This window comes from Leucobacter chromiisoli (assembly GCF_016522505.1).
GTDB classification, from domain to species: domain Bacteria; phylum Actinomycetota; class Actinomycetes; order Actinomycetales; family Microbacteriaceae; genus Leucobacter; species Leucobacter chromiisoli.
This window is the reverse complement of the sequence record NZ_JAEHOH010000001.1, coordinates 227,144-342,486: the sequence shown is the minus strand read 5'-3', so window position 1 is coordinate 342,486 and position 115,343 is coordinate 227,144. Positions and strand designations below refer to the sequence as shown.

Genomic DNA, 115,343 nt, shown 5'->3' with positions numbered 1-115,343 from the left:
TGGTCGGTGAGCTACGGCAACGCCCCGCTCGCATCCGAGCGCATCGGTGAGCTCATCCTCGACCTCGCGCACGAGCGGGGCGTGACGGACCTCGCGCTCGTGGGCTACAGCATGGGCGGCATCATCGACCTCGAGGTCGCCGCCTACCTCGCCGGATCGCCCGAGGTGACGGTGCGCAACATCACGCTCGTCTCCACGCCCGACGGGCTCGACGGGCTGCGCCCGCACCAGAAGAAGGAGCTCGAGTTCGCCCAGACCTTCGCCCGCGTGCCGGGGGCGCAGTACTCGACGTTCCTGCGCTTCATCGGCGAGGTGTACTTCATGCGGGATCGGTACTCAGACGGCGACCTCGGCACCCGGGCCTCGAACTTCGTCGAGGTGCTCGGGATCGCGAAGGACTACGTCGGCCGCCCCCGGCTGCCGGGCACGTGGCTGCTCGTCGACCAGGCGTTCGCCATCGCCAACGCCGATCTCGACGGAGCGCTCCGCACGATCGCGGAGGAGAGCCGGATGGTGGAGCCGCTGCCCACCGTGCTGTATCTCGGCACCGCTCCGCCCGGCAGGGACTACATGGTGAACGACGAGGTCTCCTCGAAGCGCATCTGCCGCTACGCCGCCCTGTACGGGATCAGCTGCGAGATCCGCGACGTCCCGGGCGCCGTGCACACCATGCCCGAGCGCACCGCCGACGCCTACCGGGCGACCTTCGGCGAACTCCGACCCTCAGCGCAGCTGGACATGGAGCAGGCCGAGCTGATGCACGAGCTGCGGACCGGCGGGGACGGCGAGGGGCTGCGCAGCCTCGAGCAGCTCGGTTTCGAGCCGCCCGAGATCTCCGAGGGCGAGATCCCCGGCGAGGTGCAGGAGGGGGCATCCGGCGCACTCGATCCGGAGCGAGCCGAACACGCCGAGGCCGGCTCCTAGTCCAGCTTCGCGAGCAGGTCGACGCCGGTCTCCTGCGGCTGCCACCCGCTGCCCTGGGGCGCGAACAGCGTGCCGTCCTCGCTCAGCACCCGCAGCTGCGAGCGGTTGCCGTCGCCGCTGATCTTCGCCCCGCCCTGCACCGAGCCCGCCTCTGTAGCGAAGACGCCGGGACCGCCGATGGTGGCCCGGCTGCCGGTCCCGGCGCTCGTGAGCACGGCGAAGCGCTGCTCGTCCATCCAGTCGAAGTCGATGGGCTCCCCCGTCGTCCACAGCTGCACGACGGCCTCGTCCTCCGTCGCCACCGGCGCGCCCTGCTCGTCGCGGACGATCCCGGCGACCAGCACGGCGCTGAGATCCTGCTCGGAGACGAGCGCCGCGATGCGGTTGCCGTCCGGCGAGATCCGGATCGCCGCCGTGTCGCGGCCCGCCAACCAGGGGGTCGCGACGGCCTGCGCGCCGCTCCCCGGCAGGGTGGCGAGCATCTGCGCGGTGCCGCCGACGGGGGAGGTCCACACGTAGCCGAACGGGTCGACGGTCGGGTCGAGCTGACCGGACCGCCCGTCGACGAGGACGGACTCGGTCTCCGTGACCCAGTACGTCCCCTCGCCGTTCCGCACGGCCGCCCCCGTGAGGCTCCGATCGAGCACGACCGCGGAGGGGTTCGCCCCGGCGATCTTCTCACTCAGCCCGGGAACCGGCTCGATGTCGCCCGATGCGAGGAGCCCGAAGGCCCCGTCGCGCATCACCGCGGTGCCGGAGGCCTCGGCGCCCCGGGGCGCCTCATCGCTTCTGCCGACGAACTCGGAGGCGACGGACGCGCCGTCGGCGAGCAGCTCGTAGCGGCTGACGTTCGACACCGCCTGGAGGCTCGCGGAGAGCTGACGCAGGAGGTCCTCCTGCTCCTCGTCGCCGGCCTCGAGCATCTCAGAGGAGAGGTCGATGCGCGCCGTACCCTCCGAGATGGGCACGGAGGGCGAGACGAGGTGCGTTCCGGCGGGGAACGCGGTGCGCAGCGACTCCCGCATGCTCGGCGCCGGGCCCTCGATGAGCTCGTTGACGATCCTCGTGGCCTTGGTCGACCGGTTCAGGAACCACCGCGTCTCCGGCACGAGCACGTCGTCCGCGCCGAGGAAGTAGAGCTGATGGGCCGACCAGACCGCCGAGAAGGTGTCGCGATCCAGGATGATCCCGGTCGGCGCCGAGGAGATGCGCCACTCCCCGTCCACCTGCTCGAGCTCGAAACGCACCTCCGTCGTCGGCCCCGGGGCGATGGGGGTGAGCACGCCCCCGGCGCTCACGGAGGCCGTCGCCGAGAGCGAGAGCACGCCGACGTCGTCCTCGGTCGTCCGATAGGGCCTCGTGCCCTCGTCGACGAGCACCCCGGCGAACGGGTCCCACTGCTCGGCGTAGTCGGGGGTCAGGAACTCGCGCGCGATCGCGTAGTCGTCGGTGTTCGACGAGCCCGCCCGCACGAAGTTGCGCACGATGTCGGCCTGGCTGTCGCCCTCCCTCGGGCCGTTCGGCACGAAGAGCACCGGCTGATCCGCCTGACGGAGGGAGGAGAGGCCCGCCTCGACGGGCCCGGAGTCTGGGATCGCCTGGCAGCCCGTGAGCAGTGCCGCGGCGAGCGCCGAGGTCGCCGCGATCCGGGATCCTCGGCGCCATCCGCCGTTCGGTCGCCGTTGCGTCATGGCTTCCTCGCCTTCGATACCCTGCGCTTGGGGCGCCGCAGCCAGCCCCCGGTGGCCTGCGGATCCCCGCTCTCGACCACGACGTCCTCGGGGATCAGCGGCAGCGGCGACACGAACTCGGCCGTGTCGTCGCCGCGGGGCAGGGTGAGCCGGAAGTTCGACCCCTCGCCCGGTCGCGACCACGCCTCGAGCAGGCCTCCGTGCACGGCGGCGTCCTCCCGCGCGATCGCCAGCCCGAGCCCGGTGCCGCCGAGGGTGCGCTTGCGCGAGGGGTCCGCGCGCCAGAACCGGTCGAAGGCGTGCTCGACGTCCTCGGTCCGCATGCCGACGCCCCAGTCGCGCACCGAGATCGCCACGGCCGCCGCGTTCGAGTCGATGGTGACGACGATGGGGTGCCCCTCGCCGTGCTCGACCGCGTTGCCGACGAGGTTCGAGACGATCCGCCGGATCCTCCTCGCGTCGACGTCGACGGGGGCGTAGCCGCCGAGCGGTCGCACCTCGATCAGGCTGGCCGAGAGCGGCTGCAGCCCGTCGACGACGCCCTGCACGAGCTTCACGAGGTTCGTCGGCTCGGTCTCGAGCGTCACCCGTCCCGCGTCGTAGCGCGAGATCTCGAGGAGGTCTCCGAGCAGCACCTCGAAGCGGTCGACCTGGGTGCCGAGCACCTCGACGGCCCTGGCCTGCGCGGGTTCGAGGCCGTCGCTCTGACCGCGCAGCACCTCGGAGGCGAGGCGGATCGTGGTGAGCGGGGTGCGGAGCTCGTGCGAGACGTCGGAGACGAACCGCTGCTGCATCTCCGAGAGGTGGTCGAGCTCCTGGATCCGGGCCTGCAGGGTGTCGGCCATGTCGTTGAAGTTCACCGACATCTCGTCGAAGTGCTCGTCGTTCTGCATCGACATGCGGGCCTCGCTCTCGCCGGAGGCGAGGCGCCTGCTGGTGTCGGCGGCGGCTCGGATGGGGCGGAACACGATGCGCGACATGGTCCACACAAGCACGCCGATGAACAGCATGAGGATGATGGCCGCGATCGCGAGCGTGCGCTGGATGAACCCGAGCGTGTCCTGGGTGTCGGTGAGGTCGTAGCCGATGAAGAGGTCGTAGGTGCCGGCGCCCGAGGGGAAGCTCAGGCTCGAGGCGACCACGATCCCGGGGCCGGAGGTGCCCTCCGTCTCGTTCTGGATCGCCACGGGCTGCCAGTACTGCTCCTCCTCGCCCGAGGCGACGGCCGCCGCGAGGTCGGGGGTCACCGACTTCACGAGCGTGGACGAGGTCATGAAGTCGTCGCTGCCCTCCGAGAACGGGGCCTGGCCGGGCTGCCGGCGCACGTAGATCATCGAGCTCTCGGAGGTGTTCTGCACCGTCTGCCGCACGGAGGTGAAGAGCGACGAGATGCCGCCGCGGTCGGTGGTGTCGAAGGCGTCGATCTCCCGCTGCGCGGCGAGGGTCGCGCGCGCCGAGTCCTGGAGCGCCCGATCGCGCCGCGAGGAGTAGAGGTCGTCGCCGATGCTGGTCAGCAGGTAGATGCCCGAGACGAGGATCATGAACCCCGTGATGAGCGCCGTGATCGCCATCGTGCGCAGCATCAGCGACCGCCGCCAGCGCGCCCGGAACGGCCCCAGCAGCGGCTGGCTGATCCGCACCCAGCGCAGGTGGAGACGGCGCAGTCTCAGTCCGAGACGCGAGCGGCCGTGCGGGGATGACATGGTGCGGGTCTGGCAGCGGGTCAGTCGCTCGGGGCGCCGGCGCGGTAGCCGACGCCGCGGACGGTCGTCACGATCGTGGGGTGATCGGGATCCTGCTCGATCTTGGCGCGCAGCCGCTGCACGTGCACGTTCACGAGGCGGGTGTCGGCCTTGTACTGGTACCCCCAGACCTTCTCGAGCAGCACCTCCCGCGTGAACACCTGCTGCGGCTTGCGCGCCAGGATCACCAGCAGATCGAATTCGAGCGGCGTGAGCGGGATCAGCTGGGAGCCCCGCCGCACCTCGTGCGCGGCGACGTCGATGTCGAGGTCGCCGATGCGCAGGGTCTCGACGACCTCCTGCTGCGGTTCGCGCAGGCGGGCGCGGATCCGCGCGACGAGCTCGGCCGGGTTGAACGGCTTCACCACGTAGTCGTCGGCGCCGGCCTCGAGCCCGCGCACGACGTCGGTCGTGTCGGTGCGGGCGGTGAGCATGATGATGGGCGTGCCCGATTCGGCCCGGATGCGCGAGCACACCTCGATGCCGTCGAGGCCCGGCAGCATGACGTCGAGCAGCACGAGATCGGGGCGCATCTTGCGGAACTTCTCGACCGCCTCGGCCCCGTCGGCGGACTGCTCGGTGCTGAACCCCTCCCCCTCGAGGACCATGCCGAGCATCTCGGCCAGAGCCCTGTCGTCGTCAACCACCAGAATGCGAGCGCTCATGCCACCATTATGGCCGCATTCCCTGCTCGCCGCCCGAGCGGCGCCCCGTCGGGGTCAGTAGTGGTCGAACCGGCCCGGCAGCAGCTCCCACGGCTCGCGGCCCAGGTAGTCGCAGACCGCGCGGTAGACGCAGTGCTGCACGAAGAAGCGGCGATGATCGGGGTCGTCGACGTGCAGCACGGGCGCGCGCTGGATCGGCATGCGGTAGAGCATGATGGTGCGGGCGCCGCGATCCACGGAGTAGTACATGGGCTGGGTGCTCGCGTCCGCGGACACGCGCCGCGGAGCGCCGGATAGCCCGGCGACCGGGACCGTCGCGAAGCCGATGTTCACGCCCTCGAGCTCTTCCGGGAGGACCGACTGCAGCAGCTCGACCGTCGCCCGGGCGTCGACCTCGAAGCGCACGACGCGGCCGTCGGGGTCGGGCAACCCCGGCCCCGTGAGCGACGACCGTATGGGGCGCCTGCCGTGCCTGCGCGCCGGGCCCGACGCGCCGCCGACGCGGCCCGGCGCACCGGCGCCGCCGCTCGCTCCAGCGCCTCCGCGGGAGCCCCTCCGCGCACGTCCGAACATGCCGCCCAGTCTAGCCCGTGGGGCTCCCTATCGCGTGTAGACCGTCAGCTCTCCCGAGCGCGACTCGGCGGGCAGCACGGGGTATCCGGCGATGCCGTTGCGCGCCATGCGGACTCCCACGAAGATCGGGGCCGTGCTCGTGATCTCGGCGGAGGCCGGGGCCCGCGACGTCACGGCCGCACCCGCCGGGATCTTCACCGTTCGCGGCTCGTCGTCCGATCCCGCCTCCGCGATCTCCGCCTCGGCGTCCTCGGCGCCCGGGTTCACGAGCACGAGCCCGCCGCCCGAGACGACGGCCGCCGCCGTCGGCGTCTCGGCCGGGATCTCCCCGCCGGGCGCGAACCAGGCGTAGTCGCGGTCCTCGTCCCTCACGGCGGTGCCGAGCACCCCTCCCACCACGGGAACGTCGGCCTCCACGATCACGGCGTTCGCCCCCTCCGGCCACCGCTCGGGCCGCAGCTCCGCGACCGCGCCGGCCTCCAGTTCGACGCTGCCGAGCTCGGTGCTCTCGCCCTTCTTGTCGACCGCGCGCACGGTGGCCCGGCCGGAGGCGTCCGGCGCGAGCAGGCGCACCTGCACCGGATAGTAGTCCCCCTCCTGGTCGCCGTGGTTGTCGACGTGGTCGTAGATGTTGGTCACACCGGGGATCACGAGCGTGGATTGCGGTTCGAGCTGCCTCGTCACCGTGTCCACCGCGAAGGGGTCGAGGGTCTCGATCTGGCTGACGCCCATCGTCGCCGTGACGGTCGCCCCGGTGCTCACGACCCGCACGGCCAGCTGCTCCCGGTCCGCGGCGTAGCCGTTCAGCGACACGGTGCGCTCGGATCCCGGCGGCACGAGCACGCCCGTCGTCTGCCCGGCGTCGACCGGCCCCTCGGCGTCGTACACCGTCACCCGCGCGGTGGCGGGCACCTGGCCCGGGTTGCCGAGGCTGAGCGTGCTCGAGGCGCCGACGGCGGTGCTGCCGCCGACGAGCCACTGCTCGTTCACCGGCTCGGTGCAGGCGCTCGCCGAGAGCCCGCTCAGCGTGGGCGTCGAGAGCCGCTGGGTCTGAGCCGCGACGAGCGGCGCGTCGGCGGGCCCCTGCACCACGGCGGGCGCGCTGCCGCCCTCCTCCTGGCGAACCAGCTCGGTCGTCTCCGTCGGATCGCCCGCGATGGTCACGGCCGCGGTGCCGAGGGGCACGGCGACGCCGGATCGCGTCGGGTCGGCGCCCAGCTCCGCGAAGGATCCCGCGCAGACGTAGGTGCGCTCGGAGTCCTGGGACGTGTCGACCGTCATCGCGAGCGGCGTGCGCTCGACGCCGGGCAGCGGCACGTTGCCGAGCAGCACGATCGCGGTCGCGGCGATCCCCGTCACGAGCAGGCCGACCGTCGCCCGGACGCCGACCCGCAGCACTTCGGACCGTTGGCTCATCGCGTTCCTCCGTTCGCGTTCCCGGGATGGATCCCGCCGTTCTCCGCCCCGCCGTCGGGGGCGGGTTCGTCGACGCCCGAGTCGGTCTCCCCCGAGAGGGTCTCGGCCGCGCCGGGAGCGTCGGCGCCGGGATTCTCGGGGTCGGGATCCGCGGATCCGGGATTCTCGGGGCCGGGATCCGCGGCTCCGGGATCCTCGGACCTCGGGCCGTCGCTCCCGGCGACCTCGGAATCCCCGGCGCCGCCGATGCCCCCGCCGGAGCCGGCGCCCGCCGCGGGCACCCGCTGACGCCGGCGGGAGGGCCGCTTGCGGCGGCGAGGCCGTTCGACGACCTCCCCGGTCGGCAGGGCGAGCAGCACGATCCCGAGCAGCACGATCAGCTGGGCCCACCACAGCGTGCTGCTGCTCAGCGAGGTGCCCGCGAGGCGGGCGCCCGTGTCCTCCGCGGCGGCGCCCGAGTCCGCGATCTCGGCTCGCCACAGCAGGCCGTGCTCGGTCTGGCCCGCGCTCGTGAGCGCGCGCTGCTGGTCGAACACCGACTGCAGCTGGGCCCGCTCACCGGGATCGCCCTCGGCCGTCAGCAGCACGAAGCCGACGTGCCGCTCCTGCAGCTCCTCGGTGAGGTCGGCGTCGGTGGTGCTCGCGAGCCCGCCGACGAGGTCGGCGACCCAGCGGTCCTCCTCGGTCGGCTCGGTCGACTTGGCGGCCGTGCGCAGCTGGTCGAGGCGGAGGCCGGTGCCCGAGACGAGCCGGGCGCGCACCGCGTGCTCGCCCTCGGCGCTCAGCACCAGCGTGCGGAGGCTGGGATCGGAGACGCCGGCCGCCTGCACGAGCGCGGGCATCTGCTCGGCTCCCGGCCGCAACCCGGTGTTCGCGGTGGCGAGCTGGAACCCGAGCGGCGCGACCGCGATCGCCGCGGCGAGGAGCGCCGTCACGGCGACGGGCGTCGTGGCCCTGCGCAGGGCCGAGCAGCCGACCGCTGCCAGGCTCAGGAGCGCGATCCAGAAGAGGGCGAGCCCCGAGCCAGTCCACAGCGGCACGCTGACGGCGCCCTCCGTGACGAGTCGCAGCTGCGACGCCGCGAGCGCCGTGATCATGCCGAGCCCGCCGAGCAGGGTGTTCAGGATCGTCACCGGCACGCGCGAGGTGAAGAGGCCGAGCAGCCCGAGCAGCGCGATCGGCACGAGCAGCACGCCCACCAGCAGCGTGGCCGGCGGCCCGCCCAGGCCGAGGGCGTCGAGGATCCCGGCCCAGCCCTCGAGCCCGAACTCGGGGAACCCGATGAGCAGGTGCCATGCCGTTCCCGGCTGGTAGTCGGGCGTGATGCCGGGGTCGAGCAGCAGGTCGAGCGCGCGGCCGTTCAGCACGAGCTGCACGGCCTTGGGCGCGAACAGCACGGCCGGGGCGATCGCCGTCGCAAGCACCCGCGTGACGCCGCGCAGCGAGCTGAAGAGGCCCACGATCAGCAGCACGACCGCGGCGGGGATCAGGACGGGTGCGCACGCCAGCGCGACGGCGGCGAGCAGCGAGGCGGTGCCGGCCCAGCTCCAGGACTCACGGCATCGCGTGGCGGCGAGGAGCAGCCAGGGCAGCACGACCGCGAGGATCAGCGTCGGCAGCCGCCCCGAGTCGAGCGAGCCGAGCAGCACCGGGCTGATCGCCCAGCCGAGGCCGAGCAGCGCCCTCCCCGCGCGGGAGCCGGTGAGCTGCGCGGCCCAGATCCAGCCGCCGAGGGCCGCGAGCGGGATCGAGGCGACGAAGAGCAGCACGACCGCGTGGGACGGATTCCAGAAGGTGAGGGTCCCCAGCACCGCGAGCACCCAGGCGAAGGGGTCCGCGGGAACCCCGTCGATGGTGCGCGTGTGCATCCAGAGCTCGCCGATCGGGCTGAGCGGGGCGAGCGCGCCGCCGCTGAGGCTCGTCTGGGCGAGCGTCCACCAGCAGAGGGCCGCCGCGAGCACGACCGCCCCGATGAGCACGGCGAGGCCGCCGCTCGAGATGAAGTGGATCTCGGGTGCGCGTCGCCCCTGCGCCGCGAGAATGGCCTCGCGGTCGATCATGCGCGCGGTGCGCACGCTCTTGGGGTCGACGCGCAGCGGCCGGATCGCCGCCCAGCCGGCGCTCGAGTGGCGTCTGATCCGTCGACGCGACGCGATGATCGCAGCCGGATGGAAGAACACCCGCATCGCCGAGGTGAACTCGCCGAGCATCTGGCCGGGCTGCTCCCTGATCAGCGACCAGAAGACGCGGGCCACGCCGAGCAGCGGCAGGCCGAGCCACATGAAGAACGCGAAGAGGGCGGGCGCGTAGACGATGCGCCGGTGCAGATGGGAGGCGCGCCCCTGACGATGTGCGGCCCGCATCACCGAGCGCGAACGGTCCACCCGCGGGCCGGCGATCCCGCTCTGCGCGAACCTGACCCGGGATCCCGGAGCCACCTCGACGCGGTAGCCGGCGAGGCGGGCGCGCACGCTCAGGTCGAGGCCGTCGTCGTAGACGGGCAGTGCGGGGTCGAATCCGCCGAGCTGCTCCCAGACGTCGCGCCGCACCAGCATGCCCACGGGCCCGACGCCCAGCACGTCCTGCATGTGGTCGTACTGCTGCTGATCGAGCTCCTGCCTGCGCAGCAGCCAGCGGCTGCCGTAGCGGGTGAGGCTCTGTCCGAGCTCGATGATGCGCTCGGGGCGGTCCCAGTCGACGAGCTTCGGGCCGGCGATCGCGACGGAGGGCGCGCGCTGCACGATGGAGAGGATGCGCTCGAGCGCCTCGGGCTCGGGGCAGGAGTCCTCGGTGAGCAGCCAGATCCACTCCTCGACGATCGACCCGGTCTCGCTCGTGTCGCCCGTCTCGCGGGGCATGGTCTCGACGGCGTGCTGCACGGCCCGGCCGAACGAGACGCGATCCGGCACCGAGATGATGCGCTCGGGCGCGGCGGATCGCAGCTGCTCGGTGAGGTCGCGAGAGCCGCCGTTGGCGACCGCGAGGAGCCGCTCGGGACGCCGGGTCTGGGCGGCGATCCCCGCGATGGTCTGGTCTAGCCACTCGCCGCCTCGATGGGCGACCAGCACGGCCGTTACTCTGGTGCGCATATCGGGCCCAAGCTTATGCCCGCGGGCTGCCATCGCCCTGATGCCATGCCAGGCGCCGGGAAAAACTCGATCGGTGTCGCGCCGAAGGGGGTTGCGCTACATCGCCTCGCGGCGCAGCTTGCGGCGCTCGCGTTCGGAGAGCCCGCCCCAGATGCCGAAGCGCTCGTCGTTGGCCAGGGCGTACTCCAGGCACTCGGATCGCACCTCGCAGCTCTCGCAGATGCGCTTCGCCTCGCGGGTCGAGCCGCCCTTCTCGGGGAAGAAGGCCTCGGGGTCGGTCTGGGCGCACAGCGCGTCCGCCTGCCAGGCGAGCGCTTCGTCCTCCTGCTGACGAACGCCGGGGACCCCGAGGAACACCGGGTCGACGAACCAGTTGCCGGGAACCGAGGAGTTCGCGTCGTGGCGTGACATACGTTACCCAGCCCCCTTCTCCGAGTGCGCGATCTGCACAAGCGTCCCGATAATTACATCGGTGTGATTCGCTCAAGTCAAGCTGGGAAGTCTAAACCCTCAATAACGACTTGAGGGTGCAAGACACGCTGGGAGGAACCGGATCGAGATACGGCCGGGCCCGTCGGGCGACGCGAGCCCGGCCCTCGGCCCGCCTCAGGGCCGCCGAGGAGCCGGCATCACTCGCACGCGAAGCTCTCCCCGACGGTGGCCAGGAAGACCTCGCCCCGGCCGCTCAGCTGGATCGCCTCGCCGGCCGAGACGTAGAGGGACTGCCCGCGGCGCACGCTCGCGACCTCCGCCAGCTCGGCCGCCGGGCGTTCGACCCTGACCCGCCCCTCGGTCACGATGAGCACCAGCGGGAAGGGCGCGTCGAGCACGACCTGCTCGGCGCTGTCCGAGGGCGCGAAGGCGAGATCGTCGGGCTCGCGCAGACGCGCGCGCATCAGCCGGAAGTCGGGCACGTCGGGCTGCCACGCGACGAGCCCCGGGCCGCGAAGTTCCACGTGGAACCTCGGATCCGCGAGCTCGCTCAGATCGACGATGCGGCAGAGCTCCTCGATGTCGACGTGCTTGCTCGTCAGCCCCGCGCGCAGCACGTTGTCGGATGAGGCCATCACCTCAACGCCGATGCCACTGAGGTACGCGTGGAGCTGCCTGGCGCCGAGATACACCGCCTCGCCGGGGGCGAGGTGGACGAGGTGCAGCAGCAGGGAGACCAGGATGCCGGGGTCTCCGGGATGGGCCGCCGTCAGGTTGCGCAGGGCCGTGAGACGGGCGGAGTGCGCCTCGTCCTCGCCGGAGACGGGGGCGCGCACCGCTGCGGAGATCGCCCGCAGCGCCGCCGACGGGCCCGGCTCGCCGCTGAAGACCCAGGCGAGGAACGCACTGCGCAGGGCCTCCGGATCGCCCCCCGAGAGGCGATCCGCCGCGTCGTACAGCGCGTCGCGGGCCGCGCCCTCGGGAGCGTGCGCCGCGATCCGCGAGAGATCCCGCCGCACCTCGACCAGATCCCGGAACCCACACAGCGCGGTGACCTCGCCGAGCGCGACCAGCAGCTCGGGCTTGTGGCGAGGATCGCCGTAGTTGCGCTCCCTCGCGTCGCGCGGGACCCCCGCGGCCTCCTCCGCCGCGAAACCGGCGGCGGCCTGCTCGGCGTCGGGGTGCACCTGCAGCGAGAGCGGCGCACCGATCGCGAGCACCTTCAGGAGGAACGGCAGATGTCCGCCGTCCACTCCGTAGCGCTCGGGATCGCTCTCGATGAGGTCGATGAGCGTGCGCTGACCGGGCGTCGCCTTCGCGACCGTCGCGGGATGGCCGGGATGGTCCCCCAGCCAGAGCTCCGCCTGCGGCTCGCCCGTCGGAGCCGTGCCGAGCATCTGCGGCAGGGCGTCGCGCGACCCCCACGCATAACTGCGCGGCGTGTTCTCGATGAAGATCAGCACGGGGGCTCCATCTGTCTGGCGGGGCTTCTGCGGCCGGATCCGCGACCGGCGCCGCAGCCCGCTCCGCAGGTCCGGTCACGGACGTCGTAAAGGCGCAATGCCCTACCATACCGACTATGGCGGAGAGCAGAACCAGACTCGGCGTGAGCGCGTACGCGATCTGCGTCTTCGTCTTCGCACTCGGCAGCAACGGGGTGCGCAATCTCGTGGGCTGGCCGGCGTTCCTGGCGCTCGCGCTCCTGATCGCGAGCGTCGGCGTCGTCCTGGCCGTGAGGCTCCGGCCGGAGCGCTTCCGGTGGTATCGCCTGCCCTCTCCCCTCTACTGGTTCCTGGCGCTCGCGGCGCTCTCGATCCTGTGGTCGGCCTACCGCCTCGAGAGCGCGCTCGGGGTGCTCGCGCAGCTGGTGACGACGGCGGTGGCGGTGTCGCTCGCCGCGGTGCTCACCTGGCACGAGGTGCTGCGCACGCTGGGGTCGGCGCTGCGGTATCTCATCGGCCTCTCCGTCGCGTTCGAGCTCTGGGTCGCCCTCGTCGTGCAGGCCCCCTTGCTGCCCTGGTGGCTCGAGGCGCCCGACGGGGAGACGCCGAAGCTGCTGTACTGGAGCCGCGACCTCCTCCTCTCCGGCGGCCCCGTCCAGGGTCTCGTCGGCAGTTCCGTGATCCTCGGCTTCATCGGCCTGCTCGGCCTCATCGTCTTCGGGATCCAGCTCCGCGCCGGCCTCGTGCGGCGCTTCGCCGGCTGGTTCTGGGTGACGATGTCGCTGCTGACCCTGCTCCTCACCCGCGGCGCGACCGTCACGGTGGCGCTGGCCGCGGTGTTCGTCGGGCTGGGCTTCGCGCTCTGGGCCAGGCGCATCGGCCAGGAGCGGCGCATGCCGCTCTACGCGCTCGGGGCCGGCATCGCGGCCGCCGCCGCCCTGCTCGCCGTGTTCGCGCGCGACTTCCTCTTCGGACTGCTCGGCAAGAGCGGCGACATGACCGGACGCCTGGAGACCTGGCAGAAGGTCGTCGAGCTCGCCCAGCAGCGTCCCTGGTTCGGCTGGGGCTGGATCAGCTACTGGGCGCCGTGGGTCGAACCGTACGCCTCGCTCGACGAGAAGGCCGGCCTGCAGGTGATGAGCGCGCACAACGCGTGGCTCGACGTCTGGCTGCAGCTCGGGATCGTCGGCGTGCTGGTCTTCGCACCGCTCGTCGTGCTGACGCTGTGGCGCACCTGGTTCCGCGCCGTCGATCAGCCGAGGCGCGGCCCCGGGCCGGCCCTGCCCTACGCGACGTCGGCGCTGTGGCCGTTCCTCGTGATGATCGCACTCCTCGTGCAGTCGCTCACCGAGAGCCGGCTGCTCATCGAGTGGGGCTGGCTGCTGCTCGTGATGCTGGCGGTGAAGACGCGCATCGACTTCGAGCTGCCGTCCCAGGACGCGGAGCCGAGGAAGCTGCCGTGGCGCCGGGTCCCGATCCCGCGCGAGGCGCACGCGGAGACCGCCGGAGCCGGCGCGACCGCACCCGCCGAGACCGTCTCGGGAGCGGGCGCATGATCCTGACCACCGAGCGGCTGATCCGGCTGCGCGCCGACGCCCGTCTCGAGCGGAACACCCTGCTCGAGCACCGCGGCCGCATGGGCGAGGATCCGGCCTCGTCGATCTCCGAGATGCCCTCGGTCGACGAGTTCGTGGTGCAGGCGCTGCGCGACGAGATGCTCGAGGAGCGCGGCCGGCTCGCCGAGTTCGGGCTCGCGCGCCTCGCCGCGCATCGGGGAGGTCCCGAGGCCGACCTGCACCGGCGCGATGCAGACCGGGTCGAGTTCGAGCTGCTGCGCGAGATCGCGGCGCAGGTGCCCGAGCTGACACGCGCCGTGTGGAGCCTGGCCTCGCGCCTCGACGTGGAGTAGCGGCCCTACGCGCGGTAGCCGTCGGGGTTCGCCGACTGCCACGCCCACGAGTCCCGGCACGCCTCGGCGAGACCGCGCGTGGTGCGCCAGCCCAGCTCGGCGTTGGCCTTCGCCGGATCCGCGACGACCTCGGCGACGTCGCCCGCCCGCGGCGGGACGATCGCGTAGGGCACGGAGCGCCCGGAGGCCTCCTCGAACGCGCGCACGACCTCGAGGACGCTCGAGCCCACGCCCGATCCGAGGTTGTAGGCCGTCACGCCGGCCGAGAGGTGCTCGAGGGCCGCCACGTGCCCTTCGGCGAGGTCCATCACGTGGATGTAATCGCGCACCCCGGTGCCGTCGACGGTCGGGTACCCGTCGCCGAAGACGCTGAGCCGGTCGCGCTTGCCCACGGCCACCTGCGCGATGAAGGGCATGAGGTTGTTCGGCACTCCGGCCGGGTCCTCGCCGATGCGGCCCGAGGGGTGCGCCCCGACCGGGTTGAAGTAGCGCAGCAGCACGGCTCCGAGTTCGGGCCACGCGGCCCCGGCGTCGCGGATGATCTGCTCGTTCATGGCCTTCGACCAGCCGTAGGGGTTGGTCAGGCCGACGCCGACCGGGTGCTCCTCGTCCTGGGGCAGGTACGCCGGGTCCCCGTACACCGTCGCGGAGGAGCTGAAGACGAGCCTCGTCACCCCGCGCTCCCGCATCAGCTCGAGCAGCACGAGCGTCGAGTCGAGGTTCACGCGGTAGTAGCGGATCGGCTGCTCCACCGACTCGCCGACGGCCTTGAGGCCCGCGAGGTGGATCGCGGCGTCGAAGTCGACGCCGTCCAGGGCGGCGATCGCGTGCGCCCGGTCGGCGAGGTCGGCCCGGACGACCGGGATGCCGCGACCCGCGAGCTCCTCGACGCGCCTGATCGCCTCCGTGCTGCTGTTCGAGAAGTCGTCGAGCACCACGACCTCGTGCCCCCGCTCGAGCAGCACCAGTGCGGTGTGGGAGCCGATGTAGCCGGCCCCGCCGGTGAGAAGAACGCGCATGCCTTCAGACTAGTGAATCGGGATGGGGAATCCGTCGCTACACGGGTTGCAGCAGGTTGCGCACCGCGTCCTTCAGACCGGTGCCGTACCGGCCGTAGCGTCCGAGGCGCAGCTGACGCAGGATCGGGATCGCCCGCCGCAGCCGGGCCTCCGGGTACCGCTGACGGGCCTCCTCGAAGGCGACCTTCTCGCGCGCCGCGGCACGGTACCGCTGCGGCACGCCGGCGAGCCCGTCGAGCATGGCGGGCAGCTCGCGCGCTCGCAGGTACAGGCGGCGATTGCGCTCCGTGCGCGGCTGGGCGAACATCCTGAACTTGCGCGCCAGCCCGATCTTCGTCATGCCGACCTGGTTGCCGCCGTGCTGGCGGTAGTCGGTGAGCTGCTCGTCGTGCATCCGCACCCCGTCGTGCGCGGCGGCGATGACGGCGAGCCACTCGTCGTGCAGCCAGGTGTCGGGGAAGGGCGCCGCCTCGTCGACGAGGGAGCGGCGCAGCATCACGGTGGCGCCGGTGGCGAGGTTGCGGCGCATGAACGCGTCGAACGCGCGCCCGGACTCGAGGAGCTCGCGCTCCGTCGCGCTCATCGCGATCGCGTCGAAGAGGTCGTGGCCCAGGGATCTTCCGGCGCCGTCGACCTGGCGCGCGTTGCTGAACACGAGCAGCGCATCGGGATCCAGCGGGTCGTCGAAGTAGGCCGCCAGCCGCTGGACGCGCTGCGGATGCCACACGTCGTCCTGATCGCAGAGCGCGACGACGTCGCCGGTGGTGCGCAGGAGCGCCTGCTCGAAGTTCTTGGTGACCCTGAGCGGAGGATCGTTGCGCAGCACCACCAGCTCGGGCGCAGAGCCGTGCTCGGCCAGGCGCCCGGCCACCGCCTCCTCGACGATCTCCACGGTGCGATCCGTCGACGCGTCGTCCGAGAGCACGATCTCGTCGACCGGACGGGTCTGGGCGAGGATCGACTCGATCTGCTCGCCGACGAACCGTTCGCCGTTGTGAGTGCCGAGGGCGACCGAGACGCGCAACCGGGAGGCCCCTGCCGGCGGCGGTGCTGCTCTGTTCGACATGGGGTCAGCGAGCCGCTTCCGCCGTGCCGACCGGCTTCGCGATGACCGCCTCGCCGGCGACCGCCTCGCTGCCGCGCATGATCTCCCGGCCCTGCCGTGAGAAGAGGAGCAGGTACAGTCCGAGCATCAGCAGCGCGAAGGAGGCGCTGCCGATGAACCACACGGTCATCGGCTGCACCGGGATCGACCACCACCACTCCATGTTGTGGTTCAGGTTGAACCCCAGGTAGTCGAGCCCCGTGATGTAGCGCCGCAGGTTCGTGTGGAGGGCCAGCGAGTTCGCGACGGTCACCGTGAAGAACACGACCGCCGCCTGCACCCAGGTGAGGCCGAGGTCGTCGCGGGAGGCGCCGTGCAGCGCGACGCCCGCGAAGACCAGCATCAGCGGCATGAGGTATCGCGGCTGCACCTCGTCGCCGACCGCGGCGCCCATCCCGTAGAGCACGTAGAGCGGGATCGCGATGAGCGCGAGCAGCGAGAGGGAGAGGGCGAGCCCCTTGCGCCAGTCCATGGACCGGAGGCCCGCGAAGAGCACCGCGCAGAACATGCCGAGCATGGCCGTCCAGACGAGGGGCGGCATCATGGTGTCGAACCAGCCCAGGCCCCAGGTGCCGAGGTTGCCCGACCACAGCCAGGGGAGCTCCCGGAGGTTCTGGAACATCTGACTCAGCGGGGAGGCCTCCACGACCTCGGCGGTGTCGACGGCGCCGGGAGAGCTCTGAGTCGCGACGCCCGACGTCGCGACGCCCGTGGCCTGGCCCGCGGAGAGGAAGAAGGTCGCGCCGACCACGATGAGGATCAGCGGGAGCACGGCGAGGCGGAACCACTCCTTGCTCGGCCGGTAGCTCAGGATCGCCGCGACGACCGCCGCGAAGGAGACGTAGACCGCTGCATCGCCCCGCGCGCCGGCTCCCATGATGACGAGGAGGACGGCGAGAATGGCCAGCGCGATACGTCTCTTCCGGCTCGTCGCCGTGAAGTAGGCCGTGGTCGCGGCCCACACGGTCAGCCCGGCGATCACCGCCCAGCTGCTGGGGTTCACGCTCGGGATGATGAAGACGCCGAGCGGTACGAGGGTGACGACGGAGCTCCAGATGAGCGGTCCCCGCTGCCCCGGCCGCGAGAGCAGGAGCACCGCGGTGACCGCCCCGACGAAGAGGGCCCCGTTGGCGAGGCGCATCAGCATCGTGGAGACGGTGACGTCGGGGCTCGCGAACGCGCCCATCGCCGTGTAGAAGACCGGAGGGTAGATGCCCGAGAAGTTGCCGCGGGGCGTGCTGAGCGTGCGGTCGGCGGGCAGCTCGCACGCGGCCTGGTCGGAGTCGAAGGCGTAGCACTCCGCCGAGCGCTTCAGCTGCTCGGAGACGGTCCGCTCGAGCTCGGTGTCGCCGGGCGCGCAGAGGCCGTCACGGTCTCCCCACGAGCACCAGATGCTGACGAGATGGAAGTCGTCGTCGGGCGCCGCACCGACCGGAGAGGCGACCGCCCAGCTGCCGAGGCCGACGAATGCGAGGAGTCCGAGTGCCAGCGTCGCGGCAATCCGCTTCCATCGGCTCGATTTCATCTACCCGCACTTCCTTCGGCTTGCCGGACCACCTGAGATTCTATACGCCGTGAGGCGGGGCGCCCTCCGGACCTGCCGTGAGCCCCGGCCCGCCGTGTTGCGCTTCCAGGCCGTGGACGGGTTCCTCGATCAGCCCAGTCGGAGGCTCAGCCTCCCAGACCGATGACGATGCGGGGCACCCCCGTCCAGGCCGACGGATCCGTGAAGTTGCGGCCGTCGGCGAAGAGCTTGATCCCCGGGAAGTCAGCAGGGCCGAGATCACGGTACTCGGCGTGATCGGCCTGCAGGATCGCGACATCCGCAGGATCCCCGATGCGGTGAGCGGTGAAACCGTACCCGGCCAGCTCCTCGTCCGAGAACACCGGATCGTGCACCGTCACCACTGCGCCCCGCGTGACCAGCTCCTCCACCGTCGGGAACACACCCGACACCGCGGTCTCCTTCACACCGCCCCGATACGACGCTCCCAGCACCACGACGCGCACACCGGAGAGATCACCGATCGTCTGCTCGACGCGATCCACGACGTAGGTCGGCATCGTCGCGTTGTAGTTGCGCGCCGTGCGAACGATGTCCGCGTCGGGGTCGGTCGACAGGTACAGCCGCGGGTAGACGGGGATGCAGTGGCCGCCGACGGCGATACCCGGACGATGGATATGGCTGAACGGCTGCGAGTTGCACGCCTCGATCACCTTGTACACGTCGATGCCCGCCGTATCGGCGTACCGCGCGAACTGGTTCGCGAGGCCGATGTTGACGTCGCGGTAGGTCGTCTCGGCGAGCTTCGCCATCTCGGCGGCCTCGGCGGTGCCCATGTCCCACACTCCGTTGGGACGGGGCAGGTCGTCGCGCTCGTCGAAGGTGAGCACCGACTCGTAGAATTCGATCGCCTTCTTCGTGCCGGCCTCGTTCAGACCCCCCACGAGCTTGGGGTACTTCTTCAGGTCGGCGTAGACGCGGCCCGTGAGCACGCGCTCGGGCGAGAACACCAGGTGGAAGTCCTCCCCCTCGACGAGCCCCGAGACCTCCTCGATCAGCGGCTTCCAGCGTCCCCGGGTCGTACCGACGGGCAGCGTGGTCTCGTACGAGACCAGCGTGCCGGGGGTCAGGTGCTCCGCGAGCGAGCGCGTCGCGGCATCCATCCACCCGAAATCGGGCTGCCAGGTCTCCTCGTCCACCAGCAGCGGCACGACGAGCACCACCGCGTCGGCACCGGGAATCGCGTCCGCGTAGTCGCTCGTGGCGCGGAGCCTGCCCGCCGGCACCTGCTCGGCGAGCTTCTCGGCCAGTCCCGCTTCACCGGGGAAGGGCTCCTCGCCCCGGTTGATGCAGTCCACCAGGGCCTGGTTGACATCCACGCCGACGACCTCGTGGCCCATCGACGCGTACTGAGTGGCGAGCGGAAGGCCGATCTTGCCTGTGGCGACTACTGCGATTTTCACAGTGACAGTCTATTCCTCCTGCGGAGCTCGCACGTTCCGCGCCGCCGCCGACCGGTAGACCTCGCGGTAGGCTTCGAGCCGCGCCGTCTCCGAGAACCGCGCCCGGGCGTATTCCGCGATCTCGGCGCGCGACCATTGGGTCGGGTCGTCGAGCAGGCCCTCCACCGCATCTGCGAGGGGGCCCGGCTCGCGCTCGGTGATCAGACGCGAGGCCTTCGGCGGCAGGAACTCCTCGTGGCCCCCCGTTCCGGTCGCCACGACGGGAAGCCCGTGCGTCAGCGCTTCCGCGATCGCCACGCCGAAGGTCTCGGTCTCGACCGGCAGCAGGAAGAGGTCCGACTCGAGCAGCAGCCGCGACAGCCGCCACGGCTCGGCGAATCCCGCGTCATGAAAGTGCTCGGCGACGTTCGCGCGTTCCGCGCGGGTCCGCATCTCGCCGCTCAGGGGCCCCTCGCCCACCCAGGTCAGCGAGGCCTCGATCCCGCGCCTGCGCAGCTCGATCATGGTCTCGACGGCCTGCACGGGCCCCTTGCGCTCGACGGCGCCGCCCACCGCGATCAGGCTGAGCGGCCGTCCGCGCTCGAGTGCCCCTCCCGTCGGCGCGCGCTCCGGCAGCATGACCCGGTTGCCGATGACGGTGCAGGGCCGTCCGCGGTGACGGTCGATCGCCCGGGCGAGGGGCCCGCTCACCGCGACCACCTCGGTCGGACGGCGGAACAGCGTCGCCAGCAGCGAGCCGACGACCGCGGAAACGCGGGAGGCATCGGGCGTCACCAGGCTCGAGAAGTGCTCGGTGTGCACGAAGGGTACCGGGACGCGCACCAACCGGGTCGGGATCAGCGCCGGTTGCGCCATCGTGTGCAGCAGGTCCGCCGCGCGCAGTTCCGTGCCGATCGCCCGCGCCGCGGAGAGCAGCGTCGCCGGCCGCGAGGCGTGGAAGGGCACCCGTCTGATCGAGAACGTCTCGTGAGCCTCCTCCTCGGGCTCCCCCTCGGCGAGCAGACGAGGCGCGATGAGGTGCAGCACGCGCACCTCGTGATCCCGCGCGAGCAGTTCGACGTCGCGGAGGTTGAAGATCCCGGACCCCGGAGCCTTCGCACTCGGGAACCACGGGGTGACGACCAGCACGCGCATGGGACCCCATGCTACTCGGCGTTGTCCGTAGGATGTTCCGTATGAAGATCATGAGCGTCGTGGGCGCGCGCCCGCAGTTCGTCAAGCTGGCTCCCATCGCACACGCACTGCAGGCCGCTGGTCACGAGCACGTCATCGTGCACACGGGACAGCACTACGATCCGATGCTCTCCGACGTCTTCTTCCGGGATCTCGGCATTCCGGAGCCCGACGCGCACCTGGGTGTCGGCTCCGGCTCGCACGGCGTGCAGACCGGCGCCATGCTGGCGCAGATGGACGAGGTGCTCGAGCGGTTCTGGCCCGACTGCGTGCTCGTCTACGGCGACACGAACTCGACCCTCGCCGCCGCGGTCAGCGCCGTGAAGCTCCACTTCCCCGTCGCCCACCTCGAGGCGGGCCTCCGCTCCTTCAACCGCGCGATGCCCGAGGAGCACAACCGCGTGCTCACCGATCACGCGGCGGATCTGTGCCTCGCACCGACCGAGGTCGCGATGCGGCACCTCGCCACCGAGGGCCTCTCGGAACGCTCCGTCCTGGTGGGAGACGTGATGACCGACGTGCTCTTCCAGGTCCGCGACGCGGTGCTCGCCGGTGGTACGGAGAACCCCCTCGCCGATCTCCATGCGCCGGACGGCTACTACGTGGCGACGATCCACCGAGCCGAGAACACCGATGACCCCGAGCGGCTGCGCGAGGTGGTGCAGGCTCTCGGCGACGCGGACAGGCCGGTGGTGCTGCTCGCCCACCCGCGCGTGCGCGCGAAGGCCGAGGAGCACGGGATCTCGCTCGACGCCGGCTCGCTCGTGACCCGGGATCCGCTCGCCTACCCCGAGCTGATCGCGGCGGCCCTCGGCAGCGCAGGCGTCGTGACCGACTCCGGCGGCCTGCAGAAGGAGGCATTCCTGTTGCGGGTGCCGTGCACCACCGTGCGGCGCGAGACGGAGTGGGTCGAGACGATCGAGCTCGGCTGGAACGTGCTCGCGAACACCTCGGAGGAGATCACAGCGGCACTCACGCGGCCAGCGCCCGCTGCGACCGAGGAGGCGCCGTACGGCGACGGCCGAGCGGCCGAGCGCGCGGTCGAGGCGATCATCGCGGGCGTCAAGCCGCGGTAGTCGGCAGGGCTGCGAGGGTCACCGGACGAGAGCGGAGGCCGCCATGAATCTCGGCGGCGCTTCGCGATGCAGCAGATACCTCGCCGACCGGGGAATCAGGGTGTTCGGACGCCCGAACCTCCTTCTCGACTCGGCGAGCGCGCCCACCTCGGCGTCGGGAACGGAGAGGTCGAGGATCGCGTCCAGCAGATCGCGGTCGGCGCGCGACAGCGGCTCGGCCGCGGCAGGCGCGGCCTCGAGCACACGTGAGGCGGCCCGAGCGAGGGCCTCCCGGTCGCCGGGCAGCCACGCGCCCTCGGCCCCCCGATAGTACGCGGCACCGAAGATGTGGATGCGCAGGTACTTCGTCGCGAGCGCCTGACGCTGTGCGTCGGTGAGGCGCGATTGGCACGCCTCCCCCCACACGGCCTCGACGTGACGCATCTCCTCGGCAATCGGCGGGAGGCTCATCGTGACCCGATCGGCGGCGTCGCTGCCCACGACGTACCGGGGCCCGCGTCTCTGCACGGCGACCGAGCCGAGCGACCACAGCAGCGTCGACATGCGCAGATCCCCGCCCACCTTGAACCCGGCGTCCAGGGCGAGACCGTACTCCTCGAGGGCCCCCCTGCGGAGCAACCCCAGCGGCGCGCTGCGGTAGAAGAGCCGATCCCGCACGGCGTCCTGCACGGCCCGGGGCCCCGGGCGGGCGGGGGGCGTCCGCACGGCACTCCCGCTGTCGTGTCGCAGTCGGGGCATGACGGCGTCCCTGCCCTCGGCCAGCTCGAGCATCGCGGCGATCGCACCCGGCTCGTAGAAGTCGTCCGATCCCATGATGCCGGCCCAGGGCGCCGTCGCCTGGCCGAGGCCGTGCATGAAAGGGCCGGTCGGCGAGGAGACTCCGTCCTGCAGCTCGATGAACTTCACCCGGCCTCGGATCCCCTCCGGGACCCGCTCGGCGATGACGTCCCTGTCGACGTTGTGGCACACCACGGTGGCCGACGCGACATCGCCGTTGTCGACGACGACGGAACGGACCGCGCGGTCGATGCGACGCTCCGGCGAGTGGCAGGCGATGACGATCTCGACCGGGAGCGCCTCCGGCTGCGTCTTCCCGTGCCGAGGTCCGTTCACCGCGATCGCCTCGACGGCCTCCCTCCAGCGAGCATTCTGGGGCGCCGCCGAGAGCTCCAGGGCGACGCGGGAGCTGTTTCGCTTCCAGGAGTCGACCGCCCCGGGGGTGAGGCGGTCGAAGGCCTCGACCAGATGCCGCGCCTCGAATCCACCGGCGACGGCTCCGAGCCGATGCTCCTTCACGATCGCCGCCATCTCGGGCGAGGGGCCGATGATGATCCCCAGACGAGCTTGGACGAAGTCGAAGAGCTTGTTGGGCAGCGCCCACCTGTACGAGAAGGTCCGAGGTGGAAGCACGAACACGCCGACGTCGTACCGGTTCAGCGTCGCGATCAGCTCGGTGTACGGCACGGGATCGTTGATGTTGATCTTGGGGTGGTCGCCGAAGCGCTCCCGCAGCTGCTGCACGTAACCGGGATCGTTGGGGGTGAGGTACATGTCGAGCGTGATGTCGGCGCCCGTCCGGGTCGCGGCCTCGAGCATCACCTCCAGAGCCCGTCCCTTTCTCCCGGCGCCCGAGTGCACCACCCGGATCGGCCTGCTCACGGGGTTCACCGGCAGATCGGCGTAGGGGGTGGCGTTCATGACGACGCCCACCTCGACGCCGAACTCTCGCTCGTACTCCCTCGCGAGGGCCGCGCCCACCGTCGTCACCGAGGCGCAGCCGGGGAGGTACTCGCGGCAGAGCCACCTCCTGAACGGTCCCACGAACACCCGCCAGCGGAGCAGGTCCTCCTTCTCACGGGGGGCGTACTCGTGCAGGTCGGCGTGGACCCCGAACGCCGGGTCGAGCGAGAGCGCCAGGGGGACGGTGTCGAGGTCGTCCGCGAGGACGACGTCCCACGTACCGCCCTCGAGGAGCCCCTTCGCGGACGCGACGGCGGCGTTCGTCCAGTACGCGCGCTCGTAGCGGCGCAGGATGAGATCTTTCCTGTCGTAGGCCCAGTGGATCGCCTCATCGGGGATCGTGTAGTGGTGGGTGGAACCGTCGGGCTTCGGGCCGTAACTGCAAGTGGACACCTCCCAATCGGAGCTGAACTCGTCGACCTGCTTGAGGACCCGTGCATCCTGCGTGATGTTCGAGAACGAGATGATCAGCAGTCGCCGCACGACCCCACCTTTCCTCGGGCACCCGGAATCGCGGTGTGGGGGTGCCTCGATAGGCAAACGATACCAGCGGCGGCGCTCACCGAGATCCGTCGTGCCTCGGTGTCAGCAGGTCGGCGATCCCGGCCGCCGACACCCGCGCATCGGAGAGCCGCTCCCAGACGGCCCGCGGGTCCAGCGATACGCGATCCCGGACGACGGTCAGAAGCGCGTCGGCGAGCCGGGCTGCGTCCGGCCGGGGCGGCAGCAGCACGCCCGACCCGAGCTGGGCGCCGACGATCTCCCCCGTGCCGCCGACGTCGGTCGCCACCGCGGGGATGCCGAACGACAGCGCCTCCATGATCGAGACGGGCACTCCCTCCGAATCGCTGACGTTGACGAACGCATCGACGGGAGTGTTCCGATAGTGCTCGAGGACGCCGCTGTTCTCCGTCTGCCCGCGGAGGTCGATCTCCAGCCCCGGTGTCCGCGCCCGCGCCGCAAGGGTCGCGGCGACGAGCTCAGACATGCCCTCCCCCGAACCGAAATGGGTCCAGTGCACCGCATGCTCGCCAGCGAGCAGTTCCAGGGCGGGGATGAGCGAGTCCACTCGCTTCACGTCGATCACCGACGAGCAAGACACCACTCGGATCGGCTCCTGCTCACCCCGCTCGGCGATCGGCGCCGGTTCCGGACCGAGCCCGTGGTCGGCCGTGCCCAGGCGCAGCACCGAGAGGGCGCCCGCGGGAATCAGGGAGCCGAAGCGCTCGTCGAGGTGCCGCCGGCCGTCCTCCGAGATGGATAGCAGAGCGTCGACGGAGCCGAAGATGGAGGCCCGCAGCGGAAGGCGCCCACCGACGCCCTCATACAGGTCGAAGCGGTGCAGCCGAACGACACGGCGGAAGCGCTCAGAGAGGAACGGGAGCGCCAGGGCGCCGTGGGATCCCCAGAACGAGTACACGCTGACCTGGCTGCCCCGAGTGGCTCCGGCGCGGCGCAGCCCGCGTTCGACGGCCAGTGCGAACCGCTCACCCGTGAGGATGTTGCCGAGCACCAGCGGGATGTGGCCTCGCATGCGCCCGCTGCGCGCCTCGCGCATCACCGACCGGAGTGCGGCCCGCATACGCGATGGGCGCAGCAGTGCGATCGGGCCATTGAACTTCGGCGAGGTGCTCAGAGCCCCGGCGTACCGCACGTTCGGAGGCAGCTCGGCCGCCGGCCCGTCGAGCGGTCGGAAACTGTAGACCAGGACATGGTCGAAGCGCGATGCGAGCTCGTCTATCTCGTGTCTGATGAACGAGTAGTCACCCGTCATCTCAGGAAACCTCCCCGAGAGCAGCGCCAGGTAGGACTGTTCGCTCCCCGCGCTCACTTCGACCGACATCGACCGGCCCCCGCGCTCCCGGCCGTCGAACAGTCCCTCGATCGCCGTCAGCCAGGCCTGCGACTGCTGCTCCGCGGAAAGGCCGACAGCAGACTCGTTGGATGCGCGCTTCCAGCGGGCGACGGCTTCGGGAGTGAGGGCCTCGATCCGCTCGCGCAGTCCCTCGGCCTCGAACGTCGGGGCGATCTCCCCGTTGCCGGTCTCGCGGACCAGGGCGGCCATCTCGGGGGACGGACCGATGAGGACGCCCAGCCGGGCCTGGACGAAATCGAAGAGCTTGTTGGGCAGGGCCCACTCGTACGAGAAGGTCGTCGGCGGCAGCACGAACACTCCCACGTCGTAGTCGCTCAGCGTGGCGACCAGCTCTGCGTACGGCACGGGGTCGTGGAACGTGATCCTCGGCTCGTCGGCGTATCGGCTTCGAAGCTCCTCGAGATAGGCGGGGTCGTTCAACGTGAGATACAGGTCGAACGTGATCTCAGCCCGCGACTCCCGGACCGCATCGAGCATCACCTCGAGCCGTCGATTCCGCAGGCCGGCCCCGGAGTGGACGAGCCGGATCGGATCGCCGACGGGCGCGGGCTCCAACTCGGCGTAGGGCGTAGCGTTGGGAACCACCTCCGGCGTGAAGCCGAACTGCTCCTCATACGCCCGCTGCAAACCGGCGCTCACCGTCGTCGTCGACCTCGCGCGTGTGGCGTACCGGGCGCACAGCCAGGAGAGGTAGGGGCTGATCCGCCGCTTCCACGCCTCGTTGTACTCGTGCATGCTCGGGTAGTGCTCGTGCAGGTCCGCGTGCACCCCGTGCGCCGGCTTCAGGCGCAGAGCGATCGGAACCGTCTCGATGTCGTTGGCGAGGATCGCGTCGAACTCCCTGCCCCGCAGGGTGCGCCAGGCTCGGGCGATGGCCGGAACCCGCCAGTAGGCGGCGGTGTAGGCGCGCAGCGTGATGAGCCGGCCGTCCAGGGCCGTGGGCAGGAGCGTCGCCGGCAGCTCGATGTGCTCGGCCACCCCGTGGGGAGCATCGCCGAAACCGCAGGTCACGACCCGGTACTCGCCCCGGAGCAGGTTCACCTGCTTGAGCACGCGGGCGTCGCCCACGATGGGCGAGAACGAGAAGACCAGAACGGTCGGCCTCCGATCCTCGCTCGACCCGCGGACTCCCGTTGCCGCGGCCGGCGATCCGGGCCGGCGGGTGAACCGCCCTGCTCGGCTGCGGAAGGTGTTGCCGAGTCCGACCGCGTTCCACCGCAGCGGGGCCTCCCGCTCCAGCACGGCCCGGGGGTCGTGAGTGCGCAGAGCGTCGCCGATGCCCGAGGACTTCTCCGCGGCGTACGCGGCGAGGGCGTCCGGGCGGTTCCCGCTCGCAACCGCCTGCAGCGTCCTCGCACTGCCACGTCGCAGAGGCGCCAGCGCCCGCGGATCCTCGACGAGGATCCTCCTCACCAGCGACGACAACCACTCGAAGTCGCCGTCGTTCCAGTCGGTGGGCTCCGGACGGGCGGCGACGGCTCCCCAGACGTGCGCGCGGAGGATCTTGACCGCGAGCGCGTGGCGGGTACGCCCGTCGAGGGCCACGACCCAGGGTCTGTCCCAGATATCGAGCCACGCCGCGCCGTGCTCGGAGAGGGGGCGCGAGGAGAGTGTCGTCCGCTGCTTCGCGTCGGAGCCGACGACGTACGCCGGCGCGTCCGGGTAGTACGAGAGGGAGAGTCCGGAGGTCCAGAGCCTGGTGCTCACCGCCAGATCCTCTCCGACCGGGAAGTCGCTACCGAAGGCGTAGACGGGATCCTGCAGGATCGCTCGGCGGAAGAGACCGAGCGGCGCCGTGCGGTAGAAGAGACGATCCCGCGCGGCCCGGAGGCGACGGTGGCGCAGGGTCCGAGGAGTGAAACCCCGCCCGGCCCCCTGGTACGCGAGAGGCGCGAGGACGCCATCGGCGCCGTCGGCCTCGCCGTGCGCGCGGAGGGAGCGCAGTGCTCCGGCCTCGAACCAGTCGTCCGACCCCATGATGCCGACCCAGTCCGCCGTCGCGGCGGCGATGCCCCGGTCGAACGCCGCTCCCGGGAGGCCGACGTGCCCCTCCAGGTGCAGCGTCTTCACGCGAGGGTCGTCCGGGATCTCCAGTTCGGCCGGGTCGACGTTGTGGGCCACGACGATGACGCCCGACTCCGGGTCGGTCAGCACCGACTCGACCGCACGGCCGATGGGCCTGGTCCGATCGTGGACGGGGACGACGATCTCGCTCCTCACGCTGGTTCCCCTCCTCGTACGACGATCCCTCGCCCGCATGGACTACCGTGCGAACAGGGCATCGATCGGCCGCTCCCAGCCGGCGTTCTGCGCCTCCGCGCTGAGAGCCCGCGCGGCCGCGTCGGCGTTCTTCTTCCACTCGGCGATCCGTTCAGGATCCAGGGCGTCGATCGCGTGCGTCAGCGAGGAACCATCGAAATCGGGCAGCACTTCGCCGAGGAGGTTCTGCTCGACGACCCGCGCCATCTCGGGGCTGGGGCCGACGATGATCCCGACCCGTGCCTGCGCGTAGTCGAAGAGCTTGTTGGGCAGTGCGTGAAGGTGGTTGAAGGAGACGGGAGGGAGCGAGTAGATCCCGACGTCGTACTGGTTGAGCAGCGGGATCAGCTCGGCGTAGGGCACGGCATCATGAACGGTGATCCGGGGATCGTCCTTCGAGAGCTCGCGAAGGGCTTCGATGACCGACCCGCCCACGTCCTGCAGATAGAGATCGAACCGGAGGTCGCGGGAGGACGCCATGACCGCCTCGACCATCCGATCGATGCCGCGGAACGCCGAGGCTCCTCCGTGGTGCACGATCTTGATCGGGTCATGAACCGGGGTCGGAGCCAACGCCGCATACGGGGCCGCGTTCGTGACGACCTCGGAGCGGAAGCCGAACATGTCGAAGTACTTGTCCGACAGCCCTTGGCACACGGTCGTCCAGGAATCGGCCCGGGAGACGTACTTCTTGCACACCCACTCGCGATAGGGGCGGATTCTGCGCGCCCAGTCGGGATTGTGCTCGAACTGGCTCGGCGAGTACTCGTGCAGGTCGGCGTGCACGCCGAGAGACGGCCCCAGCGCCACGGCGAGCGGAACCGCCTCGAAGTCATTCGCCAGGATGACGTCGAACGCGCGGCCCTTGAGCTTCTCCTTCGCCCAGGCGATCGCGGGGGTGCCCCAGTACACCTTCCGGTACATCTTGAGCGTGATGAGCCGGCCGTTCATGTAGGAGATCGACTCGGAGTCGGGAACCTGTATGTGCTCCGCGATGCCCTCGGGCGCCGGCCCGTAGGAGCACGTGACGACTCGATAGCGGTCTTTGAAGAGGTTCACCTGCTTCAGGACTCTTGCGTCTCGATAGAGTTGGGAAAACGACAAGATCAGCAGAGTCGGCTTGGTCACCGGATCAGTCTACCAAGCTAGAACTCGCCGTCCTCGCGGGCCTCCACCAGGCCCGCCAAGCGGGCCTGCTCCAGGAACTTCGGCACGGTGTCGACGACCTCGCTGAACGTGCCGCGGGCGATCACCTGGCCGGCCTCCATGTAGAACAACTCATCGACGTCCTTGACCGTGGACAAGCGGTGCGCGACAGAGATCAGCGTGACCTCACCTCGAAGCCCTTGGACCGCTTCACCAACTCGGGCCTCGGTCTTCGTGTCCAGCGCCGAGGTGGCCTCATCCAGGATGAGCACGTACGGATCAGTATAGAGCGCACGGGCGATGCCGAGGCGCTGCCGCTGACCACCGCTGAACGCCATGCCGCGCTCGCCCACGCGCGCGTTCAGGCCGCCGGGCCGCGCCTGGACCACGTCCCACAGCTGGGCCTTCTTCAGGCACTCGATGACCTTCTCCGTGTCGAGGTCGCCCTTCCAGGACAGCGCGACGTTCTGAGCGATGGTGCCATCGAAGAGCGACACGTCCTGCGGCACGTAGCCCACCCGGCTCCGCCACGCCGCCATCACGTCGGTGAGATCCTGCGAGTCCACACGGATCACCCCGCCCTGGGGCTCCAACAGGCCCAGCAGGATGTCGACGAGCGTGCTCTTACCCGAGCCCGACTCGCCGACGAAGCCGACGCTGCTGCCCATCCTGATATCGAGCGAGACGTCGCGTACGGCCGGGTGGTCCCCTGTGGGATACTGGAAAGTGACCCCCTCGAGCGAGATTCTGCGCGGCTCCTCGCGCAGCGGCTCCTTCCCGATCTGCTCGGTCGCGGCCCGGTACTTCTCGGCCGCGTGGATGTCGGTGATGACGGCATCCACCTGGGCTCGGTTGGCGCTCAGCGTGTTGTTCGTCGACTGGAACGTCGTCATCGCCGGAACCAGACGCATTCCGGCGACGGCGAACAGCACGATGGAGAATATCGCCGCCTGCATGCTCCCCTCGATCAGGAACGACAGCACCCCCACGAACAGGAACCCCCCGATCAGCGCGCTGTCCATGATGAACCGAGGCACGGTCGCGAGGAACTGGATGTTCGCGCGGGCGCGGGCGGCGTGGCTGCGGTTCGACTTGACCACCTCGGCCACCTCGTCGAGCTTGTCTCGCAGCGTGACCTCTTTGAGCGCGCCGACCATGTCGGTCATCAGAGACGCGACTTTGAAGCTATAGTCGCGGTTCACCCGGCCCGCCTCGACCGCGCGCTTGGTGAGCACCCGCGCCATCAACCAGGCGATCAGACCAAAGTACACCACGACCACTAACGCCGTGCCCGGCTGGATGACCACGAGCGTGCCGAGGATCAACACCGCGGAGGCGAGCATCGCGGGGATCTGCATCAGTGGCAGGATCAGGCCTCCGACCGCCGCGGCCACTCCGACATCGGCCATGCGCACCAGCTGCGAGGTCGTGCGGCTCAGACGGTCCACCCACGGAGCCTTGATGTAGGCGTCGAACAGACGCAGCCCGAGGGTCAGCTCGTACTCCGCGAATCGGCGAGTCGCCAACCAGTTCTGCAGCAACGAGAGGAAGGATTTCAGCAGCACCAGCACTGAGACCCCGAGCAACAGCCACACATAGCGATCGGGGGGAATCTCTCCGATCACGGGAAGGTCCACCGACACACCCTGCATCATCGAGGAGAGCGAGAGCGCCAGCAGCATCAGAGCGGCGACGTCGAGCACTGAGAGCAGGCACGCGATCGTGATGTAGAACCGGATGTAGTTCTTGGCCGCCGGCGGCAGATACGGGAGCAGTTCCCGGAGTTGCTTCCACCCGTTCCTCATGCAGAGTCTCCTTCTCCTACGGCCGTCTCCCGTTCTACGGGTCTGAATCGAACGCCGCGTCCATCAACACTCAACCCTAGTCGCCGCCGGGAGACGAATGATCCGTGTGGGAACGCCGCTGTCGAGTTCTCATTGAGGGTGTCCTTCGAGCGCCCGCACGGCATTCCGCGCAGCAGCGTCGAGGCCCACACGCTCGGCCACCCAGACACCGAGGCGTTCTCGTTCCGTGCGGCTTGGCGGATTGGCGAAGGCTCGAGATAGCGCCTTCGCCACCGTGTCCACCTCGTATCCCACGCTCTCACCGACACGCGCATCTTTCTGATGAGTGCGAAGGAACTCGGGCACCGCGCCCGCACCCGCATAGACGACGGGTGTTCCGCACGCGAGCGAGGCGTAGACCTTCGTAGGAAACGCGAAGTCGTACCCGGAGTCGGGGCGGATCGAGGCGAGGCTCACGACGGCCCCGCGGATCCATTCGGCTGCCGTCGCGGGCGGTACCGTGGGCACGAACTCCACTGCTCCTGCAGGTAACCGGGCGGCCCTGGCTTGGAGTTCCGGCCAGTCGCTGCCCTGCCCGAGAAAGACGAGCTTCGCTCCGGGGTGCTCATCGAGCACGCGCTCGAGCGCATCGATGAAGACCCCCGCCCCCTGCCACTCGGAGGCGGTGCCCGAATAGATCGCGTAGGCGCCGCCCTGATGACGCGGCCCGTCGACCGTGAACACCTTCGTGTCGATGCCGTTGCCGACGGTGTGGATACGGCTCCCAGGAGCCAGCTCCCGCACGCGCTCGCTCACTCCGGCATTGACCGAGAGAACACCGCGAGCACCTGAGAGAGCGAACCGCTCCATACTCCGCACGACGGTTACGACCGCTCCGCCTGCCCCCGTCGAGGCTGCGGCGTCGGACCAGACGTCGGCTGCGTAGTAGGCGTAGGGAGTGCGCCTGAGCGCCGTCGCGAGCCTCACGAAGAACCCGGTCGTCGGAGGAGGCTCGACGACGACGAGGTCGCGCTTCGGGCCGAACAGCACGCGGAAGAATAGCGGAACATCGAAACTCATGTACTGCAGGTAGCCGCGAACGTACCCGGTACGGTCCCTGAGCACCGGGAATCTCCGAACTCGGTAGCGTCGGTTGCGGTCGGAGTCGTCCCGCTGAGATCGCACCGGCCTGACCGTGAGCACCGAGACCTCGTGGCCCGCCTCGGAGAAGGCATTCGCGAGCGCCGCGAGTCTGAACGACGCCGCACTCGGCTCGGGCTCGAAGATGCGGCTCGCGATCGCGACTCTCACGCTGCTGCGGTTCCCCGGATCACGCGCCGGCGCGCACGACATCGGCCACCGCTGCGACGATGCGGTCGAGATCCCCCTCGCTGAGTGACGGATGCACCGGCAACGACAGCACCTCGCGCGCCGCACGCTCGGTCTCGGGAAGATCCAGACCCGGAGCGAACTCCGCGAGTGAGGGCAGTCGATGGTTCGGGATCGGGTAATAGACACCGGACCCCACCCCGTGCTCCTCCTTCAACGCCTCGCGGATCCGATCCCGCTCACCCGCATCGAGGCGGACCGTGTACTGGTGATAGACGTGCACCGCCCCCTCTGCAACCCCCGGGGTCTGCACGCCCGGCACCCCGGCGAGCCCCTCGTTCAGAGCCGCCGCGTTCCGCTGACGCTGCACCGTCCACCCATCGACCCTGGTGAGCTGCACACGACCGATCGCCGCGTGCACATCGGTCATACGGGCGTTGAAACCCACCACCTCGTTGGCGTACTGCGTCTCCATGCCCTGGTTGCGCAGCAGCCGCACGTTCCGCGCGATCTCATCGTTCGCGCACGAGACCATGCCCCCCTCGCCCGACGTCATGTTCTTCGTCGGGTAGAGGCTGAACATCGCGAAGTCGCCGATCGTGCCCACCTGCCGGCCGTCCCAGCTCGCCCCGTGGGCCTGCGCCGCGTCCTCGTAGATCCCGAGACCGTGCTCCTTCGCAATCGCCTCGATCTCATCGACCAGGAACGGGTGACCGTAGAGGTGCACCGGCATGATGCCCTTCGTCTTCGGCGTGATCGCCGCACGCACCGCCGCAGGATCCAGCGTGAAGTAGTCGGGCTCGATGTCCACGAACACCGGAGTCGCACCCGTCAGCGCCACCGAGTTGCCCGTCGCCGCGAACGTGAACGACGGCACGATCACTTCGTCACCCGGCCCGACGCCAGCCGCGAGGAGCCCGAGGTGCTGCCCGCTCGTACCCGAGTTCACGGCTACCGTGGCACGCCCGCCCACGAAGTGCTCCGCGAACTCCTGCTCGAACGCGGCGACCTCCGGACCCTGCGCGATCATCCCCGATCGCAGCACCCGATCGACGGCCTCGCGCTCTTCGTCACCGATGATCGGCTTCGCAGGGGGGATGAAATCAACTGGCATCGGTACCTCGGTCCCGTCTCTATTTCATTTCAGTACTTGGGTCTCAAGAGTACTCGATACACTGCTGAGCCATCGTGGACAGTACGGAACCAACTCCGCACTACCTCTGCTCGAGCCAGTCTGCGAGCACTCTGCCGCTCTGCGTTCCGTCGTGCCAGGCGCGTACGAATCGCAGCCCCTTCTCCGCGATGTTTCGCGCCGCGGGTCGATCGTTCGCCAGACCTAGGAGCACGTCTCTGAGGTCGTCGGGTGTGGCCTGAACGATGGGCAGCTCTTCTCCGGTGAGTTCGCGAGTACGTGTGCGCACGATATCCGACACATGGGAGACGCAAACACGTCCCGCAGCCATCGCCTCACCAGCTGCCACGCCATAGTTCCCCGTGCGGAAGTGGTCGAGCACAATATCTGCCGAGCGGTATACCTCCGGCATCTCGGCGTGCGGAATACCGCTCACCTGCACATATTCGATCTCACCGGCCTCGTGCATCGCGCGCAGTTGATGCTCGATGAGTTCAGTCCCCTTGATGAAAGAACGAGAGGGAGCGTGCACGACCCTCGGGGGCCCTTCGTGCGCGAGGGGAGGCTCGTTCGTGCGCCAAGCATCGACATCCACGACCACCGGCAACCATGTCGCTTCTTCGACCTCGCTGAGAAGAGCCGGAGTCGAGACAAAAACCGGTATCCCTGTTCGAGCGATTACCTCACGACTGAAAGCGGTTCTCGTCGCCATCTTCGCCCGGAACTCGGGATCCACGGCAAAATGAGAACGAGGCTCAGCTTTCATATGCGTCTCCGGGTCACGGATATCGCTTCCGTGGAACAGCAGAGCGCAGGAAGCGCCAGCTGCACACAATTGTCGGATCTGCTCAGCGATACCATTGGCGTCGCCCTGCCCGAAGGGCGACATAGCCGACTCGACGACGACGGCGCGGTAGGTATTCAGCGCCTCCCGCTGTTGACGCCGCCACTTGTGCGATCGTGATGCGTAGTCCCGTGAGACAGCCTGATCCACCGGATATCCGAATGTGTCATCTCCCGCGTAGAAACGCATACTGGTGGCAGCTGTATTCGGCCGCACCCGTTCGAGCGCGCGCGCCCACTGATAGTTCTGACCGGCCGATCCGACCGGTCCGATGTACACGCGCTCGACCGACCCTCCCGAGGGTGCGAGCGGTGGGAACTGCGCGCCACCTCGACGCAGCCGTGATTCGGATCGCAACTCGAACAAGCGTGATCTCATCCACTGAAACACGTTTCTCCTCGGCATGTCAGTGCTGTTGGCACGTTCGGATGGCGCATGGAGTGTCCAGCGTCATGGGCGCCTTATCCTATGGCTTCAATCCGGCTCACTCCGGTGCGGAGATCATGCACGATCGTTCCACCCTGGAACGACTGCCGTTCTTCGTTCCCCACCTTCGTAGCGGCGGACGTAGGCCATCCCAGGGCCCCCGACAGCCCCCCTTGAGCACTGTAGAAACTGCGAATCTCGCCGGTCACCATGAACGTCCCATGTACGGAAGAAGCGATCGCCGCGTTCTGGAAGCCTTGGACTACCCCGCCGCCGTTCGCACTCTCCGTCCTCGCCTCTCCTGTGGGCCATCCCGGTGTCCCGGCCAGGCCACCCGCAGCACCGAAGGTCTTACGGATTTCGCCGTCGAGCAGAACCGGAACTGTTGTTCCATTGCGCTGAACCAGGGCTCCGCCCTGGAATGCCTGAACGGAACCGCCACCCTTCACAGTGTGCTGGACTGCGTTCGATTGCGGCCATCCGAGTGTGCCGGTGAGCCCGCCGTGGGCGCCGAAAGCCGTACGCATCACCCCCGAAAGCACGTATGACCCGGATGCCGTACTGGTTATGGCACCGCCCTCGAACCCCTGAAGGGTTCCTCCACCGTTGGCGCTCTCGACTCTGGAGTTACCCGTCGGCCAACCCAGCGCTCCTCCCAGGCCGCCGGCAGAAGCGAACGGAGCCCGGATCGGAGCCATGACGGCGTACGCGCCGGTACGATCCGACGCCGCGATCGCACCATTCTCGAAGGCGTGAACGCGTCCCCCCTTGCCCTGAGAGACAGTCTGAGTATCCCCGAGGCTCTTCCCCAGGTCGATCCCCGCTTTCTTCAGCGCCTCATATGCATCCCGCACATCCTTGGTCATGGATACGACGTTGCCGTTGCCATCCACCTGGATCGTCCCGCCGACGAAGTTCTGAGAGCATGATCCGTCAGAAACACATACCTGATCGGATGTCGGCCAGCCGTACTGTCCCGATACACCGCCCGCGGATCCATACGCTTTTCGAATATCGCCGGCCACGATGTGGGCGCCCGTGGCCTTACTCCAGGCGATGGCTCCGTTCTTGTGCGCCTGCACGAATCCTCCACCGTGAGCAGCTTGGGCCCGAGCAGACTGGGTAACGGCGCCGAGCTTCGAGGCTGCTGAGGTGGCCACCGAGTCGATCTGGGGGATCCTGATGGAGACGGCCGAGCCGCTGAGCAGAATACGTCCGTTCTCAAAGTTCTGACTGCATTGGGTGCTCGTTGTGCAGACCTGCTCTCCGGTAGGCCAGCCAAGAGGGCCGTTGTACGCCAGCGCCCATTCAGCGTAATGACCGCGGATAGAGCCAGTGACGGTCGCAAAACCGTGTTCCGCGCTCGATGAGACCGCACCCCCTTGGAACCCCTGGGTCCTGCCGCGGTCCCACTCTTGCTGATCCGAAGTCGGCCAACCCAGGCGTCCTGTGATCCCGCCTTGACTACTGAAATAGGTTCTGAAATCCCCGGTCAGGATGAATGCCGTGCTTGTGCCGGACCGCCACGCTACAGCACCGTTCTCGAATGCCCGTACGACACCACCACCATTGTGGTCGTAGTAGTTGTATTCCGAGGTCGGCGCACCCAGCCAGGAGTTCTGGGCGCGCTTCTCATCGATCTTCGGGTAGTTGGCATCAACCTTCGGGTTCCCGAACCAGGTCTTGTAGAAGTTGTAGAAGTTGCGGTTGCCGTAGCTCGAGCAGGCGTCGCCCGTGCCCCAGCCCGCGTTCAGCGCCGCCTGGTTCGGGCGGTAGGGCGTGTAGATGTAGAGGGCCGCCGTCGCCCAGTTCTCGATGTAGACGTTGGAGGTGCCGCAGCCGATGTTCGGGTGCCACTGGATGCGGTTGCTCTGGAAGGGCTTGTAGTTGTAGCTGTTGGGGTGCGCGCGGTACACCTTCAGCTGCCAGGCCGCCCGGTACACCTGGTTGAAGAAGCCGTAGTACGCCGAGTCGCAGTTCGCCGAGCCGCCAGGGCCCGAGTCGGGGCAGGCGTAGCCCATCGCCACGTCGAACTGCCGCACCGTCGGCCAGGTGTCGGTGACGAGGCTCTGCTCCTTCTCGAGCATGATGAGCAGCACCCGCTGGCTGATGCCGCAGGCCTGGCCCACCCTGGCGATGATGCTGGCGGCCGTCTCGTTCGCCACGCCGCCGTAGGCGCCGCAGTAGGCGTTCGCGGGCCGGCTCTGCGTCGTCACGCGGAAGTCCCGCAGGCAGTTGTTGGCGATCCTGGTGCTGCCCCAGGCGGAGCCGGGCGCGCGGCCCGGATCGCCGATGGTGCAGTCGGGCACCCGCTGGTTCAGGAAGCTCTGCACCTGCGAGGCGCTCATCGCGTTGCCGCCGTAGAAGTTCTCGTCGGAGATGATGTTCCCCGGGTCGAATCCGTCGGTCACGTTCGCGGCGTGGGCCGGAGGGGCCTGCATCAGGGAGAATGCGACGAGCAACGCCGTGAAGAGCGCCAGTAGCGGATACCCGCTTCGGCGCGACACGCTTCGGACTCCCACGAATGTCCCCTACCCTCTGAGCTGCGTCCCCAGACCCCCTGGGCAGACTCGACTAGATCAGAGTAGTCGGCCCCGTCACCCTCCACAATGCTGGGCGGGCGGAGCGGGAGGCGCCGGACGGCGGAGGAGACGGCGCCGGAGGGCGGCGCGAGGCGGTTCCCACAGCGGGCATCTGCCAGAATATGGGGCATGACCTCTTCGCAGCCCGGGCGCATCTCCGGCATCCCCGGGAATGGCGACGTCTGGGTGGTGATCCCCCTGTACAACGAGGCGCCGGTCATCGCCGAGGTCATCCGCGGCCTGCTGCCCGCCTTCCCGAACGTCGTCTGCATCGACGACGGATCGCGGGACGGATCGGGGGAGGTCGCGCGCGCGGCCGGTGCCCGCGTGGTCACGCACCCCATCAACCTCGGCCAGGGCGCCGCCCTGCAGACGGGCTTCGAGTACGTCCTCGAGCGCCGCGGGAGGTACACGGTCACCTTCGACGCGGACGGCCAGCATCGGGTCGAGGATGCCGAGGCGATGGTGGATCGCGCCCGGACCGACGACCTCGCCATCGTGTTCGGCTCGCGGTTCCTCGACAAGCGCACGAAGGCCGGCCTGCTGAAGCGCATCGTCCTGAAGACCGCGACGACCGTGACGAACTGGTCGACGAGGACGAAGCTCACCGACGCCCACAACGGCCTCCGCGTCATCCGCGAGGACGCGCTGCGCGCGATCAAGCTGCGGCAGGACCGCATGGCGCACGGCACCGAGATCGTCGTGAAGCTCGGACGCACGGGCCTCCCCTACGCCGAGCATCCGGTCGAGGTGCTCTACACCGACTACTCCAAGGCCAAGGGGCAGTCGCTCCTCAACTCGGTCAACATCCTCATCGACCTCATGATCCGGTAGGCGTCCATGACTCTGTTCCAGTTCATCCTGATCGCGGGGGTCGTGCTCGCCGCGATCCTGCTCATCGTCCTGATGCCCGGCGACCGCTCGCGGGCCATCAAGCGGATCTTCGCGCTCCTCTTCGCCGCAGCCGCGGTGCTCGCCATCCTCTTCCCGAACGCCCTCACCGCGATCGCGGGCTTCTTCGGCATCGGGCGCGGTGCCGATCTGCTGCTCTACGGCTCGGTCATCGCCATGCTGCTCTTCGCCGTCTCCGTCATCCGCGCGAAGGCGCGCAGCGACGACCGGGTGACGGAACTCGCCCGCGCGGTCGCGCTGATGGAGGCGCGCCTGCGCGAGCAGCAGGAGGAGGGCACGGACGAACGATGACTCCCGCCAACGAAGGAGGCACTATGGCCATCAGGATCGGCATCATCGGACTCGGCATGATGGGGCGCCACCACGTCCGAGTCGCGCGCGAGGTCGAGGGGGTGGAGCTCGTGGCCGTCGCCGACGGCATGGGCGACCCACACGGAGCCGCGGGGGGTGTGCCCCGCTACGACAGCGTCGAGGAGCTCATCGCCCACGGCATCGACGCGGCGGTCGTCGCCGTGCCCACCCAGTTCCACGAGGAGGTCGGGCTCACCCTGGCGGAGGCCGGCGTGCACGCTCTTATCGAGAAGCCCATCGCGCACTCGATCGAGGCCGGGCAGCGCCTCGTCGACGCATTCGAAAGCCGCGGCCTCATCGGCGCGGTGGGCCACATCGAGCGCTTCAACCCGGCGCTCATCGAGCTGCGCAAGCGCCTCGACAGGGGCGAACTCGGCCAGGTCTACCAGATCCACACCCGCAGACAGGGCCCCTTTCCCTCCCGCATCGCCGATGTCGGCGTGGTGAAGGATCTCGGCAGCCACGACATCGACCTCACCGCCTGGCTCGCGGGCTCGGGCTACGTCGGCGTCGCCGCGCAGACCGCCTTCCAGAGCGGTCGGCAGCACGAGGACATGGTCACCGTGTCGGCGAAGCTCGCGAACGGCATCATCACGAACCACCTCGTGAACTGGCTGACCCCGTTCAAGGAGCGGTTGACATTGGTCACGGGAGAGCGGGGATCCTTCATCGCGGACACGCTCACCGCCGACCTTACCTTCTACGAGAACGGCACCTTCACCTCCGACTGGGACGCGGTCACGGCCTTCCGCGGTGTCAGCGAGGGGGCGGTCACCCGGTTCGCGCTCGAGAAGCGGGAGCCGCTGCGGAGCGAGCACGAGGCGTTCCGCGACCGCATCCTCGGCAGGCCGAGCGAAGCCGTCACGCTTCGCGAGGGGCTCGAGGTGCTGCGCGTGTGCGAGGCCTCGATCGAATCGGCGAGGAGCGGGCGAACCGTGCACCTCGGGCGCATCGACGACGAGGCCTCCGGTGAGTGAGTCGCGGATCAGCCCGCACGCCTTCGTCGGCCCCGGCGTCGAGCTCGGCGAGCGCGTCTCGATCGGTCCGGGGGCCGTGCTGCTCGGCCCCTGCGTGATCGAGGACGACGTCTACGTGGGAGCGGGCGCTCAGATCGGCGCTCCGCCCGAGATGACCGATCACGAGCAGAACGCGGCGTGGGCCGGCGACCTCCGGCACGCCGGCGTGCGCATCCGCCGCGGAGCGGTGATCCGGGAGGGCGCCGTGATCCACCAGGGCAGCTATCGCCCCACGACCGTGGGCGCCGGTTCCTGGGTGCTGAATCGCGCCTATCTCGCCCACGACGTGCTGCTCGGCGAGGGGAGCACGCTCAGCGCCGGCGTCAGCATCGGCGGCCACTGCGAGATCGGCGCCCGCGTCAACCTCGGCATGAACGCCTCCGTGCACCAGCGCACCTTCGTCGGCGCCGGCTGCATGGTGGGTATGGGCACCCCCCTCGCGAGGGATCTTCCCCCGTACGTCAAGGCGTTCGGATCTCCGGCGAGGATCCACGGCGTGAACGCGATCGGCATGCAGCGGCACGGCGTCGACGCCGGCCAGGTCGCCGCCCTGCGGGCCGCGTACGCCTCCGGGGATCTGCTGCTCGAGGGCGCGGGCGCGGAGTGGAGCGGGACGCTGGCCTCGGACATCGCCGAGTGGCGCCGGCGGGAGCACCGCCGACCGGCGACCGCCGTCTCCGGTCTGGGCTGACCCGGCTCCGCGCTACCGCCCGAGCCGCTGCTTGACCTTGCGGATCACGGCGCCCGGGCCCTGCCGCACGAGCAGCAGGCCGGCTCGGCGCGCATCCTCGACGATCCCGTTCTGCCCCGCGGGGCGGCGGCGCTTCGCCGGCCTCCCGTCGGTCCGCGCCATGCTGACCTCGCCGCGCTTCACGCGATCCGCCGCGTAGCGGGCCTCCTCGACGAACTCGACGAGGGGCGCGAACACCGTGCCCCACTCGTACTCGGGGCGCACCTCCGCGATGGCCCGCCGGGCCTGCTCCAACTCGCCCTCGGTGAAGAGCAGATCCTCGAGCGCGGCCGCCAGGGCGTCGACGTCCTCGGCGGGGACGGCGCGACCGAGGCCGCGCTCCTCGACCAGCTCGGCGAAGTGATCGCCCTCGGTGACGACCATCGGCAGCTCGGCCCACAGGTAGTCGAGGATGCGGGTGCGGAAGCTGAACGTCGTCTCGATGTGCGAGTGGTGCGTGCTGACGCCGAGGTCGGCCTCGACGAGGTAGTTGCCGCGGTCCGCGTAGTCGACCCACGACCCGTTGAAGAAGACGTTGGTGTCGGCGACCCCGAGCTCGGCGGCGAGCGCCCGCGAGTCGGTCACGATCTTCATCTCGGGCACGCCGGGATGGGGGTGCTTGGTGCCGAGGAAGTAGAGCTTGACCTCGGGGTGGGTCTCGGCGACCTTTGCGACCGCCCGGATGAGCGTGAGCGGATCGAACCAGTTGTAGAGCCCGCCGCTCCACAGGAGCAGTTTGTCGTTCTCGCCGATGCCCGGGTGCACGCCCTTGAGCACGCGCTTCTCGTGCTGCGGGGGCTCGTGCCCGAGACCGAACGGCACGACGCTGATGAGCCCAGTGAGGTCGGGATCGTCGGCGTAGTTGGCGGGGTTCACGCGCCCGAGCGCGGCCAGCTGGCCGAGGTAGAAGTGGCGCTGCCGCTCCGAGGCGCAGAGGAAGTAGTCGCCGCGCGCGAGCTGCTCGTTGAGCACGTTCGTCGCATCGGCCGTGGCCCGAGTCCAGGCCTCCTCGCCCTGCGGGCGCCCCTGCTCGAGCTGCTCCAGGTGCATCGGGTCGTAGATGTCGACGACCAGGATCTTCTGCGTCTTGCGGATCGCCGGGAACAGCGCCATCGCGAGCCCCTGGAAGATGATGACGTCGGCCCACTCCTCGTGGGCCGCCATCGCCCTGTTGTCGCCGGGCTTCACGGTGTCGAGCACGAAGTCGGCGTCCAGATCCTCGTGGCCCTCCAGGCTCACGAGCCGCACGTCGTTGCCGCCCGAGAGCGCCTCGGCCATGTGCCAGGCGCGGATCGCGGGACCGGCCATCTTCACGCCGAGCGGGTCGCCCGTGATGATGAGCACGTTGGTGCGCTCGGGGCCGTCGAGCACGTCGAAGGCCTCGGTGATCCGCTGGTACCCCTTCATGAAGTGCTCACCGGTGAAGGAGGGCGCGTTCGTGTCGAGGAACAGCCGGTGGATCACGTGCTCGGGGGTGGCGCGGGACTCCTGGATCTCCCGCCTCGACTTCACGAGCGAGGGCAGCTCCTGCACGAACTGGTCGATGGCGTAGAGGGCGGCGACGGTGTCCTTGGGGACGGCCTCCGTCAGCTCCAGGTCCGCCGACGACTTGCGGATGTCGTAGGAGGTCGAGTCGAGCCCGCTGCGGGCGATGCTCCGCCGGACGGTGAGCAGCAGGGTAGCCGCGAGCGTCTCGTCGAGAGCCTCGTCGCCGAGGTTCTTGTAGAGCGTGTAGAGCGCGTTGCGCTCGATCAGGTACGTCTCCTTGTAGGCCCCGAGCTTGTCCATGCTCGCGTGGTGCTTGTGGAAGGCGAGCGAGGCCGGCTCGTAGGCGAAGCGGTACCCCTTCAGGTTGAGCCGCCAGCCGAGGTCCACGTCCTCGAAGAACATGAAGTAGCGCTCGTCGAAGCCGCCCAGCTCCTCGTAGACGTCACGGCGCACGAACATCGCGGATCCGGTGCCGAAGAGCACGTCGTGCGGCAGGTCGGGCTTGTCCGGGATCGGGAGCCCCGCGTGGGGCTTGTACCCCATGCCGAACCAGGTGAGGCCCGAGCCGATGAAGTCGACGTTGTTGCCGTCCCAGTCGAGGACGCGGCTGGCCACCGCGCCGATCCTGGGCGAGGACTCGAAGCGGGCGACCGCCTCCCGCACCCAGCCGCGGTCGGGCTTCGCGTCGTTGTTCAGGAAGGCCACGATATCGCCGCTGCTCTTCTTGGCGCCGAGATTGCAGCCCCCGGCGAAGCCGAGGTTCTTCCGCGACTCGATCAGCTTGACGTGCGGCGCGGCGGCGCGGATGCGCTCGGCGCTGTCGTCCCCGGACGCGTTCTCGACGACGACGATCTCGAGTCGCTCGGCGGGCCAGTCGAGCTGGCCGAGATGCCGGATCGCCCCGATCGTGTCGTCGGCCCCGCGGAAGTTCACGAGGATGACGGATACGACTGGCGCCTGCGGTTCCATGCGGGCTCGCTTTCTCGAGACGGTCGGGGTGTCCGGATGCTGCGGGCGGCTCGTCGCCGGCCGCGGCTCTCCGGCTCTTCTCCTCTAGCATCGTAGTTGCTCCGCCGGCACCGCACCGCTCAGCACCCCGCCGCCTTGCCAGCCGCGCTCAGGTTGCCCCGGCTACACTCTCTGGTGCTATCCCACGGAGAGGCCGACAACACGTATGAACACCGACGCTCGACCACAGCGCCAGCGCATCCTCGTCGTCACCGCCGATGTCCTGGGCGTCAAGATGGCCGGCCCCGCGATCCGAGCCTGGGAGATGGCGAGCGCGCTCCATCGGATCGCCGATGTCCGCCTGGTCTCGACTCAGGCCTCGTCGCTCGAGGCGGTGGAGTTCCCCGTCTCGACGGCGGACGAGGCCGAGCTCCGCGAGCACGTGCGGTGGGCCGACGTGCTGGTCTTCCAGGGGCACACGCTCTCCTCCTATCCCTGGATCTGCGACGAGGACGTCATCATCGTCGCCGACATCTACGACCCCATGCACCTCGAGACCCTGGAGCAGGGGAAGGATCTGCCGAGCGGCGACCGCGAGGCACTGATCCTGCAGACGACGGAGGTGCTGAACGTCCAGATCGAGCGCGCCGACTTCCTGCTCTGCGCATCCGAGAAGCAGCGCGACTTCTGGCTCGGCCAGCTCGGAGCGCTCTGCAGGATCAACCCGTACACCTACGACGCGGATCCCAGTCTGCGCAATCTCATCGACATCGCGCCGTTCGGCATCTCCGACTCCGTCGCCGAGCAGACGCGCCACGCCATCAAGGGGACGGTGCCCGGCATCGACGTCGACGACCAGGTGATCATCTGGGGCGGCGGCGTCTACAACTGGTTCGATCCGCTCACCCTCATCAGGGCCGTCGCCTCGCTCGTCGAGCGGCACCCGAAGCTGCGCCTCTACTTCCTCGGCGTCAAGCACCCGAACCCCCTCGTCCCCGCGATGCGCGTCGCGACGGAGACGATGCGCCTCTCCGACGAGCTGGGTCTGACGGGGAAGCACGTCTTCTTCAACACCGACTGGGTCGACTACCACGACCGCGTGAACTACCTGCTCGACGCCGATCTCGGGGTCAGCACCCACTTCGAGCACGTCGAGACGGCCTTCAGCTTCCGCACCCGCATCCTCGACTACCTCTGGGCGGGCCTGCCGATCGTCGCGACCGACGGCGACACCTTCTCGGGGATCATCCGCGATCACGAGCTCGGCGCCGTGGTCCCCCCGGAGGACGTCGAGGCGCTGGCCGCCGCCATCGAGGACGTCCTCTACGCCGGTCGACGCGAGGAGTTCAGCGCGAACTCCCGTCGATTCGGCGAGACGATGACCTGGAGTCGGACGCTGAAGCCGCTGCTCGACTTCTGCGCCTCGCCCCGTCACGCCGCGGACTACCCGAACCTCATCTCCTCGCCCCGTCAGCAGGTGCGGGAGCACATGACGCGCCGCATCGAGCAGCTCGAGGCGAGCACGTCGTGGAAGATCACGCGGCCCCTCAGATCGGTCAGCAAGCTGTTCAGGCCCGAGGAGTAGGCCGGCGTCGGCGGCTTCGAAAACCTCATACACTTGGTACGCCGACGGCTCGCCGTCGATCATGTCATCCGAAAGGCCAGTTAGGACGTCGCCATGCAGTTTTTCCGGGAGCTCTGGTCATCGCGCGAGCTCCTGGGGAACCTCGTCCTGCGCGAGACCCGCGGCCAGTACAAGCGGACGGTCCTCGGCAGGCTGTGGTCGCTGCTGAACCCTCTGGCGTCGATGCTGATCTACACCTTCATCTTCTCGATGGTGTTCCGCATCCAGCCGGAGCCCGGCGACCCGAGCGGGCTCAACATCTTCCCCGTCTGGCTCATGTGCGGCCTGCTGCCGTGGGGCTTCTTCATGGGCAGCCTGAACGCCACCGCGAACTCGCTCGTCTCCAACGCGGGTCTCATCACGAAGGTCTACTTCCCGAGGTCCGTGCTCCCGCTCGCGGCGGTCGGCACGATCGGCATGAACTGGCTGCTCGAGATGCTCGTCCTGACGATCGCCCTGCTGCTCGTCGGCGCGAACGTGCTGATGTGGATCCCGGGAACGCTCCTCATGATGCTGCTGCTCGCCATGTTCGCGAGCGGCCTGGGATGGATCCTCTCGATCGTCAACATCCACTTCCGGGACACCCAGTACCTGCTCACGATCCTGCTGCAGCTCTGGATGTATCTCACGCCGATCATCTACCCCGTCTCGCTGATCCGTGACATGTCCGACCGGGTGGGCGGCCTGCTGGGAACCGACGTCACGGTGTTCGACATCTACACCCTGAACCCGATGTACCACTTCGTCACGGCGTTCCGCCAGCTGCTCTACGACAACCGCTGGCCCGACACGGTCCACCTGGTCACCTGCGTGGGCTGGACGGCCGCGGCGGTGCTGGTGGGCGTCGTCGTCTTCAACCGCTCCGAGAAGAAGATTGCGGAGATCCTATGACCGAGACTGCAGTGAGCGTGAGGGGCCTCGGCAAGAAGTTCCGGCTGTACCACGAGCGCAACCAGAGCCTGAAGTCCGCGATCATGCGCCGGAAGGTGTCGGAGCACGAGGACTTCTGGGCGCTGCGGGACATCACGTTCGATGTTCCCCAGGGCTCCAACTTCGCCCTCATCGGCAGCAACGGCTCCGGCAAGTCGACCCTCCTCAAGTGCCTCGCCAAGATCCTCTGGCCCGACGAGGGCGAGATCACGAGCACCGGCCGCGTCGCCTCGCTGCTGGAGGTCGGATCCGGCTTCCATCCCGAGCTCTCCGGCCGGGAGAACATCTTCCTGAACGGCTCCATCCTCGGCATGAGCCGCAAGGAGGTCGCCCGGAAGTTCGACGAGATCGTCGACTTCTCCGAGATCGGCAAGTTCATCGACCAGCCGGTGAAGAGCTACTCGTCGGGCATGTACGTGCGGCTCGGCTTCTCCGTCGCCATCCACGTGCAGCCCGACGTGCTCGTCGTCGACGAGATCCTCGCGGTGGGCGACGCCGCCTTCCAGGAGAAGTCCCGCGCCAAGTTCGACGAGCTGCACGAGCAGGGCAAGACCGTCATCCTCGTGAGCCACTCCCTCGGCACGGTCATGCAGATGTGCGATCAGGCGGCGTGGATCGAGAAGGGCTCGCTCAGGCAGGTGGGCCCCGTCGAGGACGTCGCCGGCGCGTACACCAGCAGCGTGTTCCCCATCGCACCCGAGTTCGAGGCGGCGTTCGACCGCGAGCGCAAGTCCGAGCTCGGCTGGCCCTCCTCCCATCGGAACCCCATCGCGGTGCACGGCCACGGCGTCGTCCAGGCCTTCCAGAGAGGAGCGCTCTGCTGGTCGGAGCGGACCGGCGTGCACGCGATCAAGGAGCCCATTCGCACCTTCTTCAACGCGGTGGGCGGCATCGACGAGCTCGGATGGCCCAAGGACGACGCCGTCACCACCGGAGACGGCACCGTGCGGCAGCACTTCCTGCGGGGAACGATCGAGATCCCGCAGAGCGGGATCCCGCGCCTCACTCCGGTCGAGTGACACCCCCGTCCCGCCTCTCCGGGCCGTACCTGTGGGGCCGATGCCCGATGGTAGCGTAGACCTGTGCCCCGCCTCCTGCTGACGAACAATCATCTGGCGAACTACGGCGGTTCCGAGATGGTCGCTCTCGAGCTCGCCGAGGAGTTCGCGGACCGCGGTTGGCACGTCGACGTCTTCACCAACTACGCGGATGAGCCGTTCAGGAGCGAGTTCGAGAAACTGGCTCCCGGCGGCCTCGTCCGACTCCACGAGGCAGAGGCCCCGCGGACGATCGACCACTACGATCTGCTGTGGGTGCAGCACGGCGTGCTCCCCGAAGCGATCATCGACTCCCTCCGCTCGAGACCGGCCGCCCTTCCCCTCGTGTGGCATCACATGTCGACGCTCCCCGGCATCGAATCGCCGGTACTCGCGGACATCGAGGCAGCGGTCGCCTCCCTGAGCTCGTTCAACTCCGCGGAGACGCGCGACGCACTCCTGCAGTACGGGCTGCCGGAGAACCGCACGGAGCTGCTCCCCAATCCCGCTCCTCGCCCCTTCACCGAGGAGTCTCCCCCCGCTCCGGCATCCTCGGATCTCGCCACCGTCCTCCTGGTCTCGAATCACCCCCCTGCGGAGATGACGGAGGCGATCGAGGCGCTCGCAGCCTCGGGCGTCGCCGTACGCCGGGTCGGAGGCGATGCGCCGGCCAGGGTCACTCCCGAGACCTTCCGCGACGTCGACGCCGTCGTCACGATCGGCAAGACGGCCCAGTACGCGCTGTGCCTCGGCATTCCGGTGTACATATACGATCACCTCGGCGGAGACGGCTGGCTCGGATCGGACGACTTCGAGACCGCCTGCCTGTTCAACTTCAGCGGGCGACCGACGAAGCGCCGGATCAGCGGCGCCGCCATCGCTCGGGAGATCATCGAGGGGTACGACGCGGCGCGCGCGTTCTCCGCGGAGCGCATCCAGGAGCACCGGGATCGGTTCAGCCTGCGCAATCACGTCGACGCTCTGCTCGAGCGGCTCGCCGACGAGTCGACGCCCAAGCATCCGCTCAGCGCAGCCCACGCGAAGCGTTGGACGGCGTATGCGAAGATGCAGCGCGACAATACGCGAGCCATTCACGGCGCGTGGAAGGCCAACGAGGAGCTGCAGCATTCCGCACCGGAACTCCAGAAGACCGTCGCAGAGCTGACCGACGCGAATGCAGCGCTGCGCCGTTCCCGCTCGTACCGCCTGGGGCACGCGCTCCTCCGGCCGCTGAGCAGGCTCCTGCGGCGCTGAGGAAGCGCGTAGCTGCTCCCGCCGACCGGGGCCGTCAGCCGCCCAGCAGCGAGGCCAGGTACCTGCCGTAGCCGCTCTTCAGCAGCGGACTGGCGAGCTCCTCGAGCTCGGCGTCGTCGATCCAGCCGTTGCGCCAGGCGACCTCCTCGATGCAGCCGACCTTGAAGCCCTGGCGGTCCTCGATCACCCGCACGTACTCGGCGGCCTGCATCATCGACTCGAAGGTGCCGGTGTCGAGCCAGGCGGTGCCGCGCTCGAGCGTCTGCACGCTGAGCCTGCCCGTCCTGAGGTACTCCTCGTTGACGCTGGAGATCTCGAGTTCGCCGCGCGCGCTCGGCTCGATGGTCTTCGAGATGCGCACCACGTCGTTGTCGTAGAAGTAGAGCCCCGGCACGGCGTAGTTGCTCTTCGGCTCCGTCGGCTTCTCCTCGATGGAGATGGCGCGCATACTCTCGTCGAACTCGACCACGCCGTAGGCGGTCGGGTTCGCGACGTGGTAGGCGAAGACCACGGCGCCGTCGATGTCGGTGTGCCGGCGCAGGCTCGTGCCGAGCCCCACGCCGTGGAAGATGTTGTCGCCGAGCACCAGCGCCACGCTGTCGTCGCCGATGAACTCCTCGCCGATGATGAACGCCTGGGCGAGCCCGTCGGGCGAGGGCTGCACGGCGTACTCGATCCGCATGCCCAGGTGCGAGCCGTCGCCGAAGAGGGCGCGGAACTGCTCGTGGTACTCGGGGGTCGTGATGATCAGGACCTCGTTGATCCCCGCCATCATCAGCGTCGACAGGGGGTAGTAGACCATCGGCTTGTCGTAGATCGGCATGAGCTGCTTCGAGATGCCCTTCGTGATGGGCCACAGCCGGGTGCCGGATCCACCGGCGAGAATGATGCCCTTCATGGGTCACTTCCTTTCGACAACTCAGCGCACAGTCTATATCCGGGCTCCTTGGGCCCTCCGGTGCGCATCCCGCCTGCATAGAATTGGGCGCATGCCCCGAGCCGAGACCCCGCCCGCGGGGAGAGCCCCGAGAGTCGCGTTCGTCACCGTGAGCTACGGCTCCGGCAATGCGCTCGGTCCCTTCCTCTCCTCCCTGCGCCGCTTCCACTCGCCCGAGCACCCCGTGGTGGTGGTCGACAACAAGCCGGATCACGAGAGCGCCGAGGCGCTCGCGGCGCAGTACGGCGCGCGCTACGTGCCGCTGCCCGAGAACCCGGGCTACGGCGCCGGGATGAACGCGGGCGTCCGCGCGCTGGAGGAGGGCGGCGAGCGCGACTGCGACGCGTACTTCTTCTGCAACCCCGATGTGACCTTCACGCAGGAGACGGCGACGGCGCTCGCCGCCGCGATGCTCTCGCAGCCCGGGGTCGGATCGATCGGCCCCCGACTGTTCAACGACGACGGCACCGTCTACCCCTCCGCCAGGAACATCCCCTCGGTCGGCACGGGTGTCGGGCACGCGCTGCTCGGCAGGGTGTGGAGGGGCAACCCCTGGACCCGCGCCTACCAGGACGCCGCGAACTACGACTCCGCCCGCTCGGCGGGCTCGCTGTCGGGCGCGGCCGTCATGGTGCGCGCCGACGTCTATCGCGAGATCGGCGGCTGGGACGAGGCCTACTTCATGCACTTCGAGGACATCGACCTCGGCTTCCGCATCGGCCTGGCGGGGTACGAGAACCGCTACGACCCCTCCGTCTCGGTGGTCCACAGCGGGGCGCACTCCACGAAGAAGCACGCCGAGGCGGTGGAGCGTGCGATGACGGACAGCGCCGTGCGCTTCATGGGCAAGCGGTACCCCGGTCCGCTCCGCGCTCCGATCCGCTGGGCGATCACCCTCGGCCTCAGAGCGCGCGGAGCGCTGAAGCTGGCCTCGATCCGCCGCTCCTCGGCCCGGGACCGGCCGTCCAGATCGCACTCCGGCGGGCCCAACTACACTTGAGACGGACAGCTTCTACCGCGCGTAGACCATTCGACAGGCAAGCAGGAGGACCCACGTGGCCCGAAAGATTCTCGTGACCGGCGCGGCCGGCTTCATCGGCTCGAACTTCGTGCACTACCTCGTCGCGAACACCGACGACGTGGTGACCGTGCTCGACAAGTTCACCTACGCCGGCAACGAGGCGTCGCTCGCGGGGCTTCCCGAGAACCGCGTCACGGTGGTCCGCGGCGACATCTGCGACGCCTCGCTCGTCGACACCCTCGTCGCCGATTCGGACGTCGTGGTGCACTACGCCGCCGAGTCCCACAACGACAACTCGCTGCACGATCCGCGCCCCTTCCTCGACACGAACATCGTCGGCACCTACACGCTGCTCGAGGCGGTGCGCCGGTACGAGAAGCGGTACCACCACATCTCGACCGACGAGGTCTACGGCGACCTCGAACTCGACGATCCCGAGCGTTTCACCGAGTCCACCCCCTACAACCCCTCGTCGCCGTACAGCAGCACCAAGGCCGGCAGCGACCTGCTCGTCCGCGCCTGGGTGCGCTCCTTCGGCACGCAGGCCACGATCTCGAACTGCTCGAACAACTACGGCCCCCGTCAGCACGTCGAGAAGTTCATCCCGCGGCAGATCACGAACATCCTCGTGGGCGAGCGTCCGAAGCTCTACGGCGAGGGTCTCAACGTGCGCGACTGGATCCATGCCGACGACCACTCCTCGGCCGTGCTGCGCATCGTCGAGGCGGGCCGCATCGGCGAGACCTACCTGATCGGGGCCGACGGCGAGAAGAACAACAGGGAGGTCCTCGAGCTGATCCTCACCGGCATGGGACAACCCGCCGACGCCTACGATCACGTCGTCGACCGCCCCGGGCACGACCTGCGCTACGCCATCGACTCGACCAAGCTCCGCTCCGAGCTCGGCTGGGAGCCGTCGTTCCCGGACTTCGAGCGGGGTCTCGCGGCGACCATCGACTGGTATCGGGAGAACGAGGACTGGTGGCAGCCGCAGAAGGCCGCCACCGAGGCGAAGTACCGGGAGCAGGGGCAGTAGCCGTGGCGGCGAAGCAGCTCGCCCTGCGCGAGACCACGATCCCGGGCCTCGTGCTGCTCGACCTGCCCGTGCACGGCGACAACCGCGGCTGGTTCAAGGAGAACTGGCAGCGCGAGAAGATGGTCGCGCTGGGCCTGCCCGACTTCGGACCGGTGCAGAACAACATCTCCTTCAACGACAAGACGGGCGCGACGCGGGGAATCCACGCGGAGCCCTGGGACAAGTTCGTCTCGGTGGCGACCGGCAAGATCTTCGGCGCCTGGGTCGACCTGCGCGAGGGAGACTCCTTCGGCGCCGTGTTCACCGCGGAGCTCGACCCCTCGACGGCGATCTTCGTGCCGCGCGGCGTGGGCAACTCGTACCAGACCCTGGCCGACGACACGGCCTACGTCTACCTCGTCAACGATCACTGGAGCGCCGAGGCCCAGGGCGAGTACACCTTCCTGAACCTCGAGGACGAGACGGCCGCGATCGACTGGCCGATCCCCCTGGATCGGGCGGAACGCTCGGAGAAGGACCTCGCGCACCCGCGCCTCGCCGACGTGGTCCCGATGAAGCCGAAGCGCACGCTCGTGATCGGCGCGAACGGGCAGCTCGGCACCGCGCTGCGCTCAGCGCTGCCCGACGCAGATTTCGCCGCTCGGGATCGCGTCGACCTGGCCTCCGCCGCCCCCTTCGACGGCATCCGCTGGGCCGACTACGACACCGTGGTCAACGCCGCCGCGTACACGAAGGTCGACGAGGCCGAGACGGAGACGGGCCGGCGCGACGCGTGGGCCGCGAACGTCGCCGGCGTCGCGGCGCTCGCCAGGGCCGCCGTCGAGCACGGGCTCACGCTCGTGCACGTCTCGAGCGACTACGTCTTCGACGGCACGGAGCAGAGCTACGCCGAGACCGACGCGTGCTCACCCCTCGGCGTCTACGGCCAGACGAAGGCCGCCGGCGACGCCATCGTCTCGACCGTGCCGCGCCACTACATCGTGCGCACCAGCTGGGTGATCGGCGAGGGCGGCAACTTCGTGCGCACCATGGCCTCGCTGGCCGAACGCGGCATCGACCCGAGCGTGGTGGACGACCAGGTCGGCCGCCTGAGCTTCACCGACGACATCGCGGCCGGGATCCGGCATCTGCTCGAGACCCGGCCGGAGCACGGCGTCTACAACCTCACCAACGAGGGGCCGTCGATGTCGTGGTGCGAGATCGCGAAGCTCGTGTACGAGGGCACCGGGCACGACCCCGCCCGCGTCAGCGGAGTCTCGACCGAGGAGTACTTCGCGGGCAAGCGGGTCGCTCCGCGACCGCTCAACAGCACGCTCGAACTCGGCAAGCTGGAGGCCGCGGGCTTCACTCCGCGCGACGCCCGCGAAGCGCTGACGGCGTACCTGGCCGAGGCCTGACCCTCGGGCGGGACCCCGTGAGCGAGGGGACGGGGTCGGCGCCGCCGTGCGCGCGGCGCCGACCGAACCCTCGAGGACGCTACTCTTCGACCGGCTGCGAGCCCGCGCGCTCGCCCGCCTCGGCGGGGCGGTCCGTGCCGCCGCCTCCCGGGCCCTCCAGACCCCAGAGCCGCTGATACAGCTCGAACGAACGCGAGTTCACGACCTCTCGGTACTCGTCGGGGGACAGGTCCAGGATGCTCGTCGAGGCGGTTTCGTCGACGAGAGCCGAGACTCCCACCCCGGCTCGGTGATCGGGGCGGCCGAGATCGAGGAGGTCCAGCAGCGTCGGATAGAGGCTGAGCTGGTCGACCGAGCGCAGATCGCCCACTCCGTCGGGGCTCCAGATCCGGTTGAAGATCGTGCGCCCCTGGAGGTCGCCGAGCTCGCTCCAGTAGGGGCGATCCTCCCCGACCATCTTCTCGTGGTCGCCGACGAGCACCACCACGGTGTCGTCCAGGTAGCCCTGCGACTCCATGTGCTCGACGAAACCGGCCACCTCGCTCATGGAGCACTTGATGGCCGAGCTCAACGGCTCCTCGGTGGTCTGCGGGCAGTGGTCGAAGAGGTGCGCCGGCTCGTGGGAGTCGAGGGTCAGGAGGGTCAGGTTGAACGGCCGGCCCGACGCATGCAGCTCGTCGACCTCGGCCTTCGCGTTCTCCATCAGGCGCGCGTCGGAGAGGCCCCAGACCGAGTACTCCGTCTCCCCCTGCGCGATCCAGTGATTCGCGTCCTTGACCGTGTCGTAGCCGTGGTTCCGCAGGTAGACGCCCTTCGAGGCGAACTGCTCGTGCGCTCCGCCCATGAACACGCTCGTGTACCCCGCGCCGTCGAGCACGTCGCCGAGGCACACCGCGCCGGGGAGGTAGTCGTCCTCGCCCTCGCCGATGTCGTTCCGCTCCCGCGGGGTGTACCCCGCCCCGCGCAGCGGCACCCCGCACTGGGAGCCGACGATGCCCGACATCGTCCAGCCGCCGCCCTCGTACTGCCGCAGCGCCGGGATCGTCCCCCACCCCTCGGTGGCCTCCTCGACCGGTTCGAGGAGGTTCTCGCCCATGAGCTCTGCGTCGGAGAACGCGTCTTCCATGGACTCCAGGTAGATGAGCACGAGATTCTTGCGCTCCTCCCCCGACCGGGGATCCCCGACCGTGCTCACCGCTCCGCCGGCCTCCGGCGCGACGTAGTAGTCCTCCAGCGTCATCGGCGTCGTGATCGACTGCACGTACTGGGGAGCCTGGACGGCCTGGGCGAAGACCGCACCGCCCGCGACGCAGGCGGCGACGGCGAGCACCGGCCGCGCCCAGTGCCGCGCGCGGATCCGGCGCCAGAGCAGCGCGGCCCGGGAGGGCCGCGGGGGCACGGCGTAGCTCCTCCGGTCCCGCTTCGGCCGGCGTCGCACGAGCAGGGCGAGGGAGAGCAGCGCTCCGACCGCGGCGAGCGGGATCACGAGCGCCTGCACGACGAAGCTCGACAGATACCCCTCGGGCGTCGCCTCGGCGTCGCCGCCCCCGGCGCCGGGAAGGTGCATGAGCATCTGGTCGACGGAGATCGGGCCGAAGGTCTGCCTGATCCACAGGGCGGAGCCGAAGAGCACGGCCCCGAGGGCGACGAGGAGCCAGCCGAGCACGGCCCAGACCGCCCCCAGGAATCTCATGGCGGGGGCGCGGCGCGTCTCCACCTGCACCACCGGAACCCCCGGCTCAGTCTCCTGCTGCATTCCACTCCCGTTTCCCGTGACGACATTCACCGTTCACTTCGCACGGGTGCCATAGCCTAGTCCTCCGACCTTGGCGGACTCTGAGGCGCTACTCGCCCTCCTCCTCGGCGGGCGAGGCCGCGGCGACCGCCTCGGCCACCAGCCGGTGCACGACCGCGTAGTCGGGGAAGGCGGGGTCGACCGCGGGCGGAGCGACCTCAACGTTCACGGGGGTGTGCTCCTTGGCCTTCGCGGCGAGATCGACGAAGCGGCCCAGCATCGACTCGGGGATGTCGGTCCGCACGAGGTCCGCACCGGCCCCCGCGATCTCCTGGAAGCGCAGCAGCACGTTGCTCGGGTTCATCTGGGCGAGGATCGCGCGCTGCAGCTCCCGCTGGTGCTCCATGCGATCGTAGTCGCCGTTCACCAGGCCGTGGCGCACGCGCGCGAACATCAGCGCGTGCGCGCCGTCCAGCTTCTGCTCCCCTGCGGGGATGACCGCGTGCCCCTCGACCCACTCGCCGGTCATCGGGTCCTCGTACCCGCCGAGCGGCACGTCCTGCTCCACATTGACCGTGACGCCGCCCAGCGCGTCGATCAGCGACGAGAACCCCTCCATGTCGATGAGCACGTAGAACTGCACCTCGAGCCCGGTCGCACCGCTGACGGCGTCCTTCGTCGCCTCGATGCCCGGGGAGGATCCGCGCGAGACCGCGTCGGGATACAGGGCCGAGCCGTCGAGGAAGGTCTCGGTCTCCGTGTACACGGCGTTCAGCTTGCCGTCGGTCTCGCAGTAGGCGTCGACGCAGAAGCCCGAGGGGAAGGACTGGTGCATCGGCGAGCCCTCGGGGAACGGCGCGCTCACGAGGTCTCGCGGCAGGCCGACGATGATCGACTGGCCGGTCTCGGCGTCGACGCTGACGAGCGAGATGCTGTCGGGGCGCAGCCCCTCGCGGTCGTCGCCGGCGTCGGTGCCCAGCAGCAGGATGTTGTAGCGGCCGTCGACCGGAGCCACCGCGGGCGCGCCGCCCCCGAAGATGTCGCTGAACGCGCCGCGGGCGGATCCCACCGCCACGGCCGCGTAGGACGCTCCGGCGACGGGCAGGACGGTGAGCAGCACCGAGAGCGCGGCGACGGGGACCCTCCAGCCCCGTCCGACGTTGACGAGACGGGCGAGACGCAGCGTGTCGAAGCCCAGGATGAGCCACATGACGGCGTACGCCGCGATCAGCACCTGCACGATCAGCAGCACGATGCCGTTGGTCAGGAGCGAGAGGGTGCCGACGCGGAAGAGGAGGATCCCGAGCCCGGCGACGATCAGCAGGGCGATCATGAAGATCGTCGCGCCCAGACCGAAGCGCCCCAGCCTGCGATCGCCGGCCAGCACCTGCGCGCTGCCGGGTAGCAGGAAGCCGATCACGACGAGCCATCTCGCGCGCTTGCTCATCAGCGGCGCGGACTCGGTGTCGGGGTGGCGCAGGGGGCGCTCCAGATCCATCACGCTCACCCGCGCACCTCCACCTTCCTCGACCGGCCGCCTAGACGCACGTTCCAGAGTAGATGGGAGGCGGCCGACTACCTCGGAACCCGCCGAGAACGACGCAAACAGATCACAGTTCGGTCATTCTCGGAGGTTCCGGGGTTTTCCCAGTTCGCTCCTCCGTACACTGGTGCTACGGAATCACGCGGGGAGGAAAGTGGCTACCTTAACCCTCATCGGAGAGCCCTTCCCCGACTGGGAAGCCGACCTCCAGCGAGCCGCGATCCGAGATCTCACGGCGGCCCTCGCCGAGACCGCCCCCCGCGCCTGCAGCGCCCGCCTCATCGTCGCGCGCGGCAGCGAGGCCCCCGTCTTCTCCTCCCCGAAGGCGATGGTCGAGACGATGCCGCTGAGCACGTCCGTGCTCTCGCTGGTGTGGCAGAACGGCACCACGGCCCGCCCCCTCGACGGCGAGTTCGTGCACGCGCTCACCCCGATGGTGCCGCTGCGCAACCGGGGAGCCGACGACGGCAGCCAGACCTCGGTGACGGTGCCCCACGCCATCGCGTGGGAGGCCCCCGAGCTGCTCGGCCCCTCGCAGGCCCGCCTCTTCCGCAACTTCGTGCGACGCGCCGTCAAGTTCGCCGACGTGCTGCTCACCCCCACCTACGCCGTGGCCTCCGTGCTGCACGATCGCTACGGCGAGCAGGTGCCCGTGCAGGTGCTCCCCCTCGCGGCGCCCGAGGAGCTGCGCCGCCCCTCGGACGCGCGGGAGCGTCGCTCGGCGCTCGGCCTGCCCGAGCGCTACATCGTGACCACGACCACCGCGAACGAGCACGGCCGGCTGCAGTGGATCCTGGATGCGCTCGAGGCGGATCCCGAGCTGCCGCCGCTGGTGATCGTCGACGGGCTGGGGCCGACCCTGCACGAGAACGGCCGCCGGCCGAAGGGCACGCCCGCGGTCTCACCCTCGGCGGGGCGCACGGCCGATGCGGCTCCGACGCCCGACGCCGTTCCGACGCGCGCGCCCGCGAGCCCCGACGCGGGCGCCGCGGAGCGATCGGCGACGGCGACGCTGACGCCCATCGCGCCCGATCCCGTGGCGATGGGCCCCATCCCCGAGTCCCTGCGGCAGCGCGTGCTCGTCGTGCGGCCGCGCGAGCTCGCCGACATCGGGGCGATCCTCTCGGGAGCCGATCTCATGGCGCAGCCGCAGACGTGCATGGGCTCCGGGTACCCGCTGCTCGGTGCGCTGAACTCCGGGATCCCCGTGCTGCACGGCGGTGCCGCCGGCTACGCGGAGATCTCGCTCGACGCCGGCATCGCGGCGGCCGACGCCGGCGCCTTCGCCTCGGAGCTCGGCAGGCTCTGCCACGACGCGACGGAGCTCGAGCGCATGGCGGTGCTCGCGGAGGATCGCGGCCGGGCCTTCACCTGGCGCAACACGGCCTGGCAGCTCTGGGAGCTGCACGCGAACCTCTGAACCCGCCCGGTTAGGCGTCGACCGCGGCGATCCCGCCGTTCGAGCGCGCGTATCCCCACGCCATCAGCCCGGCCAGAGCAGCCGCGGCGGCGATCGTGGCCGCCGTGCCGCCCCACCCCCACGCGGCGAAGGCGAGACCGCCGAGCCAGCCCAGCAGGCTGGAGCCCGCGTAGTAGCCGAGGTTGTACAGCGGCGGAGCCTGACTGCGCGCCTCGCCGGCGCGCCGGGAGATCAGCCCGCTCGCGATCGAGTGGGCTCCGAAGAATCCGCCGGTGAACAGCACCAGGCCGAGGATCACGATCGGCAGCCGCGGAGCGAGCGTCGCGGCGAGCCCGACCAGCATCACCGCCACGCAGCCGAGCAGCACCGCGGTCGGCGCTCGTCTCCGGGCGATCCGCCACACCCAGCGGGAGGTCGCCGCGCCCGCCAGGTAGGCCAGGAAGAGCCATGAGACCTGCGCGAGGCTCAGCCCGAAGGGAGCCTGCTCGAGCCGGAACGTGAGGTAGTTGTAGGCGGCCACGAACCCGCCCATCAGCAGGAACCCTTGGGCGACGAGCACGGCGACCCCGGGGGTGCGCAGGTTCTGCAGGGTGGCGCGCACCATCGACATGCCGGGCCCCGGCCGCAGCGCCGTCGGCGGGATCAGCACGAGGAACGCGACCGTCGCGACGGCGGCGAGCACCGCGACGGTCGCCATCCCCCAGCGCCAGCCGAGCGGATCCCCCGCGAGCCCGGCGACGATCCTGCCGCTCAGGCCCCCCAGCGTCGTTCCGGCGACGTAGCTGCCGACGGCCGCACCCAGCGCTCGCGGGTGGATCGTCTCGGCGAGCGCGGTGACCGCGATCGCCGGCAGCCCGGCGAGGGCGACGCCCTCCGCGCCCCGGATCGCGATCATCGAGACGAATCCGGGGGCGAAGGGCGCGATCAGGCCGATGACCATCGCGCACACCATCGCCCAGCGCATGGCCCTGACCCTGCCCACCCGGTCGGAGAGCCGGGCCCAGGGCAGCACCCCGAGGGCGACGCCGATGGTCGCGGCGCCCACCGCCCAGGAGGACGCGCTCTCGCCGACCCCGTAGGCGCGCGCGATCTCCGGCAGCAGCCCCTGCGGCGAGTAGAGCTGGGCGAAGGTGGCGAGGCCCGCGCAGAAGAGCGCGATCATCGCCCGCCGGTAGCGGGCGCTTCCCGCCTCCGCGCGCTCCTCCTCCCCGGGCGCCGCCTCCCCCGGCGCCACTCAGGCCGCGGGATCCGGTGCCGCGGAGCCCGCCTCCGCGGCGACCCTGGCCCGGAGCGCGGCGTTCTTCTCCTCCACCATCTCCGCGAGCCCCGCGGCGTAGCCGTCGAGCCGTTCGCGGAGCTCGGGATCGCTCGCGCCCAGGATCCTCGCCGCGAGGATCCCCGCGTTCTTCGCGCCGCCGATGCTCACCGTCGCCACCGGGATGCCGCCCGGCATCTGCACGATCGAGAGCAGCGAGTCGAGGCCGTCGAGCCTCGAGAGCGGAACGGGGACGCCGATCACCGGGAGCGAGGTCATCGACGCGACCATGCCGGGCAGGTGGGCCGCTCCGCCGGCCCCCGCGACGATGACGCGAAGCCCGCGCCCCGCGGCTTCGCGGGCGTACTCCATCATCTTCCCCGGGGTGCGGTGCGCGCTGACGACCTCCGCCTCGTGCGGGATCCCGAAATCGCGCAGCACCTGGACGGCCTCCGCCATCACCGGATAGTCCGAGTCGGATCCCATGATCACGCCGACGAGGGGGGTGGAAGCGGTGCGTTCAGTCATATCCCAATGGTAGCGAGCGCGCGCCCGCCAGCCGTTCGAACACGAATGTCGGAGATTCCGCGTAGGCTCTTCCCATAGCCCGCGAAGCCCACGAAAGGCGTGCACCTTGTCAGATCCGAGCACCGAGCTCAGCAATCCGGCGACTCCCGCCGAGCGTCTCGCAGAGATCGCCCGTGACCACCCCGAGCTCGGCCAGCAGATCGCCGCTCACCCGAACGCGTACCCCGAGCTCAAGGCCTGGATCGCGCAGTACGCGCCCCAGCAGCCATCGGCGCCGATCGAGGCCGAGGCGCAGACGGCGGCAGACGGCGAACCGGCGCCCGAACAGCAGGCGCAGTCGGCCCCCGAACAGCTCGCACCCGACCAGCCGACGACGCCGCTGCAGCCCGTTGTCGACACGACGGCACCGCAGGGCGCCACCCAGGCCACCGTGCCGCTCTCCCCCTACGGCGCACCCGGGCAGCCCTACGGCCAGCCGCAGCAGCCCTACCCCGGGCAGAACGGCCCGGTCCAGCCACAGGCATACGCTCAGCCCTACGGTCAGCCGCCGTACGCCCAGCAGCCTCCGTACGCCCAGCAGCCGCCCTACGCCGAGCAGCCGCCGGGTCAGCCCCCGTACGACCAGTCGGGCGCCCCCGGAGGTGCCGGCGGCAAGAAGAAGCGCACGACGCTCATCATCGTGCTCAGCGCGGTTCTCGTCCTGCTGCTCGCGGCCGGCGGCGGTGTCTGGTGGTTCCTGGCGTCGAAGCTCGGCGGCTCCTCGAGCCCCGAGGCCGCCGTGCAGAAGCTCGTCGGCAGCGCGAGCAGCATGGACCCGCTGGCGCTCTACGGCTCCCTCTCCCCCAGCGAGTTCCGCGCTTTCGAGCCGGCGCTCGAGCAGACCATGGACCTCAAGAGCGACGAGGACAGCAAGACCGCGGAGCAGTTCCTCGAGGATCTCAAGCGCGAGGTCACGATCACGACCACCGAGCAGCTCGAGATCGAGAGCGACCCCATCATCGATGAGACCGTCGAGCGCGTCACCGTCGCCTCGGGCGTCATCGAGATCGACGGGGACCCCGAGAAGGTCGCGCAGGTCGTCATGGACTTCACCATGCCGCTCGTGCAGGAGCAGGCCGAGCTCTACGGCGGCAAGATGAGCAAGAGCGAGATCGCCGAGGCCCGGGACGAGCTGGAGCGCCAGCTGGAGGACAACCTCCCCTACGAGCTCGACTTCTCCGACTACGACGTGAAGCTCGTCACCGCGAAGGAGGACGGCGGCTGGTACGTCAGCCCGCTGCTCACCCTCGCCGACTACGCGCACACCTCGTCCGGCGCGAGCGACAGCCTGCTCGGCAGCGAGATCGCGGCCCCCGCGAAGCAGGGCGCCAAGAACGCGGCGGACGCAGCCTCCCAGCTGACCGAGGCGGTCACGGCCGGCGACTACGACGCCGTGGTGGAGCAGATGCCGCTCGCCGAGCGCCGCCTGCTCTCCGTCTACGGCGAGAGCATCGCCGACTCGATGTACATCGATCTCGACGACTTCTCGGGCAGCATGGGCGAGCTCGGCCTCACCCTCGAGGAGAACAAGTTCTCGGAGCAGAAGGCCGACGGCTTCTCGCGGGTGTCGATCGACGACCTCGCGTTCCTCTCGGTGCGCGAGGAGGAGGACTACGCCAGCGGCGACGTCGTCGAACTCGAGACGCGCGTCGCCGTCTCCGGCACGTGCGTCGCCGTGGACGGCGAGCGGCTGGTCAGCGTCGACATGTACGACTACTACGACAGCGAGCTGTTCGACGACTGGTTGAGCGACTACGACTACCCGGGATCCTTCAGCGACTACCTCGGCGACCACGGCGTCTCGGGCAGCGAGATCGAGAACGTCAACGAGGAGTTCTGCCTCGAGGAGGAGGTGCCGATGCTCAAGAGGCTCGGCGTCGAGGACTGGTCGCTCGTCGCGGTCGAAGAGGATGGCGGCTGGAAGATCAGCCCCATCGGAACCGTCGCCGACATCAGCACGATCATCTCCACCAACCTGCAGGAGCTCGCCGAGGACGGTAGGCTCGACGAACTCATGGAGGACGCGGGCGCCTCACCGATGCCCTACGGCCTCTAGGACCGACCAGCGCCAGGACCGACCGATACAGGAAGCGTGTACCGAAGCACTATGACTCACTCACCGCAGAACCCGCAGGGCTCATCGCAGGGGCAGCAGAACGGCCACCCCCAGCAGCCTCCGGCTCAGCACTCCGGAGCCGGTGACCCGTCGCAGACGCAGGGGTACGGCCTCTCCGCCCAGGGCTTCCCCGCCCAGCAGCAGGCGGGCCAGGCGGGCGGGCATCCGCAGGTGCAGCCGGGTCAGACCGCCGGATACCCTCCGCAGGGCCAGCCCGGCGCGTACCCCCAGGGCCAGCCCGGCGCGTACCCCCAGGGCCAGCCCGGCGCATATCCCCCGGGCCAGCCCGGCGGTTACGGGCAGCCGGGACACGCTCCGCAGGGGTACGCGCAGCCGGGCTCCGCCCCGCCCGGCTTCGGCGCCCCCGCGCAGCCGCGGCCCAACCCGTTCGCCGGCACGCCGGTGTCCGACTGGATCCGCGACGGAGTCGCCGTCGTGCTGCTGCTCGTCTCGCTCGCCCTCCCCTGGGCCACCGCGATCAAGGGGACGAGCTACGACACCGGCCTGATGACGGCGGCCACGCGCGTCGAGGTGCTGCTGATCACCCTGCTCTCCGCGCTCTCCGTCTCCATCGGCTACCTCGCGCGGGCTGGCGTGTTCGGCCGGAGCTTCACGCCGGCGCGGGCAGCCCTCACCCGGGCGCTGCTGAACGCCCCGTACCTGCTGCTCGTGCTGCTCTACATCGTGTTCGACGCCGTGAAGTTCACCGACTACGGCGGAGGCTCGGGCCTCGGGGCCGCAGCCGGCATCGGTCTCGCCGGCGCGCTGTTCGCGGCGATCCCGCGGCGCTACGAGCTGCAGACGCCGGAGCTGGCCGGCACGGCGGCGAAGCTCTCCTTCAACACGCTCGTCGGCTACTTCGCCGCGGTCGCGGCCGCGACGCTGCTCGGCCTGGTGATGAGCGTCATCACGATCGCCGAGTTCGCAGGGTCGGGCTTCGGCGAGTACCTCCCGGGTCTCGCGGTGTTCGGCGGGCTCGCCCTGGGCATCGTCGCAGCGCTCGCCGTGCCCGCGATCCTGCTCTTCGCGGTGCGCCGATCGGAGACCGCGCGACTCATCGCCGTGGGCTTCGGCGTCGCGGCGATCATCGCCCTCTTCATCAACGCTTTCAGCAGGCTCGGCGTGATCGAGAGCGTGTGGAGCACCTTCGGCTATCCGCTGCTCCTGCTCGCCGCCGGCACCGCTCTGGTCAGCAGCTCGGGGCTGCCGTACGCCATGAGGCAGCAGCCCGCGCTGAACAGCTGGTACGGGGTCGCACGGTTCGCCCCGATCGCGACGATCATCGGCGCCGGCATCGTCGTCGTATGGGCGATCCTGCGCATCATCGCCTCCGAAGGCCGAGAGATTGGCTTCGTCGTCGGCGTCCTCATCTGCGCGGTGCTCAGCATCGTCGCGGCCCTCATCCTGCGCATGCAGATCATCTCGAATTTCCAGCAGAGCCGCGTCATCGCGGCGAGCATCGCCGGCGGCATCACGGTGCTCGGCCTCGTCTCGACCATTCTCGCCGGACTCGACGCCAAGCAGGGGCTCGGCATGCTGATCATCGACGTGGGCTGGGTGCTGGTCATCTTCTTCGCCCCCGCGGCGCTCGTGCTCTACGCCCTCTTCATCCCCGCCGAGGTGCGGGCCTACTTCGCGAGTTTCGCCCCGCACCGCGAGACCGCCCAGTATGCGCAGGGGTACCCGCAGCAGCAGGCCCAGCCGGGCCATCCCGGGGCCCAGCCCGGTCATTTCCAGGCCGAAGCGACCGGGCAGTTCCCCACGGGCCAGCACGATCCAACCCGGTACGATCCCGCGCAGTTCGCCGGGCAGCAGAGCGCGACCGGGCAGCAGAGCGCGACCGGCCAGTACGACCCGAACGGGCTCGCCCAGGCCACTCACCCCTCGCCTCCGCAGCAGACCGGTGCGGCGGCGCAGATCCCCCCGGTGCCGCAGCCCGACCCGGCCCGGCAGCCGCAGCCCGACCCGGCCCGGCAGGCTTCCGCGGCGCCTCCGGTTCCCGCTCCGCCGGTCCCGGTTCCCCCGGTGCCCGCGCCCCCGCAGCCCTCGGCGCCGCGAGTGCCCGCCGGCGCGGCGCGTGCGGCCGATCCGGGCACCCCGGCGACCGAGCTGCATGCGATGAGCCAGGAGCGCGAGCTGTGGCCCTATCTCGCGGCGAACCCCTCGCTGTACCCGGCGCTCGAGCAGTGGCTCGCCTCGACGGGAGACGCCGAGACCCTCGAGGCGCTGGCGAGGCGGAAGGCGGGCGATGCGGGACCGGAGCCGGCGCCGGTCGAAAACGAGGGTTCCGATGATGAGCCGGTTCCCGGCGCCGCGTCCGCCGGGGAGTCGGCAGACGGTTCGGGCACGGAGCATCGCTCCGACGGCAAGCCCGTCGACTGAGAGCCGCCCGGCGGCCCCTCGCAGCCTCTACGCTCGAGGGGCCCGGCTCTCGATCCGCTCGAGCCGTGCCGTGCTCAGCTCCTCCGCCAGCTCCGCGAAGCGGTCGTCGAGACCGAGCGTCTGGTCCGGCACGTAGGCGAGCGGATCCGGCGTCGCGGTCTCCGCCCCGATCAGTCCCTCGATCGTGGCGAGCAGGCAGAAGGGCGCGTACGACGGGTTGTAGCCGCCCTCCTGGATCAGGATCGCCCGTCCCTCCGAGTGCCGCTCTGCGAGGGCTCGCACCCGCTCGCCCATGCCGCGGAAGCCGGGCATCGAGACGTTGTGCCTGCCGTTGGGGTCGTACGCGCTCGCATCCTGGCCGCTGGCGCAGACGATCATGCCCGGTCGGAAGCGTTCCGCGAGCGGCGCGACGACCTCGTCGAATGCGCGCAGATACGCCCTGTTCCCCGCGCCGAGCGGCAGCGGGACGTTCTGGTTGAAGCCCGCGCCCCGCGCCTCTCCCCGCTCCTCGAGCCCCCCGGTCTGGGGGTGGCTGGGCCCCCAGGCGCCGTGATCCATGTGCAGGCTCACGGTGAGCACGTCGTCGCGATCGTAGAAGATGTCCTGCGTGCCGTTGCCGTGGTGCACGTCCCAGTCGACCACCAGCACCCGCTCGATACCGGCCCGCCGCGCGGCGTCGGCGGCGAGCGCCGCCCCGTTGAAGAAGCAGTACCCGTCCGCCTGGGCCCGCTGCGCGTGGTGCCCCGGCGGTCGCGTCAGAGCGTAGGCGAGCGGTGCGCGCCCGGAGAGCACGGTCTCGGCCGCCTCGAGCGCGGTGCCCGCGGCCGCGAGCAACGGCTCCCAGGATCCCGCGCCCAGCCGCGTCGTGCCGGTGACCCATCCTCCGCCGCTCTCCGCCGAGCGGCGCACCTCCTCGACGTACTCCGCCTCGTGCACCGGCGTCAGCTCGTCCTCGCGGGCCAACCGCCCGGGCGCGAAGCGCACCGCGTCGGCCACGGGCCCGCGCTCGAGGATGTCGTGCATGCGCTCGATCCGCAGACGCCCCTCGGTGTGCGGCTCGTTCGCCGCGAACCAGGGGCTCGGCGCCGTCTCGTGCAGCGCGCTGCCGGTGTCGTGGTCGAGCACGCGCTCGTCGAAGTGCACGGACAGTTGCTCGGTGTGCTTCACCGCTGGCTCCTTTGCGATGGTGCGCGTCACTCTTGCGCGGGGGTCATGTTGTAGACGAAGAACGCCGGCTCGTCGCCGATGTTCTCGAGGTGGTACGTCCAGCCCGGGGCGAGGTAGACCGTGTCGTCGGGGCCGAGCTCGAACACGCCCTCGTCCCACGTCAGCCGCAGGCGCCCGCGGATGATGTAGTAGGTCTCGTCCACAGGGCCGTACCAGTGCTCGGCCTCCTCCGGGTCGAAGACCTCGCGGCTCGACCAGCGGTTCGTCTGCTCGCCGGGATCCATCCAGCAGACGCCCTGCGTCAACTCGCTCTGATGCTCTCCCCGCGTGATGATGCGCTTGATGCGCACCTTCGTCGGCGCCGAGTCGGCGTCGATCGGGGTCAGCTCCGCGAGCCTGACGTGTGCTGGGCGAGGGTTGCGGTCCATGGGTTCTCCGTTTCGGTTGCATCGTTGCGGCTGGGGAAGACTGCGGCGTCGGCGGAGTCCCAGCGGACGTGCACGGTGCGCCCGCTGCCCGGTGCGCCGTGCTCGGTCCCGGTGCGCACGATAATGGGGCCGTCGTCCGTGATGATCTCGATGCGGCGCTGCGCGCCGAGGTAGGTGACGTCGTGGATGGCTCCGGTGGTCGCGCATGCCGAGGCGTCGACCGGGGCATCGGCGGGAGCATCGGCCACGCGGATGCGCTCCGGGCGGATGATCGCGGTCGACGGTCCGTCGGGCGCCTCGGGGGCGGGGATCACGACGCCGCCGTCGCTCACGAAGCGGCCGTTCGCGGTCGCGCCGCTCAGCGCGTTCGACTCTCCGATGAAGCGGGCGACGAACAGCGTCGCCGGGCGCTCGTAGAGCTCCTCGGGTGTTCCGACCTGCTCGATCCGGCCCTCGTTGAACACGGCGATGCGATCCGACAGGGTGAGCGCCTCCTCCTGATCGTGGGTCACGAACACGACGGTGATCCCGAGCTCGTGATGCAGTCGCCGCAGCTCGATCTGCAGCCGCTCGCGGAGCGCGCGGTCGAGCGCGCCGAACGGCTCGTCCATGAGGAGCAGTTGCGGCTCGAACACCAGCGCTCGTGCGAGGGCGACGCGCTGCTGCTGCCCGCCGCTGAGCTGGCCGGGCTTCGCGTTCGCCCGGCCGTGCAGTTCCACGAGCTCGAGAGCCTCGAGCGCGCGTCGCGCCCGCTCGGGCTTCGAGACTCCGCGCTGGCGGAGCGGGAACTCGACGTTCTCCCGCACCGTGAGGTGGGGAAACAGGGAGTAGTTCTGGAACACCATGCCGAGACCCCGCTTGTGCGGAGGCACGGAGGTGATCTCGCGGCCGTCGCAGACGACGCTGCCTCCGGTGGGCTCGGTGAAGCCCGCGATCATCGAGAGCGTCGTGGTCTTCCCGGAGCCGCTGGGGCCGAGCAGCGTCAGGAACTCGCCCGACTCGATGTGCAGGTCGACGTTCTCGACTGCGGCGGTGCCGCCGTATCGCTTGACGAGTCCGCTGAGCCGCAGCTCGGCGCCTGAAGTGGGCGTCACGGTCATTCGACGTCTCCTAGTCGTTTCGCAGCACGTCGTTCCTGCACGACCTGCACCAATCGGGGAATCAGGATGATGAGAGTGGAGAACGCCAGCAGCAGCGTCGAGGCCGCGGCGATGCTCGGGTCGGTCTCGCGCGTCACCGAGCTGTACATCTGGACGGGCAGCGTGCGCAGCGTCGGCGACTGGAGGAAGTAGGCCACCACGACCTCGTCGAGGCTCGTCACGAATGCGAAGACGAAACCGGTGAGGATGCCGGGGAGCAGGATCGGCAGCTCGACCTGCAGGAACCGCGCGGCGGGGCCGGCTCCGAGCACGGAGGCCGCACGGGTCAGCGTGTCGTCGAGGCCGCGCAGCGCCGTGCCGACCGGGATGAGCACGAACGGCAGCGCGAGCGTGATGTGGGCGAGGATCACGCCCAGCGCCGATCCGCTGAGCTGCCACCGCAGGTACAGTCCGAAGATGGCGATCGCCGCGACGATGCCGGGGATAAGGATCGGCAGCATCATGGCGACCTGGGCCGTCGCTGCGAGACGCCCCCGCAGCCCTTTGAGACCGTAGGCGGCGCAGGTGCCGAGCACGGTCGCGATCACGCCGACGACGACGGCGACGCTCAGGCTGGTGCCGAGCGAGCCCAACCAGTTCGGATCGGTGAAGAACTTCTCGTACCACTGCAGCGACCATCCCTCGATGGGGAAGGAGAAGCTGCGCTTCCCCGTGAACGAGAGCGGTACGACGACCAGGGTCGGTGCGACCAGCAGCAGCGCCGTGACGCAGGCCCAGAGCCGGATGGGGAGTCGAATCCGCGTCGCTTCGTTCATGAGCGCTCACCTCCGTTGATCATCTGCGAGATGCTGCGCCGCAACGGGGCGATGGCGAGGATCGCCACCGCGAAGAGGCCGAGCGTGGCGATCAGCAGGATGCCCGACAGCGCTCCGGCGCCCGCGAAGTCGACGATCTTCTCCACCCTCAGCCCGATCACCTGGGAGATCATGGCCTCCTTCGGGCTGCCGATGAGCTGCGGCGTGATGTAGAACCCGAGCGCGAGGATGAACACGAGCGCGCTCGACGCGAAGAGTCCGGGCAGGGACTGCGGCAGGTACACCTGCCAGAACGTGCGGTAGCGGTTCGCCCCGAGACTCTGGGCGGCGGCGAGCTGTCGGCGGTCGATCGAGCCGAGCGCGGTGAACAGGGTCAGGATCATGTACGGGAGCAGGATCTGCACGATGGCGAGGATCACGCCGGTCGCGGAGCCGAGCAGCGTGACGTCCTGCGCGCCGAAGAACCCGAGGATCGCCGAGACCGGCCCGTCGCGCTGCAGCAGGGAGATCCAGGCGAAGGTGCGCGCCATGAGCGAGGTCCAGAACGGCACCAGCACGAGCACCATCAGCAGCGTGCGGGCCATCGGGCCGACCAGCGTCATGAGATACGCGTAGGGGTACCCGAGCAGGACGCAGACGATCACCGCGATCACCGCGGTGAGGAAGGTGCGTCCGAGCACCCGCAGCGTCGTGGGATCGGCGAGCGCGCCGGCGTACTGCCCCAGTCCGGGATCCGGCTCGGTGAACGAGCGGTAGATGATGACGCCGATGGGCAGCAGGAAGAAGATGAGGATCACGGCGAGCGCCGGGATCACGGCGATGCCGCTGAGAAGACGCGATGAACGCATGCACCCTCCTGTGAGGCGGTATGACGGGGCGGGGCGGTCGGGCCGGGAGCGGCCCGACCGCGCGAGCGTGTGCGAGGGGTCAGCTCGTGGACCAGGCGACCCACTCGGCTTCCGCGTCCGCGGAGTTGTCGGCCCACCACTGCACGTCGGGGGTCACGGCCTGCTCCTGCACTGCGGGGTCGGCCGAGTTCCAGCGCTGCTGCAGATCGTCGAGCTCGGGCTCCGACTCCATGTTGGCGGGGGCGTACGGCTGCAGCTCGGCGAACCGCGCCTGAGGCTCGGCCTGAGCGGCGTACTCGACGAAGCTCTGCGCTTGCTCGAGGTTCTTCGTGCCCTTGACGATGCTGAGGCTCGCCCACGAGAGCAGGTTGTCCTCCCAGACCGGCTCGATGGCCGCGCCGTTCTTCTCGGCCTCGTAGCCGCGGCCCGACCAGGCGAGCCACATGTCGGCGGTGCCGTCCTCCATCGACTGCTGCGACTCCGAGCTCGTGTTCCAGAAGGTCAGCGAGTCGCGGATCGTGTCGAGCTTGGCGTAGGCGCGCTCGGTGTCGAGCGGGTACAGATCCTCGGGAGCCACGCCGTCGGCGAGCAGGGCGAACTCGAGCGCACCGGCGCCGGCCCAGTTCGGCACCACGCGGTCGCCCGGGAACTTCTCGAGATCGAAGAAGTCGGCGGGCGTCTGCGGCACGTCGGCCCCGCTGTAGGTGTCGGTGTTGTAGATCATCATGGTCGAGTACTGCGCGGTGGGGATCGAGCAGTCGTTCCAGGTGCCCTCGGGGAACTGCGAGGTGTCGATGTCCGTGAAGTCGAGCTCCTCGAACAGGGTGCCGCAGTTCGCCACGGGGAAGTAGGGCTCGGTGTCGACCGCATCCCAGATCGTGTTGCCCGACTCGACCATCTGCTGGATCTTGGGGTACGAGGTGGGGCCGTCGTTCTGCACGGTCACGCCGTTCTCCTCGCCCCACGGGGTGGTGAACGCCTCGTTCTGCGCGTCCTGGTACGCGCTGCCGTAGCTCGCGAACACCAGCGTTCCGCTTCCGCCGCCGCTGTCGCCGGAGGCGTCGGACCCGCCCGAGGAGCAGGCGGCGAGCGCGAGAGCCGCGACGGCGGCAACGGCTGCGGCCGGCAGCACTCTGAATGTTGTCGTCTTCATCTTCGGTTGACTCCTTCGTCAGAACGTTTCAGATCATCATAATAACGCATTATTGTTAAGATGCAATAACCATCGCATGTCGCCTCCGTAAAGTAAATGGCAGCAACCCGGACGAGGCCGCCCGGCCCCAAGAAGGAGATCCCGTGACCCTGACAGCCGAGCCCCGCGTCGCCGAGATCGACCTCGCCACCCGCCGACGCGCCGAGATCCTGTACGGCACGATCCGCGTCGTCTCCCGCGACGGGGTCGTCGCGGCGAAGCTGAAGGACATCGCCAAGGAGTCGGGAGTCAGCCTCGGGCTCGTGCAGCACTACTTCGACACGCGGGAGAACCTCGTCGACGAAGCCTTCGGGGCGATGATGCTCGTGGTCTCCCGCGAGAGCGCCCGCACCATCACCGGCACCGGAGATCCCCTCGAGTTCATCTTCGGGATGGTCAGGCTCCATGTCTTCGGCAGCGTCGTGTTCCCCGAGCGGTGGGGATTCTGGAGCGAGCTCTGGTCGGGCGCCGGGCGCTCGGAGCACCTGCGCGACGTCGCGACGCAGATCTACCGCTCGTGGGCGCACCCCCTCGAGGCCGCGATACGGCAGCTCGAAGATCTCGGGCGCATTCCCGAGGGCGCGGACCCGAAGCACCTCAGCGCAGGGATCCTGGCGCTCATGGACGGACTGTCGGTGCGCACGATCGCCGAGCCCTCGATCTACACCCAGGCCCTGATGCTCGACGTGCTCAACGCGTGGGTCGGCACGCAGCTCGGCGCGGATCCGGCCGAGGTCTCGAGGATCACGGAGAAGCTGTCTCGCGAGACGGGTTCGGCCGAGCGCCCGGCGCTCTCGCCCGAGATCATCGCGGCGGCGCTCATCGAGGCGCGTGCCGCCTGACGCCGCGGCCAGCGCACGGGAGAGGCCGCAGACATGCCCCTTGCGCGGACATAACAATAATAGGTTATTATGACCAGAACGGCGCCTCGTCGACCAGAGGCGCCCCGGTCCCCACGCCAGCAGATACTCAGAGGTGAGCATGCTCGATTCGACGATCACACAATTCATTGCCGAGCAGCAGGAGCGGATCACGGGCACCGAGCCCCACATCGCGTTCTCCGCCGAGGAATACGCGTCGCGCCTGACCCGGCTGCAGCGGGCGATGGCCGAGGACGGGATCGACACCCTGGTGCTCTCGTCGCCGGAAGCGCAGAACTGGCTCCACGGTCTGGCGCTCCGCTGGTACAAGGCGAACGGCCCGACGGACTGGCGCCCGCTCACCTGCACCGTCGTCCGCGCCGACGCGGGGTACATCCTCTTCGAGGGCGTGGAGCACTCCGAGATGATCCGTCGCACCTCCGCGGCCGAGGACGTCCGGCTGCTCCCCCGCTACGAGCGCGACGGGATGCTGCGCTTCATCGTCAAGGAGATCGCCTCCGAGGGCTGGGTCGGCGGCTCGGTCGTCGGCCTGGAGATGTTCTCCGCGATCCCCAATCCCGCGGTCTCGAAGATGATGGAGGGCGCGCTGCTCGACGCGGGCGCGCGCGTCGTCGACGGCACCCTCACCTCGAGGCGCGTGCGGCTCATGAAGTCCCCCGCCGAGCTCGAGGCCGTCAAGAAGGCCGCAGAGATCTGCGACGCGGGTCTGCTGCATCTCGGCAGTGTGCTGCGACCGGGCATGACCGAGCTCGAGGCGCACGGCGAGCTTATCCGCGGCCTCTCCGCCGCGGGCGGCGAGCCCGCGGGCCTGCACCAGGTCGCCTTCGTCGGTCTGGCCGCACTCGGCGTGTACCACGAGATCTCGGGGCACCGCATCATCACCGAGGACGACTTCCTCGACGTCGACCCCTGCGGCGTCTACAAGCGCTACCACTCGAACCGCTCGCAGATGTACACGTTCAAGGAGCCGCCGCAGGGCGCAGTCGACCTGCTCGAGGTGCTCACCGGCGGCTTCGACATCCTCACCGAGCGGGCTCGCCCCGGCGTGCGCATCGGCGATGTGAACGCCGAGCTCTACGCCTACTACCGTGACGCCGGCGTGTTCGACCTCAATTCGAGCGTCTGGATCGGCGGTTACGAGATGGGGATCGCCTTCCCGCCCGACTGGGTCGGCGAGTGGAAGTTCACCGTCGTGGGCGGCGAGGACGACGACCGCGTCTTCGAGGCCGGGACCGTCGCCAACTTCGAGAGCATGTGCGGCATCGGCCTGCTCGACACCTTCGTGATCGAGGAGGACAGCACGCACCTGCTGTCGAAACTCCCCCACGAGATCATGGTGGTGGGACAGTAGACGGAGCCGGGTCGGTCGATCCGGGCCCGGCCGGCGCGGCCGCTCAGGCGAACGCGGGGCGGCGGCCGCTCAGGCGAACGCGGCGGCGGCGGCCCGCGCCTCCCGCTGCACCGCTTCGAGGTCGTCGCCCGTCACCGTGACGTGGCCGACCTTGCGGCCGGGCCGCGGCTGCTTGTCGTAGCTGTGGATCTTCGCCCGGGGATGCTCGGCGAGCGCCGAGGCGTAGCGCACGGGCATGGGGCCCTCCTCGGGCCCGCCGAGCACATTCACCATCACCGCGGCCGGCGCCGTCATGTCGGTCGCGCCGAGGGGCAAGTCCGCGACGGCGCGCAGGTGCTGCTCGAACTGGCTCGTCACCGACCCCTCGATCGAGAAGTGACCGGAGTTGTGCGGGCGCATCGCCAGCTCGTTCACGAGCACACGGCCGTCCCGCGTCTCGAACATCTCCACCGCGAGCACCCCGGTCACGCCGACGCCCTCCGCGACGACCGCGCCGATGCGGGCGGCCTCCTCCAGGGTCGCCGGGTTCGCGACGGGAGCCGGCGCGAGGACCTCGGCGCAGACGCCGTCGCGCTGGATCGTCTCGACCACGGGCCAGGTGCGGGCCTCTCCGCTCGGGCGCCGCGCGACGAGCTGCGAGAGCTCGCGCACGAAGTCGACGAGCTCCTCGACGAGAAGGTGCCCCCCGTGGCCGTCCTCGGCGAGGGCGGTGAACCAGTCGCGCACCTCGTCGGGCTCGGAGACGACCCGCACGCCCTTGCCGTCGTACCCTCCGCGCGCCGTCTTCACGACCGCCCGTCCGCCATGCTCGGCGATGAACGCGCGCAGCTGCTCCTCGTCGGCGACGGTCGCCCAGTCGGGGATCGGCACGCCCAGCTCGCCGAGCTTCTGCCGCATGAGGATCTTGTCCTGCGCGTACTGCAGCGCGTCCGGCCGAGGATGCACCGAGACGCCACGGCGCTCGAGCTCACGCAGGATCGGCTGCGGCACGTGCTCGTGGTCGAAGGTGACGACGTCGACCGTCTCAGCGAACGCGTAGACGGTCTCGGGGTCGCGGTAGTCGCCCACGGCGTCGGCGGCGCGCGCGGCGCTCGACCCCTCGGCCTCGGCGAGCACGCTGATCCCCAGCCCCAGGTGGATCGCCGGAGGCACCATCATGCGGGCGAGCTGTCCGCCGCCTATCACGCCGATCCTGATGCTGCCGCTGTTCGCCACGCCCGCCTCTTCCTGGTGTTGCCGCACCCGGGCCACCCCCGGCTCGCACCGCGGCCTCCCGCGGCGCCCACCCTCTATTGTGCCTCACGGCCGCAGGCCTGCGGAGCGGGGCGCCCGTCGCGCCGGAAGAGATCCTGAACGCGCGCCGAGAATGGTTGACGCAGATCAACCAAATGCATATAGTTGATCCTCGTCAACGAATTCTGCGGTGAGCGCGACCTCTCCCGCGGGCCCCCTCGGGTCCGCCGTGCCGGACAGGCCGCCGCACCGCCCCCGCCAGCGATTTCCGAAGGATCCCGCACCCCATATGAGCCAGACCACCACCCAGAGCGCGCCCGAGGGCGTGCTGAAGGGCCGGGCGCTGCACCTCGCGCTCACCGGCCTCTTCATGAGCATGTTCGTCTCGATGCTCGCCATGAACGTCGTCGGCACCTCGATGCCCATCATCATCGCCGACATCGGCGGCACCCAGGCGGCATTCACCTGGGTGGTGACCGCGACGATGCTCGCGAGCGCCGTCTCGACCCCGATCTGGGGCAAGCTCGCCGACCTCACCAGCAAGAAGGTGCTGCTGCAGGTCGCCCTCATCGTGTTCACCCTCGGATCCGCACTGGCCGGCATGGCGCACGACCCGAGCTGGCTCATCGCCTTCCGGGTGATGCAGGGCCTCGGCGCCGGCGGCCTCGGCGCACTCGGCCAGATCGTGCTCGCCGAGATCGTGAGCCCGCTCGAGCGCGGCAAGTACATGGGCGTCATGGGCGCGATCATGGCCGTGTCCACGGTCGGCGGCCCGCTGATCGGCGGGTTCTTCACCGACACCATCGGATGGCGCTGGAACTTCTACGTCGCGGCCCCCATCGCGGTCGTCGCGATCATCATGCTGCAGCGGACGCTGCATCTCACGACGCAGAAGCGCAAGGTCAAGATCGACTACCTGGGCGCGGCACTCATCACGACCGGCTTCTCGAGCCTGCTGATCTGGGTCACGCTCGGCGGGTCCAACTTCGAGTGGTGGTCCTGGGAGACCCTCGCGATGGTCGGCGGCGGCCTCGTGCTGCTCATCGCGGCCGTCATCGTCGAGCTGAAGGTCGACGAGCCGCTGATCCCGCTCACCCTCTTCAAGAACCGCACGTTCACGATGTCGGTGCTCGCCTCGATCGCGGTGGGCCTCGCCATGTTCGGCACCGCCGTGTTCCTCGGCCAGTACATGCAGCTGGCGCGCGGCCGCTCGGTCATCGAGGCGAGCCTGCTCACGCTGCCGATGATGGGCGGTGTGCTGATCTCCTCGACCGTCGTCGGGCAGATCATCACCCGGACCGGCAAGTGGAAGCGCTACATGGTGGCGGGATCGCTCGCACTGCTCGTGGGCCTCGTGCTGATGGGTCAGCTGCGCTACGACACCTCGTACTGGTACGTGGGCGTCTCGATGTTCATCCTGGGCGCCGGTGTCGGCATGACGATGCAGAACCTCGTGCTCGTCGTGCAGAACACGGTCGCCCCGACGCAGATGGGCGCCGCGAGCGCGACGGTCACCTTCTTCCGCACGATCGGCGGCACCGCCGGCATGTCGGCGATGGGCGCGATGCTCTCGCACCAGGTGGCCGACTACATCAAGGACGGCCTGGGCAAGCTCTCCCCCGAGCAGATGCAGGGCGCCGAGGCGCTCTCAGGCGGCGTGATCCCGAAGATCGCCGAGCTCCCCGAGCCGATCCGCATCGTCGTCGAATCGGCCTACGGCCACGCGGTCGGCAACATCTTCCTCGCGGCATCCCCCGTCGCGATCCTCGCGATCATCGCGATCGCCTGCATCCCGAACATCCCCCTGAACTCGAAGAGCAACGCGGAGATGATCGCCGAGATGCGCCGGCGGCAGGCCGGTGCAGACGGCGGGGACGGCGGCGCCGCCGAGGCGAGCTACGCCGTGTCGACCGGCTCGATCTCGGTGATCGGCGAGCCCGGGATCGCCCGGCGATCCGGCCTGCGCCCCGGAGCGGGCGGAGACGCCGGGAGGACCGGGGAGGCCGGCGCCGCGGACGATCCCGCTGCGGGTGGCGCGGCTTCGGACGACATCGCCGCGGATGACATCGCTGCGGATCGCCCCGCCTCCGAGCGCTAAAGTCGGAATCATGCACGCTCACGAGGCTCGAGGATCCGCGGTCGACGGGGACGAGGCCGCGGCCCCCTCGGCCGGGATCGCGCCCGAGGAGGAGGCGATCTCCGACATCATCGCGGAGTTCTCGCAGGTCTTCGCCTTCGCCAGGACCCGCTGGACCCGCTACGCCGAGGAGGTCCACCCCGACCTCCGAGGCGTCGGCATGATGGTGCTGCAGACGATCCGGCGACGCGGCCCCATCACGGCGACCGAGCTCAGCCACCTGCTCGACATGGACAAGGCGGTCGTGAGCCGTCAGGTCGCGAAGCTGCGGCAGCTCGACCTCATCGACGCCGAGCCCTCGGCCGAGGATCGCCGGGTCGTGCTCCTCACCACGAGCACCGCCGCGCAGGGCACCCTCGACGGGCTGCACGCGCAGACCGCGCACGCCTATCACGAGCGGTTCGAGGGGTGGAGCGTCGAGGACCTGGAGGCGCTGCGCGCCGCCCTTCGTCGGTTCAACCGCTCGGCGGGATCGGGCCCGGAGGGCCCCGCGACGCGCTGCGCGAGGGAGCAGGAACCCCGCTAGCCGTCATTCCCCGGCGCGTCGCGCACGCCGGGCTATATTGGGAGCGATGACCACCCTGCCCGATCCGATCGTCGCGAGCTTCATCCGGGACGAAGACGAGATACAGCTGTTCCGCTGGCCCCGGGAGGGCGCCGAGCGGATCGTGCTCGTGCACGGCATCGGCATGGGCCATGCCGTCTACGACCGCTTCGTCGAGAGGATCTCGGAGGAGGTCGACGTCACCGCGGTCGACCTGCCCGGCTTCGGGGACGCGGCCGAGCCGAAGCACGCGGCGTCGATCCCGCACACCGCCGATCTGCTCGCCGCGGCGCTGCGCGATCAGGGGCTGACGCCGGCCACCGCGGTGGGGCACTCGATGGGCGCCCAGGTCGTGGCCGAACTCGCGGCGCGGCATCCGGATGCCGTGGATCGCGCCGTGCTGGTGGCCCCCACGGTGAACGCCCGCGAGCGCAGCGTCCGCCGGCAGGCCCTCCGGATGCTCGAGGACATCGCACGCGGGCGCGAGCCTGCGGTCATCGCGAAGGGCATGACCGCCTACCTGCGCACCGGTCCGCGCTGGTTCGTCAAGAAGCTGGGCCCGACGCTCGAGCACCGGATCGAGCGCACGCTCCCCCGAGTCGCCCAGCCGACGCTCGTGCTGCGCGGCGTCCTGGATCCGGTCTGCCCGCGCGATTGGGCGATCCGCATCACGAGCCTGCTCCCGCGCGGGGAGATGCTCCAGCTCGAGGGGCGCGGCCACGAGGCGCTCATCTCGTCGGGCGAGCCCGTGGCGCGCCGCGTCGTGGACTGGATGCGATCCACGCCGGTCGACCGCTAGCACCCGAGACGTCGGCGCGTCGACGCCCGCACGTCGGTGCCCCGGCGCGTCGACGCGTCCTCGCGCCGGTGCGTCGATTGGACTTCGCCTGCCGGGTTTCTGATAATGAATCTCATTATGTTTATCGATGCACGATTCCGTGGGACCGGGACCGCTCCGCGGGACACCGGCGTCCGAGGCGCCGCCCCGCTCCTCTCACTGCGCGACGCCGTCGTCCGCACCTCTGCCGCGGCCCGCGACGAACGACGCGGCGACGCGGGTTGCGAGCTGCTGCGCGTGCCCCGCCTCGACCTGTTCCCAGGCGACCGGGTGGTCGTCACCGGTCCGTCGGGCAGCGGCAAGTCGCTGCTGCTCAGCACGCTCACCGGCAGGTGGCCGGTGGGCGTGAGGTTCACGGGCGAGCGCACCGCGTCGTTCACGCGTCTCGGCTTCGTCCCGCAGCGCGGCCTCGACGCGCTCCACCCCCTGATCCCGCTGCAGCGCCAGCTGCGCCGCGTCACCGGGGCGCCGCCGCACCGGATCGCGCAGGCGCTCCGCGCCGTCGGCCTCGGAGACCCCGACCTTCCCCGCCGGCGGCCGACCGAGCTCTCGGGCGGCCAGGCCCAGCGCGCGGCGGTGGCGCTGGCCGCGCTCACGGGAGCGCCGATCCTCCTCGCCGACGAGCCGACGAGCGCGCTCGACCACGACTCCCGCGACCAGACCGTCGAGCTGCTGCGGCGGATCGCGGGGCCGGAGCAGGCGCTCGTCGTCGCGACGCACGACTTCGCCGTCGCGGAGGCGCTGGCCACGCGATGGCTCGCGGTTCGGGACGGCGTCGTCGCAGAGCGGCCCGTGAACGCCTCCGGCGCCTCCGAGGCGTTCGCGCCGACCGCGCCGGCACCGCGGAAGGCCTCCTGAGGTGGGCGGGGCCGCCCCGGCGCTCCGGGTCGACCGGGTCGCCGCCGTGCACGGGCGCGGGGCGCAGGCCAGACAGGCGCTCGCCCCGACGAGCCTCACCGTCGAGGGCGGCGAATCGGTCGCGGTCGTGGGCCGCTCGGGCGCCGGCAAGTCGACGCTCGCCGACATCGTGCTCGGGCTCCGCTCGCCCGCGGAGGGGCGGGTCGTCGTCCGCGGACTGGCCTGGTGCTCGCCCTCCTCGGCCCCCGAGCGGAGGCACCGCCGCCTCGTGCAGGGCGTGCCGCAGGATCCCGCCGCCTCGTTCGTGCCGCGCTGGACGCTCCGCGCCTCGATCGAGCACGCCATCCGCCGGCTGGAGCGCGCGGCGCACGGGAGCGGCCCCGGCGGCCCCGGCGACCCCCACAACGCCGACGCCGGCACCCGCGCCGGCCTCGAGGCCAGGATCGAGCGCGCGGCGGGGCTCGCGAGCCTCGACCCCGCGCTGCTCGACCGGCGCCCCTCCGAGGTCTCGGGCGGCCAGGCCCAGCGCGCCGCCATCGCGAGAGCCCTCGCCGCGGACCCCGCGGTCCTCGTCGCCGACGAGCCGACCAGCGCCCTCGACCCCGAGACGTCCTGGGAGGTGCAGACCGCCCTCCTGACCGCGTCCGCGCAGTCGGGCATCGCCCTGCTGCTCGTCACCCACGACCCCGCCTTCGCCGCGCGCTGCACCACCACCGTCAGGCTCGCCGCGCCTGCGACCCCACGCTGACTCCTCGGAAAGGACCCCGCATGACCGTTCCACGACCTCGCGCCCGACTCGCCGCCCGACTCGTCGCTCCGCCCCGCTCCGGCGCACGGGCCCGCGTCCCGCGACGCGCCCGCGCATCCCTGGTCGCAGTCCCGCTCTCGCTCGGGCTGCTCCTCACCGGCTGCTTCTCGGCATCCGCGAGCCCCGGCGACCCCGGCGACGACGGGCGCATCTCGGTCGCCCACATGCAGCCGCCCCGCTCGGCGCTGAACCCGATGAGCGACGACGCGTTCAAGCTCTCCCGCTGGTCGACGGCCGAGACCCTCGTGCAGCTGAACGAGGACGGCGACGCGCTGCCCATGCTGGCGACCGGGTGGGAGCGGGAGGACGAGACCACCTGGCGCTTCGACATCCGCGAGGACGTGCGGTTCCACACCGGCGAGACGCTCACGGCCGACGACGTCGTGAACTCGCTGCAGCACGCGATCGACTCGACTCCGGTGCCGCGCATCCTCGACGGTACGGACCTCTCCGTGGAGGCCGACGGCGATCAGGTGGTCGTCACGACGGCGGCGCCGGATCCGCTGCTGCCGCACCGCCTCACCAGCCCGCAGCTGTCGATCCTCGACGCCTCCGCCTACGAGGGCGACACGATCGACCCGGTCGGTGCGGGAACCGGCCCCTTCGAGATCGTCGAGGTCAACGGCGTGATCGGCGCGACCCTCGACCGATTCGACGACTACTGGGGCGACCCGGCGCAGGCCTCCGGCATCGACGTGAGCTTCGTGCCCGACGGCACCGCTCGCGCCGCCGCGCTGCGCACCGGTGAGGCCGATGTGGTGGAGGCGATCCCGACCGGACAGGCCGGCTCGGTCGAGGAGGAGCTCATCCACGAGGTGCCCATGCCCCGCACCAACACCCTCTACCTCAACACCGAGAGCGGCCCCTTCGCCGACCCCGCGGTGCGCGCCGCGGCCCGCGAGGCCGTCGATCGCGCCGCGATCATCTCGAGCGTCTACGAGGGGCGCGCCGACGAGGCGGAGGGCCTGCTCGGGCCGGCGCTCCCGTGGGCGGCGGAGCTGCGCGACGACGCCGCGTACCGGGAGGCCCTCGAGGGCAGGCCGGCGCCCGCCGAGGTGGACGGCGTGAAGATCACCCTCGGCACGTTCACCGACCGCGCGGAGCTGCCCGAGGTCGCCGTGATGCTCGAGCAGCAGCTCGAGGCCGTCGGGTTCGACGTGCAGCAGGACGTGCGGGAGTACCAGTTCATCGAGGCCGACGCCCTCGACGGGGCGTTCGACGCGTTCATCCTCTCGCGCGCGACCGTCCTCGACTCGGGCGATCCGGTCGCCTACCTGGCCTCCGACTTCACCTGCGCCGGCGGGTTCTCGATCTCGCAGCTGTGCGCCGAGGGCGTCGACGACGCGATCGGGGTCGCCACCGAGACCGAGGCGGGCGCCGAGCGCCAGCGGGCCACCATGCTCGCGGAGGCGGAGGTGCTCGCGACCGACGCCGCGATCCCGCTGCTGCACGAGCGCGTCATCCAGGGCGAGGTCGCCGGCGTCCACGGCGCGGCCCGGGATCCCCGCGAGCGCATCCTCATCACCGCCGAGACCCACCTCGACTAGCACCGGAACACGAGAATGTCTCCATCCCTGCGGCACAGCAGCGCGCTCGGCTTCGCGTCGCGCGTGCTCAGCGGCATCGCGCTGCTGCTGCTCGCGGGCGCCATCCCCTGGCTGTCGCTCCGGGATCCCGCCGCCTCCGTGCTGCGGGCGCGCTACGCCGAGCTGGAGCCCACCCCCGAGGCGCTCGACGCCGTGCGCACCGAGCTCGGGCTCGAGGGCGGGCCCATCCCCACGAGCCTGCGGTGGTGGACCGGGATCCTGCGCGGCGACCTCGGCACCTCCTGGGTCAGCGGCAATCCGATCGGCGCGGGCGTCTGGAACGCCCTCGGCGTCTCGGCCACCCTCACGGCGTTCGCGCTCGTCGTGGCGCTCGCGGTCGCCGCCGCGCTGGTGGCCCCGGCGGCCTGGCGCGTGCTGCGGGATCGTCCGCAGCGCGGATCCGGGCCCGTCGGCGTCGCGCTCACGGCGCTGCCCGAGTTCCTGCTCGCGAGCGCGCTGCTCGTGCTCGTCGCGGTGCAGCTGCGGTGGCTGCCGCCCTACGGGTGGAGCGGCTTCGACACCGCGATCCTGCCGGCGCTCTCGCTCGGCGTGCCGGCGGGCGGTCTGCTCGGCAGGCTCCTCGCCGATGCGCTGTCGGGGGTGGCCGAGGAGCGCTGGGTCAGCGTGTGGCGACTCGCGGGCGCGCCGCGGTCGGCGATCCTCGGCGGCGTCCTGCGGCGTGCGGCGGCGGGCGTCGTCGATCAGCTCGGCCTCGTGCTCATCGGCCTGCTCGGCGGCGCCGTCGCGGTCGAGCAGGTGTTCGCGATCCCGGGCCTCGGCCGCTATCTGCTCGGGGCCGCGAACGCGCAGGACCTGCCCGCACTGCAGGCGGGCGTGCTGCTCATGGCGCTCGCGGCGGTGCTGGTCGGGATCCTGACCGGGATCGCGCGCAGGCTGCTCCGCGGCGGTCCGCTGCCTCCCGGTTCCCTGCCGCCGCCGCCCGAGGCGCGGGGCGACGGCCGAGCCGCCCGGTGGACGGCGGGGATCGCCCTCGCGCTGATCCTCGCGATCCTCGTATCCGGACTGCCCCGGGATCCGTACTCGATCTCCCACGCCAGGCTCGCGCCGCCGAGCGCGGAGCTGCCCTTCGGCGCCGACGCGAGCGGCCGCGACCTGCTCGCCCGCGTCGCCCACGGCACGCTCGGCACGCTGCTGCCGTCGATCGGGATCGTGCTGCTGGCGATCCTCGTCGGCCTGATCCTGGCGGTGCTCGGCGAGGTCTCGCGCGGCCCCGCCGAGATCGCGAACGCGACGCCGCCGATCCTGGCCGGCGTGATCATCGCGGCGCTGCTCGGCCCCTCGGTCGGCGGCGCCGCGCTCGCGGTGCTCTGGGTGACCTGGCCGCCGCTCACGACGCACGCGGCGGCGCTCATCGACGAGGCGAGCGCGCTGCCGCACGTCAGGTGGCTGCCGCTCGCGGGCGTCTCGCGGTTCGAGATCTGGGTGCGGCACGTGCTGCCCGCCACCGTCCCGCCCCTGCTGCGGCACGGCATGCTGCGTCTGCCCGGCGTCGCGCTCGCGCTCGCCGCGCTCGGGTTCCTCGGCCTCGGCGCGCAGCCTCCGCTCCCCGAGTGGGGCCTGCTGCTCTCCGAGGGCATCGACTACGTCGAGCGCGCGCCGTGGACCACCGTGGCGCCGGCGATCGCGCTGATCCTCACCTCGGTGCTCGCCGTCGCGCTCGCGGGGCTGCGGCGGACGGCGGGCGCGCGCCGGCGCTGAGCCCGGCGCCGCTCCCCGGCTCTCCGGCGCACCGGTCGGGGCTCCCCGGCGCACCGGTCGGGGCTATCCCGTGCACCAGTCGGGGAGCATCCCGTTCGCCCGGCGCACCACCTCGCCGTCGGCCACGCGGACGAACGAGACCCCCGTGCTGGTGAATCCGGGACGGAGCGGGTAGCCGTCGGGTCGGCCCTCGGCCGAGATCACCTCGATCGCGAGGTACTCTCCGTTCGGCGAGAGGCAGTACGAGCCGACGGTGCTGTCGTCCGACGCGGGGCGGAAGCGCTCGCGGGCCCGGGTGGCGGCCTCGGGCTCCTCGAGCACCGCCCGGCGCGGGTCGTCCGCCGCGAGCGGCTCCGCGGCGGGCGCCGTGAGCGCGTCAGCGAGGTAGACGCCGCCGTCGCGGCTCAGCACGATCACCTCGGCGGTGCCGGGTACGAACCGCCACTCCCGCACCGCCAGCGGCTCCCCGCCGTGCCCCGTGATCTCCGTCGGAGTGCTCATGTCGGTGTTCATGTCGTCGATCATCAGGACGTCCCGGTAGTCGCGGCCCCCGGTATCCGAGAGGTCCTCGACGACGTAGCCGAGCAGCCGCGTGACGGGCTCGCCGCGCAGCCCCGAGACCCGCTCCACCCCCTCGGGCGTGAGCCGCACCTCGTCGGTCGGCGCGGCGTTGAAGCCGGCGCCCGCCCCGGGCGCCGAGTCGTCGGCGCCGAGGCCGGAGGACGCGCCGGAGGGCTCGGAGCCGCCGTCGGGATCGGCGCCGCCGGAGCCTCCTGCCGGCATCGATGCGACGTCGAGCCGTGGGCTCCCGCCAGCGTCCAGGGTGATCGCCGCGATCCGCTCCCCGACCACGGCGTACTCCTGGATGCGGTGCCCCGAGAGCACCGTCTCCTCGCCGCCCGGGGCCACGAGGCCGCGTCTCACGATGCGATCCTCGTCCGCGGGCGTCGCATCGGCGCCGGGCTCCGCACCGCGCAGCAGGGTGTAGACCTCGGGATCGGGGGTCGCGAGCGACGTGCTCAGCTCGCCCTCGGCTCCGGTGAACGCGCCCCGCACCGATGCCGCGATGGTGTACTCGGTGCCGTAGCGCAGCGTCTCCTCGAGCTGGATCGTCACCGTGGCGCCCTCGGTGTCGACGGCGAACCCGACATCGGGCTCGATGCGGAGCGCGGCCGGATCGACCTCCTCGATCGGCTGGTTCGCGTGCAGCACGATGCGCTGCCCCGCGCGCTCGATCGCCGCAGCGGGGTTCGCCTCGGCGGCCGTCAGCCGCGGCCCCTGCTGGGCGTTCGCGAATGCGAGCCCGCCGGCGAGCGCCGCGAGGACGACGAGCGTCACCGCCGAGCACCCTCCGAAGCGTCCGCGAGCGGCGGGCCGATCAGTAGACATAGGGGTCCTCCGGCGCCTCGGTCCCGGCCGCCTCCGCCGCGCGCAGCGCGACGGGCTGAGCGCTCGCCGCGCTGGGGTTCGGCGCGAACACCCCCGCGACCGACACCCAGTCGTCCGTCGCGAAGGACTCCTGCCAGCCCGGCATGTAGACGGGGACCCCGACCGGCTGCGCGTCCACGGCGCAGCACGTGACCACGAAGCGCGACACGTAGAAGAGGTTCTCCGGGTCCTCCTCATCGGGCAGCACGAAGCCCACGAGCTCCGTCTCCACACCCGTCACCGCGCCCGGATCGCCGCGCCGCAGCAGCAGCGACCAGTCGCGGACGTTCAGGTCCTCCCCGTTCTCCACGGCGAGCGCCGCCGCGCCGGCGGCGTCCGACCCCGCGCCGCCCATACCGGCGCCCGTCGTCACGGAGGCGTTCATCTGCCGCTGCTCGGCGGTGCTCGTCGTGAGCGTCGCGGGGGGCAGCACGAGCAGCGCGACGGCGGTGGCCGTGATCAGCACGACGGTGCCCCATCCGCGCCAGCGCGCGGGGGCGGGGCGGGGCTCGGCGTCGGGGGTCGCGTCGGCATCGGCCTCCGCGCCGCGCACGCCGAGCACCGCGAACGCGGCGAGCACCGCCACGGCGGCGATCGCCATCATCACGACGGTGAAGGCGAAGTATCGGGGGTGCACGTACCACCCCAGGCGCCCCGAGAACGCGAGCCAGCAGCTCGCGGCGATCCCGATCGAGCTGAGCAGCAGGCCCTTCCAGTGGGTGAGCAGTCGACTACGCCACAAGGTTCATCCCCCAGCCGATGCAGAGGCAGCACAGCCCCACGAGCGCCGCCAGCAGCGCGAGCGTGCGCGCCGTGAAGGTGGTGCGCAGCAGGGCGATCATCTTGACGTCCATCATGGCGCCGAACAGGAGGAACGCGACGATGCTGCCCGGCATGAAGGTCGACGCGAAGGAGAGGATGAAGAAGGAGTCGACGTTCGAGCAGATCGCGATCACGAACGCCAGCGCGATGAGGGCGAGCACCGAGTACACCGGGTGCGAGCCGAGCGTCACGAGCGCCTCGCGCGAGACGCCGACCTGGATCGCGCCCGCGATCGCCGAGCCGACGATGAGCGCCGGCAGCAGGGCGCTCGTCTCGGCGGCGAAGCCGAGGGCGCTGCGGCGCAGACGGGAGCGCACGCCCTCGCGGCCGCCGTGGTCGTGGCCCGCGTGGTCGTGGCCCGCGTGGTCGTGGCCCGCGCGACCTCCCCCCGCGGCCGGCCGGGAGCAGCTGGCGCCGAAACGGGGCGTGAGGAGCTCGTGCTGCCTGGGGTGCCGGTCGAACACCCACCCCGCCAGGTTCGCGATGACGAAGCCGCCGACGATGCGCGCGGCGAGGATGCCGTTCTCCCACCCGAAGGCCTGATACGTGGTGATGATGGTGACGGGGTTGAGGATCGGTGCGGCGAGCAGGAAGGTGATCGACTCGGAGACGCTGAGGCCGCGCACCATGAGGCCGCGCGCGAGCGGCACGTTGCCGCACTCGCAGACGGGCAGCAGCACGCCGAGCAGTGAGAGCACCGCCCGGCGCAGCACCCGCGAACGGGGCAGCAGCCGGTCGAACAGCGTCGCGGGCAGCCAGATCTGCACGACGATCGAGAGCAGCACGCCCAGGAAGACGAAGGGCAGCGACTCGATCAGCACGCTGATGGAGAGCGTGAGGAGATCGCGGATCCGCTCGGGCAGCTCGAGCGCGTCTCCGCCGGGGGCGAGGCCTCGGATCCCGAAGAGCACGAGCAGCAGCGCGGCCCCGGCGAGTGCCGCGACGGCGGCGCGGGATCCCGCACGGCCTCTTGCCGCGGGCGCCCCTCCGGCGCGCCCGCTCCCCGGGGCGTCCCCCGCCGCGTGCATCACCTCGGCGCTCGTCCGGCCCCGCGTCTCCCCTGCAGCCACCCCACAAGCATAATGAGAATCATTCGCTGGTTCGAGCGGACGCGCCTCGCCCCGCGCGCGACGCCCGGTGGCCGCCGCGCCCGCTACTGCAGGCGCTTGCGGATCCAGGCCGACGCGAGATCGACGGCGACGATCACGACCAGGATGATGATGAGGTAGGTCAGCATCTCGTCGAACTGGAACGTCTTGATCGACTTGTTGATGAGCAGGCCGATACCGCCCGCGCCCACGAGCCCGAGCACGAGCGACGAGCGCACGTTCACGTCGAAGCGGTAGAGCAGCAGGCCCGTGAGCTGCGGCAGCACGCTCGGGAGCGTCGCGTTGGCCACCACCTGGAGGCGGCTCGCCCCCGCGGTGCGCAGCGCCTGCTCGGGGCCGGGGTCGATGTCCTCCATCGCCTCCGACCAGAGCTTGCCCATCACGCCGGTGTTGTGGCAGATCAGAGCGAGCACGCCGGCGAAGGGGCCGAGCCCCACCGCGGTCACGAAGATCAGCGCGAAGACGATGTCGGGCACCGCGCGGAAGAACGACAGGATCCCGCGGGCGAGCTGGTACACGAACGCGTTCGGCGAGGTCGTGCGCGCGCCGAGCACGGCGAGCAGCAGCGCCGTCGGCACCGAGACGGTCGTGCCGAGCAGGCCGATCCAGAGCGTCGTGAGCGCGCCCTGGACTCCGACGCCCACCACCTCGCCGCTGAAATCGGGCGGGATCGCCTCGGCGAGGAAGTTCCACATGCCCTCCGCCCCGGTGGCGAGGGCCTCGGGCCGGAAGTCGGTGGCCCGGAAGGCGACGAGGTGCAGCACGACGAGGACGGCGAGGACCAGCGCCCAGGACCCAGCGCGGACGGGCACCCGGGGGTCGCGCGGCACGCGCAGGCCGCGGTGGTTCCCGGCCCCCGTCGGGGCGGCGGTGGACGTGGCGGTGGAGACGGTGTCGGTCATGTCGGTTCCTCAGAGGTAGAGCGACGCGAGCTCGGCGTCGTCGATGCGGTCGGTGGGCGCGTCGAACACCAGCCGACCGCCGCGCAGGCCGATGACGCGGTGGGCGTACGTGCGGGCGAGGTGCGGCTGGTGCAGCACGGCCGCCACGCCCAGCCGCTCCTGCACGGCGAGCTCGTGCAGGAGCGCCATGACGTCGTCGGCGGCCTTCGGATCGAGGGCCGAGACCGGCTCGTCGGCCAGGATCATGCGCGGCCGCTGGCACAGGGCGCGGGCGATGGCCACCCGCTGCTGCTGCCCGCCCGAGAGGCTGCCGGCACGATCGTGGGCGCGATCGGCGAGACCGACCCGGTCGAGGCAGGCCATGGCCTCCTCCTTCAGGTCGCGGCCGAAGAGCGGCGGGAGGGATCGCCAGGCCGGCAGCCGCGAGAAGCCGCCGGCGCAGACGTTCTGCAGCGCCGTGCGGCGACCGACGAGGTGGATCTTCTGGAACACCGTCGCGGCGGTGCGCCTCGCCTCGGCCCGACGCGGCGCGCTCGCCTCGTTCAGCCGCACGCCCGCGATGGTGATGTCTCCCGAGTCGGCCTCGATGAGCCCGTTCACGGCCCGCAGCGTCGTCGACTTGCCCGAGCCGTTCGCCCCGAGGAAGGCGACGACCTCGCCGGCGCGCACCTGCATGCTCATGTCGTCGAGTACGACGCGGTCGCCGAAGCTCTTCGAGATCGCGCGCACGTCGAGCAGGATCTCGCCGGCCTCGGGCCGCGAGGCCGGCGCCGCCGGAGCGAGGGCCGGGGCGGTCATCACACGTCCTCCTCGGTGAGGCCCATGGTCTCGGCGAGGTCGAAGAGCGGCTGGTAGGTCTCGACCGTGACCGGGATCAGCGGGCCGGCGGGGTCCACGCCGAGGAAGGCGGAGACCTGCTCGACGTCTTCGGCGTCGAGGCTCAGGAGGGCCTCCTCGACGGCGTCCTTGAACTCCTGGGGCAGGTTGTCGCGCACCGTGATCGGGTCGTTCGGGATCTCCTCCGACTCCCAGATCTGGCGGTACTCGCTCGCGTCGAACGTCCCCTCCGCCTCGGCCGTGGCGAGGGTCTGCGAGTTGATCTGGGCGGCGTCGACGGTGCCGTTCACGAGTGCGAGCAGCGCCTCGGGGTGGCCGCCGGCGTAGTCGGCCGTCACCTCGTCCTCGATGCCCGCCTCGGCGAGCGCCGACATCGGGAGCGCGTCGCCCGAGGTGGATCCCGGGCTGCCCAGCGCGAGGGTCCTGCCCGGCAGGTCGTCGATCGTCTCGATGTCGGAATCCTTCGGCACCCAGATGCCGCCGGTGTACGTGGTCGGCTGCCCCTCGGCGTCGCCGAAGGAGGCGAGCGGGACGGCGCCCGCGCGCTCGCTCGCGAACACGAAGCCGAGCGGACCGAACTGGGCGATCTCGAGCGAGTCGTTCTCCATCGCGAGCACCTCGGCCGAGTAGTCCTCGGTGATGGTGACCTCGACGGGGCAGTCGAGCTTCTCGGACAGGGCCTCCGCGAGCACCTGATAGGCGGGCTCGAGGCGCTCGGGATCCTCGTAGGGCAGGATCCCGAAGCGGATCTTGCCGTCGGGGCAGGTGGCCGATGCCTCGCCCGAGGCCTCGGCGCCGGTGCTCGCGCAGCCGGTCGCGCCGAGCGCGAGGGCGCCGAGGGTGAGGGATGCGAGTGCGGTGTTCTTCTTCAGGGTGTGCTGCTTCACGGTGCTCCTTGGGAGTCTGGGCCGGGTGGGCCGGGTGGGTGTCGTGGACGGGGTCAGGAGAGCGCGGCGACGGTGCGCGCCCCGATCCCGAGCCCGGTGGTCATGCCGACCCCGGTCGTCACGGAGACGACCTCGACGCCGGGTTCGGGGGAGGCCCGCAGGATGTCCTGCCTGGCGCTCGTGGCATAGACGCCCTGCCAGCGCTCCAGCACCTCGAGGCCGGGCACGCCGAGGATCGCGGCGGCCTCGTCGAGCAGCAGGAGCGAGCAGCGCTCGTCGAGGAACGGCGGCGCCGAACCGAACGAGAAGTGCGAGTCGCCGACGAGCAGCGTGCCGTCGGCTTGGTGCGTGAACATGACGTTCGCGTCGATCTCGAGCAGATCGGGCCGGGTCTCGGCGAGATGCGCGCGCAGGGCATCGGCGGCGGGACCCGCGAAGGCGCCGTAGCGCAGCATCGAGGTGCCGCTGAGCACGGCCGGCCCGAGCGGAAGCCCCTCGGGGGCGCGTACGCGGGCCATCTGCAGGGCGCACTCGCGCACGTCGCCGGCCTCCGCGAGCTCGGGGAAGAGCCGACCGACGAGGTGCCCGGCCGCGACCACCACGTGGTCGGCCTCGATCCTGCCCCGGTTCGTGTCGACGGCGACGGAGCCCGCACCCCCGGCGTCCAGTCGCGCCTCGACGCCGTGCACGGCGGTGCGGAAGCGCACCTCGCCCCGCTCGTGCGCGTCGACCCACGCGGCGATCCGAGCGACCGCCGAGCGCGGGTCGGCGGTGAGATCGCCCGGGAGCAGAGCAGCGGCCAGGAGCTCCGAGGTCGAGCCGGCGTCCGCGCGGGGGCCGTTCGCGGAGCCCGATCCGGCGATCCCGAGCATCGGCGCCGCCTGGGCGCCCGTCAGCAGGCGCGCGCCCTCGGGGAAGCGCGTCGGGTCGGCGGCGAGCTCCTGCAGCACGGCCTCCTCCGCCGCGCTGCGGGCGACGACGAGCGTGCCGGAGACGCGCGCCTCGACCCCGGCCCGCTCGACGAGGCCCTTCCACACGGGCAGGGCCTCACGGGCGAGCTCCCCGAGCTCGCCCGTCTGCACGGAGGCGCCGACGTGGCCGAAGTTGCGGACGCTCGCAGCGACGGTGGCGGAGTCCTGCTCGATCACGATGACGCGGAAGCCGGCGTCGAGCGCGGCGACGGCGTGGCCGAGGCCGACGATGCCGGCGCCGACGATCACGATCCGGGGCGTGTGGTGCGGGGTGTGCATGGCTCCAGCATGCGTCGATGAAAGAAGTCATGACAACTTCGCTGCGGCCTGTTCGGGCAGTGTTCACGTGAAGCGGCAGTTGGGCGCGTTCACGTTACCGGGTGTTCATCTCGTTCACCCGATCGTCACCGAAAGAAGTCATGACAACTTGTAGTCTGTGAGCATGAGCCAGAACCTGCCACTGCACACGCAGCTGTACGATGCGATGATCCAGCGCATCCGCAGCGGCGCCTGGAAGGAGGGCGACCGGGTGCCGAGCGAGAAGTCGCTCGTCGCCGAGTTCGGCACCTCGCGCGGCCCCGTTCGGCAGGCGCTCGCCAGCCTCCGGGCGGAGGGCATGATCGTCGGCGGCCGCGGCGCCCCGCCCCGCGTGCAGCGCACCGTGCCCGCGCAGTCCTTCGACACGTTCCTCTCCTTCACGGAGTGGGCGCGCAGCATCGACCGCTCCCCCGGGCAGCGCGTGATCGAGGCCTCCCGCCGCCCCGCGACCGAGGAGATCGCGCGCGAGCTCGGGATCGCGCCCGACGAGGCCGTGGTCGAGGTGATCCGGCTCCGCCTGCTCGACGGCGAGCCCGCCATGATCGAGCGATCGGTGCACCCGTTCTGGGTCGGCAGGCACCTGCTCGCGGCCGACCTCGACGGCGGCAGCATCTACCAGACGCTGCTCGCGCTGCACATCGCGCCCGTGCGCGCCAGGCACGTCATCGACGCGGTGGCGGCGCACCCCCTCGACGCCGAGTGGCTCGGAGTCGCCGCCGGCAGCCCGCTGCTGCGCGCCCGCCGCGTCACCCGCGACGAACACGGCGGGGTCATCGAGTCGGCCGACGACCGCTACCTGCCGAGCATGACGACCTTCGTCATCGAGAACACGGCCGAGCACCGCATCCCGCTCACCCGCGAGCCGGCGTGAAGGCCGGGGGCGCGCCCGGCTCGGGTTCTCCCCCGCCCCCTGCCCCTGCCCCTGGCCCTGGCCCTGGCCCTGGCCCGACTTCGGCCCCAGACCCTCGACCCTGACCCTCGACCCCCAAGGAGACACCGTGATCGCGCTCGCAGCCTTCGACATGGCAGGCACCACCATCGACGACCGGGGAGCGGTCTACCGCGCTCTCGAGCGCGCCGTCGTCGAGACGGGGGTGCCGGTCGCCGAGCAGGATCTGCAGGCGTGGATGGGCACCGAGAAGCGGGCCGCGATCACCGCCCTCATCGAGCTGGGCGGCGGCGATCCCGGGGCGCCGGCCGACAAGGTCGATGCGGCCTTCGAGCGCTTCCAGACGATCCTGCACGAGCTCTACGCCGCCGAGCCGCCGGTCGCCGTCGCCGGCGTTCCCGAGGCGATCGCTCGGCTGCGCGCCTCGGGGATCCGCGTCGCGCTCACGACCGGGTTCTCCCGCGACGTGGCGACGGCGATCCTGGACCGGCTGGGGTGGCGGGTGGCGGACGAGGGGGCCGTCTGCACCGTCGACGCGCTCGTCTGCGGCGACGAGGTGGCGCAGGGCCGGCCGGCTCCGTACATGATCCACCGCGCGATGGAGGCGACGGGCGTGCTCGACGTCGCGAGCGTGCTCGTGGCCGGCGACACCGTCGTCGACGTGCGTGCGGGGGTGCACTCGGGAGCCGGGATCACCGTCGGGGTGCTGACGGGAAAGCTCGGCGCCGACGCGTTCTCGGGCCTGCCGTGCACCGTGCTGGGGTCGGTCGCGGAGATCCCGGATCACCTGGCGACGCGCCGAGCCGACTAGGCCGCCGGATCCCACCGGGCGGCGAGCTCGACGAGGCGCCGCGCCTGCTCGGCGAGCACGGTCTCGGGATCCCGCTCGAGGCCGCCTGCGCCCCCTCCCGCGCCATCGGCGCTCGCGGCTGCCGCTCTGCCGACGGCGACGCCGAGCAGGAACGTGCTGAGCGGCGCAGCCGGGCGCGCGACGCCGTGGGCGACGTCGCGCGCCACGTCGAGCACGGTGCCGATCCTGACGTCGCCCGCGTCGAGGCCGAGCTCGGCCGCGGCCGCGGCGAGCCACGCGTCGAGCGCCTCGGGGGGAAGGTGGTTGGGGTTGGGGTTGGGGTTGGGGTTGGTGCTCATCGCGGATCTCCTCGATCGTCGGTCACAGTATGGCGGGGCCCGGCGTCGTCGGCCCCGTCCGGGAGCGACGCCGAAGCGTCTCGATGCCGCTCCCGGCGGGCGCGCTCGAGATCCTCCGCGGTGTCGATGTCGGCCGTCGCGCCCTCGGGCGCCCGCACCTCGCGCACCCGCGCCGCGGCGAAGGCCAGGCGCAGCGGACGGTCGGCGGTTCGCCCGCCGAGCGCATCGATGCCCGCGCGCAGCGCGCTCGCGCGGTAGACGCCGGCGAGCCACTGGGGCCGCCCTGCCGTGTCGAGCAGGCGGATCCCGTCGGGGCCCCGGGCGGGGAGCGCGCCGGTCAGCGCCGCGCAGACGGGGCCGGGGTGCTCGAGGTCGCAGGGCAGCAGCAGCACCCACTCCTCGCGCACGGCGGCGAGCCCGGCGGCGAGCGCCGCGAGCGGCCCCGCGAACGGCGGATCCTCGCGCACCACCGCGTCGGCGAGCTCGCCGGCGCTCTCCGGCCCGACGACGACGCAGCGGCGCGCCCCGGCGGCGCGGGCGGCCGCGAGCACGCGGTCGACGAGCCGGGTCTCCCGCAGCAGGACCGCGGCCTTGTCCACGCCGCCGAGGCGGCTGCCGCGGCCGCCGGCGAGCACCACTGACTCGAAGACCGCGGCTTCGACGACCGCGGCCTCGGAGCCGTCGGTCGCCCGGGTGCCGCCGCCGCTCATCGCGTCACCAGCATCACCGTGACGGTCTCCCCGGCCGCGACGTCGCCGCGCTCGGCGTCCACGAGCGCGTAGCCGTCGGCCGCGCCGTGTCCGCCGACGGCGTGCGAGACGCCGCGCGGGTCCACGACGGGTGCGCAGCGCAGCTCGGGATCCTCGAACACCCGCACGGGGAGCACCTGCAGCCGACCCGGGGCCCCGCGCCAGGCCGCGGCGGCGATCGCCCGCACGCGCGTGCGCTGCAGACGCTCCCGGCCCTGCATCGCGAGGATCGCGGGGCGCACGAAGAGCTCGAAGCCCACGGCCGCGCTCACGGGGTTGCCCGGCAGCGCGAGGAGGAGGGCCCCGCCCGAGAGGCGGCCGGCGCCCTGCGGCCGTCCCGGTCGCACCGCCACTGCCACCTGCCGCACGCCCGGCTCGTCCGCGAGCGCGACGCGCACGATGTCGTGCCTGCCCGGTCCGATGCCGCCCGTCGTCACGACCGCGTCGCACCGCCGCGCGAGGTCGTCGAGCCGCTCGCGCAGGGCGGCGACGTCGTCGGGGCAGCGCACGGTCTCGACCGCCGCGACCCCGCTCTCGCGCAGCAGCCCCGCGATGAGCAGGGAGTTCGACTCGGGGATCTGGCCCCGGACGAGCGGCCCGTCGCCCGTCCGCAGCTCCGAGCCCGTCGTGAGCACGGCGACGCGCGGGGGCCGGTGCACGCTCACCCGCTGCACGCCCGCGGCGGCGAGCGCGGCGATGCGCGCGGCGGTGAGCTCCTGTCCCGGCAGGGCGAGCACCGTCCCGGCGGGCACGTCCTCGCCGCGGCGGCGCACGTTCGCCCCGCGGGGCGCCGCCGCGAGCACGGCGACCGAGGACTCGGCCCAGGGGTGGGGATCCCCGCCCGACCGCCCGGCAGCGGCCCCTGAGGGGTCGCGCGCCCCGTCCACCCGCGTCCGCTCGACGGGCACCACGGCGTCGGCGTCGCCGGGCAGCGGCGCCCCCGTCATGATGCGCACCGCCGCGCCCGGCTCGATCCGGGGATCCTCGGCGCTCCCGGCTGCGACCTCGCCGACGACGCGGAGCACGCGGGGCGTCTCCGTGCTCGCCCCGGCGACGTCGGCGGCGCGCACGGCGTAGCCGTCCATCGCCGAGTTGTCCCAGAGCGGCAGGTCGTACCGCGCCCGGACATCGCGCGACACCGTCGCGCCGAGCGCCTCGGGCGCTCGCAGATCGCACTCGATCTCCGGGGTCGGGGCGACGCGCTCGAGGATCCAGCTCAGGTGCTCTTCCGGGGTCACGGCCACCGCCTCTCGATCGGATTCGCGCGGCTCCGCCGGACGGCGCCGCGGCTTGCCCGGGGTCTCGTTCGATGCTATCCAAGGAGGGTGTCACGAATCGCCGCCCGCCGCCGCGTCACCCGCCTGACCGCGGGCGAGCGGAGAACGTCGCGTCCGGATCAGCTCGCGGTCGAGGAGCCGCTCGAGATCCGGGTGCTCGGGCGACCCCTCGCCGTCACGATGCGCACGCCGGGCAGCGACTTCGAGCTCGCCGCCGGCTTCCTCGCCTCGGAGGGGGTCGTGCGCGCCTCCGACGACTTCGCCACCGCGAGGTACTGCTCCGGTGCGGACGCCGACGGCGCGAACACCTACAACGTGCTCGACGTGACGCTCGCCCCCGGCGTCGCCCCGCCCGACCCGAGCCTCGAGCGCAGCTTCTTCACGACGAGCTCGTGCGGGCTGTGCGGCAAGGCGAGCATCGACGCCGTGCGCACCTCGTCGAGCTTCGAAGTCGCGGCCGACGACCTCGTGATCGACGCGGAGACCCTGGTGGGCCTCCCCGAGGCGCTGCGCGCGGGGCAGGACGTCTTCGAGCGCACCGGGGGCCTGCACGCGGCCGCGCTCTTCGACGGGCGCACGGGCGAGATGCTCGTGCTGCGCGAGGACGTCGGGCGGCACAACGCCGTCGACAAGGTCGTCGGCTGGGCGCTGATGAACGGCAGGTTCCCCGCGCGCGGCTGCGTGCTCATGGTCTCGGGGCGGGCGAGCTTCGAGCTGACGCAGAAGGCGCTCATGGCCGGGATCCCGATGCTCGCGGCCGTGTCGGCGCCCTCCTCGCTCGCCGCCGACCTCGCCGACGAGGCGGGGCTCACGCTCGTCGGCTTCCTCCGGGGACGCTCCATGGTGGTCTACAGCCGGCCCGACCGCGTCGTCGACGCGGGCCTCGGTGACGCCGCCGCGCCCATCCGCTAGGGTGGGGGCATGGCGCGGTTCAGCCCCCTCGAGTGGCCGGTGTTCCGGCAGTTCAGCTCGCCCGACAAGCTCGGGCGGGGCGAGGCCGTCATGTCGCGCAGAACCCGCGAGATCGCGCCGCGCACCTCGACCGCCGACCGCGTCGTGCAGAGCGTCTGCCCCTACTGCGCGGTGGGCTGCGGCCAGAAGGTCTTCGTGAAGGACGAGCGCGTCGTGCAGATCGAGGGCGATCCCGACTCCCCGATCTCCCGCGGTCGCCTCTGCCCGAAGGGCTCGGCGAGCGAGCAGCTGGTCAACTCGGCGAGCCGGCAGACCGAGATCCTCTACCGCGCGCCCCACGCCACCGACTGGCGGAGGCTCTCGCTGGACGAGGCGACCGACATGATCGCCGATCGCTTCATCGAGTCGCGCAGGCGCTGGTGGGAGGACGCCGACGAGCACGGGCGGCCGCTGCGCCGCACCATGGGCATCGCGGCCCTCGGCGGCGCCACGCTCGACAACGAGGAGAACTACCTCATCAAGAAGCTGTTCACGGCTGCCGGAGCGATCCAGATCGAGAACCAGGCCCGCATCTGACACTCCGCCACGGTTCCCAGTCTGGGAGCCTCGTTCGGACGCGGCGGAGCCACGCAGACGCTGCAGGACATGGCCAATGCGGATTGCATCGTCATCCAGGGATCCAACATGGCGGAGTGCCATCCCGTCGGGTACCAGTGGGTGACGGAGGCGAAGGCGCGGGGCGCGCGGATCATCCACGTCGACCCCCGCTTCACGCGGACGTCCGCCGTGGCCGACAAGCACGTCCCGATCCGGGCCGGCTCCGACATCGTGCTGCTCGGCGCGCTCATCAACCACGTGATCGCCAACGATCTGTGGTTCAAGGAGTACGTGCTCGCCTACACGAACGCGGCGACGATCGTGAGCGAGGAGTTCCGCGACACGGAAGATCTCGACGGGCTGTTCTCGGGCTACGACGCCGAGACCGGCACCTACGACCCGTCGAGCTGGGCGTACAAGCGCACGGATCAGGAGGAGTCGGGCCGGGACGGCGCGGACTCCCTCCAGGAGGTGCGGGGCTCGGGCCACCAGTACGGCAGCGGCGGACCCGCGGTCAGCAGCGGCTACGTGCGCGATGAGACGCTGCAGGATCCGCACACCGTATTCCAGATCCTGAAGCGCCACTTCTCGCGCTACACCCCCGAGATGGTGCGCGAGACGTGCGGCATCTCGGAGGAGGACTTCGCGTACCTGGCGCGCTCCGTCACCGAGAACTCGGGGCGCGAGCGCACCACCTGCTTCGCCTACGCCGTCGGCTGGACCCAGCACACGATGGGCGCACAGTTCATCCGCACGGCATCGATCCTGCAGCTGCTGCTCGGCAACATGGGCCGGCCCGGCGGCGGCATCATGGCCCTGCGCGGGCACGCCAGCATCCAGGGCTCCACCGACATCCCCACGCTCTTCAACCTGCTGCCCGGCTACCTGCCGATGCCGACGGTGGCGGCGGAGACGCTCGAGGACTACCTGGGCGGCATCGTCTCGCCCGGGCAGAAGGGGTACTGGGGGCACGCCGACGCCTACACCGTCAGCCTGCTGAAGGCGTGGTGGGGCGATGCCGCCCGCGAGGACAACGACTGGGCGTACGACTACCTGCCGCGCCTCAACGGGCCGCACGGCACCTATCAGACGGTCGCCCGCATGCTCGACGACGAGGTCGACGGCTACTTCGTCTTCGGGCAGAACCCGGCCGTCGGCTCGGCGCACGGGCGCATGCAGCGCCTGGGCATGTCCCGCCTGAAGTGGCTCGTCGTGCGCGACTTCGCGCTCATCGAGACGGCGACGTGGTGGAAGGACGGCCCCGAGATCGAGTCGGGCGAGCTGCGGACGGAGGACATCGGCACCGAGGTGTTCTTCATGCCGGCCGCAAACCACGTCGAGAAATCGGGCACCTTCACGCAGACGCAGCGGATGGTGCAGTGGCGGCACCAGGCGGTGCAGCCGCCGGGCCAGGCGCAGAGCGAGCTCGACTTCTTCTACGAGCTGGGCAGGCGCATCCGCGCCAAGCTGGCCGATTCGACCGACGAGCGGGATCGCCCGCTGCTCGACCTGACCTGGGACTACCCGCTCGACGCCCACGGCAACCCCGAGCCCGAGGCCGTGCTGGCCGAGATCAACGGCCGCCACCTCACCGGCGAGCGCGCGGGGCAGCCGCTCTCCGCGTACACCGAGATGCGCGCGGACGGATCCACCGACGGCGGCTGCTGGATCTACACCGGCGTGTACGCGGACGGCGTCAACCACGCGGCGCTGCGTCCGGCGAAGGAGGAGCAGGATCAGATCAATCCCGACTGGGCGTGGGTCTGGCCGGCGAACCGTCGCATCCTCTACAACCGCGCATCGGCGGATCCCGAGGGCCGGCCCTGGAGCGAGCGCAAGAGGTACGTGTGGTGGGACGGGGATCGCGAGCGCTGGGTCGGCGACGACGTGCCCGACTTCCCGGCCGATCTCGCCCCCGACGCCCGCCCGGCTCCCGGCGCCAGCGGCCCGGAGGCGCTCTCGGGCATCGACCCCTTCATCATGCAGTCCGACGGCAAGGGGTGGCTGTACGCGCCGAAGGGCCTCGTCGACGGCCCGCTGCCCGCGCACTACGAGCCGCAGGAATCACCCGTGCGCAACCCGGTGTACCGCCAGCAGCGCTCGCCGACCCGGGTCACCATGGCGCGCCCCGACAACCTGAGCGCGCCGAGCGACGACGAGCGCGGCGCGGGCGTCTATCCCTACATGTTCACCACCTACCGCCTCACCGAGCACCACACCGCGGGCGGCATGAGCAGGTGGCTGCCCTACCTCGCCGAGCTGCAGCCCGAGATGTTCTGCGAGGTCTCGCCCGAGCTGGCGGAGGAGTGCGGGCTCGAGCCCTACGGCTGGGCGACGCTGATCTCCCCGCGCGCGGCGATCGAGGCGAAGGTGCTGGTCACGGACCGCGTGCGGCCGCTCCGGATCGACGGCGGCACCGTGCATCAGATCGGGCTCCCCTACCACTGGGGCGTGGGCACCGACGCGGTCGTGAGCGGCGACGCGGCCAACGACCTGCTGGGTGTCGTGATGGATCCCAACGTGCTGATCCAGGAGTCGAAGGCCGGGTCGTGCGCCATCGTCCCCGGCCGGCGCCCGCGCGGCCGGGCGCTGCTGGACCTGGTCGCCGAGTACCGGGAGCGCGCGGGAGTGACCGTGGAGACCGGAATGCGGCCGCGCGATCCCGAGCGCGACTACGCTGGAGAGGAGCAGTGGCCCGAGGTCTCGCCCGGCGACGACGAGGGCTCCGGCGTCCACGACCGCGAGGACGGCGGAGCCGGGGCTCCGCACGACGAGGAGGGAGGATCCGGATGACCGGTCTCACCGAATCCGCGGGCCACGTCGCGCAGCACGACCACGGCCCGCGCCAGGGGTTCTTCACCGACACCTCGATCTGCATCGGCTGCAAGGCCTGCGAGGTGGCGTGCAAGGAGTGGAACCGCAACCCGCACGACTCGGACTGGGAGCTGCTCGGCTCGTCGTACGACAACACCGGCGGGCTCGGCGCCGACACCTGGCGGCACGTGGCGTTCGTGGAGCAGGACGGCGAGAGGATCGAGGAGGCCCGCGAGAGCGGACGCCGGCTCGTGAGCCTCGGGATGCCGACGGTGCGCAAGGATCCCGAGGATCTCGGTGACGTCGACACGACGCCACCGGACACCCCCGACTTCCGGTGGCTCATGTCGTCCGACGTGTGCAAGCACTGCACCAACGCCGGCTGCCTCGACGTCTGCCCGACCGGCGCCCTCTTCCGCACCGAGTTCGGCACCGTCGTGGTGCAGGAGGACATCTGCAACGGCTGCGGCACCTGCGTCGCCGGGTGCCCGTTCGGGGTGATCGAGCGCCGCAAGGACGGGATCGCCGCACCCAAGACCAACCGCGACTTCGTGCCCGGCGAGCAGGCCCCCACCCCCAACGCGGGCGTCGCCCAGAAGTGCACGCTCTGCTACGACCGCCTGACCGACGGGCAGACGCCGGCCTGCGCGCAGGCCTGCCCCACGACGTCGATCAAGTTCGGCAGCCACGAGGAGCTCGCGAAGATCGCGCGTGCCCGGGTGCGCGAACTGCACCGGCAGGGACTCGCCGAGGCCCGCCTCTACGGCGCCAACGAGAAGGACGGCGTCGGCGGCACCGGCTCGATCTTCCTGCTGCTCGACGAGCCGGAGGTCTACGGCCTGCCCCCGGATCCGCGCGTGGCGACCGCCGATCTCCCCCGCATGTTCAAGCGCGCCGGCCTCGCAGCGCTCGGCATGCTGGGGGCCGTCGCGCTCGCGTTCCTGGGAGGCCGACGGTGACCCTCTCCGAGTACGACGGCTACCGACCGCCCGAGAAGCCGCGCCGTTCCGGCGGCCGGCGCAAGCGCCGGGGCGGCGGAACGGGCCCCGGCGGAGCGGACGGATCCCGCGAGATGGCCATGGTGCCCGAGGCGGAGTTCGCCTCGTACTACGACCGGCCGATCGTGAAGCCGCCGCCGTGGGAGGAGCCGATCGGGATCTACCTGTTCCTCGGCGGCGTGGCCGGCGGCTCATCGCTGCTCGCCGCGGGAGCCCAGTTCACGGGCAACGAGAAGCTGCGCCGCAACAGCCGCCTCGCGGCGATCGGCGCCGCGGGTCTCGGCGCGGTCGCGCTGATCGTCGACCTCGGCCGCCCGGAGCGCTTCCTCCACATGTTCCGCACGTTCAAGATCACCTCGCCGATGAGCGTGGGATCCTGGATCCTCGGCGCCTTCAGCGCCGGCGCCGGTGTGGCTGCGGCGGCGGAGGTCGACCGCATGACGCGCCGGCGACTCCCGCTCGGCCCGCTGCGCAAGCTGCTGAACCTCGCCGAGAAACCGGCGGGCGTCGTCTCCGCGGCGTTCGCCGCGCCCCTCGCCGCCTACACGGGCGTGCTGCTCTCGGACACCGCGAACCCGACCTGGAATGCGGCGAAGGAGGACCTGTCGTTCGTGTTCGTGAGCTCCGCGAGCCTCGCGTCGGGCGGCCTCGGCATGATCACGACGCCGGTCGAGGACGCGAGGCCGGCGCGGATGCTGGCGGTCGTCGGCTCGGCCGCCGAGCTCGCCGCCTCCGAGTTCATGGAGCGCCGCATGGACCCGGTGGCCGCCGAGCCGCTGCACCAGGGGCGCGCCGGGCGGATGCACGCCTGGAGCAAGCGCCTTGCCGCCGTCGGCGGCGCGGGGGCGCTGTTCGCGGGGCGCAGCCGGGTCGTCGCCGTCGCCTCGGGAGCGGCGCTGCTCGCGGCGTCGGCGCTGACCCGCTTCGCGGTGCTGCACGCCGGGCTCGAGTCGACCAAGGATCCGCGCTACGTCATCGAGCCGCAGAAGCGCCGGCTCGAGGCGCGCCGCCGCGCGGGAAAGATCGACGACTCGATCACCACCGCGGGGTGATCGCGGGCCGGATCCCGAGCGGGCGGGGCGAGACCGGGGTCGCACATGCACGGATAGAGGGCCGGTATCCGCACTTATGCGTCCCCAATTCTGCGATCTCCGGCCAGGGTCGCTCAGGGGCGGATCGTGATGCCGGATCCCGCCGTCGTCTCGCCGATCACCGGGTAGCCCGGCACCTCGCCCACCACCAGGAGGCCGCCCGACGTCTGCGCATCGGCGAGCAGTACCAGCTCCTCCTCCGAGAACGTCCCCTCCACGTCGAGGTGCGGGCGCACCCAGTCCAGGTTGCGGCGCGAGCCGCCCGGGATGAAACCCTCGTCGAGCGAACGCCTGGCCCCCTCGACGAGCGGCACGGCGCTCGCGTCGACGACGGCGCCGACGCCCGAGGCTCGGCACATCTTGTAGAGGTGCCCGAGCAGCCCGAAGCCGGTGACGTCGGTCGCCGCTCTGACCCCGGCCGCGACCGCCGCACGCGATGCCTCGCGATTGAGCTGCACCATCTGCGCGACGGCGTGCTCGAACACCTCGCCGGTGCGCTTGTGCCGGTTGTTCAGCACACCCACGCCGATGGGCTTGGTGAGGGTGAGCGGCAGGCCCGGCTCGGCGGCGTCGTTGCGCATCAGGCGCGCGGGATCGACCACGCCGGTGACCGCCATGCCGTACTTCGGCTCTGGGTCGTCGATCGAGTGGCCGCCCGTCACCGGGCAGCCCGCCTCCGCAGCGACGTCGAGGCCGCCGCGCAGCACCTCGGTGAGCAACTCCATCGGCAGCGTCTCGCGCGGCCAGCCGACCAGGTTGAGCGCCGAGATGGGCGTGCCGCCCATCGCGTAGATGTCGGAGAGCGCGTTCGCGGCGGCGATGCGCCCCCAGTCGTAGGCGTCGTCGACGACGGGCGTGAAGAAGTCGGTGGTGGAGAGGATCGCCAGGTCGTCGCGCACGAGCACGGCCGACGCGTCGTCCCCGTCGTCGAGGCCGACCAGCACGCTCGCCGAGGTCTGACCGACGAGACCGCGGACAGCCTCCTCGAGCTCGCCCGGCGGGATCTTGCAGGCGCAGCCGCCTCCGTGCGCGTAACCGGTCAGTCGGGTGGGATCCTGCGCTGATGCCATGCCCCGAGACTACCCCGGAGTCCGGGTCCGATACGCGCTCCGGATGGGTGTCCGGCGGCGCCGACGAACCGGGCGTGACCTCGCCGGACCGGCTTGCGAGTACGCGTACACCGAGAAGTGACGCAGGCCTTGCAGCGAATGTCCTTCGAACCGGGGAGAACCCCGGCTGTATCATCTGACTGGAAAATGGGCGAGGGATGATCGAGCGCGGTCCGGGCATCGGAGCTGATCGTCTCGGGAGCGATTCGGGGACCCCGTGACACACCTTCGGACGACGGCGTCGAACGACGATGAACTTCTCGCACGGTTGCGAGAGGGCGACGACGAGGCCTATACGGAACTCTGGCGCCGCCACATCGCTGCGGCGCTCGGAGCGGCGCGACGACTCATCCCGGACCATGCAGAAGATCTCGCCTCCGAAGCATTCCTCGCCGTGTATCACCAGGTGACCGTTGCTCGAGGAGGACCGACGTCGTCGTTTCGCGCCTATCTCCTCACGACGATACGCAACACGGCGATGCGGTGGCGACGGGAGCGCGAGGTGGTGGTCAACGTGGCCGCGGCCGAGCACTTCGATCTTCTCGCCGGGCGGGAGGAGGAGAGCCCGCTCGATCTTCTGACCGCGGAATCCACCGCCTCCGAACTCCTCGATTCGATCACGGCGCTCCCCGAGCGATGGCAGCGCGTGCTCTGGCTCACGGAGGTCGAGGGAGCGAGTCGCTCGCAGATCGCGCTCGAGCTCGGCATCAAGCCGAACGCGGTTTCCGTGCTCTATCGCCGCGCGCTCGGCGGGCTGCGGATGGAATGGCTCGCACAGCAGATCCCCGTCGAGCTCAGAAACGACGAGGCGCACGTCGCGCACCTGCTGCCCCGGTTCATCGTCGATGGACGAGCCGACGGGATCGCGCGTCGGATACAGGTGCATCTGGCGGAATGCGGCACCTGCGCAGCGCTCGACGCCAGCCTCCGAGACGGGTATGCGCAGATGCGCAAGATCACGCTCTCCCTTGCCGGTTTCGCCGCGCTGGGCGGCACGATTCCCGCCGCGTTCACATCCGCAGCGGCCGGCACCGCAGCCGCCGTCACCGCCACCGGACTGGTGGCCTTCGCTGTAGCCGCGAGCTTGAGCATCTTCGCAGTAGGCGGTGCGGTTCTCCCCGAGATGCTGCGAACCTCATCCGCTCGGTATGCGGCAGAATCCGGCGGCGGTTCCACGACAGGATCCGGTAACCGAGCCGAACGCTCGGGCAGCGAGAACAGCGCAGCTGCGCCGGCGCGCAGTTCCTCGGACTCCCGGAGCGACCCGACCGAACCCGAGCCGGACGCCGAGGCCTCGACCGGACGCCACGTCACCGATCCCGCCATCGCAGAGGTCGACTTCGTCGACAACACCTACGTGTCACCCGAGAGGCCGAAACCGCAGCATGAGGCGCCGGGGCCCCGCGAGGAGCCGCCGAACGACGACGGTTCATCGTTCTCGACAGGAATCGAGTCGCCCGACACCCAGAGCGGCTACCTCGCACCGAGCATCACCGGCAGAACCCTGCCCGGCGCAGAAGTCATCGTCGAAACGGGCGCGGAAACGAGCGCGGGCCCGCAGCGATACCTCGCCGTCGTGCAGCCCTCGGGCGAGTGGCTCTTCGATTTCGGGCAGCTGTACTCCGAGAAGGCGGGAACGTACAGCTACCGGGTGTGGGCATCCGCGAACGGACTGGTCTCATCCGCCGACGTGGGCGAGTTCGTGCTGCTGGAGCCGACGATCACCGGATTCGAATCGGTCTCACCCTTCGAGATCATGCCCGCCGATGAGGCGGCGCTCACCGGGATCGTCTTCAGCGCAACCGGGGCGGCGAACGGGGAGATGTGTCTCGATTCGGTGTACGCTGGCCAGTCCGCCCGCATCCCGCTCGATGCCTCGGGGAGAGCAACCAAACGGCTCCGTATGCTCGAACCGGGAACGTACTACTTCGCCTTCCGGGCCTGCGACGACGATTCCCGAGGCCCGGCATTCGAAACGTTCGTCGACGTCGGCGATCCCGACTCCCCCGCATGGAGCCCGTTCGGGAACGATCCGGCGCTCACGGAGTTCGTGCTCGACGACGCCGCAGGCTGACCTCGCAGGCGGACAGCTGAGAACGCGGGTTCGATTCCCGTCGGCCCTCCGCTGGAACCCCTGCCTCACGGCGCGGGTCGATCCGCGCGCTCAGACACGGACGGCGGACGGCGCGGGCAGCCCGACCGCCGACATCGCCCGAGCCAGGCTCGACCCGCTGCTGAAGCCCACGAACTGCGCGATCTGGGTGATGCTCAGCCCGGCATAATCGGGATCGCCGAGCATCTTCCTCGCCTGCTCCACTCGCACCCTGCGCAGCTCGCGCCTGATGGTGGTGCCGCGTTTGCGGAACTCGCGTTCCAGCTGGCGCAGCGAGATGTTCACCTCCTCGGCGATCGCCACGGCAGTCAGCTCGGGATCCGAGTGCTGGGCCACGATCACCGATATGGCGAGCGGGAAGGTGGTCTGCGTCTGCGGCACGCGCGCAGCTCGGGAAGCGCCGAGGAGCAGCCCCTGCAGCATCTCCTGCAGGAGTCGCTCGACGTAGTAGCTGGTGAACCCGGAGACCTCGTTCGCGGATCCCTCGAGCATTCGAGCTGCGAACGCCGCCACCGGCGGCAGCAGCATCGATTCCCTCGGGACTCGCTGAACCCCGCTTGCGGGCCACACGGCGCGCACGTCGCCGAGCACCTCGACCGGAACCGCGATGGTCAACAGCTCGCACGCGATTCCGCTGCGCAGTTCTCCAGCAGCGCTCGACAGCAGGAATGCTGCGTCGCCGGCGGTGAGCTCGAGACTCACGTCGCCGCTGTCGATCACCAGACCTCCATGGCGAACTACGTGCAGCCTCAGCTGCTCCTGCGGTCGCGGTGTCTGCGATCGAGCCGCAGGCCGGTTCCGGAATCCGCGAGTCGCTCGCTCCGTCGGTCGAACGTGCCTGAGATGGACTTCCGAGAGGCCGAAGACCGCGCTCTGCAAGCCCGCATCATCCATCTTCGTTCCTTACGTTGCCCTGAACAATGTGTCCAGAAGATAGAGAGCCCGCCCGACGTTGAAAGTGACGCAAGCCGCGTACTGGGGAGCACATACGGCTCCGCGAACGCACGTCTGCGTCCCGCTCCGCTCGGCTCGTGCGCTCCGTCGCCGATGCTAGGGTTCCAGGTGGAGGCGTCCGTGTCCTGGTGGGCGCCCCGGTCTTCAACACCGGTGAGATCGAGCATCTCGGTCTGGCGGGTTCGATTCCCGTCCGCCTCCGCCAGACGTTCAGGGATGCGAGGGATCGATGGGGATCGAGGATCAGCGGCGGCGGATCCCCCGCACCGACCACCTGCTGAGCCTCTCCGCGGTGACCGAGGCCCGCACGCGGCTCGACGAAGCCGAGATCCGGGCGGTGATCGCCGCGCAGCAGGAGCTCGCCAGAAGCGGCGCCATCGCCGCGGAGCAGGTGGAGCCCGCGGTCGAGCGCGAACTGCGCGGGCGCCGCACCCTCTCGCTGCGACCGGTGCTCAACGCCACCGGCGTCGTGGTGCACACCAACCTCGGCCGGGCGCCGCTGTCGGCCGCGGCGCGGGAGGCGATCGGGGAGGCGGCCGGCTACGTCGACGTGGAGATGGACCTCGGCAGCGGCAAGCGCAGTTCTCGCGGCGCGGGCGCGCGCGAGGCGCTGCTGCGGGCGTGCCCCGATGCCGAGGACGCGCTGATCGTGAACAACGGGGCGGCGGCGCTGCTGCTCGCGGTCACCGCGTTCTGCACCGGCCCGGGGGATGCCGCGGGGCCCCGCGAGGCGGTCGTGAGCCGGGGCGAGCTCGTGGAGATCGGCGCCGGCTTCCGCCTGCCCGAGCTGATGACGGCGGCGGGGGCCCGGCTGCGCGAGGTCGGGACGACCAACCGCACGCACGCGGACGATTACGCGGAGGCGATCGGCGACGCCACCGGCTGCCTGCTCAAGATCCACCCCAGCAACTTCCGGGTGCACGGGTTCACCGCCGAGGTCGGTATCGCCGCGCTGCGCCGTCTCGCCGACGAGCACGGCCTGCCGCTCGTCGCCGATCTCGGCAGCGGCCTGCTGCACCCCGATCCGGCGCTGCCCGACGAGCCCGACATCTCGAGCGCACTGCGCGCCGGCGCAGACGTCGTGATCGCGAGCGGCGACAAGCTGTTCGGCGGCCCGCAGGCGGGCCTCCTGCTCGGGCGCCGCGAGGCGATCCGGCGCCTCGCCCGGCACCCGCTCGCCCGCGCGGTGCGGAGCGACAAGCTCGCCCTCGCCGCGGTGGAGGCCACGCTGCGCGGGCCGGAGCCGCCGGTATCGGTGGCGCTGCACGCGGATCCGGCGCGCCTGCGCGAGCGGACCGAGCGCCTCGCGGATCGTCTCGCGGAGGCGGTGCACCGCCGCTTCGCGGTCGTACCCCACGACGGACGGGTCGGGGGCGGGGGTGCTCCCGGCGTTCCGCTCGCCGGCTGGGCGCTCGAGCTGCCGGAGGCCGCGGCGGAGCGCCTGCGCGCGGGGACGCCCGCCGTCGTCGCGCGGGTGCGGCAGGATCGGTGCCTGGTGGATCCGAGGTGCGTTCCCGAGAGCGATGACGACGCCCTCCTCGCGTGCCTCGTCGAGGCGCTGGGCGGCGCCGAACGCGAAGCGGGACCAGACGGCGCGCCTTCGGGGATCGGCGGCGCGCCCGTCGGGCGGCGCTGAGATGTACGTCGTCGCGACCGCGGGTCACGTCGATCACGGCAAGTCGACGCTGGTGCGCGCGCTCACCGGCATGGAGCCCGACCGGCTCGCCGAGGAGCAGCGGCGCGGCCTCACCATCGACCTCGGCTTCGCCTGGACCGCCCTGCCGTCGGGACGCGAGGTGGCGTTCGTCGACGTTCCGGGCCACGAGCGCTTCATCGCCAACATGCTCGCGGGCGTCGGGCCCGCCCCGGTCGTGTGCTTCGTGGTCGCCGCGGACCAGGGCTGGCAGGCCCAGTCGACCGACCACCGCGACGCCCTGGCCGCCCTGGGCGTCGCGCACGGACTGGTCGTCATCTCCCGCGCCGACCGCGCCTCGCCCCAGCGCCTCGCGGAGACGAGGGCGGAAGTGCGGGCGCGGCTCTCCGGCACCCCGCTCGAGCGCGCACCCCTGGTGACGGTGGCGCTGCCCGAGGGGGCGGGATCCCGGAGCACCGGCCTCGACGAGTTCGCGCGCCGCCTCGACGAGGTGCTGGCCGGCACGCCGGCGCCGGATCCTCGCGCCCGCCTGCGCCTGTGGGTGGACCGCTCCTTCAGCATCACCGGCTCGGGAACCGTCGTGACCGGCTCGCTCACGGCGGGTGCGCTGCGCCGGGGGGATCAGCTGCAGATCGTCGGAGAGGCGGGCACGCGAACGGCCACCGTGCGCGGCCTGCACAGCCGGGGCTCCTCCGAGACGGTCGTCGAGCCGAACGCGCGCGTCGCGGTGAACCTGCGCGAGACGAGCACCAGGGAGGTGGGGCGCGGGGACGCGCTCATCGCGCCGGGATCGTGGCCGGTGGTGGCGACGGTCGATGTCCGCCGCACGACGGGCGCCGACCTCGCCGAGGCGCCGCAGCAGCTCGTGGCGCACATCGGCACGGCGGCGACCCCCGCCCGCCTCAGGCCCTTCGACGGGGACCACGCGAGGCTCGTCCTGCAGCGGAGCCTGCCCCTGGGGGTCGGCGACCGGCTCGTGCTGCGGAACCCGGGGAGTCGCTCGGTGCTCGCCGGTGCGCTGATCCTCGACGTCGACCCTCCCGAGCTGAGGCGCCGCGGCGACGGCGCGCGCCGGGCCGCCGCGCTCGCGAGCCGGCCCGCGGCGGGCGACCCCGCGGCCGAGGTCGCCCGCCGCGGCGCGGTGCGGCCCGAGCGGCTGCGCTGGTTCGGCCTCACGGGTCTCGAATCGGCGCCGGCGGGCGTCGCGGAGATGCGGGGCGCCGGCACCTGGTGGGTGCACCCGCCGACGCTCGAGGCATGGGCCGCGACCCTGCGCCGAGCGGTGGAGCGCAAGCTGCGCGAGGAGCCGCTCGCCCCCGGCCTGACCGAGGGGGCCGCGGCGGAGCTGCTGCTCGGGCAGGATCCCCCGCTGCCCGACCGCGGGCTGCTGCCGCTGGTGGTGCGCGCCGCACGCCTGGAGTCGGAGCGCGGGGCCCTCCGCCCGCCGGGGCACCGCACCGACCTCGGCGAGGCGGAGCAGGGCGTGGCGGAGCTCGAGCGACGGCTCGGTGCGCGGCCGTTCGCCGCCCCCGAGGCCGACGAGCTGACCGCGCTGAGGCTCGGCCCGCAGCAGCTCGCGGCCGCCGAGCGCGCCGGGCGGCTGCTGCGGCTGGGCGGGGGCGTGATCCTGCTCCCGCAGGCGCCCGCCCTGGCGATGCGCCGTCTCTCGGCCCTCGAGCAGCCGTTCACCGCGAGCCGGGCCCGGCAGGCGCTCGACACCACGCGGCGAGTGGCGATCCCGCTGCTCGAGCACCTCGACTCGCGGGGCTGGACCCGCCGCGTCGACGGCACGCGCCGCTCCGTCGTGCGGTGATGCGGCGCCGCGGAGCAGGAGTGGCCACGGTGCGGTGATGCCGCGCCGCGGTGCGGGCACTGCCCGCAGTGCCGCGTCAGGTCTGCTGCTGCGCCAGCACGAGCGAGATCACCTCGGCCCGCGACCCCGCGCCGAGCTTCTCCAGGATGCGCGAGACGTGGAACTTCACGGTGTTCTCGCTGATCCCGAGCTGCCCCGCGATCGCCCGGTTGCTGTAACCGGCCACCAGCAGATCCGCCACCTCGATCTCTCGCGGGCGCAGCCGAGCCAGCGCCGAGGAGGCGGCGCTGGCGCGCGGCGGATCGAGCGGGATCACGATGGTGAGCGCCGTGCCCCACCCCGAGGTGGCCTCGACCGTCAGCTGACCGGCCAGCGCCTGCACCCGGTGCTCGGCGGCACGGGTGAGCACCTCGCCCATCCTCCGGGTGCCGGGGCCGTCGTCGCGCAGGTACATGAGCAGGTTGACCCCGTCGCAGTCCCAGCGCACGCGCACGCGGGTGACCCCGGGCACCTCGGCGAGATCGAGCAGCACGCGCCGGGCGATCGCGCGGACTCCCCTCGCCACCTCGTCCGGCAGCGGCCGGCCGTCGTCCGGGGGCGCGACGAACTGCAGGGAGATGTCCCGGTACTGGGTGAGCGCGAGGAGCTCGCTCTTCAGCCGGGCGAACGCCGTGGTGACCGGCTCCTCGGTCAGGGAGCGGACCTGCTCGGTCGCGGCCCGCAGGCGCCTGAAGCCCGTGTTCGCGAGGGCGATCGCGGCCTCCCGGGCCTCGCGGTCGCCGAGCCGGTCGGACCGCAGCGTGGTCGACAGCTCCCCCAACAGGCCCGCGTACTCGTCCGAGAGCTCGGTCAGCGCCTTGATGCGCGTCCCCGCCGTCGCCCGGGCGTGCTGCAGGTACCCGGGCGTCGCCTCGTCGGCCCGCTCCTGCACGTGCAGCGAGATGATGTTCCAGAGGCTGAGCACGGCGTCGGGCCTCTCGAGCGGCCCCGGATCGGCGATCACGAGGAGCACGCCGTTGCGGGAGAGCACCTGCAGCGTCTCGCGCTCCGCGCCGTCGACCACGATCGGCGCGCGCTGCACCCCCTCGAAGCTCGCCGCCTCCTGCTTGAGCCGGTCGAGGTCGAGCCCGCGGACGCCGCGAATGAACGAGGTGTCGCCCGTGCCCTGCAGCCGCCCTCCCCCGATGTCGGCCGCGAGCGTGACCAGGGCGGAGTGGCGCACCACCGGCGCGAGCAGCCCCGAGAGCCCGTGCACCATCGAGCCCAGCGGAGTCGTCAGCACCTCGGAGAGGCGCCGCAGGAGCCCATCGTCGGGCGCAGCCTGAGCCATGCCCCCAGCCTACCCGGAGAGAGCTACCCGAAGGTATGGCTTTGGCCCGCCCTGAGAGCTATTGAGGCGCCGTTCGCCGCACGGGAGACTCGTGGCAGTGGTGTACCGCCACCCGAGGAGAGGACGAGGATGTCTGGAAACAGAGCTGTTGCGTACAAGGGCCCGGGAGTCGTCGAGGTCATCGACACCGCGTATCCGGAATTCGAGCTGAAGGACGGGCCGGGCGTCAACCCGGCGAACGTCGGCCGCAAGGTGCCGCACGGGGCGATCCTGCGAACGGTCGCCACCAACATCTGCGGCTCCGACCAGCACATGGTGCGCGGGCGCACCACCGCCCCCGAGGGGCTGGTGCTCGGCCACGAGATCACCGGCGAGGTCGTCGAGGTGGGGCCCGACGTGGAGTTCATCAAGGTCGGGGACATCGTCTCCGTTCCGTTCAACATCGCCTGCGGTCGCTGCCGCAACTGCAAGGAGGGCAAGACGGGGATCTGCCTCAACGTCAACCCCGATCGCCCCGGCAGCGCGTACGGCTACGTCGACATGGGCGGCTGGGTCGGCGGCCAGGCCGAGTACGTGCTCGTACCGTACGCCGACTGGAACCTGCTGAAGTTCCCCGATCGCGATCAGGCGCTCGAGAAGATCCTCGACCTGACCATGCTGTCCGACATCTTCCCCACGGGGTTCCACGGCGCCTACACCGCCGGGGTGAAGCCCGGATCCACGGTGTACGTGGCGGGCGCAGGGCCGGTCGGCATCGCGGCGGCCGTCGGCGCGCAGCTGCTGGGCGCCGGCGTCGTCATCGTCGGCGACCTCAACGAGGAGCGCCTCGAGCGGGCCCGCTCGATCGGCTGCGAGACGGTCGATGTGTCGAAGGACGATCCGCGCGATCAGATCGAGCAGATCCTGGGCGTTCCCGAGGTGGAGTGCGGCGTCGACGCCGTCGGCTTCGAGGCGCGCGGCCACGGATCCGATGCGAGCCACGAGGCCCCGGCGACGGTGCTGAACTCGCTGATGGACCTCACGGAGGCGGGCGGTGCGCTCGGCATCCCCGGTCTCTACGTCACGGGAGATCCGGGCGGCGTGGACGAGGCGGCGAAGGTGGGATCCCTGTCGATCCGCCTCGGCCTCGGCTGGGCGAAGTCCCTGTCGTTCACCACGGGCCAGTGCCCCGTGATGCGCTACAACCGCCAGCTCATGCAGGCGATCCTGCACGACAAGGTGCAGATCGCGAAGGCGGTCAACGCGACGCCGATCTCGCTGGAGGACGCGCCTCGCGGCTACGCCGAGTTCGACCAGGGCGCGGCGAAGAAGTACGTGCTGAATCCGAACGGCTACATCACGGCGTGAGGGATCGCCGGGGCTCGCGAGCCGGGCCCCGGAGGCCTTCCCCCTCCCTCCGGGCCGAGCCGCTCGGACGCCGTCCGGTTCCCCGGGCTCCCGAGCCCCGCCGGGCGCCCCCTCGACTCTTCAAGACCTCTCGGCTGTTCAAAGGAGAACACCGCTCATGAACGAGTACCGCACCTGGCAGCGTCTGCTCTCCGAGTTCGTCGGAACGGCGCTGCTGGTCTTCGTCGGCGTCGGCTCGGTGCCGGCGCTCGCCATCGCCCGCGCCGGCGAGCCGTTCACCGGCGCCGAGCTGGGCATCATCGCACTGGCGTTCGGCACGATCGTCATGGCGGTCGTCTACGTGTTCGGGTACATCTCGGGCGCTCACATCAACCCGGCGGTCACCGTCGCCCTGGCCGCGACGCGGAAGTTCCCCTGGCGCGAGGTGCCCGGGTACGTGCTCGCGCAGGTGCTCGGCGCCACGATCGGCGCGTTCGCCATCGTGGCCGCCCTCGGAAGGGTGGCGAGCGACGAGGGCCTCGGCATCGCGGCGTCCTCGGCCGAGATCCCCTTCTGGCAGATGTTCGCCGCGGAGGCCATCGGCACCTTCGTGCTCGTGCTGGTCGTCTTCGGCCTCATCCACCGCCGAGCGGCGCCGGGGATGGCCGGCATCGCGATCGGGTTCACGGTGTTCGCCGTGATCGTCACCATCGGCGCGGTCACCGGCGGCTCGATCAACCCCGCCAGGAACACGGGGCCGATGCTCGTGCAGACCCTGCTGGGCGGCGAGGTGGCCTGGGAGCAGTGGCCGGTCTACGTGATCGCGCAGCTCGTCGGCGGCGTGGTCGCGGGGGCGCTCTTCGCCGCCCTCTCCCGCACGCCGTCGGATCGCGAGGAGCGCGTCTGAGAGGAGCGGGCGGCCTGGGCCGGACTCTCATCGGCCCCGCCCAGGACGAAGAACCCCTTGCTGCGGCAGTGCTCGCATATCCAGGCTCCCAGAATCTCACCGCCGAGCTTCTCGGCCTGCGCGCGCAGCACCTCGGGCGTCATCTCCGACGGCAGGCCGATGCCCGCCTGGATGCGCTCGCGCGGGATCCATTCGATTCGCTCGTGTCCGCAGTGGGTGCAGATCACCGCATGCCCCGTTCCCGCGCCGCGCGCCGCCGACCGAGACCACTCCGCTCGCCGACGCGATCCCCGCGGTCGCGATCGGGGCGCGGCGCGGGCTCGAGGGCCGGATGACCGTGCTTCCCGAGGCGATGGGCTGGGAGGTCCACGCGTCCACGCCTGGCCCGGCCTCCGGCCCGCCGATCGTACTCCTCCTTGGTGATCGCGCCACGCGCGAGATCGGTGAGGTGGCGGATGTCCTCCTGCGAGGGCTCGGCGGGACGAGGCCACATCGCATCGCAGGCGTGCAGCACGAATGTGAGCGTGCTCCTATCCAGCCCCTCGAAGAGTTCAGGCCACCGCTGCTGCAATCTTGACTGCCGATCCATATGCTCCCACCGCCTCCTCGATCCTGCCACCGGAGGACGTGCGGACGTCTGCCGGACCGTCGATTCCACCCCGAGTTTCACCCCTCGGAGCGATCCAGAGCAGAGCGGCCCGGAGCGGACCTGCGGGGGAGGCCGGGGGCCGGCGGGCCCGCTGGCCTGCGGGGGCGGCCTACCGAGCGGAGTTGTCGGGGTCGGGTCGGAGGCCGCGGGAGGCGGCGACCGCGGCGGCGAAGCGCGTGGCGGGTGCCGCCAGCACCTGCTCGACCGTTCCCTGCTGCGCGATCCTGCCGGCGTCGAGGATCAGCAGCCGGTCGGCGAGCGCGAGCGCATCGGCCGCGTCGTGGGAGACGAGGACCGCCGTCGTCCCGCTCTCGGTCAGCCGCTCGCGCAGCAGCGCGCGGATGTCGGCGGCGGCCTCGACGTCGAGCGAGACGAGCGGCTCGTCGAGCAGCAGCAGGCGCGGCCTCGCGGCGAGCGCCCGCGCGAGAGCGACCCGCTGCCGCTGGCCGCCCGAGAGCTCCGAGGGGCGGCGGGCGGCCAGGCCGGCGAGGCCCACCCGGTCGAGCCACCCCGATGCCAGTGCCGTGGCCTCCGCGCGGGACGACCCCGCCGCGCGCGCCGCGAAGGCGATGTTCTCGACCGCGGTCATGTGCGGGAAGAGCAGCGCCTCCTGCCCCAGCACCCCGACACCGCGCCTGCTCGGCGCGACGTGCACGCCCGACGCGGCGTCCGCGATGTCGGCGCCGCCGAGTCGGATGCGCCCCTCGTCGATCCGGATCAGGCCCGAGAGGGCGTCGACGACGGTCGTCTTGCCCGCACCGCTCGGCCCCATGAGCGCCACCGTCTCGCCCGCTCCCGCCCGCAGCTCGACGTCGACCGAGAAGTCGCCGCGCTCGACGCGCACGCACGCGTCGAGCACCGGATCGTCGAGCGCCGCGTTCCCGGGCGCCGCACCGCCGAGCGCCGTGTCTCCGGTTTCGCCGCCTCCCCGGATCATCGCAGCGCCCCCGGTCGCCAGGCGCGCACCGTGAGCAGCACCAGCACCGCCGTCGCGAGCAGCAGCAGCGAGAGCGCGACCGCGGGCTCCCGCCCGCTGCCGGCGCCGTTGAAGGCCGTGTAGATGGCGAGCGGCATCGTCTGCGTCACACCGGGCGCGTTGCCGGCGAAGAGCGCCGTCGCACCGAACTCGCCGATGGCGCGCGCGAAGCACAGGATCACGCCCGCGATCAGACCGGGAGCTGCGAGCGGCAGGGTGATCCGCCACAGCACGGTCCAGCGGCCGGCCCCCAGCGTGGCGGCGGTGCGCTCGTAGCGCAGGCCGGTGGAGCGCAGCGATCCCTCGACCGAGAGCACGAGGAAGGGCAGCGCGACGAATGCCTGCGCGAGCACGACGGCCGCGGTCGAGAACGGCAGCGCGAGCCCCCACCAGGCGTCGATGAGCCTGCCGACGGGGCTCGTGCGCCCGAACAGGAACAGCAGCGCGACGCCGCCGACCATCGGGGGCATGACGAGCGGCACCGCCACGAGCGCGCGCAGCAGCGCCGACGTCCTGGGGCCGGATCGCGCGATCAGGATCGCGAGCGGCACGCCGAGCACCACGCAGAGGGCGGTCGCCGTGAGTCCCGTGCCGACCGAGAGCGCCAGGGCGCTGCGCGCGGTCTCGGAGGTGATGTCGGCCCAGAGCGTCGTCCAGGAGGCGCGACCGATGAGCGCGAGGAGCGGCAGGAGCAGCAGCGCGAGACCGAGCGCGGCGGGCAGCACGAGCGGCAGCGGGGCGGATCCTCCCGTGTCTCCGCGCGGCCCCCGTCTCGCCTTCCGCGCCTTCACCCTCCAGGCCTTCGCCGCCCGGGCGCCCGCCTCCCCGGCCCTCGCCGCCTCAGACCTCGCCACCTCGGACCTCGCCGCCTCGGACTCGGCCACCTCAGGCCTCTCCGAAGCCGTGCGCGTCGAGCACGGCGCGCCCCTCGGGCGCGAGCAGGAACTCGACGAAGTCCCTCGCCGCCTCCGGGTGGGCCGCACCCTCGAGCGCGGCGACCGGGTAGACGTTCACGACGTCGTCGGCTCCCTCGGGGACGAAGCTCTCGACGGCGGCGTCGCCGAGCACGTCGGTGGCGTAGACGAGCCCCGCGTCGGCCTCGCCCGCCGCGACCTTCTCCAGCACGGCGGTGACGTTCTGCTCGAGGCTCGCGGGCGCGACCTCGACGCCGGCGTTCGCGAGCAGCTGCTCGGACGCCGCGCCGCACGGCACCTCCGGCGCGCAGAGCACCGTGACCGCGTCGGCGAGGTCCGCGAGCTCGGCGACGTTCCCGGGGTTGCCCTCAGGCACCGCGACGACGAGCGTGTTCGTCGCGAACGGCACCGGATCGACCGCCAGCCCCTCGTCGACGACCCTCCGCATGTTGCGCTCGTCGGCCGAGGCGAAGACGTCGACGGGCGCGCCCTCGACGATCTGGGTGGCGAGCGTCGAGGATCCGTCGTAGACGATCGACCGCACCTCGACGCCCGGGTTCTCCGCCTCGAACGCCTCCGCCGCCTCGTCGAAGGCCGCCTGCAACGACGCCGCCGCGAACACGGTCACGGTCTGCTCGGCGTCCGCCGCCCCTTCCCGCCCCTCGCCCGAGGAGGAATCCGCGGAGGAGCCCGAGGGCCCGGCGCACCCCGCGAGGGTCAGCGCGACCGCCGCGAGGACGGTCGCGGCGAGGACGGCCGCGGCGGGGGCGGTCGCCGCGCCGATCCTCAGGCCTCGTTCGTGTCTCATGGCCTCGATCCTCTCATCCCGGGCCCCGCCACGGAGGCTTCTCGCCCCGCCGTGCTCTCCGCCGCAGGCGGACGAGGGCCGGCGCGGAGGGGGACGGTGTAGGGTGAGGGCTTCGGGAGGTGCTGGAATGGCGGGCTCAGGGATCCGCGCGCTGCCCGCGACCGGAACGAGTCCGGGCCGGGTCGACGCGCTCGGCCGCGAGCTGCGCGATCTGCGCATCTCGGTCACCGACCGCTGCAACTTCCGCTGCGTCTACTGCATGCCGAAGGAGATCTTCGGGCGCGACTACCAGTTCCTCGAGCGGAGCGAACTGCTGACCTTCGAGGAGATCACGCGCCTCGCGGCGATCGCGGCGGGCCTCGGAGTGCGGAAGCTGCGCCTCACAGGAGGCGAGCCCCTGCTGCGCCGTGGCATCGAGGATCTCGTCGCGATGCTCGCCGAGCTGCGCACCCCCGACGGGGAGCCGCTCGACCTGGCGCTCACGACCAACGGATCGGCGCTGCCGGTGAAGGCCGCGGCGCTCAAAGCGGCCGGGCTGGGCCGGGTCACTGTCTCCCTGGACTCGCTCGACGAGGCGCGGTTCCAGGCGATCAACGACGTGCGCTTCCCGGTGTCGCGGGTGCTCGACGGCATCGCGGCGGCGGCCGAGGCGGGGCTGGGTCCGATCAAGGTGAACACCGTCGTGAAGCGCGGCGTCAACGACGACGAGGTGCTGGGCCTCGCCGAGCACTTCCGCGGCACCGGTCACGCCCTGCGCTTCATCGAGTACATGGACGTGGGGTCGTCGAACGGCTGGGCGCTCGAGGAGGTGGTGCCGTCGGCGGAGATCGTCGCGCGCATCGGCGCGGTGCATCCGCTCGATCCGGTGCCGCCGGATCACCCCGGCGAGACCGCGCGGCGCTGGCGCTACCGCGACGGCTCGGGCGAGATCGGTGTGATCTCGAGCGTGACGCAGGCGTTCTGCGGCAGCTGCACGCGGGCGCGGCTCTCGGCCGAGGGACGGCTCTTCACGTGCCTCTTCGCGACGACGGGCTTCGACCTGCGCGCGCTACTGCGCGGAGGGGCCTCCGACGCCGAGATCTCGGATGCGCTCTCCGAGCTGTGGGGCGGGCGCGAGGACCGCTACTCCGAGCGGCGCTCCGAGTTCACGGCTGCGGCGGGCGCACCCGCACCCGGCAGCGAGGGGGGCGAGGGCTCCGCGACCGACACGACCGCAGCCGCGACCGCCGACGCGGGCCGCACGAGGCAGCGCATCGAGATGTCCTACATCGGCGGTTGAGCGGCGACCGGGCGCCCGGCCGAGCCCCGCCTGAAACCGCCTGAAGTCGTCCGAGCCCCGCCCCGAGCGGCGATCGTTACAGGCCGACCCACTCCGAGGTGCCCGCCTCGAGGTGCTGGCGCTTCCAGATCGGCACCTCGGCCTTGATCCGCTCGACCAGTCGCTCGATCGCCGCGAAGGCCTCGGCGCGGTGGGCGGCGGAGGCCGCCGCGACGAGCGCCGCGTCGCCGATCCGGAGCGAGCCAATGCGGTGCACGGCCGCGAGGCGCAGGCCCGTGCGGCGCTGCTCGTCCGCCACGACCGCGGCGAGGAACCGCTCGGCCTCAGGGTGCGCGCTGTAGTCGAGGGCTCGCACCCCCTCCCCGCCGTCGTGATTGCGGATCACGCCGTGGAACATCACGACGGCGCCGCACTCCGGCGAGTCGACCGCCGCGCGCACCGCCGCGTCGTCGATCGGCAGCTCGGTCACGCGGGCGCGGATGTCATCGTTCACGGTCGTCTCCCTCGAGGGCCTCGGGTGCGATCTCTGCGAGCGCCCTGATCCCGCCGCGCAGGTAGCGCACGTCGGCGTGGCCGCGCCGCGCGAGGATCCTGGCGGCCCGGATCGATCGCGGATCCCGCTCGCAGTACACCGTGATCGCCGACCCCCCGAGCCCCTCGGCGCCGGCGGTCCCAGCCTCGCGTTCGAGTTCGTCGATCGGCACGGCCAGCGAGCCGGGGATGCGCAGGCGCTCCCGCTCGGCAGGGCTCCTCACGTCGAGCAGGCGCGGCGGATCCTGCGCCCGCAGCCGCTCGGCCAGCTCGACCGCCGTGATCGCGGGCGGTGCGGGATCGGGCCCCGCGCAGAAGGCCTCGTAGTCGACGAGGCCCCTCACCGGCTCGGCGCCGGGATCGCGCCGGTAGGGCAGCTCGCGCGTGCGTGCGGCGAGCGCGTCGTAGAGCAGCACGCGACCGATGAGCGGCTCTCCGATGCCGGTGACGAGCTTCATCGCCTCGGTGGCGAGCAGTGATCCGACCGTGCCGCAGAGGCCGGGGAGCACACCGCCGGTGCCGCAGCTCAGCACGTCCTCCGGCGCCGGAGGGGCCGGGAAGAGATCGCGATAGCCGGGGCCGTGCGCGTGCCACGCCACACCGACCTGGCCGTGGTACTGCAGGATCGCGCCCCAGACGAGCGGGATGCCGGCGAGCTCGGCGGCGTCGTTCGCGAGGTAGCGGGTGGGAAAGTTGTCGCTGCCGTCGATGACGAGGTCGTAGCGCGGGAAGAGGTCGAGCGCGTTCGCCGCCGTGAGACGGAAGCGGTGCTGCTCGATCGCGACGGCGGGGTCGATCGCGCGCACGGCGTCGGCGATCGACTCGGCCTTCGGGCGGCCGAGATCGGCCGTGCCGTGCGCGATCTGGCGGTGCAGGTTGGAGAGCTCCACGACGTCGTCGTCCACCACGCCGATGGTGCCGACGCCCGCTCCCGCGAGGTACGGGATGCTCGCGCTGCCGAGGCCGCCGGCACCGATCACGAGCACCCGCGCCGCGCGGAGGCGCCGCTGGGCGATCTCGCCGAAGCCGGGGAGCAGGATCTGCCGCTCGGCCCGCGCGCGCTGCTCGGCGGTCAGCTCGGGCGCCGGGTCGACGAGAGGTGCGGGGCGCACCGGCCCTGCGGGATCTGCCGGGGTCATGCGCCCAATTCTAGGCACCCGGTTCAGCGGTGGGCGGGCTACCATGGCGGTATGGCCCAGATCACTGTCCGTTACTTCGCGGCCGCCGCCGAGGCCGCCGGGGTCGACGAGGAGCCGTGGGACCTCGGAGTCTCCCCCACCATCGGCGAGCTGCGCGCCGGCCTCGCCCGCCGCTACGGCGCCGCCATGGAACGAGTGCTGCGCGCGGGGTCGTTCCTCGTCGACGGCGAGGTGCGCCGTGACGAGGGCGCGCTCCGCGGCTCGGTCGTCGACGTGCTGCCCCCCTTCGCCGGCGGGTGAGCGGGTGACGCATCCCGGACCCGCCGCGTGCGCGCCCGGCGCCCGCACGGTCGACGAGCACCGGGCCGAGGTCGCCGAGCTGCTCGCGCCGTCCCTCGGGAGGGCGGCGTCGGACGCCCCCGAGGTGCTCGAGATGCGGGATCCCGCGATCCTCGGCCGAGTGACCGCCGACGCGGCGCGCGCCGCGATCCCGCTGCCCCCCTTCGACAACTCCCAGATGGACGGCTACGCCGTGCTCGCGTCCGA

General features: G+C 71.2%; 92 protein-coding genes, 1 tRNA gene and 1 pseudogene (2 of these 94 running past the window's edge). 42 read left to right on the top strand and 52 right to left on the bottom strand.

The window, feature by feature from the left end; all coding sequences use genetic code 11:
- A protein-coding gene (locus tag JD276_RS01445) for a lipase family protein (protein WP_200113025.1) crosses the window boundary here: on the top strand, window positions 1–924 show its 3' portion. It extends 339 nt beyond the left edge of the window; the window shows 924 of its 1,263 coding nt (coding positions 340–1,263); its start codon lies off the left edge, out of view; the stop codon is at window positions 922–924.
- Here the strand turns inward: JD276_RS01445 and JD276_RS01440 are convergent.
- The 8 genes from JD276_RS01440 to manA form a co-directional block, all read right to left on the bottom strand.
- Window positions 921–2,615: an LpqB family beta-propeller domain-containing protein gene (locus JD276_RS01440; protein ID WP_200113023.1), complete on the bottom strand. Its 1,695-nt coding sequence runs from the start codon at window positions 2,613–2,615 to the stop codon at window positions 921–923. The genes JD276_RS01445 and JD276_RS01440 overlap by 4 nt on opposite strands.
- A complete protein-coding gene (gene mtrB, locus JD276_RS01435; RefSeq protein ID WP_200113021.1) occupies window positions 2,612–4,318 on the bottom strand; it encodes an MtrAB system histidine kinase MtrB in 1,707 nt (568 codons plus the stop codon). Before mtrB ends, JD276_RS01440 begins: the two co-directional genes overlap by 4 nt.
- Before the next feature lie 20 nt (window positions 4,319–4,338).
- A complete protein-coding gene (gene mtrA, locus JD276_RS01430; protein WP_200113019.1) occupies window positions 4,339–5,022 on the bottom strand; it encodes an MtrAB system response regulator MtrA in 684 nt (227 codons plus the stop codon).
- 54 nt (window positions 5,023–5,076) lie between these two features.
- Window positions 5,077–5,595, bottom strand: coding sequence for a hypothetical protein (locus JD276_RS01425; protein ID WP_200113017.1), 519 nt, complete (start codon window positions 5,593–5,595; stop codon window positions 5,077–5,079).
- Window positions 5,596–5,622: 27 nt separating this feature from the next.
- Window positions 5,623–7,011 carry a DUF5719 family protein gene (locus JD276_RS01420; protein WP_200113015.1) on the bottom strand — a complete coding sequence of 463 codons (1,389 nt, stop codon included), beginning with the start codon at window positions 7,009–7,011 and terminating at the stop codon, window positions 5,623–5,625.
- On the bottom strand, window positions 7,008–10,100 hold the full coding sequence (locus JD276_RS01415; RefSeq protein WP_200113012.1) for a glycosyltransferase family 2 protein: 3,093 nt from the start codon (window positions 10,098–10,100) through the stop codon (window positions 7,008–7,010). Before JD276_RS01415 ends, JD276_RS01420 begins: the two co-directional genes overlap by 4 nt.
- Before the next feature lie 96 nt (window positions 10,101–10,196).
- The gene (locus tag JD276_RS01410; protein WP_200113010.1) at window positions 10,197–10,511 is read right to left on the bottom strand and encodes a WhiB family transcriptional regulator; all 315 of its coding nucleotides are present in this window, start codon (window positions 10,509–10,511) and stop codon (window positions 10,197–10,199) included.
- Between the two features lie 218 nt (window positions 10,512–10,729).
- Window positions 10,730–11,995, bottom strand: coding sequence for a mannose-6-phosphate isomerase, class I (gene manA / locus JD276_RS01405; RefSeq protein ID WP_200113008.1), 1,266 nt, complete (start codon window positions 11,993–11,995; stop codon window positions 10,730–10,732).
- 116 nt (window positions 11,996–12,111) lie between these two features.
- On the opposite strand from manA, the gene JD276_RS01400 reads away from it, so the two are divergent.
- Window positions 12,112–13,530 (top strand): O-antigen ligase family protein, encoded by a 1,419-nt coding sequence (locus JD276_RS01400; protein ID WP_200113006.1) that lies wholly within the window; start codon window positions 12,112–12,114, stop codon window positions 13,528–13,530.
- A complete protein-coding gene (locus JD276_RS01395; protein WP_200113004.1) occupies window positions 13,527–13,883 on the top strand; it encodes a hypothetical protein in 357 nt (118 codons plus the stop codon). The genes JD276_RS01400 and JD276_RS01395 overlap by 4 nt, the downstream gene beginning before the upstream one ends.
- A 5-nt stretch (window positions 13,884–13,888) precedes the next feature.
- Here JD276_RS01395 and galE read toward each other — a convergent pair whose 3' ends face one another.
- The 5 genes from galE to JD276_RS01370 all read right to left on the bottom strand — a co-directional run bounded on the left by galE (window position 13,889) and on the right by JD276_RS01370 (window position 20,108).
- Window positions 13,889–14,902: a UDP-glucose 4-epimerase GalE gene (galE, locus tag JD276_RS01390; RefSeq protein ID WP_200113002.1), complete on the bottom strand. Its 1,014-nt coding sequence runs from the start codon at window positions 14,900–14,902 to the stop codon at window positions 13,889–13,891.
- A 37-nt stretch (window positions 14,903–14,939) separates the two neighbouring features.
- The gene (locus tag JD276_RS01385) at window positions 14,940–15,968 is read right to left on the bottom strand and encodes a glycosyltransferase family 2 protein (protein ID WP_200113000.1); all 1,029 of its coding nucleotides are present in this window, start codon (window positions 15,966–15,968) and stop codon (window positions 14,940–14,942) included.
- Window positions 15,969–15,972: 4 nt separating this feature from the next.
- Window positions 15,973–17,532, bottom strand: a complete 1,560-nt coding sequence (locus JD276_RS01380) for a DUF2142 domain-containing protein (RefSeq protein ID WP_200112997.1) — start codon at window positions 17,530–17,532, stop codon at window positions 15,973–15,975.
- 146 nt (window positions 17,533–17,678) lie between these two features.
- A complete protein-coding gene (locus tag JD276_RS01375) occupies window positions 17,679–18,974 on the bottom strand; it encodes a nucleotide sugar dehydrogenase (RefSeq protein ID WP_200112995.1) in 1,296 nt (431 codons plus the stop codon).
- Window positions 18,975–18,983: 9 nt separating this feature from the next.
- The gene (locus JD276_RS01370) at window positions 18,984–20,108 is read right to left on the bottom strand and encodes a glycosyltransferase (protein ID WP_200112994.1); all 1,125 of its coding nucleotides are present in this window, start codon (window positions 20,106–20,108) and stop codon (window positions 18,984–18,986) included.
- 41 nt (window positions 20,109–20,149) lie between these two features.
- On the opposite strand from JD276_RS01370, the gene wecB reads away from it, so the two are divergent.
- Window positions 20,150–21,223, top strand: a complete 1,074-nt coding sequence (gene wecB, locus JD276_RS01365; protein ID WP_200112992.1) for a non-hydrolyzing UDP-N-acetylglucosamine 2-epimerase — start codon at window positions 20,150–20,152, stop codon at window positions 21,221–21,223.
- Between the two features lie 18 nt (window positions 21,224–21,241).
- Here wecB and JD276_RS01360 read toward each other — a convergent pair whose 3' ends face one another.
- The 8 genes from JD276_RS01360 to JD276_RS01325 all read right to left on the bottom strand — a co-directional run bounded on the left by JD276_RS01360 (window position 21,242) and on the right by JD276_RS01325 (window position 36,266).
- Window positions 21,242–23,446: a glycosyltransferase gene (locus tag JD276_RS01360; RefSeq protein WP_200112991.1), complete on the bottom strand. Its 2,205-nt coding sequence runs from the start codon at window positions 23,444–23,446 to the stop codon at window positions 21,242–21,244.
- A 76-nt stretch (window positions 23,447–23,522) separates the two neighbouring features.
- Window positions 23,523–27,059 (bottom strand): glycosyltransferase, encoded by a 3,537-nt coding sequence (locus JD276_RS01355; protein ID WP_200112989.1) that lies wholly within the window; start codon window positions 27,057–27,059, stop codon window positions 23,523–23,525.
- Window positions 27,060–27,101: 42 nt separating this feature from the next.
- Window positions 27,102–28,157, bottom strand: coding sequence for a glycosyltransferase family protein (locus JD276_RS01350; RefSeq protein ID WP_200112987.1), 1,056 nt, complete (start codon window positions 28,155–28,157; stop codon window positions 27,102–27,104).
- 86 nt (window positions 28,158–28,243) lie between these two features.
- Window positions 28,244–30,049 (bottom strand): ABC transporter ATP-binding protein, encoded by a 1,806-nt coding sequence (locus tag JD276_RS01345; protein WP_200112985.1) that lies wholly within the window; start codon window positions 30,047–30,049, stop codon window positions 28,244–28,246.
- A gap of 129 nt (window positions 30,050–30,178) precedes the next feature.
- Entirely contained in the window at window positions 30,179–31,339 is a 1,161-nt protein-coding gene (locus JD276_RS01340; RefSeq protein ID WP_307866382.1) for a glycosyltransferase, read from the bottom strand.
- Window positions 31,340–31,358: 19 nt separating this feature from the next.
- Entirely contained in the window at window positions 31,359–32,471 is a 1,113-nt protein-coding gene (locus JD276_RS01335; RefSeq protein WP_200112980.1) for a DegT/DnrJ/EryC1/StrS family aminotransferase, read from the bottom strand.
- A gap of 100 nt (window positions 32,472–32,571) precedes the next feature.
- Window positions 32,572–33,612: a glycosyltransferase family protein gene (locus JD276_RS01330; RefSeq protein WP_200112978.1), complete on the bottom strand. Its 1,041-nt coding sequence runs from the start codon at window positions 33,610–33,612 to the stop codon at window positions 32,572–32,574.
- Between the two features lie 182 nt (window positions 33,613–33,794).
- Window positions 33,795–36,266: an LGFP repeat-containing protein gene (locus JD276_RS01325; protein WP_200112976.1), complete on the bottom strand. Its 2,472-nt coding sequence runs from the start codon at window positions 36,264–36,266 to the stop codon at window positions 33,795–33,797.
- A gap of 204 nt (window positions 36,267–36,470) precedes the next feature.
- Here JD276_RS01325 and JD276_RS01320 point away from each other — a divergent pair, with 204 nt between their 5' ends.
- From JD276_RS01320 to JD276_RS01305, 4 genes are read left to right on the top strand one after another with little or no spacing between them, the layout of a single operon-like run.
- The gene (locus JD276_RS01320; RefSeq protein ID WP_200112974.1) at window positions 36,471–37,175 is read left to right on the top strand and encodes a glycosyltransferase family 2 protein; all 705 of its coding nucleotides are present in this window, start codon (window positions 36,471–36,473) and stop codon (window positions 37,173–37,175) included.
- A gap of 6 nt (window positions 37,176–37,181) precedes the next feature.
- Window positions 37,182–37,544 carry a DUF2304 domain-containing protein gene (locus tag JD276_RS01315; RefSeq protein WP_200112972.1) on the top strand — a complete coding sequence of 121 codons (363 nt, stop codon included), beginning with the start codon at window positions 37,182–37,184 and terminating at the stop codon, window positions 37,542–37,544.
- 23 nt (window positions 37,545–37,567) lie between these two features.
- On the top strand, window positions 37,568–38,581 hold the full coding sequence (locus JD276_RS01310; protein ID WP_200112970.1) for a Gfo/Idh/MocA family protein: 1,014 nt from the start codon (window positions 37,568–37,570) through the stop codon (window positions 38,579–38,581).
- Window positions 38,574–39,311 carry a DapH/DapD/GlmU-related protein gene (locus JD276_RS01305; RefSeq protein ID WP_200112968.1) on the top strand — a complete coding sequence of 246 codons (738 nt, stop codon included), beginning with the start codon at window positions 38,574–38,576 and terminating at the stop codon, window positions 39,309–39,311. The genes JD276_RS01310 and JD276_RS01305 overlap by 8 nt, the downstream gene beginning before the upstream one ends.
- 12 nt (window positions 39,312–39,323) lie before the next feature.
- Here JD276_RS01305 and JD276_RS01300 read toward each other — a convergent pair whose 3' ends face one another.
- Window positions 39,324–41,807 carry a glycosyltransferase gene (locus JD276_RS01300; RefSeq protein WP_200112966.1) on the bottom strand — a complete coding sequence of 828 codons (2,484 nt, stop codon included), beginning with the start codon at window positions 41,805–41,807 and terminating at the stop codon, window positions 39,324–39,326.
- 205 nt (window positions 41,808–42,012) lie between these two features.
- On the opposite strand from JD276_RS01300, the gene JD276_RS01295 reads away from it, so the two are divergent.
- From JD276_RS01295 to JD276_RS01280, 4 genes are all read left to right on the top strand, one after another.
- Entirely contained in the window at window positions 42,013–43,371 is a 1,359-nt protein-coding gene (locus JD276_RS01295) for a glycosyltransferase family 4 protein (RefSeq protein WP_200112965.1), read from the top strand.
- Between the two features lie 93 nt (window positions 43,372–43,464).
- Entirely contained in the window at window positions 43,465–44,301 is an 837-nt protein-coding gene (locus JD276_RS01290) for an ABC transporter permease (protein WP_200112963.1), read from the top strand.
- Entirely contained in the window at window positions 44,298–45,359 is a 1,062-nt protein-coding gene (locus JD276_RS01285) for an ATP-binding cassette domain-containing protein (protein ID WP_200112961.1), read from the top strand. The genes JD276_RS01290 and JD276_RS01285 overlap by 4 nt, the downstream gene beginning before the upstream one ends.
- 63 nt (window positions 45,360–45,422) lie before the next feature.
- Complete coding sequence (locus JD276_RS01280; protein WP_200112959.1) at window positions 45,423–46,631, top strand: glycosyltransferase; 1,209 nt, start codon at window positions 45,423–45,425, stop codon at window positions 46,629–46,631.
- A 34-nt stretch (window positions 46,632–46,665) separates the two neighbouring features.
- On the opposite strand, the gene rfbA is transcribed toward JD276_RS01280, so the two are convergent.
- Entirely contained in the window at window positions 46,666–47,529 is an 864-nt protein-coding gene (gene rfbA, locus JD276_RS01275; RefSeq protein WP_200112957.1) for a glucose-1-phosphate thymidylyltransferase RfbA, read from the bottom strand.
- Between the two features lie 91 nt (window positions 47,530–47,620).
- Between rfbA and JD276_RS01270 the strand changes: the two genes are divergently transcribed.
- From JD276_RS01270 to JD276_RS01260, 3 genes are read left to right on the top strand one after another with little or no spacing between them, the layout of a single operon-like run.
- On the top strand, window positions 47,621–48,568 hold the full coding sequence (locus JD276_RS01270; RefSeq protein ID WP_200112955.1) for a glycosyltransferase family 2 protein: 948 nt from the start codon (window positions 47,621–47,623) through the stop codon (window positions 48,566–48,568).
- Window positions 48,569–48,623: 55 nt separating this feature from the next.
- Window positions 48,624–49,625 carry a dTDP-glucose 4,6-dehydratase gene (gene rfbB, locus JD276_RS01265; protein WP_200112953.1) on the top strand — a complete coding sequence of 334 codons (1,002 nt, stop codon included), beginning with the start codon at window positions 48,624–48,626 and terminating at the stop codon, window positions 49,623–49,625.
- Window positions 49,626–49,627: 2 nt separating this feature from the next.
- Window positions 49,628–51,022, top strand: coding sequence for a sugar nucleotide-binding protein (locus tag JD276_RS01260; RefSeq protein WP_200112951.1), 1,395 nt, complete (start codon window positions 49,628–49,630; stop codon window positions 51,020–51,022).
- Window positions 51,023–51,101: 79 nt separating this feature from the next.
- Here the strand turns inward: JD276_RS01260 and JD276_RS01255 are convergent, their stop codons facing one another.
- Complete coding sequence (locus JD276_RS01255; protein WP_200112949.1) at window positions 51,102–52,778, bottom strand: sulfatase-like hydrolase/transferase; 1,677 nt, start codon at window positions 52,776–52,778, stop codon at window positions 51,102–51,104.
- An 88-nt stretch (window positions 52,779–52,866) separates the two neighbouring features.
- On the bottom strand, window positions 52,867–54,255 hold the full coding sequence (locus JD276_RS01250; RefSeq protein WP_200113440.1) for an LCP family protein: 1,389 nt from the start codon (window positions 54,253–54,255) through the stop codon (window positions 52,867–52,869).
- A gap of 199 nt (window positions 54,256–54,454) precedes the next feature.
- On the opposite strand from JD276_RS01250, the gene JD276_RS01245 reads away from it, so the two are divergent.
- Window positions 54,455–55,720: a glycosyltransferase family protein gene (locus JD276_RS01245; protein WP_200112947.1), complete on the top strand. Its 1,266-nt coding sequence runs from the start codon at window positions 54,455–54,457 to the stop codon at window positions 55,718–55,720.
- 10 nt (window positions 55,721–55,730) lie between these two features.
- Here JD276_RS01245 and JD276_RS01240 read toward each other — a convergent pair whose 3' ends face one another.
- Together JD276_RS01240 and purE are read right to left on the bottom strand one after the other, a co-directional pair.
- Window positions 55,731–56,954 (bottom strand): MFS transporter, encoded by a 1,224-nt coding sequence (locus JD276_RS01240; protein ID WP_307866381.1) that lies wholly within the window; start codon window positions 56,952–56,954, stop codon window positions 55,731–55,733.
- Window positions 56,955–57,503 (bottom strand): 5-(carboxyamino)imidazole ribonucleotide mutase, encoded by a 549-nt coding sequence (purE, locus tag JD276_RS01235; RefSeq protein WP_200112945.1) that lies wholly within the window; start codon window positions 57,501–57,503, stop codon window positions 56,955–56,957.
- Between the two features lie 106 nt (window positions 57,504–57,609).
- Between purE and JD276_RS01230 the strand changes: the two genes are divergently transcribed.
- Together JD276_RS01230 and JD276_RS01225 are read left to right on the top strand one after the other, a co-directional pair.
- Window positions 57,610–59,598 (top strand): variant leucine-rich repeat-containing protein, encoded by a 1,989-nt coding sequence (locus JD276_RS01230; protein WP_200112943.1) that lies wholly within the window; start codon window positions 57,610–57,612, stop codon window positions 59,596–59,598.
- A 51-nt stretch (window positions 59,599–59,649) separates the two neighbouring features.
- The gene (locus tag JD276_RS01225) at window positions 59,650–62,040 is read left to right on the top strand and encodes a DUF7937 domain-containing protein (RefSeq protein WP_200112941.1); all 2,391 of its coding nucleotides are present in this window, start codon (window positions 59,650–59,652) and stop codon (window positions 62,038–62,040) included.
- A gap of 27 nt (window positions 62,041–62,067) precedes the next feature.
- Here the strand turns inward: JD276_RS01225 and JD276_RS01220 are convergent, their stop codons facing one another.
- From JD276_RS01220 to JD276_RS01195, 6 genes are all read right to left on the bottom strand, one after another.
- Window positions 62,068–63,207, bottom strand: coding sequence for an arginase family protein (locus JD276_RS01220; RefSeq protein WP_200112939.1), 1,140 nt, complete (start codon window positions 63,205–63,207; stop codon window positions 62,068–62,070).
- 26 nt (window positions 63,208–63,233) lie between these two features.
- On the bottom strand, window positions 63,234–63,635 hold the full coding sequence (locus JD276_RS01215; protein ID WP_200112937.1) for a cupin domain-containing protein: 402 nt from the start codon (window positions 63,633–63,635) through the stop codon (window positions 63,234–63,236).
- Complete coding sequence (locus JD276_RS01210; protein WP_200112935.1) at window positions 63,590–64,735, bottom strand: ABC transporter ATP-binding protein; 1,146 nt, start codon at window positions 64,733–64,735, stop codon at window positions 63,590–63,592. The genes JD276_RS01215 and JD276_RS01210 overlap by 46 nt, the downstream gene beginning before the upstream one ends.
- Window positions 64,732–65,550, bottom strand: coding sequence for an ABC transporter permease (locus tag JD276_RS01205; RefSeq protein WP_200112933.1), 819 nt, complete (start codon window positions 65,548–65,550; stop codon window positions 64,732–64,734). Before JD276_RS01205 ends, JD276_RS01210 begins: the two co-directional genes overlap by 4 nt.
- Window positions 65,547–66,398, bottom strand: coding sequence for an ABC transporter permease (locus tag JD276_RS01200; protein ID WP_200112931.1), 852 nt, complete (start codon window positions 66,396–66,398; stop codon window positions 65,547–65,549). The genes JD276_RS01205 and JD276_RS01200 overlap by 4 nt, the downstream gene beginning before the upstream one ends.
- A 79-nt stretch (window positions 66,399–66,477) precedes the next feature.
- The gene (locus JD276_RS01195; protein ID WP_200112929.1) at window positions 66,478–67,551 is read right to left on the bottom strand and encodes an ABC transporter substrate-binding protein; all 1,074 of its coding nucleotides are present in this window, start codon (window positions 67,549–67,551) and stop codon (window positions 66,478–66,480) included.
- A gap of 143 nt (window positions 67,552–67,694) precedes the next feature.
- Here JD276_RS01195 and JD276_RS01190 point away from each other — a divergent pair, with 143 nt between their 5' ends.
- Both JD276_RS01190 and JD276_RS01185 read left to right on the top strand, forming a co-directional pair.
- On the top strand, window positions 67,695–68,432 hold the full coding sequence (locus JD276_RS01190) for a TetR/AcrR family transcriptional regulator (protein ID WP_200112927.1): 738 nt from the start codon (window positions 67,695–67,697) through the stop codon (window positions 68,430–68,432).
- A 139-nt stretch (window positions 68,433–68,571) separates the two neighbouring features.
- Window positions 68,572–69,822 carry a M24 family metallopeptidase gene (locus JD276_RS01185; RefSeq protein ID WP_233615211.1) on the top strand — a complete coding sequence of 417 codons (1,251 nt, stop codon included), beginning with the start codon at window positions 68,572–68,574 and terminating at the stop codon, window positions 69,820–69,822.
- A gap of 69 nt (window positions 69,823–69,891) precedes the next feature.
- On the opposite strand, the gene JD276_RS01180 is transcribed toward JD276_RS01185, so the two are convergent.
- Complete coding sequence (locus tag JD276_RS01180; RefSeq protein WP_200112923.1) at window positions 69,892–71,037, bottom strand: 5-(carboxyamino)imidazole ribonucleotide synthase; 1,146 nt, start codon at window positions 71,035–71,037, stop codon at window positions 69,892–69,894.
- Between the two features lie 307 nt (window positions 71,038–71,344).
- Between JD276_RS01180 and JD276_RS01175 the strand changes: the two genes are divergently transcribed.
- From JD276_RS01175 to JD276_RS01145, 7 genes are all read left to right on the top strand, one after another.
- Window positions 71,345–73,153, top strand: a complete 1,809-nt coding sequence (locus JD276_RS01175) for a DHA2 family efflux MFS transporter permease subunit (RefSeq protein WP_200112921.1) — start codon at window positions 71,345–71,347, stop codon at window positions 73,151–73,153.
- Window positions 73,154–73,163: 10 nt separating this feature from the next.
- Window positions 73,164–73,718: a MarR family winged helix-turn-helix transcriptional regulator gene (locus tag JD276_RS01170; RefSeq protein WP_200112918.1), complete on the top strand. Its 555-nt coding sequence runs from the start codon at window positions 73,164–73,166 to the stop codon at window positions 73,716–73,718.
- A gap of 46 nt (window positions 73,719–73,764) precedes the next feature.
- The gene (locus JD276_RS01165) at window positions 73,765–74,535 is read left to right on the top strand and encodes an alpha/beta fold hydrolase (RefSeq protein ID WP_200112916.1); all 771 of its coding nucleotides are present in this window, start codon (window positions 73,765–73,767) and stop codon (window positions 74,533–74,535) included.
- A gap of 117 nt (window positions 74,536–74,652) precedes the next feature.
- Complete coding sequence (locus JD276_RS01160) at window positions 74,653–75,432, top strand: ATP-binding cassette domain-containing protein (protein ID WP_200112914.1); 780 nt, start codon at window positions 74,653–74,655, stop codon at window positions 75,430–75,432.
- Between the two features lies 1 nt (window position 75,433).
- Window positions 75,434–76,180, top strand: a complete 747-nt coding sequence (locus JD276_RS01155; protein WP_200112912.1) for an ATP-binding cassette domain-containing protein — start codon at window positions 75,434–75,436, stop codon at window positions 76,178–76,180.
- 20 nt (window positions 76,181–76,200) lie between these two features.
- Window positions 76,201–77,787: an ABC transporter substrate-binding protein gene (locus JD276_RS01150; protein WP_200112910.1), complete on the top strand. Its 1,587-nt coding sequence runs from the start codon at window positions 76,201–76,203 to the stop codon at window positions 77,785–77,787.
- 15 nt (window positions 77,788–77,802) lie between these two features.
- Window positions 77,803–79,545 carry an ABC transporter permease subunit gene (locus JD276_RS01145; protein ID WP_200112908.1) on the top strand — a complete coding sequence of 581 codons (1,743 nt, stop codon included), beginning with the start codon at window positions 77,803–77,805 and terminating at the stop codon, window positions 79,543–79,545.
- A gap of 63 nt (window positions 79,546–79,608) precedes the next feature.
- Here JD276_RS01145 and JD276_RS01140 read toward each other — a convergent pair whose 3' ends face one another.
- The 7 genes from JD276_RS01140 to JD276_RS01110 form a co-directional block, all read right to left on the bottom strand.
- Window positions 79,609–80,883, bottom strand: a complete 1,275-nt coding sequence (locus JD276_RS01140) for a hypothetical protein (RefSeq protein WP_200112906.1) — start codon at window positions 80,881–80,883, stop codon at window positions 79,609–79,611.
- Between the two features lie 40 nt (window positions 80,884–80,923).
- Window positions 80,924–81,715, bottom strand: coding sequence for a TIGR03943 family putative permease subunit (locus tag JD276_RS01135; protein ID WP_233615160.1), 792 nt, complete (start codon window positions 81,713–81,715; stop codon window positions 80,924–80,926).
- Window positions 81,705–82,865: a permease gene (locus tag JD276_RS01130; protein WP_307866380.1), complete on the bottom strand. Its 1,161-nt coding sequence runs from the start codon at window positions 82,863–82,865 to the stop codon at window positions 81,705–81,707. The genes JD276_RS01135 and JD276_RS01130 overlap by 11 nt, the downstream gene beginning before the upstream one ends.
- Before the next feature lie 83 nt (window positions 82,866–82,948).
- The gene (gene phnE, locus JD276_RS01125; protein ID WP_200112904.1) at window positions 82,949–83,806 is read right to left on the bottom strand and encodes a phosphonate ABC transporter, permease protein PhnE; all 858 of its coding nucleotides are present in this window, start codon (window positions 83,804–83,806) and stop codon (window positions 82,949–82,951) included.
- A gap of 9 nt (window positions 83,807–83,815) precedes the next feature.
- Window positions 83,816–84,604, bottom strand: a complete 789-nt coding sequence (locus JD276_RS01120; RefSeq protein ID WP_233615159.1) for a phosphonate ABC transporter ATP-binding protein — start codon at window positions 84,602–84,604, stop codon at window positions 83,816–83,818.
- Window positions 84,604–85,515, bottom strand: coding sequence for a phosphate/phosphite/phosphonate ABC transporter substrate-binding protein (locus tag JD276_RS01115; protein ID WP_200113424.1), 912 nt, complete (start codon window positions 85,513–85,515; stop codon window positions 84,604–84,606). Before JD276_RS01115 ends, JD276_RS01120 begins: the two co-directional genes overlap by 1 nt.
- 68 nt (window positions 85,516–85,583) lie before the next feature.
- Window positions 85,584–86,780: a TIGR03364 family FAD-dependent oxidoreductase gene (locus JD276_RS01110; RefSeq protein WP_200112902.1), complete on the bottom strand. Its 1,197-nt coding sequence runs from the start codon at window positions 86,778–86,780 to the stop codon at window positions 85,584–85,586.
- Between the two features lie 163 nt (window positions 86,781–86,943).
- Between JD276_RS01110 and JD276_RS01105 the strand changes: the two genes are divergently transcribed.
- Together JD276_RS01105 and JD276_RS01100 are read left to right on the top strand one after the other, a co-directional pair.
- Window positions 86,944–87,690, top strand: coding sequence for a GntR family transcriptional regulator (locus JD276_RS01105; protein ID WP_200112900.1), 747 nt, complete (start codon window positions 86,944–86,946; stop codon window positions 87,688–87,690).
- A 127-nt stretch (window positions 87,691–87,817) separates the two neighbouring features.
- Window positions 87,818–88,519: a phosphonatase-like hydrolase gene (locus tag JD276_RS01100; RefSeq protein WP_200112898.1), complete on the top strand. Its 702-nt coding sequence runs from the start codon at window positions 87,818–87,820 to the stop codon at window positions 88,517–88,519.
- On the opposite strand, the gene JD276_RS01095 is transcribed toward JD276_RS01100, so the two are convergent.
- Genes JD276_RS01095 through JD276_RS01085 form a run of 3 tightly spaced genes read right to left on the bottom strand, consistent with a single transcriptional unit; the run spans window position 88,516 to window position 90,844 of the window.
- On the bottom strand, window positions 88,516–88,857 hold the full coding sequence (locus tag JD276_RS01095) for a DUF6457 domain-containing protein (RefSeq protein ID WP_200112896.1): 342 nt from the start codon (window positions 88,855–88,857) through the stop codon (window positions 88,516–88,518). The genes JD276_RS01100 and JD276_RS01095 overlap by 4 nt on opposite strands.
- Window positions 88,854–89,567, bottom strand: coding sequence for a molybdenum cofactor guanylyltransferase (gene mobA / locus JD276_RS01090; protein ID WP_200112894.1), 714 nt, complete (start codon window positions 89,565–89,567; stop codon window positions 88,854–88,856). Before mobA ends, JD276_RS01095 begins: the two co-directional genes overlap by 4 nt.
- Window positions 89,564–90,844 carry a molybdopterin molybdotransferase MoeA gene (locus JD276_RS01085; RefSeq protein WP_307866378.1) on the bottom strand — a complete coding sequence of 427 codons (1,281 nt, stop codon included), beginning with the start codon at window positions 90,842–90,844 and terminating at the stop codon, window positions 89,564–89,566. The genes mobA and JD276_RS01085 overlap by 4 nt, the downstream gene beginning before the upstream one ends.
- An 87-nt stretch (window positions 90,845–90,931) precedes the next feature.
- Here JD276_RS01085 and fdhD point away from each other — a divergent pair, with 87 nt between their 5' ends.
- The 4 genes and pseudogenes from fdhD (at window position 90,932) to nrfD (ending at window position 97,256) form a co-directional block, all read left to right on the top strand.
- Complete coding sequence (gene fdhD, locus JD276_RS01080) at window positions 90,932–91,795, top strand: formate dehydrogenase accessory sulfurtransferase FdhD (protein ID WP_200112889.1); 864 nt, start codon at window positions 90,932–90,934, stop codon at window positions 91,793–91,795.
- Between the two features lie 9 nt (window positions 91,796–91,804).
- Window positions 91,805–95,119, top strand: a pseudogene (gene fdh, locus JD276_RS01075) (formate dehydrogenase); the annotation flags it as partial.
- A 62-nt stretch (window positions 95,120–95,181) separates the two neighbouring features.
- Window positions 95,182–96,165 (top strand): 4Fe-4S dicluster domain-containing protein, encoded by a 984-nt coding sequence (locus tag JD276_RS01070; RefSeq protein ID WP_200112885.1) that lies wholly within the window; start codon window positions 95,182–95,184, stop codon window positions 96,163–96,165.
- The gene (gene nrfD / locus JD276_RS01065; protein ID WP_200112883.1) at window positions 96,162–97,256 is read left to right on the top strand and encodes an NrfD/PsrC family molybdoenzyme membrane anchor subunit; all 1,095 of its coding nucleotides are present in this window, start codon (window positions 96,162–96,164) and stop codon (window positions 97,254–97,256) included. Before JD276_RS01070 ends, nrfD begins: the two co-directional genes overlap by 4 nt.
- A gap of 113 nt (window positions 97,257–97,369) precedes the next feature.
- Here nrfD and selD read toward each other — a convergent pair whose 3' ends face one another.
- On the bottom strand, window positions 97,370–98,365 hold the full coding sequence (gene selD, locus JD276_RS01060) for a selenide, water dikinase SelD (RefSeq protein WP_200112882.1): 996 nt from the start codon (window positions 98,363–98,365) through the stop codon (window positions 97,370–97,372).
- Window positions 98,366–98,621: 256 nt separating this feature from the next.
- On the opposite strand from selD, the gene JD276_RS01055 reads away from it, so the two are divergent.
- Window positions 98,622–100,478, top strand: coding sequence for an RNA polymerase sigma factor (locus tag JD276_RS01055; RefSeq protein WP_200112879.1), 1,857 nt, complete (start codon window positions 98,622–98,624; stop codon window positions 100,476–100,478).
- 90 nt (window positions 100,479–100,568) lie between these two features.
- Here JD276_RS01055 and JD276_RS16255 read toward each other — a convergent pair whose 3' ends face one another.
- On the bottom strand, window positions 100,569–101,237 hold the full coding sequence (locus JD276_RS16255) for a helix-turn-helix domain-containing protein (protein ID WP_200112877.1): 669 nt from the start codon (window positions 101,235–101,237) through the stop codon (window positions 100,569–100,571).
- Window positions 101,238–101,581: 344 nt separating this feature from the next.
- Between JD276_RS16255 and JD276_RS01045 the strand changes: the two genes are divergently transcribed.
- The 3 genes from JD276_RS01045 (at window position 101,582) to selB (ending at window position 104,938) form a co-directional block, all read left to right on the top strand.
- Window positions 101,582–101,676 (top strand) — tRNA-Sec (locus JD276_RS01045).
- A 24-nt stretch (window positions 101,677–101,700) separates the two neighbouring features.
- Window positions 101,701–103,107: an L-seryl-tRNA(Sec) selenium transferase gene (selA, locus tag JD276_RS01040; RefSeq protein ID WP_200112875.1), complete on the top strand. Its 1,407-nt coding sequence runs from the start codon at window positions 101,701–101,703 to the stop codon at window positions 103,105–103,107.
- A gap of 1 nt (window position 103,108) precedes the next feature.
- Complete coding sequence (gene selB / locus JD276_RS01035) at window positions 103,109–104,938, top strand: selenocysteine-specific translation elongation factor (RefSeq protein ID WP_200112873.1); 1,830 nt, start codon at window positions 103,109–103,111, stop codon at window positions 104,936–104,938.
- A 76-nt stretch (window positions 104,939–105,014) separates the two neighbouring features.
- On the opposite strand, the gene JD276_RS01030 is transcribed toward selB, so the two are convergent.
- Window positions 105,015–106,268 (bottom strand): helix-turn-helix transcriptional regulator, encoded by a 1,254-nt coding sequence (locus JD276_RS01030; protein ID WP_200112871.1) that lies wholly within the window; start codon window positions 106,266–106,268, stop codon window positions 105,015–105,017.
- A 129-nt stretch (window positions 106,269–106,397) separates the two neighbouring features.
- On the opposite strand from JD276_RS01030, the gene fdhA reads away from it, so the two are divergent.
- Both fdhA and JD276_RS01020 read left to right on the top strand, forming a co-directional pair.
- Entirely contained in the window at window positions 106,398–107,615 is a 1,218-nt protein-coding gene (gene fdhA / locus JD276_RS01025; protein ID WP_200112869.1) for a formaldehyde dehydrogenase, glutathione-independent, read from the top strand.
- Between the two features lie 157 nt (window positions 107,616–107,772).
- Window positions 107,773–108,501, top strand: a complete 729-nt coding sequence (locus JD276_RS01020; RefSeq protein ID WP_200112867.1) for an MIP/aquaporin family protein — start codon at window positions 107,773–107,775, stop codon at window positions 108,499–108,501.
- A 758-nt stretch (window positions 108,502–109,259) separates the two neighbouring features.
- Here the strand turns inward: JD276_RS01020 and JD276_RS01015 are convergent.
- The 3 genes from JD276_RS01015 to modA all read right to left on the bottom strand — a co-directional run bounded on the left by JD276_RS01015 (window position 109,260) and on the right by modA (window position 111,848).
- Window positions 109,260–110,087, bottom strand: coding sequence for an ATP-binding cassette domain-containing protein (locus JD276_RS01015; RefSeq protein WP_200112865.1), 828 nt, complete (start codon window positions 110,085–110,087; stop codon window positions 109,260–109,262).
- The gene (locus tag JD276_RS01010; RefSeq protein ID WP_200113422.1) at window positions 110,084–110,917 is read right to left on the bottom strand and encodes an ABC transporter permease; all 834 of its coding nucleotides are present in this window, start codon (window positions 110,915–110,917) and stop codon (window positions 110,084–110,086) included. The genes JD276_RS01015 and JD276_RS01010 overlap by 4 nt, the downstream gene beginning before the upstream one ends.
- A gap of 94 nt (window positions 110,918–111,011) precedes the next feature.
- Entirely contained in the window at window positions 111,012–111,848 is an 837-nt protein-coding gene (gene modA / locus JD276_RS01005) for a molybdate ABC transporter substrate-binding protein (RefSeq protein WP_200112864.1), read from the bottom strand.
- A 127-nt stretch (window positions 111,849–111,975) separates the two neighbouring features.
- Between modA and moaA the strand changes: the two genes are divergently transcribed.
- On the top strand, window positions 111,976–113,127 hold the full coding sequence (gene moaA / locus JD276_RS01000) for a GTP 3',8-cyclase MoaA (protein WP_200112862.1): 1,152 nt from the start codon (window positions 111,976–111,978) through the stop codon (window positions 113,125–113,127).
- A 76-nt stretch (window positions 113,128–113,203) separates the two neighbouring features.
- Here the strand turns inward: moaA and JD276_RS00995 are convergent, their stop codons facing one another.
- Together JD276_RS00995 and JD276_RS00990 are read right to left on the bottom strand one after the other, a co-directional pair.
- Window positions 113,204–113,620, bottom strand: a complete 417-nt coding sequence (locus JD276_RS00995; protein ID WP_200112860.1) for a molybdenum cofactor biosynthesis protein MoaE — start codon at window positions 113,618–113,620, stop codon at window positions 113,204–113,206.
- Window positions 113,610–114,797, bottom strand: coding sequence for a ThiF family adenylyltransferase (locus JD276_RS00990; protein ID WP_200112858.1), 1,188 nt, complete (start codon window positions 114,795–114,797; stop codon window positions 113,610–113,612). Before JD276_RS00990 ends, JD276_RS00995 begins: the two co-directional genes overlap by 11 nt.
- Before the next feature lie 51 nt (window positions 114,798–114,848).
- Between JD276_RS00990 and JD276_RS00985 the strand changes: the two genes are divergently transcribed.
- Window positions 114,849–115,097, top strand: a complete 249-nt coding sequence (locus tag JD276_RS00985; RefSeq protein ID WP_200112856.1) for a MoaD/ThiS family protein — start codon at window positions 114,849–114,851, stop codon at window positions 115,095–115,097.
- 4 nt (window positions 115,098–115,101) lie between these two features.
- A protein-coding gene (locus tag JD276_RS16250) for a molybdopterin molybdotransferase MoeA (protein ID WP_307866377.1) crosses the window boundary here: on the top strand, window positions 115,102–115,343 show its 5' end (the start). 1,207 nt of this gene lie beyond the right edge of the window; 242 of the gene's 1,449 nt are visible here — the first part of the coding sequence; it begins with the start codon at window positions 115,102–115,104; its stop codon lies beyond the right edge, outside the window.

Bases quoted from the DNA above. Each gene is read 5' to 3' on its own strand.
- JD276_RS01425 (WP_200113017.1), bottom strand. From the start codon at position 5,595: ATGTTCGGACGTGCGCGGAGGGGCTCCCGCGGAGGCGCTGGAGCGAGC.
- wecB (WP_200112992.1), top strand. From the start codon at position 20,150: ATGAAGATCATGAGCGTCGTGGGCGCGCGCCCGCAGTTCGTCAAGCTG.
- JD276_RS01175 (WP_200112921.1), top strand. From the start codon at position 71,345: ATGAGCCAGACCACCACCCAGAGCGCGCCCGAGGGCGTGCTGAAGGGC.
- JD276_RS01195 (WP_200112929.1), bottom strand. From the start codon at position 67,551: ATGAAGACGACAACATTCAGAGTGCTGCCGGCCGCAGCCGTTGCCGCC.
- JD276_RS01270 (WP_200112955.1), top strand. From the start codon at position 47,621: ATGCCCCGAGCCGAGACCCCGCCCGCGGGGAGAGCCCCGAGAGTCGCG.
- JD276_RS01150 (WP_200112910.1), top strand. From the start codon at position 76,201: ATGACCGTTCCACGACCTCGCGCCCGACTCGCCGCCCGACTCGTCGCT.
- selB (WP_200112873.1), top strand. From the start codon at position 103,109: ATGTACGTCGTCGCGACCGCGGGTCACGTCGATCACGGCAAGTCGACG.
- selD (WP_200112882.1), bottom strand. From the start codon at position 98,365: ATGGCATCAGCGCAGGATCCCACCCGACTGACCGGTTACGCGCACGGA.
- JD276_RS01255 (WP_200112949.1), bottom strand. From the start codon at position 52,778: ATGCAGCAGGAGACTGAGCCGGGGGTTCCGGTGGTGCAGGTGGAGACG.
- JD276_RS01015 (WP_200112865.1), bottom strand. From the start codon at position 110,087: ATGATCCGGGGAGGCGGCGAAACCGGAGACACGGCGCTCGGCGGTGCG.
- galE (WP_200113002.1), bottom strand. From the start codon at position 14,902: ATGCGCGTTCTTCTCACCGGCGGGGCCGGCTACATCGGCTCCCACACC.
- JD276_RS00985 (WP_200112856.1), top strand. From the start codon at position 114,849: ATGGCCCAGATCACTGTCCGTTACTTCGCGGCCGCCGCCGAGGCCGCC.
- JD276_RS01285 (WP_200112961.1), top strand. From the start codon at position 44,298: ATGACCGAGACTGCAGTGAGCGTGAGGGGCCTCGGCAAGAAGTTCCGG.
- fdhA (WP_200112869.1), top strand. From the start codon at position 106,398: ATGTCTGGAAACAGAGCTGTTGCGTACAAGGGCCCGGGAGTCGTCGAG.
- JD276_RS01225 (WP_200112941.1), top strand. From the start codon at position 59,650: ATGACTCACTCACCGCAGAACCCGCAGGGCTCATCGCAGGGGCAGCAG.
- JD276_RS01215 (WP_200112937.1), bottom strand. From the start codon at position 63,635: ATGGACCGCAACCCTCGCCCAGCACACGTCAGGCTCGCGGAGCTGACC.
- JD276_RS01395 (WP_200113004.1), top strand. From the start codon at position 13,527: ATGATCCTGACCACCGAGCGGCTGATCCGGCTGCGCGCCGACGCCCGT.
- moaA (WP_200112862.1), top strand. From the start codon at position 111,976: ATGGCGGGCTCAGGGATCCGCGCGCTGCCCGCGACCGGAACGAGTCCG.
- JD276_RS01120 (WP_233615159.1), bottom strand. From the start codon at position 84,604: ATGACCGCCCCGGCCCTCGCTCCGGCGGCGCCGGCCTCGCGGCCCGAG.
- JD276_RS01300 (WP_200112966.1), bottom strand. From the start codon at position 41,807: ATGGAACCGCAGGCGCCAGTCGTATCCGTCATCCTCGTGAACTTCCGC.
- JD276_RS01165 (WP_200112916.1), top strand. From the start codon at position 73,765: ATGACCACCCTGCCCGATCCGATCGTCGCGAGCTTCATCCGGGACGAA.
- modA (WP_200112864.1), bottom strand. From the start codon at position 111,848: ATGAGACACGAACGAGGCCTGAGGATCGGCGCGGCGACCGCCCCCGCC.
- JD276_RS01205 (WP_200112933.1), bottom strand. From the start codon at position 65,550: ATGAACGAAGCGACGCGGATTCGACTCCCCATCCGGCTCTGGGCCTGC.
- JD276_RS01335 (WP_200112980.1), bottom strand. From the start codon at position 32,471: ATGCCAGTTGATTTCATCCCCCCTGCGAAGCCGATCATCGGTGACGAA.
- JD276_RS01400 (WP_200113006.1), top strand. From the start codon at position 12,112: ATGGCGGAGAGCAGAACCAGACTCGGCGTGAGCGCGTACGCGATCTGC.
- JD276_RS01030 (WP_200112871.1), bottom strand. From the start codon at position 106,268: ATGGCTCAGGCTGCGCCCGACGATGGGCTCCTGCGGCGCCTCTCCGAG.
- JD276_RS01345 (WP_200112985.1), bottom strand. From the start codon at position 30,049: ATGAGGAACGGGTGGAAGCAACTCCGGGAACTGCTCCCGTATCTGCCG.
- JD276_RS01095 (WP_200112896.1), bottom strand. From the start codon at position 88,857: ATGAGCACCAACCCCAACCCCAACCCCAACCCCAACCACCTTCCCCCC.
- JD276_RS01410 (WP_200113010.1), bottom strand. From the start codon at position 10,511: ATGTCACGCCACGACGCGAACTCCTCGGTTCCCGGCAACTGGTTCGTC.
- JD276_RS01020 (WP_200112867.1), top strand. From the start codon at position 107,773: ATGAACGAGTACCGCACCTGGCAGCGTCTGCTCTCCGAGTTCGTCGGA.
- JD276_RS01200 (WP_200112931.1), bottom strand. From the start codon at position 66,398: ATGCGTTCATCGCGTCTTCTCAGCGGCATCGCCGTGATCCCGGCGCTC.
- JD276_RS01315 (WP_200112972.1), top strand. From the start codon at position 37,182: ATGACTCTGTTCCAGTTCATCCTGATCGCGGGGGTCGTGCTCGCCGCG.
- rfbA (WP_200112957.1), bottom strand. From the start codon at position 47,529: ATGAAGGGCATCATTCTCGCCGGTGGATCCGGCACCCGGCTGTGGCCC.
- JD276_RS01070 (WP_200112885.1), top strand. From the start codon at position 95,182: ATGACCGGTCTCACCGAATCCGCGGGCCACGTCGCGCAGCACGACCAC.
- JD276_RS01415 (WP_200113012.1), bottom strand. From the start codon at position 10,100: ATGCGCACCAGAGTAACGGCCGTGCTGGTCGCCCATCGAGGCGGCGAG.
- purE (WP_200112945.1), bottom strand. From the start codon at position 57,503: ATGACTGAACGCACCGCTTCCACCCCCCTCGTCGGCGTGATCATGGGA.
- JD276_RS01145 (WP_200112908.1), top strand. From the start codon at position 77,803: ATGTCTCCATCCCTGCGGCACAGCAGCGCGCTCGGCTTCGCGTCGCGC.
- JD276_RS01310 (WP_200112970.1), top strand. From the start codon at position 37,568: ATGGCCATCAGGATCGGCATCATCGGACTCGGCATGATGGGGCGCCAC.
- JD276_RS01380 (WP_200112997.1), bottom strand. From the start codon at position 17,532: ATGAAATCGAGCCGATGGAAGCGGATTGCCGCGACGCTGGCACTCGGA.
- JD276_RS01170 (WP_200112918.1), top strand. From the start codon at position 73,164: ATGCACGCTCACGAGGCTCGAGGATCCGCGGTCGACGGGGACGAGGCC.
- JD276_RS01440 (WP_200113023.1), bottom strand. From the start codon at position 2,615: ATGACGCAACGGCGACCGAACGGCGGATGGCGCCGAGGATCCCGGATC.
- mtrB (WP_200113021.1), bottom strand. From the start codon at position 4,318: ATGTCATCCCCGCACGGCCGCTCGCGTCTCGGACTGAGACTGCGCCGT.
- selA (WP_200112875.1), top strand. From the start codon at position 101,701: ATGGGGATCGAGGATCAGCGGCGGCGGATCCCCCGCACCGACCACCTG.
- JD276_RS01105 (WP_200112900.1), top strand. From the start codon at position 86,944: ATGAGCCAGAACCTGCCACTGCACACGCAGCTGTACGATGCGATGATC.
- mobA (WP_200112894.1), bottom strand. From the start codon at position 89,567: ATGAGCGGCGGCGGCACCCGGGCGACCGACGGCTCCGAGGCCGCGGTC.
- mtrA (WP_200113019.1), bottom strand. From the start codon at position 5,022: ATGAGCGCTCGCATTCTGGTGGTTGACGACGACAGGGCTCTGGCCGAG.
- JD276_RS01370 (WP_200112994.1), bottom strand. From the start codon at position 20,108: ATGCGCGTGCTGGTCGTCACCCCGTGGTTCCCGAGTGCGAAGGCTCCG.
- JD276_RS01290 (WP_200112963.1), top strand. From the start codon at position 43,465: ATGCAGTTTTTCCGGGAGCTCTGGTCATCGCGCGAGCTCCTGGGGAAC.
- phnE (WP_200112904.1), bottom strand. From the start codon at position 83,806: ATGACCGACACCGTCTCCACCGCCACGTCCACCGCCGCCCCGACGGGG.
- JD276_RS01320 (WP_200112974.1), top strand. From the start codon at position 36,471: ATGACCTCTTCGCAGCCCGGGCGCATCTCCGGCATCCCCGGGAATGGC.
- JD276_RS00990 (WP_200112858.1), bottom strand. From the start codon at position 114,797: ATGACCCCGGCAGATCCCGCAGGGCCGGTGCGCCCCGCACCTCTCGTC.
- JD276_RS01110 (WP_200112902.1), bottom strand. From the start codon at position 86,780: ATGCACACCCCGCACCACACGCCCCGGATCGTGATCGTCGGCGCCGGC.
- JD276_RS01420 (WP_200113015.1), bottom strand. From the start codon at position 7,011: ATGAGCCAACGGTCCGAAGTGCTGCGGGTCGGCGTCCGGGCGACGGTC.
- JD276_RS01160 (WP_200112914.1), top strand. From the start codon at position 74,653: ATGTTTATCGATGCACGATTCCGTGGGACCGGGACCGCTCCGCGGGAC.
- JD276_RS01250 (WP_200113440.1), bottom strand. From the start codon at position 54,255: ATGGATCTGGAGCGCCCCCTGCGCCACCCCGACACCGAGTCCGCGCCG.
- JD276_RS01210 (WP_200112935.1), bottom strand. From the start codon at position 64,735: ATGACCGTGACGCCCACTTCAGGCGCCGAGCTGCGGCTCAGCGGACTC.
- JD276_RS01185 (WP_233615211.1), top strand. From the start codon at position 68,572: ATGCTCGATTCGACGATCACACAATTCATTGCCGAGCAGCAGGAGCGG.
- JD276_RS01295 (WP_200112965.1), top strand. From the start codon at position 42,013: ATGAACACCGACGCTCGACCACAGCGCCAGCGCATCCTCGTCGTCACC.
- JD276_RS01385 (WP_200113000.1), bottom strand. From the start codon at position 15,968: ATGTCGAACAGAGCAGCACCGCCGCCGGCAGGGGCCTCCCGGTTGCGC.